This window comes from Kineosporia babensis (assembly GCF_021129305.1).
GTDB lineage: Bacteria > Actinomycetota > Actinomycetes > Actinomycetales > Kineosporiaceae > Kineosporia > Kineosporia babensis.
The window spans coordinates 1-114,174 of sequence record NZ_JAJOMB010000007.1 but is presented as its reverse complement, the minus strand read 5'-3'; the positions used below and the strand labels follow the sequence as shown (position 1 = coordinate 114,174).

At 70.1% G+C, this 114,174-nt stretch carries 98 protein-coding genes, 1 pseudogene and 1 riboswitch (1 of these 100 only partly in view); of the genes and pseudogenes, 53 read left to right on the top strand and 46 right to left on the bottom strand.

Features of this window, described 5'->3' with window-relative positions:
- Together LR394_RS42965 and LR394_RS15035 are read left to right on the top strand one after the other, a co-directional pair.
- Window positions 1-808, top strand: the final stretch of a protein-coding gene (locus LR394_RS42965; RefSeq protein WP_231442207.1) for an FAD-dependent monooxygenase. It extends 872 nt beyond the left edge of the window; 808 of the gene's 1,680 nt are visible here — the last part of the coding sequence; its start codon lies beyond the left edge, outside the window; its stop codon occupies window positions 806-808.
- 91 nt (window positions 809-899) lie between these two features.
- Complete coding sequence (locus LR394_RS15035) at window positions 900-1,889, top strand: malate dehydrogenase (protein ID WP_231442205.1); 990 nt, start codon at window positions 900-902, stop codon at window positions 1,887-1,889.
- Between the two features lie 115 nt (window positions 1,890-2,004).
- On the opposite strand, the gene LR394_RS15030 is transcribed toward LR394_RS15035, so the two are convergent.
- The 9 genes from LR394_RS15030 to LR394_RS14990 form a co-directional block, all read right to left on the bottom strand.
- Window positions 2,005-2,817 carry a C40 family peptidase gene (locus tag LR394_RS15030; protein ID WP_231442203.1) on the bottom strand — a complete coding sequence of 271 codons (813 nt, stop codon included), beginning with the start codon at window positions 2,815-2,817 and terminating at the stop codon, window positions 2,005-2,007.
- Between the two features lie 35 nt (window positions 2,818-2,852).
- Window positions 2,853-3,012: riboswitch (cyclic di-AMP (ydaO/yuaA leader) on the bottom strand.
- Window positions 3,013-3,424: 412 nt separating this feature from the next.
- Window positions 3,425-4,837: a glycoside hydrolase family 26 protein gene (locus LR394_RS15025; protein ID WP_231442674.1), complete on the bottom strand. Its 1,413-nt coding sequence runs from the start codon at window positions 4,835-4,837 to the stop codon at window positions 3,425-3,427.
- A gap of 2,164 nt (window positions 4,838-7,001) precedes the next feature.
- Window positions 7,002-7,967, bottom strand: coding sequence for an ABC transporter substrate-binding protein (locus LR394_RS15020; RefSeq protein ID WP_407937059.1), 966 nt, complete (start codon window positions 7,965-7,967; stop codon window positions 7,002-7,004).
- Window positions 7,968-8,136: 169 nt separating this feature from the next.
- Window positions 8,137-8,739 carry a GTP-binding protein gene (locus LR394_RS15015; RefSeq protein WP_231442198.1) on the bottom strand — a complete coding sequence of 201 codons (603 nt, stop codon included), beginning with the start codon at window positions 8,737-8,739 and terminating at the stop codon, window positions 8,137-8,139.
- On the bottom strand, window positions 8,723-9,154 hold the full coding sequence (locus tag LR394_RS15010) for a DUF742 domain-containing protein (protein ID WP_231442196.1): 432 nt from the start codon (window positions 9,152-9,154) through the stop codon (window positions 8,723-8,725). The genes LR394_RS15015 and LR394_RS15010 overlap by 17 nt, the downstream gene beginning before the upstream one ends.
- Window positions 9,151-9,576, bottom strand: coding sequence for a roadblock/LC7 domain-containing protein (locus LR394_RS15005; protein ID WP_231442195.1), 426 nt, complete (start codon window positions 9,574-9,576; stop codon window positions 9,151-9,153). Before LR394_RS15005 ends, LR394_RS15010 begins: the two co-directional genes overlap by 4 nt.
- Window positions 9,573-12,827 carry a sensor histidine kinase gene (locus LR394_RS15000; RefSeq protein ID WP_231442193.1) on the bottom strand — a complete coding sequence of 1,085 codons (3,255 nt, stop codon included), beginning with the start codon at window positions 12,825-12,827 and terminating at the stop codon, window positions 9,573-9,575. Before LR394_RS15000 ends, LR394_RS15005 begins: the two co-directional genes overlap by 4 nt.
- Window positions 12,828-13,432: 605 nt before the next feature.
- Complete coding sequence (locus LR394_RS14995; RefSeq protein ID WP_231442191.1) at window positions 13,433-14,455, bottom strand: M56 family metallopeptidase; 1,023 nt, start codon at window positions 14,453-14,455, stop codon at window positions 13,433-13,435.
- A 7-nt stretch (window positions 14,456-14,462) separates the two neighbouring features.
- Complete coding sequence (locus LR394_RS14990) at window positions 14,463-14,834, bottom strand: BlaI/MecI/CopY family transcriptional regulator (RefSeq protein WP_331283067.1); 372 nt, start codon at window positions 14,832-14,834, stop codon at window positions 14,463-14,465.
- A gap of 110 nt (window positions 14,835-14,944) precedes the next feature.
- Here LR394_RS14990 and LR394_RS14985 point away from each other — a divergent pair, with 110 nt between their 5' ends.
- Genes LR394_RS14985 through cydD form a run of 3 tightly spaced genes read left to right on the top strand, consistent with a single transcriptional unit; the run spans window position 14,945 to window position 21,239 of the window.
- The gene (locus LR394_RS14985; protein WP_231442187.1) at window positions 14,945-16,462 is read left to right on the top strand and encodes a cytochrome ubiquinol oxidase subunit I; all 1,518 of its coding nucleotides are present in this window, start codon (window positions 14,945-14,947) and stop codon (window positions 16,460-16,462) included.
- 20 nt (window positions 16,463-16,482) lie between these two features.
- Window positions 16,483-17,484 (top strand): cytochrome d ubiquinol oxidase subunit II, encoded by a 1,002-nt coding sequence (gene cydB / locus LR394_RS14980; RefSeq protein ID WP_231442185.1) that lies wholly within the window; start codon window positions 16,483-16,485, stop codon window positions 17,482-17,484.
- A complete protein-coding gene (cydD, locus tag LR394_RS14975) occupies window positions 17,481-21,239 on the top strand; it encodes a thiol reductant ABC exporter subunit CydD (protein WP_231442183.1) in 3,759 nt (1,252 codons plus the stop codon). The genes cydB and cydD overlap by 4 nt, the downstream gene beginning before the upstream one ends.
- On the opposite strand, the gene LR394_RS14970 is transcribed toward cydD, so the two are convergent.
- The 3 genes from LR394_RS14970 to LR394_RS14960 all read right to left on the bottom strand — a co-directional run bounded on the left by LR394_RS14970 (window position 21,223) and on the right by LR394_RS14960 (window position 23,117).
- Window positions 21,223-21,675: a GNAT family N-acetyltransferase gene (locus tag LR394_RS14970; protein ID WP_231442181.1), complete on the bottom strand. Its 453-nt coding sequence runs from the start codon at window positions 21,673-21,675 to the stop codon at window positions 21,223-21,225. The genes cydD and LR394_RS14970 overlap by 17 nt on opposite strands.
- A gap of 29 nt (window positions 21,676-21,704) precedes the next feature.
- Window positions 21,705-22,070: a hypothetical protein gene (locus tag LR394_RS14965; RefSeq protein WP_231442179.1), complete on the bottom strand. Its 366-nt coding sequence runs from the start codon at window positions 22,068-22,070 to the stop codon at window positions 21,705-21,707.
- Between the two features lie 84 nt (window positions 22,071-22,154).
- Window positions 22,155-23,117: an EamA family transporter gene (locus LR394_RS14960; protein WP_231442178.1), complete on the bottom strand. Its 963-nt coding sequence runs from the start codon at window positions 23,115-23,117 to the stop codon at window positions 22,155-22,157.
- A gap of 73 nt (window positions 23,118-23,190) precedes the next feature.
- Between LR394_RS14960 and LR394_RS14955 the strand changes: the two genes are divergently transcribed.
- The 3 genes from LR394_RS14955 to LR394_RS14945 all read left to right on the top strand — a co-directional run bounded on the left by LR394_RS14955 (window position 23,191) and on the right by LR394_RS14945 (window position 25,723).
- Window positions 23,191-24,114, top strand: a complete 924-nt coding sequence (locus LR394_RS14955; protein WP_231442176.1) for a LysR family transcriptional regulator — start codon at window positions 23,191-23,193, stop codon at window positions 24,112-24,114.
- 95 nt (window positions 24,115-24,209) lie between these two features.
- Window positions 24,210-24,800 carry a GNAT family N-acetyltransferase gene (locus LR394_RS14950; protein WP_231442174.1) on the top strand — a complete coding sequence of 197 codons (591 nt, stop codon included), beginning with the start codon at window positions 24,210-24,212 and terminating at the stop codon, window positions 24,798-24,800.
- Window positions 24,797-25,723, top strand: coding sequence for a nicotianamine synthase family protein (locus tag LR394_RS14945; RefSeq protein WP_231442172.1), 927 nt, complete (start codon window positions 24,797-24,799; stop codon window positions 25,721-25,723). Before LR394_RS14950 ends, LR394_RS14945 begins: the two co-directional genes overlap by 4 nt.
- Before the next feature lie 7 nt (window positions 25,724-25,730).
- On the opposite strand, the gene LR394_RS14940 is transcribed toward LR394_RS14945, so the two are convergent.
- Window positions 25,731-27,752, bottom strand: a complete 2,022-nt coding sequence (locus LR394_RS14940; protein WP_231442170.1) for an HNH endonuclease signature motif containing protein — start codon at window positions 27,750-27,752, stop codon at window positions 25,731-25,733.
- Between the two features lie 1,073 nt (window positions 27,753-28,825).
- On the bottom strand, window positions 28,826-30,037 hold the full coding sequence (locus tag LR394_RS14935) for an amidohydrolase family protein (RefSeq protein ID WP_231442168.1): 1,212 nt from the start codon (window positions 30,035-30,037) through the stop codon (window positions 28,826-28,828).
- 85 nt (window positions 30,038-30,122) lie between these two features.
- Between LR394_RS14935 and LR394_RS14930 the strand changes: the two genes are divergently transcribed.
- The 5 genes from LR394_RS14930 to LR394_RS14910 all read left to right on the top strand — a co-directional run bounded on the left by LR394_RS14930 (window position 30,123) and on the right by LR394_RS14910 (window position 35,775).
- Window positions 30,123-30,878 (top strand): hypothetical protein, encoded by a 756-nt coding sequence (locus tag LR394_RS14930; protein WP_231442166.1) that lies wholly within the window; start codon window positions 30,123-30,125, stop codon window positions 30,876-30,878.
- Between the two features lie 276 nt (window positions 30,879-31,154).
- On the top strand, window positions 31,155-33,839 hold the full coding sequence (gene ppdK / locus LR394_RS14925; protein ID WP_231442164.1) for a pyruvate, phosphate dikinase: 2,685 nt from the start codon (window positions 31,155-31,157) through the stop codon (window positions 33,837-33,839).
- A 22-nt stretch (window positions 33,840-33,861) separates the two neighbouring features.
- Window positions 33,862-34,299, top strand: coding sequence for an OsmC family protein (locus LR394_RS14920; RefSeq protein WP_231442162.1), 438 nt, complete (start codon window positions 33,862-33,864; stop codon window positions 34,297-34,299).
- 25 nt (window positions 34,300-34,324) lie between these two features.
- A complete protein-coding gene (gene trxA / locus LR394_RS14915; RefSeq protein WP_231442159.1) occupies window positions 34,325-34,645 on the top strand; it encodes a thioredoxin in 321 nt (106 codons plus the stop codon).
- Window positions 34,645-35,775, top strand: coding sequence for a BTAD domain-containing putative transcriptional regulator (locus LR394_RS14910; RefSeq protein ID WP_231442157.1), 1,131 nt, complete (start codon window positions 34,645-34,647; stop codon window positions 35,773-35,775). The genes trxA and LR394_RS14910 overlap by 1 nt, the downstream gene beginning before the upstream one ends.
- A gap of 4 nt (window positions 35,776-35,779) precedes the next feature.
- Here the strand turns inward: LR394_RS14910 and LR394_RS14905 are convergent, their stop codons facing one another.
- Both LR394_RS14905 and LR394_RS14900 read right to left on the bottom strand, forming a co-directional pair.
- Window positions 35,780-36,256 carry a VOC family protein gene (locus tag LR394_RS14905; RefSeq protein WP_231442155.1) on the bottom strand — a complete coding sequence of 159 codons (477 nt, stop codon included), beginning with the start codon at window positions 36,254-36,256 and terminating at the stop codon, window positions 35,780-35,782.
- A 102-nt stretch (window positions 36,257-36,358) separates the two neighbouring features.
- Window positions 36,359-36,688, bottom strand: coding sequence for a putative quinol monooxygenase (locus tag LR394_RS14900; RefSeq protein ID WP_231442154.1), 330 nt, complete (start codon window positions 36,686-36,688; stop codon window positions 36,359-36,361).
- Window positions 36,689-36,841: 153 nt separating this feature from the next.
- On the opposite strand from LR394_RS14900, the gene LR394_RS14895 reads away from it, so the two are divergent.
- The 3 genes from LR394_RS14895 (at window position 36,842) to LR394_RS14885 (ending at window position 38,498) form a co-directional block, all read left to right on the top strand.
- Window positions 36,842-37,504, top strand: coding sequence for a DUF2975 domain-containing protein (locus tag LR394_RS14895; RefSeq protein WP_231442152.1), 663 nt, complete (start codon window positions 36,842-36,844; stop codon window positions 37,502-37,504).
- Window positions 37,501-37,725, top strand: a complete 225-nt coding sequence (locus LR394_RS14890; protein WP_331283065.1) for a helix-turn-helix domain-containing protein — start codon at window positions 37,501-37,503, stop codon at window positions 37,723-37,725. The genes LR394_RS14895 and LR394_RS14890 overlap by 4 nt, the downstream gene beginning before the upstream one ends.
- 77 nt (window positions 37,726-37,802) lie before the next feature.
- The gene (locus LR394_RS14885; protein WP_231442149.1) at window positions 37,803-38,498 is read left to right on the top strand and encodes a hypothetical protein; all 696 of its coding nucleotides are present in this window, start codon (window positions 37,803-37,805) and stop codon (window positions 38,496-38,498) included.
- 3 nt (window positions 38,499-38,501) lie between these two features.
- Here LR394_RS14885 and LR394_RS14880 read toward each other — a convergent pair whose 3' ends face one another.
- Window positions 38,502-39,680, bottom strand: coding sequence for a type III PLP-dependent enzyme domain-containing protein (locus tag LR394_RS14880; protein ID WP_231442148.1), 1,179 nt, complete (start codon window positions 39,678-39,680; stop codon window positions 38,502-38,504).
- Between the two features lie 228 nt (window positions 39,681-39,908).
- On the opposite strand from LR394_RS14880, the gene LR394_RS14875 reads away from it, so the two are divergent.
- The gene (locus LR394_RS14875) at window positions 39,909-42,257 is read left to right on the top strand and encodes an AAA family ATPase (RefSeq protein WP_231442145.1); all 2,349 of its coding nucleotides are present in this window, start codon (window positions 39,909-39,911) and stop codon (window positions 42,255-42,257) included.
- On the opposite strand, the gene LR394_RS41625 is transcribed toward LR394_RS14875, so the two are convergent.
- Window positions 42,190-43,164, bottom strand: coding sequence for a DMT family transporter (locus LR394_RS41625; RefSeq protein ID WP_269329188.1), 975 nt, complete (start codon window positions 43,162-43,164; stop codon window positions 42,190-42,192). The two genes, LR394_RS14875 and LR394_RS41625, sit on opposite strands and share 68 nt — an antisense overlap.
- Window positions 43,165-43,215: 51 nt before the next feature.
- Between LR394_RS41625 and LR394_RS14855 the strand changes: the two genes are divergently transcribed.
- The gene (locus LR394_RS14855; protein ID WP_269329187.1) at window positions 43,216-44,166 is read left to right on the top strand and encodes a LysR family transcriptional regulator; all 951 of its coding nucleotides are present in this window, start codon (window positions 43,216-43,218) and stop codon (window positions 44,164-44,166) included.
- Window positions 44,157-44,810: a GntR family transcriptional regulator gene (locus tag LR394_RS14850; protein WP_231442143.1), complete on the top strand. Its 654-nt coding sequence runs from the start codon at window positions 44,157-44,159 to the stop codon at window positions 44,808-44,810. Before LR394_RS14855 ends, LR394_RS14850 begins: the two co-directional genes overlap by 10 nt.
- Here the strand turns inward: LR394_RS14850 and LR394_RS14845 are convergent.
- Both LR394_RS14845 and LR394_RS14840 read right to left on the bottom strand, forming a co-directional pair.
- Window positions 44,785-45,351: an Rv1733c family protein gene (locus LR394_RS14845; RefSeq protein ID WP_231442141.1), complete on the bottom strand. Its 567-nt coding sequence runs from the start codon at window positions 45,349-45,351 to the stop codon at window positions 44,785-44,787. The genes LR394_RS14850 and LR394_RS14845 overlap by 26 nt on opposite strands.
- A gap of 110 nt (window positions 45,352-45,461) precedes the next feature.
- On the bottom strand, window positions 45,462-47,000 hold the full coding sequence (locus LR394_RS14840) for an LCP family protein (RefSeq protein WP_231442139.1): 1,539 nt from the start codon (window positions 46,998-47,000) through the stop codon (window positions 45,462-45,464).
- A 142-nt stretch (window positions 47,001-47,142) separates the two neighbouring features.
- Here LR394_RS14840 and LR394_RS43645 point away from each other — a divergent pair.
- Window positions 47,143-47,364, top strand: a pseudogene (locus LR394_RS43645) (VOC family protein); the annotation flags it as partial.
- A 40-nt stretch (window positions 47,365-47,404) separates the two neighbouring features.
- Window positions 47,405-47,869, top strand: a complete 465-nt coding sequence (locus LR394_RS14835) for a VOC family protein (protein ID WP_231442137.1) — start codon at window positions 47,405-47,407, stop codon at window positions 47,867-47,869.
- On the opposite strand, the gene LR394_RS14830 is transcribed toward LR394_RS14835, so the two are convergent.
- From LR394_RS14830 to LR394_RS14805, 6 genes are all read right to left on the bottom strand, one after another.
- On the bottom strand, window positions 47,866-49,461 hold the full coding sequence (locus LR394_RS14830; RefSeq protein WP_231442135.1) for a serine/threonine-protein kinase: 1,596 nt from the start codon (window positions 49,459-49,461) through the stop codon (window positions 47,866-47,868). The genes LR394_RS14835 and LR394_RS14830 overlap by 4 nt on opposite strands.
- A 3-nt stretch (window positions 49,462-49,464) precedes the next feature.
- A complete protein-coding gene (locus LR394_RS14825; protein WP_231442133.1) occupies window positions 49,465-51,246 on the bottom strand; it encodes a zinc ribbon domain-containing protein in 1,782 nt (593 codons plus the stop codon).
- 69 nt (window positions 51,247-51,315) lie between these two features.
- Complete coding sequence (locus LR394_RS14820) at window positions 51,316-52,734, bottom strand: FHA domain-containing protein (RefSeq protein WP_231442131.1); 1,419 nt, start codon at window positions 52,732-52,734, stop codon at window positions 51,316-51,318.
- A 35-nt stretch (window positions 52,735-52,769) separates the two neighbouring features.
- A complete protein-coding gene (locus tag LR394_RS14815; RefSeq protein ID WP_231442129.1) occupies window positions 52,770-53,945 on the bottom strand; it encodes an FAD/NAD(P)-binding protein in 1,176 nt (391 codons plus the stop codon).
- Window positions 53,946-54,038: 93 nt separating this feature from the next.
- On the bottom strand, window positions 54,039-54,791 hold the full coding sequence (locus LR394_RS14810; RefSeq protein ID WP_231442127.1) for an enoyl-CoA hydratase: 753 nt from the start codon (window positions 54,789-54,791) through the stop codon (window positions 54,039-54,041).
- A gap of 79 nt (window positions 54,792-54,870) precedes the next feature.
- Complete coding sequence (locus LR394_RS14805; RefSeq protein WP_231442125.1) at window positions 54,871-55,797, bottom strand: LLM class F420-dependent oxidoreductase; 927 nt, start codon at window positions 55,795-55,797, stop codon at window positions 54,871-54,873.
- Window positions 55,798-55,975: 178 nt separating this feature from the next.
- On the opposite strand from LR394_RS14805, the gene LR394_RS14800 reads away from it, so the two are divergent.
- Entirely contained in the window at window positions 55,976-56,338 is a 363-nt protein-coding gene (locus LR394_RS14800; protein WP_231442123.1) for a YidH family protein, read from the top strand.
- Window positions 56,338-56,655: a DUF202 domain-containing protein gene (locus LR394_RS14795; protein ID WP_231442121.1), complete on the top strand. Its 318-nt coding sequence runs from the start codon at window positions 56,338-56,340 to the stop codon at window positions 56,653-56,655. Before LR394_RS14800 ends, LR394_RS14795 begins: the two co-directional genes overlap by 1 nt.
- Before the next feature lie 19 nt (window positions 56,656-56,674).
- Here LR394_RS14795 and LR394_RS42960 read toward each other — a convergent pair whose 3' ends face one another.
- Both LR394_RS42960 and LR394_RS14785 read right to left on the bottom strand, forming a co-directional pair.
- Window positions 56,675-58,885, bottom strand: coding sequence for a SpoIIE family protein phosphatase (locus tag LR394_RS42960; RefSeq protein WP_231442119.1), 2,211 nt, complete (start codon window positions 58,883-58,885; stop codon window positions 56,675-56,677).
- Window positions 58,882-59,511: a biliverdin-producing heme oxygenase gene (locus LR394_RS14785; RefSeq protein ID WP_231442117.1), complete on the bottom strand. Its 630-nt coding sequence runs from the start codon at window positions 59,509-59,511 to the stop codon at window positions 58,882-58,884. The genes LR394_RS42960 and LR394_RS14785 overlap by 4 nt, the downstream gene beginning before the upstream one ends.
- A gap of 199 nt (window positions 59,512-59,710) precedes the next feature.
- Between LR394_RS14785 and LR394_RS14780 the strand changes: the two genes are divergently transcribed.
- Both LR394_RS14780 and LR394_RS14775 read left to right on the top strand, forming a co-directional pair.
- The gene (locus LR394_RS14780; RefSeq protein ID WP_231442115.1) at window positions 59,711-60,097 is read left to right on the top strand and encodes an STAS domain-containing protein; all 387 of its coding nucleotides are present in this window, start codon (window positions 59,711-59,713) and stop codon (window positions 60,095-60,097) included.
- A complete protein-coding gene (locus tag LR394_RS14775; protein ID WP_231442113.1) occupies window positions 60,094-60,594 on the top strand; it encodes an ATP-binding protein in 501 nt (166 codons plus the stop codon). The genes LR394_RS14780 and LR394_RS14775 overlap by 4 nt, the downstream gene beginning before the upstream one ends.
- Here LR394_RS14775 and LR394_RS14770 read toward each other — a convergent pair.
- Window positions 60,591-61,478, bottom strand: coding sequence for a LysR family transcriptional regulator ArgP (locus LR394_RS14770; RefSeq protein ID WP_231442111.1), 888 nt, complete (start codon window positions 61,476-61,478; stop codon window positions 60,591-60,593). The two genes, LR394_RS14775 and LR394_RS14770, sit on opposite strands and share 4 nt — an antisense overlap.
- A 69-nt stretch (window positions 61,479-61,547) precedes the next feature.
- Here LR394_RS14770 and LR394_RS14765 point away from each other — a divergent pair, with 69 nt between their 5' ends.
- The gene (locus tag LR394_RS14765) at window positions 61,548-62,174 is read left to right on the top strand and encodes a LysE/ArgO family amino acid transporter (RefSeq protein WP_231442109.1); all 627 of its coding nucleotides are present in this window, start codon (window positions 61,548-61,550) and stop codon (window positions 62,172-62,174) included.
- Here the strand turns inward: LR394_RS14765 and pcaC are convergent.
- Genes pcaC through pcaH form a run of 3 tightly spaced genes read right to left on the bottom strand, consistent with a single transcriptional unit; the run spans window position 62,163 to window position 63,867 of the window.
- Complete coding sequence (gene pcaC, locus LR394_RS14760) at window positions 62,163-62,564, bottom strand: 4-carboxymuconolactone decarboxylase (protein ID WP_231442107.1); 402 nt, start codon at window positions 62,562-62,564, stop codon at window positions 62,163-62,165. The genes LR394_RS14765 and pcaC overlap by 12 nt on opposite strands.
- Entirely contained in the window at window positions 62,561-63,094 is a 534-nt protein-coding gene (gene pcaG / locus LR394_RS14755; RefSeq protein WP_231442105.1) for a protocatechuate 3,4-dioxygenase subunit alpha, read from the bottom strand. The genes pcaC and pcaG overlap by 4 nt, the downstream gene beginning before the upstream one ends.
- The gene (pcaH, locus tag LR394_RS14750) at window positions 63,091-63,867 is read right to left on the bottom strand and encodes a protocatechuate 3,4-dioxygenase subunit beta (protein ID WP_231442103.1); all 777 of its coding nucleotides are present in this window, start codon (window positions 63,865-63,867) and stop codon (window positions 63,091-63,093) included. The genes pcaG and pcaH overlap by 4 nt, the downstream gene beginning before the upstream one ends.
- 84 nt (window positions 63,868-63,951) lie before the next feature.
- Between pcaH and LR394_RS14745 the strand changes: the two genes are divergently transcribed.
- Complete coding sequence (locus LR394_RS14745) at window positions 63,952-64,689, top strand: IclR family transcriptional regulator (RefSeq protein WP_231442101.1); 738 nt, start codon at window positions 63,952-63,954, stop codon at window positions 64,687-64,689.
- On the opposite strand, the gene LR394_RS14740 is transcribed toward LR394_RS14745, so the two are convergent.
- The 5 genes from LR394_RS14740 to LR394_RS14720 form a co-directional block, all read right to left on the bottom strand.
- On the bottom strand, window positions 64,670-66,946 hold the full coding sequence (locus tag LR394_RS14740) for a putative bifunctional diguanylate cyclase/phosphodiesterase (RefSeq protein ID WP_231442099.1): 2,277 nt from the start codon (window positions 66,944-66,946) through the stop codon (window positions 64,670-64,672). The two genes, LR394_RS14745 and LR394_RS14740, sit on opposite strands and share 20 nt — an antisense overlap.
- A 98-nt stretch (window positions 66,947-67,044) precedes the next feature.
- Complete coding sequence (locus LR394_RS14735; RefSeq protein ID WP_269329212.1) at window positions 67,045-68,220, bottom strand: 4-hydroxybenzoate 3-monooxygenase; 1,176 nt, start codon at window positions 68,218-68,220, stop codon at window positions 67,045-67,047.
- A 4-nt stretch (window positions 68,221-68,224) separates the two neighbouring features.
- Window positions 68,225-70,024: a DUF429 domain-containing protein gene (locus LR394_RS42955; protein ID WP_231442095.1), complete on the bottom strand. Its 1,800-nt coding sequence runs from the start codon at window positions 70,022-70,024 to the stop codon at window positions 68,225-68,227.
- Between the two features lie 76 nt (window positions 70,025-70,100).
- Window positions 70,101-72,692 (bottom strand): diguanylate cyclase domain-containing protein, encoded by a 2,592-nt coding sequence (locus LR394_RS14725; RefSeq protein WP_231442093.1) that lies wholly within the window; start codon window positions 72,690-72,692, stop codon window positions 70,101-70,103.
- Window positions 72,689-75,316: a diguanylate cyclase domain-containing protein gene (locus LR394_RS14720; RefSeq protein WP_231442091.1), complete on the bottom strand. Its 2,628-nt coding sequence runs from the start codon at window positions 75,314-75,316 to the stop codon at window positions 72,689-72,691. Before LR394_RS14720 ends, LR394_RS14725 begins: the two co-directional genes overlap by 4 nt.
- Before the next feature lie 116 nt (window positions 75,317-75,432).
- Between LR394_RS14720 and LR394_RS14715 the strand changes: the two genes are divergently transcribed.
- The gene (locus LR394_RS14715; protein WP_231442089.1) at window positions 75,433-76,797 is read left to right on the top strand and encodes a M20/M25/M40 family metallo-hydrolase; all 1,365 of its coding nucleotides are present in this window, start codon (window positions 75,433-75,435) and stop codon (window positions 76,795-76,797) included.
- Window positions 76,798-76,868: 71 nt separating this feature from the next.
- On the opposite strand, the gene LR394_RS14710 is transcribed toward LR394_RS14715, so the two are convergent.
- A complete protein-coding gene (locus tag LR394_RS14710) occupies window positions 76,869-77,120 on the bottom strand; it encodes a DUF5703 family protein (protein ID WP_231442087.1) in 252 nt (83 codons plus the stop codon).
- Window positions 77,121-77,276: 156 nt separating this feature from the next.
- Between LR394_RS14710 and LR394_RS14705 the strand changes: the two genes are divergently transcribed.
- Both LR394_RS14705 and LR394_RS14700 read left to right on the top strand, forming a co-directional pair.
- Window positions 77,277-77,639, top strand: a complete 363-nt coding sequence (locus tag LR394_RS14705; RefSeq protein WP_231442086.1) for a primosomal protein — start codon at window positions 77,277-77,279, stop codon at window positions 77,637-77,639.
- Between the two features lie 345 nt (window positions 77,640-77,984).
- Window positions 77,985-80,279: a SulP family inorganic anion transporter gene (locus LR394_RS14700; protein WP_231442084.1), complete on the top strand. Its 2,295-nt coding sequence runs from the start codon at window positions 77,985-77,987 to the stop codon at window positions 80,277-80,279.
- Here LR394_RS14700 and LR394_RS14695 read toward each other — a convergent pair.
- The gene (locus tag LR394_RS14695) at window positions 80,274-81,203 is read right to left on the bottom strand and encodes an aldo/keto reductase (RefSeq protein WP_231442082.1); all 930 of its coding nucleotides are present in this window, start codon (window positions 81,201-81,203) and stop codon (window positions 80,274-80,276) included. The genes LR394_RS14700 and LR394_RS14695 overlap by 6 nt on opposite strands.
- Before the next feature lie 73 nt (window positions 81,204-81,276).
- Between LR394_RS14695 and LR394_RS14690 the strand changes: the two genes are divergently transcribed.
- The 4 genes from LR394_RS14690 to mshC all read left to right on the top strand — a co-directional run bounded on the left by LR394_RS14690 (window position 81,277) and on the right by mshC (window position 84,789).
- A complete protein-coding gene (locus tag LR394_RS14690) occupies window positions 81,277-82,011 on the top strand; it encodes a histidine phosphatase family protein (RefSeq protein ID WP_231442080.1) in 735 nt (244 codons plus the stop codon).
- A 9-nt stretch (window positions 82,012-82,020) separates the two neighbouring features.
- The gene (locus LR394_RS14685; RefSeq protein ID WP_231442078.1) at window positions 82,021-82,587 is read left to right on the top strand and encodes a DUF3090 domain-containing protein; all 567 of its coding nucleotides are present in this window, start codon (window positions 82,021-82,023) and stop codon (window positions 82,585-82,587) included.
- An 8-nt stretch (window positions 82,588-82,595) separates the two neighbouring features.
- Window positions 82,596-83,456: an SCO1664 family protein gene (locus LR394_RS14680; RefSeq protein WP_231442076.1), complete on the top strand. Its 861-nt coding sequence runs from the start codon at window positions 82,596-82,598 to the stop codon at window positions 83,454-83,456.
- A 76-nt stretch (window positions 83,457-83,532) separates the two neighbouring features.
- A complete protein-coding gene (gene mshC, locus LR394_RS14675; protein WP_331283064.1) occupies window positions 83,533-84,789 on the top strand; it encodes a cysteine--1-D-myo-inosityl 2-amino-2-deoxy-alpha-D-glucopyranoside ligase in 1,257 nt (418 codons plus the stop codon).
- A gap of 60 nt (window positions 84,790-84,849) precedes the next feature.
- Here the strand turns inward: mshC and LR394_RS14670 are convergent, their stop codons facing one another.
- On the bottom strand, window positions 84,850-85,722 hold the full coding sequence (locus tag LR394_RS14670; RefSeq protein WP_331283063.1) for a PAC2 family protein: 873 nt from the start codon (window positions 85,720-85,722) through the stop codon (window positions 84,850-84,852).
- 211 nt (window positions 85,723-85,933) lie between these two features.
- Between LR394_RS14670 and LR394_RS14665 the strand changes: the two genes are divergently transcribed.
- Entirely contained in the window at window positions 85,934-86,662 is a 729-nt protein-coding gene (locus tag LR394_RS14665; RefSeq protein ID WP_231442072.1) for an HAD family hydrolase, read from the top strand.
- 105 nt (window positions 86,663-86,767) lie between these two features.
- On the opposite strand, the gene LR394_RS14660 is transcribed toward LR394_RS14665, so the two are convergent.
- From LR394_RS14660 to LR394_RS14650, 3 genes are all read right to left on the bottom strand, one after another.
- A complete protein-coding gene (locus LR394_RS14660) occupies window positions 86,768-89,299 on the bottom strand; it encodes an ABC transporter permease (RefSeq protein ID WP_231442070.1) in 2,532 nt (843 codons plus the stop codon).
- A 1-nt stretch (window position 89,300) separates the two neighbouring features.
- Window positions 89,301-90,047 carry an ABC transporter ATP-binding protein gene (locus tag LR394_RS14655; RefSeq protein ID WP_231442068.1) on the bottom strand — a complete coding sequence of 249 codons (747 nt, stop codon included), beginning with the start codon at window positions 90,045-90,047 and terminating at the stop codon, window positions 89,301-89,303.
- A 366-nt stretch (window positions 90,048-90,413) separates the two neighbouring features.
- Window positions 90,414-91,427, bottom strand: a complete 1,014-nt coding sequence (locus tag LR394_RS14650) for a RecB family exonuclease (protein ID WP_231442066.1) — start codon at window positions 91,425-91,427, stop codon at window positions 90,414-90,416.
- Between the two features lie 247 nt (window positions 91,428-91,674).
- Between LR394_RS14650 and LR394_RS14645 the strand changes: the two genes are divergently transcribed.
- The 3 genes from LR394_RS14645 to arc all read left to right on the top strand — a co-directional run bounded on the left by LR394_RS14645 (window position 91,675) and on the right by arc (window position 96,068).
- Window positions 91,675-92,799 (top strand): site-2 protease family protein, encoded by a 1,125-nt coding sequence (locus tag LR394_RS14645; protein WP_231442064.1) that lies wholly within the window; start codon window positions 91,675-91,677, stop codon window positions 92,797-92,799.
- A gap of 119 nt (window positions 92,800-92,918) precedes the next feature.
- Entirely contained in the window at window positions 92,919-94,016 is a 1,098-nt protein-coding gene (locus LR394_RS14640) for a tRNA (adenine-N1)-methyltransferase (protein WP_269329183.1), read from the top strand.
- A 312-nt stretch (window positions 94,017-94,328) separates the two neighbouring features.
- Entirely contained in the window at window positions 94,329-96,068 is a 1,740-nt protein-coding gene (arc, locus tag LR394_RS14635) for a proteasome ATPase (RefSeq protein ID WP_231442062.1), read from the top strand.
- A gap of 167 nt (window positions 96,069-96,235) precedes the next feature.
- Here the strand turns inward: arc and LR394_RS14630 are convergent, their stop codons facing one another.
- A complete protein-coding gene (locus tag LR394_RS14630) occupies window positions 96,236-96,667 on the bottom strand; it encodes a DUF3054 domain-containing protein (RefSeq protein ID WP_231442060.1) in 432 nt (143 codons plus the stop codon).
- Window positions 96,668-97,077: 410 nt separating this feature from the next.
- Here LR394_RS14630 and dop point away from each other — a divergent pair, with 410 nt between their 5' ends.
- The 7 genes from dop to LR394_RS14595 all read left to right on the top strand — a co-directional run bounded on the left by dop (window position 97,078) and on the right by LR394_RS14595 (window position 103,774).
- On the top strand, window positions 97,078-98,598 hold the full coding sequence (gene dop / locus LR394_RS14625; protein WP_231442059.1) for a depupylase/deamidase Dop: 1,521 nt from the start codon (window positions 97,078-97,080) through the stop codon (window positions 98,596-98,598).
- A 131-nt stretch (window positions 98,599-98,729) separates the two neighbouring features.
- Window positions 98,730-98,930, top strand: a complete 201-nt coding sequence (locus tag LR394_RS14620; protein ID WP_231442057.1) for a ubiquitin-like protein Pup — start codon at window positions 98,730-98,732, stop codon at window positions 98,928-98,930.
- A 142-nt stretch (window positions 98,931-99,072) separates the two neighbouring features.
- Window positions 99,073-99,891: a proteasome subunit beta gene (gene prcB, locus LR394_RS14615; RefSeq protein ID WP_231442055.1), complete on the top strand. Its 819-nt coding sequence runs from the start codon at window positions 99,073-99,075 to the stop codon at window positions 99,889-99,891.
- A complete protein-coding gene (prcA, locus tag LR394_RS14610) occupies window positions 99,888-100,757 on the top strand; it encodes a proteasome subunit alpha (RefSeq protein ID WP_231442054.1) in 870 nt (289 codons plus the stop codon). Before prcB ends, prcA begins: the two co-directional genes overlap by 4 nt.
- Before the next feature lie 143 nt (window positions 100,758-100,900).
- Window positions 100,901-102,262 carry a Pup--protein ligase gene (pafA, locus tag LR394_RS14605; protein ID WP_231442051.1) on the top strand — a complete coding sequence of 454 codons (1,362 nt, stop codon included), beginning with the start codon at window positions 100,901-100,903 and terminating at the stop codon, window positions 102,260-102,262.
- A gap of 56 nt (window positions 102,263-102,318) precedes the next feature.
- Window positions 102,319-103,290: an FKBP-type peptidyl-prolyl cis-trans isomerase gene (locus tag LR394_RS14600; RefSeq protein WP_231442049.1), complete on the top strand. Its 972-nt coding sequence runs from the start codon at window positions 102,319-102,321 to the stop codon at window positions 103,288-103,290.
- Between the two features lie 103 nt (window positions 103,291-103,393).
- Window positions 103,394-103,774, top strand: coding sequence for an FKBP-type peptidyl-prolyl cis-trans isomerase (locus LR394_RS14595; RefSeq protein WP_231442047.1), 381 nt, complete (start codon window positions 103,394-103,396; stop codon window positions 103,772-103,774).
- Between the two features lie 66 nt (window positions 103,775-103,840).
- Here the strand turns inward: LR394_RS14595 and LR394_RS14590 are convergent, their stop codons facing one another.
- Entirely contained in the window at window positions 103,841-105,028 is a 1,188-nt protein-coding gene (locus tag LR394_RS14590) for a DUF3866 family protein (RefSeq protein ID WP_231442045.1), read from the bottom strand.
- A gap of 4 nt (window positions 105,029-105,032) precedes the next feature.
- Here LR394_RS14590 and LR394_RS42950 point away from each other — a divergent pair, with 4 nt between their 5' ends.
- The 7 genes from LR394_RS42950 to LR394_RS14555 all read left to right on the top strand — a co-directional run bounded on the left by LR394_RS42950 (window position 105,033) and on the right by LR394_RS14555 (window position 112,385).
- Window positions 105,033-106,082 (top strand): helix-turn-helix transcriptional regulator, encoded by a 1,050-nt coding sequence (locus LR394_RS42950; protein WP_231442044.1) that lies wholly within the window; start codon window positions 105,033-105,035, stop codon window positions 106,080-106,082.
- Window positions 106,079-107,056, top strand: a complete 978-nt coding sequence (locus LR394_RS14580; protein WP_231442043.1) for a helix-turn-helix transcriptional regulator — start codon at window positions 106,079-106,081, stop codon at window positions 107,054-107,056. The genes LR394_RS42950 and LR394_RS14580 overlap by 4 nt, the downstream gene beginning before the upstream one ends.
- A 321-nt stretch (window positions 107,057-107,377) precedes the next feature.
- On the top strand, window positions 107,378-107,740 hold the full coding sequence (locus LR394_RS14575) for a hypothetical protein (RefSeq protein ID WP_052527724.1): 363 nt from the start codon (window positions 107,378-107,380) through the stop codon (window positions 107,738-107,740).
- A 107-nt stretch (window positions 107,741-107,847) separates the two neighbouring features.
- A complete protein-coding gene (locus LR394_RS14570; RefSeq protein ID WP_231442042.1) occupies window positions 107,848-108,129 on the top strand; it encodes a hypothetical protein in 282 nt (93 codons plus the stop codon).
- 102 nt (window positions 108,130-108,231) lie between these two features.
- Window positions 108,232-108,537, top strand: a complete 306-nt coding sequence (tatA, locus tag LR394_RS14565) for a Sec-independent protein translocase subunit TatA (RefSeq protein ID WP_231442041.1) — start codon at window positions 108,232-108,234, stop codon at window positions 108,535-108,537.
- 53 nt (window positions 108,538-108,590) lie between these two features.
- A complete protein-coding gene (gene tatC, locus LR394_RS14560; RefSeq protein WP_231442040.1) occupies window positions 108,591-109,451 on the top strand; it encodes a twin-arginine translocase subunit TatC in 861 nt (286 codons plus the stop codon).
- Window positions 109,452-109,589: 138 nt separating this feature from the next.
- Entirely contained in the window at window positions 109,590-112,385 is a 2,796-nt protein-coding gene (locus LR394_RS14555) for a DEAD/DEAH box helicase (protein ID WP_231442038.1), read from the top strand.
- A 15-nt stretch (window positions 112,386-112,400) separates the two neighbouring features.
- Here the strand turns inward: LR394_RS14555 and LR394_RS14550 are convergent, their stop codons facing one another.
- On the bottom strand, window positions 112,401-112,841 hold the full coding sequence (locus LR394_RS14550; RefSeq protein ID WP_231442036.1) for an Lrp/AsnC family transcriptional regulator: 441 nt from the start codon (window positions 112,839-112,841) through the stop codon (window positions 112,401-112,403).
- Window positions 112,842-113,035: 194 nt separating this feature from the next.
- On the opposite strand from LR394_RS14550, the gene LR394_RS14545 reads away from it, so the two are divergent.
- Window positions 113,036-113,956 (top strand): 5'-3' exonuclease, encoded by a 921-nt coding sequence (locus LR394_RS14545; protein WP_269329200.1) that lies wholly within the window; start codon window positions 113,036-113,038, stop codon window positions 113,954-113,956.
- The last annotated feature ends 218 nt before the right edge of the window (window positions 113,957-114,174 follow it).

The window sequence follows — 114,174 nt, the reverse complement described above, 5'->3', positions numbered from 1 at the left end:
TGGCGGGCCGAGCCACGCGGGCCTCGCTGAGCCACCCGGCCCGGACACCGAGCTACCCAGCCCGGACACCCAGCCACGCCACGTGCTGCGGACCGCCGAATACACCTTCCACGCCGCCGTGGCCGACCGCTGGCGCCGGCACCGCGTCTTCCTGGCCGGTGACGCCGCGCATCTCACCCCACCTTTCATCGGCCAAGGTCTCGGCTCCGGCCTGCGCGACGCCGCCAACCTCAGTTGGAAGCTGGCCATGGTCCTGCACGGCACCGCCAACGACCACCTGCTCGACACCTACCAGGCCGAAAGACGTCCGCACGCAACCGCTCTCATCCGCCTGGCTGCCATCGCCGGCGCCATCATGTCCTCACCCGTCGCCGCCCGTCCGGCCCCGCTCCTACGGGCTGCCGGCCGCTCCGCGCGCCTCACCGACCGCATCCTGGCCGGCACCAGCCCACCCCTGCGCTCGGGCCCTCTCGCAGCCGGACGATCGCCGGTGGGCGCCCTCGTCCCGCAGTTCGCAACGGAGACCGGCGAGCGCTTCGACGATCTGCTCGGCCCAGGATTCACCTTGCTCGTCCAGCACGATGCCGGTACGGCCGACCAGGCCAAAGCAGACCGCACCGCGCCGGACCGGATCGTCGCGCTCGCCGCTCGACTACGCGCCCGCACGCTCGTCTCCCATGGGCACCACAACGTCCATCATTGGCTGGTTTCCCATGATCTCGACGCCGTCCTGATCCGGCCGGACCGGGTGATTCTGGCCGTGCGCCGCTCCCGCCGCGCCGCTGCGCGAAATCCTGGTGTGACGTAGCTGTCCGGACACCCTGCAGATCCCTGGTGACTGCCTGGATAGGGTGGCCGGGCAGGCAGAAGACCCTCCCTCGAGGAAGAGAAGAATGCCCATGACTTCGTCCCCTGTCAGTGTGACCGTCACCGGCGCGGCCGGCCAGATCGGGTATGCGCTGCTGTTCCGGATCGCGTCCGGTCAGCTGCTGGGCGCCGACGTTCCGGTCAGGCTGCGCCTCCTGGAGATCCCCCAGGCCGTCCGGGCCGCCGAGGGCACCGCCCTGGAGCTGACCGACTGCGCCTTCCCGGCCCTGGCCGGTGTGGACGTCTTCGACGACCCGATCAAGGCTTTCGAAGGCACCAGCGTGGCGCTGCTGGTCGGCGCCCGACCGCGCACCAAGGGCATGGAGCGGGGTGACCTGCTCGAGGCCAACGGCGGCATCTTCAAGCCGCAGGGCGCCGCGATCAACGCCGGGGCGGCCGACGACATCAAGGTGCTCGTGGTCGGCAACCCGGCCAACACCAACGCCCTGATCGCCCAGTCGCACGCCCCCGACGTGCCGGCCGAGCGTTTCACCGCGATGACCCGGCTCGACCACAACCGGGCCCTGGGCCAGCTCGCGCTCAAGCTCGGCGTGCCGGTCTCCAGCCTGAGCAAGGTGGCGATCTGGGGTAACCACTCGGCCAGCCAGTACCCGGACATCACGCACGCGGTGGTGGACGGCAAGAGCGTCGCCGAGGCGATCAACGACCAGGCCTGGGTGGCCGACGAGTTCATCCCCCGGGTGGCCAAGCGCGGCGCCGAGATCATCGACGTGCGGGGTGCCTCCTCGGCCGCCTCGGCCGCGTCCGCCGCCGTCGACCACGTCTACAACTGGGTCAACGGCACCCCGGAGGGCGACTGGACGTCCGCCGCGATCCCGTCCGACGGTTCGTACGGCGTGCCCGAGGGCCTGATCTCCTCCTTCCCGGTCACCTCGGCCGGTGGCAAGTGGGAGATCGTCCAGGGGCTGGAGGTCGACGAGTTCTCCCGCGCCCGGATCGACGCCTCGGTCGCCGAGCTCGGCGAGGAGCGCGAGGCGGTCCGCAAGCTCGGTCTGATCTGAGCAGCTCCCCGAACGACCGAAAGGCCGGGACTCGTCGGAGTCCCGGCCTTTCGTCTGCCCACCGGAGGGGTTGTGGGCAGCAGGGCCCAGCTGCTGGACCCCGGCGTTCAGTGGATCAGGCGACGCGCCCGACGGTGTAGCTCGAAGTCCAGATGTCGGCCTTGGTGACGCTGCGGCCGGAGCCGGGGGAGTGCCAGATCTTGCCCGAGCCGGCGTAGATGCCGACGTGGTAGACCTTGCCCCCGCTGTTGGCGAAGAAGACCAGGTCGCCCTTCTTCTTGGCCCGCTTGGAGATCTTCTTGGTGTCCCCGCGCATGGCGTGCGAGGTCCGGCTCAGGTGCGTGACGCCGGACTGGCGCATCACGTAGCCCACGTAGCCCGAGCAGTCGAAACCGCTGCGGGTGGTGCCGCCCCACTTGTAGGGCGTGCCCTTGAGCTTCGCGGCGTCGGCGACGACCTCCTTGCCGAACTTGTCGAAGGCCAGCTTCTCGGCCTTCTGCTCGGCCCGGTGCTTGGCCTTCTTCTTGGAGTTGGCGACGGCCTGCTTCTTGGCCTCGGCGATGGCGGCGGACTTGGCCCGCTCGTGCGCCTTCTTCTTGGCCTGCTTCTTCGCCTCGGCCAGAGCGGTGCTGTAGTCGGTGGCCTTGGTGGTCACCGTGACACTGCGGGTGGCCTTGGCCGTCCGCGTGGACCACGCCGTGACGCTGGCGGTGGCCTTGACCTTCTTGGTGTACCGCGCGCTGGCCTTCGCAGTGGCCTTTCGCGTGATCTTCGCGGTCTCGGTGTCGCTCACCTTCACGGTGGCGGTCTTCAGGGCGGCGGTGTTCAGTGCCTCGTCCTGGCCGCCGGCAGATCCGTCGGCGGCCTGAGCCGGAATGCCTCCGGTGAGTGTCAACGCTGCTCCGGTGACCACGGCGCCGAGCGGCATGACGGATCTTCGAACGCGCGATTTCTCCAAAGAGGTATGTGTCCTTCCCTCGCCTACCAGGTGAGCTGACGGGCTCGGGCGGAAGTTGCCCGGCCGGCTCGGCTGAGTCGGCTTCGCCCCGTGGCCCCGGGTGGTGAGACCCGGTGCCGGATGGTTCCCCGGCGTCCATCTGATTTGCTCCGGCGGCCGCCGATGGACCTCGGCAGGACGGTCGCCCAGCCCCTCGGGTGAAGGGCCGACCGAGACACTACGTCCATTCGGGGAGTAATCAAAATGTGACCGGGGGAATGTGACCCGGGTCATGGGAACCGGCACCTTGTGTGCTACGTGTCCGGACACGTTCGGTAGTCCCGCCCGCTCGGCGTTTTCGCAGCTCAGGGCAGTTCCGGCGGCCCGGTCACCCGTTGTGGCCAAGCTCATGCGAATTTAAGCATGCACCGTCACCGCATGTGTCTGCCGCTGCCCTTTTGGGCATCGAAGCAGCCAGGAACGCTGATTGCCCAGGGTAAGCGTTAAGAAACGTAAAGCCATGATCAAAACACCATCGGCCGGGTGCGATGACCCGGCCGACGATGACACGCAGTGATTTCCGCGTGACGCAGATGATCTACTTCTTCGGGGAGAAGAGCTCCTTGAACACCTTGGCGCTCTTCGGGAACGACTCGGTGAGCATGTGGTCGCCCTGGGCGGAGTTGGCCTCGAAGTAGTTCGCGTAGGCGACGTTGTTCTGCGACCGGGTCAGGTAGTCGTGCATGAACTGGATGAAGAGCGGGTTGTCGGCGCCTCCGGTGTTGTCCACCCGGTCCCACAGCGCCCACTCCGGGATCGAGACCGGCTTGCCGTGCTCGGCGGCGAAGGTGGTCCAGAAGCTCAGCCCGGTCGGGCCACCGAAGATGTTCTGCTCCCAGGCGGCGGTCTGCATCTCTTCCCGGCAGGCCTGCGAGCACTTCTTCGGGTAGGGGTAGTTGCCCTTGTGCAGGTCGTACACGTCCACCCCGACGTAGTCGAGGTACTTGTCGCCCGGGTAGTAGTCGGGGGCGGAGTTCGGGTTGTAGCCGTTGTTGACGTTCCAGTCGAACTCGAACTTGTTGCCCGGCACCTCGCGCATGGTGTCGACGATCTGCTTGTAGTACTTCACGTAGATCTTCGGGTCGTCGATGCCCCACATCCACGACTCGATGTTCATCTCCCAGCCGACCCGCAGGATCGCGTCCTCCTGGCCGGCCGCCACCAGGTTCTCGCCGAGCTCGGTGAAGTACTGGTCGTAGTCGCCGTCGCCGCCCTTGGCCATCTCCCGCTTCTTGACCGGCATGGCGTCCTCGTCCCAGGACTCCATCCCGGCGTCCAGGAGTTCGTCCGGCAGCATCGGCACACCGAGGACGAGGCGGTACTTGTCCTTGTTCCAGGTGTCCAGCACGTGCGCCGGGTTGGCGATCTGCTCCCAGGTCTTGCGGTCGCCGAAGTCCACGACGTACGTCAGGTCCATCCCCCACCACTTCTCGAACTCGTCGTAGGCGGCGGAGTCGGTCTGGGTGAAGGCGCCCATCCGGCCCTTCAGCGGCACGGTGGTGGCGGCGCTCTGGGTCTCCTTCGGGGTGGTGACATCCGCCCCGGTCAGCACCGGGGCCTCTTCGGCGGTCATCGACTTGTACACCCCGGCCACCGCGATCAGGATCACCAGGGCGGTGACCAGCCCCAGAGTGAGCACCTGGTTGCGGCGCAGGACGATCTGGTTGGGACGCCAGTCCCGCCAGGTCTTCTTGACCGGCCGCATGCTCTGCTGCGGGTTCGCCTGGGCCGGAGGGCGCGGCCCTACGCCACGGTTGCCGCTCGGGCTGCCGGCACTGATGCCACCACTGCCAGCACCACTGATGCCGCGACCGCCGGTGTTTCCGCGGCTGCCGGTGTTTCCGTGGCCGGGGGTACCGGAACGGCTGCGCAGACCACGCTCGCTGCGGTCAGGAGCCGGCGTGGTGCGCTCACCCTTCTCCATCCGGTCGTCCCGGTCGCCGCGTGGCATGTCCACGTTGCGCCCGAAGCGCCCTCGAGGAGCGAAGTCCGGGCCGTCGGCATCGCGTCCGAGCAGCCCCTGCGCAGGCGAGGCATCGGGAGCGCGCTCGTCTGAGCGCGCGGAACGACGGCTCCGCGGCGGCTCGAAACCGTCGGCGGGGGAAGCGGTACGGCTGCCAGGAAGATCCCCGATCCCCGGACCACGGCGTGTACCGGGGAAAGGACCAGAGTCTCCACTCTCAGGGCCTCGGCGTGAGCCCTCGCGCGGCGCGAACGGCCCGGAGTCTCCACTGTCCGGACCACGGCGTGAGCCGGGCGCGCGACGGGTGACGTCTTCACGGGACGAGGGGAACGGCCCGGAGTCGCCCGTACCCGGCCCACGACGTTCGCCGGGGAACGGGCCCGAGTCTCCGCTGTCGGGACCGCGACGAGAACGTGCGGACGGGAACGGACCAGAGTCGCCCGTACCCGGCCCACGGCGCGCGCCAGGGAAGGGGCCGGAATCGCCACTGTCCGGACCACGACGTGAACCGGGGAATGCGCCCGAGTCGCCACTGTCGGGACCGCGACGAGAACGTGCGGACGGGAACGGCCCCGAGTCACCGCTACCCGGTGCCCGCCGCGTGACGTCTTCACGAGCAGAGGGGAAGGGGCCCGAGTCGCCGGTTACCGGCCCACGACGTCCGCTCGGGAATGCGCCAGAGTCGCCACTGTCGGGACCACGGCGAGAACGTGCGGACGGGAACGGACCAGAGTCGCCCGTACCTGGCCCACGGCGCCCGCCCGGGAAAGCACCTGAGTCCCCACTGTCGGGGCCGCGACGGGAACGCGACGACGGGAACGGATCGTCCTCCGGAGCGCCTGCACCGGAACGAGGCTCGGTGAGCCCGCCACCCAGCAGCGAACCCGGCGGCACCGGCGTGTACGGCCCACCCGGGGCGCGGTTCTGCGGCGCGTCTGTACCGGACAACGGCGGCGCGGCCGGACGCGAGCCGGGCAGGGGCCCGTCCCAGCGACCGTCCGGACGCTCGGCCGCCGGCCGGTCCAAACCAGGGGTGGGGGTACCGCGCTCACGCATCCGCGGCCGACCACCGGCCGGGGTGCCTGAATGGCCCGGAGCCCGACGCGTCTCGTCCATGCCGGGCACACCGGGCAGAGGACGCCCCGGCAGTTCCGGCTCAGGCAGTTGCGGCGTAGGTCCGTGCGACGGGGAGATAGGAATCGGGATCGACGGCGGCGTCACCGCGGACGGGCTGTAGTACCCGCTCGGCGGCGCATCAGTCGGCCCCGGCGGAGGGAACCCACCAGACCCCTGGAACGAACTGGGCCCCTGAAACGCATCGGGCCCCTGGAACGCAGAACCGGAAGCGGGCGGAGCCCAGGCATCAGGGGAGTCGGGTGCGCGCCGCGTCACATCGCCGGGCAGTGCCCCGTTCTCGGAGCGACGGTGATTGTTCGGCGACACCCGGGCCGAAGGCCGGTCCTGGACCCACTCCTGCGGCGGCTCAGGAGCCGCACCGCGCCGGCGGTTCCAGTCCAGGTCGTCCTGACGTTCGTAAACCGGAGGCTCGAAACCGCTGGAACGGCGCCCCTGACGAGAATCTTCCGTTACGGTAGATGTGACCGACGGTGCATAGCCCGAAACGGGTTGTGCAGGGCCCCGAACGGCGCCACGGCCGCCGAAAACATCCGGCGCGGGCGGTGAAACAGGCGGTGCAGGCTCGACAGCAGAACGTGGCGAAGATGCGGCAGGCGGGGCTGCTGCCCGGCGTCCGTGGGCGCGCTCTTCCGGAGTTTCTTCCGGCGCCACCGGCGCCGGCGTCTCCGGGGCGCTGGCCCGCTGACGCTCGAGCTCCCGCAGCTCTCTTCGGCTGCGCGGATGCTGTTCCTGATCCGAAATGTTCGGACGTGGCATGTCGCGGCTAGACCTCTCTGCCTTCGCTCGACGATGGGACGGGCTTGCCGATCTGTGGGCCCGGCATCATGCGAGCGCTAAGTCACCCTACTCATTCCCGGACTCGCCGGTCAGCCGATCACCACATCCGGTGCTCCGGTTGTGAGAAGCCACACGGCTCGTGGTCGGCGCGTTACTGCAGGTCAGGGGCAGGTCGGGGAAAAGCTGGGAGGCTGCGCCGACTTTCGCGCGGTACGAACGGGCAGTCCGCCACCAACGCTCACCCCCCGGTGGGCAGCCACTCTCGCCAGGTGTCCTCGTTGGCGTCAAGCCAGCGCTTGGCCGCCTCGTCCGGCTGCATCCCGGCGTTCAGGTCCCGGGCCACCTGGTTCTGGTCGTCGTTGCTCCAGCGGAAGCGCTGGATCAGCGCAGCGGCCGGGCTGCCCGAGTAGGCGAAGTCGCGGTTCTGGATCTTGTCCAGGTCGAAGGGCTGGTAGTCGCAGCGCACCGTCTCCGGGTCGGCGTCGCAGCCCGGCGTGTAGGCCGGCAGCTTCACGTGGGCCAGCTCGATCTCCGACAGCAGCCACTGCGGTGAGTAGAAGTAGCCGATCATCGGCTCCCGGTCGCGCTCGGCCTGCCGGAAGGCCTCGATCAGCTTGTCCTCGTCGCCCAGGTAGACCACCTTGAAGTCCAGACCGAGGTTCTTGATCAGTGCCTTGTCGTTGGTCACGTACGTGGGGTCACCGGCGAGGAACTGGCCCTGACCGCCGCTGCCGGGGGCGGCGAACAGGTCGGTGTACTTGTCCAGGTTGCGCCAGCTGGTGATGTCGGGGTGCTCCTCGGCCATCCACGGCGGTACGTACCAGCCGATCTCTCCCTGGTTGCCGGTGAGCCCGGCCTCGACCGCGACCTTGTCGTTGTCGATGTACTTCTTCTTCAGGTCGTCGTGGCCCCAGTTCTCCAGGATCGCGTCGACGCTGCCGTCGGCCAGATGCTGCCAGGACTCCGCCTCGGCCTCCTTCTGCACCTTGACCTCACAGCCCAGCTCGTTGCGGGCCAGGTAGCTGATCACGGCAAGGTTGGCCGAGTAGCCGACCCAGGGGTTCTCGGCCAGGGTCACGGTGCCGCAGTCGGTGGGCTGGACGCCCGGCGCGGGGACCACTTCGGGCGCGGGGGAGCCGCAGGCGCTGAGGGCGAGCAGCCCGGCTCCGGCGACCAGGGCGGCCCTGCGGGCGCGCCGGTTCACGGCGGTCAGCCTGGTGCGCACGGTGGTCACGGAACTCTCCTTGCGTGGTGGGCAGAACCAGAACAACGGACGTGGTTGCTGGGTAGGGCTCGAACGGCGGCTGAGGGGGTGCCTGCCTCGGGGAACGATGTCGGCCGAGGGCTTTCAGCAGACAGCCCCAGCGGAAAACTCAGAAGACGGCGGCCTGCTCGGCCAGCCGCCGGGCCAGGACCTCTTCGGTGAGCGCAACCAGCACACCCTTGACCGAGTCGCGTCGGCGCGCGTCGCACGGCACCAGGGGGACCAGGTCGTCCACCCCAAGGGCCTCACGGACCTCGGCGAGCTCGAACTGGCGGGTGTCCTGGAAGTGGTTGACCGCCACGAGGAACGGCACGCGGTGCTCCTCGAAGTAGTCGATCGCCGGGAAGCAGTCCTCGATGCGCTGGGTGTCCAGCAGCACCACGGCGCCCAGCGCGCCCTCCACCAGGTCGTCCCAGAGGAAGGCGTACCGGTCCTGGCCGGGGGTGCCGAACAGGTACAGCCGCAGCGTCTCGTCCAGGCTGATCCGGCCGAAGTCGAGCGCGACCGTGGTGGTGACCTTGCCCGGCACCGGGTCACGGTTGTCCACCCCGACCGACTCGTCGGTCATGTCGGCCTCGGTCAGCAGCGGCTCGATCTCCGAGATCGAGCCGACGAAGGTGGTCTTGCCGACGCCGAAACCGCCACTGATGACGATCTTGACGGACACCGGGGCCACCGTGGTGCTGGTGGTCCGGTCATAGAGCGCGGACACGATCCCGGATCCTCTCGATCAGCTGTATCGACAGCTCTTCGCGTTCGGTGACGACCACCGATCCGTCGGCCACAAGGTCGGACACCAGCACCCGGGCCACCCCGAAGGGCACTCGCAGGGCGGCCGAGATCTCCGCCAGCGAGGTGGGCTCGCGGCACAGCTGGACGATCTGCTGGTGCTCGAAACGCAGCACCGCGGTAGCACTGCGGGGGCGGGCGTGGACCAGCGTCTCCACCCGCAGGCCCTCCTGCACCGGACGGGTCCGCCCGCCGGTGAGCAGGAACGGGCGGATCACCATGTCGTCGGCCGGGTCGTACTCGTGCTCACCGACCGGCCGCAGCTGAGCGCGCGAAGGGTCCGGGCCGCCCTGACCGCCGGCCGCCCGCCTGCCCGCCTGCCCCCGTGGCCCGGTCATTGCGGGAGGTGCTGCCGGGACTCGGAGATCAGCGCGGGGGTCAGCAGCGGACCGAAACGCTCGGCCAGCGAGGCGATCTCGTAGCCGATCAGGCCCAGGTCGCAGTCGCCCTCGGCGACCACGCCCAGGCAGCTGCCCCCGGCGATCGCCGAGACCAGCAGGAATCCGCGGTTCATCTCGATCATCACCAGCTTCAGCCCGTCGAAGTCGTAGCGCCGGGCGGCGGAACGGCCCAGGCTGGACAGGCTGGAGACGATCGCGGCCAGGTGGTCGGCCTCGGTCCGGGTCAGGCCGTCGGAGCTGGCGATCAGCAGCCCGTCCGAGGACACGGCCACCGCCTCGCGTACCCCGTCGGTCTGGTGCACGAAGTTGCCCAGCAGCCAGCCGAACTGGTGCCGGTCGGTATGGGTGTGCACGCTCATCGCTCGCTCATTCCTCGTTCGTCGGCGACAGACTCCTGGGAACTGCTGGCCTGACCCCGGCGCATCCCTGCGCGCAGTGCGGTCAGGCGGGCACTGACATCGGCGGGGGAGTCGGCCACCGTCTGTGGCTGTACCGGCCGGGGGGCGTTGGAGTCGGTGCGCGCGTCCAGGTCGATCACCCGTCGCGAGCGCGCCGCCCCGTCCGCATGCAGCTCACCCTGGCGCTTGTTGCGGGGCACCCGCTTGCGCAGGCCGTTCTGGGTGCGCTCGGACGGAAGCGTCAGCCCGCCGGTGGCCGGATCGGCCGGGCCCGCCACCCGGACCTCGCGGCGAGTCGCCGAACCGGGGCCGAGGGCGTTCACCGGCCGAGCCTGAGCGGGCCGCAGCGCACCGGTGGGACGGTGCCCGCCCGGCATCGAACCGCCCAGCCCAGAACTACTAGGCCCAGAACTACCCGGCCCAGCATTTGCAGGCCGGGAACCGGCTGCGGGAGAGGTGATCCCGGTGGCCGGGGTGCGAAGGTCGGTGAAGTTGTCCGGGGCGTCGCGCCGTCGGCGGGCGGCGTCCTTGGCGGCCTGCTCCTCGGGCGAGCGCGGGCCGAACTGCCGGGCGAACAAGTCACCCGGCTTGGCCCAGCGCGGGGTGCCGGTGAGCCGATCGGGACCCTCGCCGTCGACGTCCTCGCCCAGCGCAGGCAGGCCGTTCGGGTCGGTGTCCACCCGGTGCGCCGGGGTCTTGCCGGTGGGTACCGCCGGGGCAGCCTCGATCTCGGGCTCGATGACCGGCAGATCCACACCCGAGGGATAGGAGATGTCCGAGGTGATGCCCCGGACCTGTGCGTCCTGAACGTTCTGCGGGCCGGCCGCCGGGTTGGCCGCTGGGCCGATGCCGATCCCGCCCGGCAGGGTGCCCGGCTCCGGAGCGCGCCGGTTGCGGCGCTGCCCACCCGGGTAGGTGTCGCTGCCGAACGACGTGCCCGGGTCACGGCGGATCGGGCCGGCCATGCCCTGGTGGTCCAGACCGGTCTCCTGGAAGTCCGACTCGGCCTCGGGAACGCTGCCGAGCCCGTGGTCGAGCAGTTCCCGCGCGTCGTCGGGGACCCGGTCGATCGGCTCGATCCGCTCCAGGCCGCCGAGATCGTCCAGTCCGTCCAGGTCGTCCAGCCGGGGCAGGGCCAGCAGCTGGGCCGGCTCACCGGCGACGATTCCGGGCGAGGACTCGTTCAGCGAACGCACCTCGACCGACAGCGAGGTGGCCAGCAGGGCCGCGGGCAAGGTGATCCGGGCGGTGACCCCGGTGACCGGGGAGGGCAGCAGCTCGACCCGGACACCGGTGTCCCGGGCCAGCTTTCCGACCACGAAGTGCCCGAGGAAACGGGTGGGAGCGGCGATGAAGTCACCCTCACCACGCAGCCGGCTGTTGGCGATGCGCAGTTCCTCGGGGTTCATCCCGACGCCCTGGTCGGTGATCGCGATCAGGTAGCCGTCGGGGATCCGCCGGCCCTGCACCTCGACCTCGCTGTCCGGCGGCGAGAAGGTCAGGCCGTTCTCGATCAGTTCCGACAGCAGGTGCGCGACCGAGCCGATCGCGCTGCCCACCACGTTCGCCTCGTCCACCCGGCGCAGCGCGACCCGGCGGTACTCCTCCACCTCCGAGACCGCGGCCCGGATCACGTCCGACACCGGGACGGTCTGCGACCAGGTGCGCGGGCTGGAGGCATCGACCAGGACCAGCAGGCTGGCGGCGTTGCGCCGCATCCGGGTGGCCAGGTGGTCCAGCTCGAACAGGTTGGCCAGCGCGTTCGGGTCCACCTCCTCGCGCTCCAGCGAGGTGATGAAGCCGAGCTGGCGGCGGATCAGGTTCTGGTTGCGCCGGCCCAGGTTGGCCAGCGACTCGATGGTGTCGCGGCGCTGCTCGGCCTGCTCGGTGGCCAGGTCGTAGGCCGCGCCCTGCAGCCGGTCCAGAGCGGTTGCCACCGAACGGATCTCGTCGGTGGCCCGGTCGGGCACCGTGACCGGGGCCGGGCGCTGCGCAGGCGTGTCCGGGTCGGCGGTCTGGGCCCGGCGCACGGCCTCCGGCAGCCGCTTGGCGGCCAGGTCGTCGGCCTCGGCGGCCAGCGCGGCCAGCGGGCGGGTGATCGACAACGAGGCCAGGGCCGACAGGTAGACCGAGCCGGCGAAGCAGACCACCACCCCGCCCAGCAGCAGCCCGATCCGCTGCGCGGCCTCCTGCTGCAACTCGTGCGCGCGCAGCTGGATCTGCGAGCCGACGTGCTGCTCGAGCTGGTTCGCGTCGTCGAGCAGGGTGCCCATGCCCGACCACCACGACTGCGGGTTCACGTTCAGGTGCCGGCCGTCGCCGGCCTCCAGCGCGGTCTGCTCGAAGGCCTGCACCACCTGGGCCGCGCCGGTGGAGAAGATGAAGGCCAGCGACTCGCGCTGCTGCGGGGTGGCGTACTCGTCGAACTGGTCCAGGGAGTACTGGTACTCGGCGCGCAGCTCGGCCAGCCGGACGAACTCGTCGCCGTTGAAGCCGCCGGCCGAGTACACCCCGTTCAGGAAGGCGCGCTCGGCGGACATCCCCTCGATCGCCAGCTGCAGCGAACGGAAGGCGGTCAGCCCCCGGCGCAGCTCGGTGTCGTCGCTGTTGGCCAGGCCGAGATCGACCTGGGCCAGCGCCGCGATCCGCTCGCTGTAGTAGTCGAAAGTGGCGGCGCGCTCGGCGCTCTCGACGCTCTGCCCGGCATCGGTGGTGGCCCGGATCGCCGAGAGCCCGTCCAGCTGGCTGAGCGCGGCGGCGACCTGACCGGACTCACCGTTGCCGACCAGGCCCTGGACCACCCCGCGCTGGGCGTCGACCTGGGTGCGGGCCGGGGCCAGCTCCGGGGTGAAGCTGTCGTTGCCGCCCTGCACCGCGGCGGTCACCCCGCGCTCGGTCTGCAGGGCGCTGACCAGAGTCTGCATCTCCAGCGAGAGACGCACCGCGTCGGCGGTGGACGAGGCCTCGCGGTAGCTGGCGATCTGCTGCGCCGAGAGCACACCCAGCAGCAGCAGGATCACCACGGCGGGCAGAGCCAGGATCCGGGCGACCCGCCGGCCGACTGTGCTGCCGCCCGCCCGGCGGCCGGCGCCGGAGGGGCCGACGACCGAGTGCCGCGGCTCGGGAAAACCGGATCGGCCACTGCCTTGCGGTGCGGGAGCAGCCGGGCGACCGGAGCCGAGTTGTGCCGGCTCGTGCTGGACCGCAGTCAACGGATCCTCCGTGGCTTGTGCCGACCCGAAGACGAATTCGGGCCTGCCCGTCGAGAGTTTTTCGTTCCGCCGCCCCGGGTGCCCGGGAATGTACCAGAGAATCAGCCTCTGGTTCGTAGCTGTGCGTAAGTGACTAGTCGCGGCTGGATGTACTTAACCAGGCCTTCGCGCCGCTGAACAGTGAAATAGCGGAATTGGACGGCAGAATGTCGTTCGACCAACGCCGCAGGCCGCCGGGGGTGTCGGGTGGGATTGCCGCCTACTCCGATAGCCTGGTGTTCCGCCAGGCGCTGAAGTTCAATCTGATTGAGAATGCAGCGGCCAATTGCGGAGGTGGGGGTCGGTAATTCCGTCCACCTGAAATTCCGAGGCCCCTTGGATGCGGTGCCGGTGCAACGTCTGTTGTCTGGAGTGACGGGTGTGATCTCCGGTAAAGCGCCGCGTTAACTATCGGTCAAAGCCAGAAGATCCAATTTCCGGAATTCGCCGAAAAGGCGAGGCTAAGCGTTGTGGCCGATCCGACAAGGCCCGGTGGCACTACGTTAAGTAGCGACACCGTCACGTTGGATTGCACGAAACGATGTCGGCGGCGTCGGGAGGCGGCTTCAGCGCACGCTCTCGTAGGTGTTCAGCAGCCAGGGCAGGGCCAGCGCCACCGTGGGCACCGCGATCAGCGCCACGGCCAGCGAGTACACAGCCGCCGCGAGGCCGCGCGGCGCGATCGAGACCGGTGCGTCGACCAGTCGCTGCAGCCGGGGCAGGACGCCGAGGGCGGTGACTTCGGTCAGGCCCTCGACGTCGGGCGCGGACGAGTCGCTCCGGCCCACCACCGGTGAGGACTTGGGTGCGGCCGGGCTTTCCAGCGGGGTGCTGCTGCCCATCGTGGCCAGTGCGGCGATCAGAGGCTGCGGGCCGTACAGGCGGCGGGCCGCGTCGTCGGCCAGCAGTTCCACCAGCACCGCGCTCTGTTCCAGCGCGGCTTCGGTACCGGCCCGGCGCCCGGCTGCCTCGTAGAGCACGGTGAAGAACTCCAGCAGCAGGTCGTGCCGGGCCCGCAGATGCGCTCGCTCGTGCTCGATCACGGCCGCGACCTGTTCCGGTGTGAGGTCCCGCAGGGCGGCATCGCTGATGATCACCCGGGCGTCGCGGCCGGGCAGGCAGTACGCGTAAGCCCGCTCGCCGCTCTCCAGGACCCGGACATCTTCCGGTGACGTCGACTCGTCCCCAATTCCGGTTCTGGCCAGCAGATCGACCAGGTCCCGATGTCGACGGCGGTGCCGGCGCAGCCGACGGGCCACCTGGATGCCCACGTAGTTGAGCTTGACCAGGGCCAGGGCGGTGAGCAGGAGGAGCCCGACGGCGATGGTCAGATGCATCACGCCGGTGGGGTCGATGTCGCGTAGTCCGGGACCGCCCGCGGAGTTACGGACGAACAGGCCGATGACCAGTGCCTGGATCGTGGCCAGGGAGGCGCCGAAAACGGCCAGGAGGGCGGCGACCGCCACTGCCTGCCAGAGCACTACGGCGGCGCGGGGCACGGTGAGCAGGCGGCGGGCCCGCGCCAGCAGGACCGGCACCGGCCAGGTCAGCGTGATCGCGAGCAGCCAGAGCCAGGCCGGGGTACTCATCGGGTGGTCACGGAGCGCGTTCCGGCGAACCGCTGAGCGCAGCCTTCAGGAGTTCCGTCTCTTTCGGCGACATCCGGCCGACGAAGTGCAGCAGGGCGGCCTGCCGGGCCTGTGCCCCGCCGACGTCGCCCAGCGCGTCCATCATCAGCTCGGCGGCCATCTGCTCCCGCGACTCGGACGCCGAGTACAGGTGCGCCTTGCCGTCCTTGGTCTGCTGGGCCAGGCCCTTCTTGGCCAGCCGCTGCAGCACCGTCATCACCGTGGTGTAGGCCACCTCGCGCTGCTCGCCCAGGGCGGCGTGCACGTCTCGCACCGTCATCGGGGCCGGTGCGGACCACAGGCAGTCCATGACGTCGCGTTCGAGATGACCCAGGCTCACGGCGATCATCCTACCTTTCGGCGGCAGCAGCGTACGAGGAAGCGTAGTACGTCCAGAGGTAGTACTCCCCGCTGTAGTACGACCAATCGTCGTACTACACTCTGTCGTAGATGGTGGGTAGTGCTCATCGTCCCCGCATCACCGAGCCGAAGGGCACGTTTGCCATGGACTGGCCGCTGGACGTCACGGATCTCTCCCGGCTGCAGTTCGCCGTGACCACCGTGTACCACTACCTGTTCGTGCCGCTGTCGATGAGCCTGTCGCTGCTCACCGCCCTGTTCCACACCGCCTGGCTGCGCACCCGCCGCGACGACCTGAAGCGGGTCACCGTGCTCAGCGGGCAGCTGCTGCTGATCACCTTCGCCGTCGGCGTGGTCACCGGCCTGGTCCAGGAGTTCCAGTTCGGCCTGAACTGGAGCAGCTTCGCCCGGTTCTACGGCGACGTGTTCGGCCCGACCCTGGCGATCGAGGGCATGCTCGCCTTCTTCCTCGAGGCCACCTTCCTGGGCCTGTGGTTCTTCGGCTGGGACCGGCTGCCGCGCGGGGTGCACCTGGCCACCATCTGGATCGTCGCGATCGGCACCCAGCTGTCGGCGTTCATCATCCTCTCGGCCAACTCGTTCATGCAGAACCCGATCGGCTACTCGATCAACGCCGAGACCGGCCGGGCCGAGCTGGAGAACTTCGGCACGCTGCTGTTCAACGAGCTCAACCTGGCCGCCTACCCGCACGCCGCCACCGGTGCCCTGATGACCGGCGGCGCCCTGCTGCTGGCCATCTCGGTCTGGAACCAGCTGCGCCGCCCGGGGGTGGACCGCTCGGCCGTGCGGATCCTGGGCAAGGTCGGCGCCTGGACCATGGTGCTGGCCGGGATCGGCACCGCGATCACCGGTGACCGGCTGGGCGTGGTGATCACCGAGGTACAGCCGATGAAGATGGCTGCCGCCGAGGCGCTCTACAGCACCACCAGCGGCGCGCCTTTCTCGCTGTTCTCCTACGCCGGCCCGGGCGAGGCCGAGCCCTCGATCAAGATCGACATCCCCGGGCTGCTCTCGTTCCTGGCCACCCACGACTTCAACGGCACCGTGCAGGGCATCAACGACCTGCAGGCGCAGTACACCCAGCAGTACGGCGAGGCCAACTACGTGCCCTGGGTGCCGGTCGCGTTCTGGTCGTTCCGGCTGATGATCGGCATCGGGATGGGCGCCGCGACCCTGGCCGCGCTGTACCTGTTCATCACCCGCAAGGACCGGGACCTGCCGGCCTTCCTGCACCACGCGAGGCTCCGGAAGGTCACGGTCCTGATCCCGGTGTTGATCGGGCTGATGCCGTTGGCCGCCAACGCGATCGGCTGGATCTTCACCGAGACCGCCCGCCAGCCCTGGCTCGCCTTCGGGTTGTTCCGCACCGAGGAAGGCGTCAGCGCCGGGGTCACCGCCACCGAGGTCGTTCTCTCGATCCTGGCCTTCACCGTGGTCTACGGCGTGCTGGCGGTGGTCTGGGTGCGTCTGATGTGCCGCCTCGTGCGCTCCGGGCCGGGGTCCCCGCAGGCCGGGCACGAGGCGTCCCCCAATGATCCCGAAGGTGCCGATCCCGACGAAGCCGAGCGCCTCGTCCTCACGTACTGAAAGAAAGGACAGGACTTCTCATGGATCTGCCCACGATCTGGTTCGGCGTGATCGTCTTGGCCTGGGTGCTGTTCTTCGTCCTGGAGGGCTTCGACTTCGGCATCGGGATGATCGTCGGTTTCGGCCGGCGGCCCCTGCACGAGCGCGACGCCGCGGTGAAGACCATCGCCCCGACCTGGGACGGCAACGAGGTCTGGCTGGTCGCCGCGATCGGCCTGATGTTCGCCATCTTCCCGGAGTGGTACGCGGCCGTGCTGTCCGGCCTGTACCTGCCGATGGTGGTGATTCTGCTGGCGCTGGCCGCCCGCGGGGTGGCCCTGGAGTTTCGCGGGAAGTACCACGGCGCGGGCGAAGAGCTTTGGAAGCAGCGCTGCGATCGGGTGATGGCCTGGTCGTCGCTGCTGGTCGTGGCGCTGTGGGGGGCTTCGTTCGCGGCGCTGGCCAAGGGGCTGGCGATCAATGCCGAGGGCGAGGTGATGGCCTCGGCCTGGACCCGCAGTTTCGCTCCGTTGTTCACCTGGGAAGGCGCGGCCGGAGCGCTGGGTGGGGTGCTGATGGCGCTGCTGATGGGCGCCCAGTTCCTGAGTCTGCGCACCACCGGCCCGCTGCGGGAATGGTCGCGTCCGCTGGCCCTGCGTACGGCTTTCGCCCTGGCTGCAGGCTCTTTGGTGGTCGCCGCACTGACCGGGCAGGTGGCCATCGTGCTGATCATGGCCCCCGCGTTGCTGGCGCTGCTGGGCACCTACTTCCGCCGCGAGGGACTGGCCTTCGTCGGCGGATCACTGACCATCACTGCGGCCACTGCGCTGGCGGTGGCCTGGCACGCGCCGACTCTGCTGCCGAGCAGCCTGGACCCGGCCTGGTCGGTCACCATGGAAGGTGCTGTCACTTCCGACTTCTCGCTCGAGGTGATCAGCTGGGCGGCCCTGTTCATCATGCCCGCGGTGGTGGTCTACCAGGCGTTCTCGTACTGGGTCTTCCGTCGCCGGATCAGCAGCGAACGGGTGGCCACCCCGGCATGAGTACTACCCCTCGGCCCCGAGGTCCGGTCGATACCAGGGTTTTCCAGCTGGTCCCGGGCCTGCGCCGCGATGCGCTGGTGCTGGGCGGGCTGGCGGCCCTGGGTGCCTTGGCCCTGCTCGGTCAGTTGATCGCGGTCGCCTGGGCGGTGACCGCCTACGCTTCCGGTAAGGATCTTTGGCTTCCGGTCGGCTCTTTCGTTGCGATCAAGGTTGTCCGCAGTCTGTTAAGGGCTTTCGAGCATCAACGGACGGCTGCCGCGGCTGGACGAGCTCGGGTTGCGGTGGGTGGGCGGCTGGTTGCGGCAGCGCTCCGGATGGCGCCGTCGCAGCTGGCCACGACCGGTCCGGGGACGGTTTCGGCGCTGGCCACGAACGGTGCGGACACGCTGGAGAAGTACGTCACGCGTTATCTGCCGGCGGTGATTCCGGCGGTGCTACTGCCGCCTGCGGTGATCGTGCTCCTGGCCCTGCTGGACTTCCGCTCGGCCGTGATCGTCGTGCTCACGCTGCCGCTGATCCCGGTTTTCGCTGCGCTGGTGGGCTGGCTGACGGAGAAGCGGGCGGCTCAGCAGTGGCAGCTGATGTCCCGGCTCTCGGCGCATTTCCTCGATGTAGTGCAGGGATTGGTGACGCTTCGGGCCTACCGGCGTGCCGATCGTCAGGTCGAGGTGCTGGCCGAGGTGGGGGAACGGCACCGGGCAGCCACCGTGCGGGTGCTGCGGATCGCGTTCCTTTCGGGAACGGCACTGGATCTGGTGGCGACGCTTTCGGTCGGCCTGGTTGCGGTGGAGGCCGGTTTACGGGTGGCAGCCGGTGAACTGCAATTGGGGACGGCTCTGGTCGCCATTCTGATTGCACCTGAGGCTTATCGGCCGGTGCGGGAACTGGGAGCCCGGTTCCACGAGAGCGCTGACGCCACGAGCATTCTCGACGAGGTCGGTGAGTTGCTTCAGGCCGTTCCTGAGACTGGGCCGGTGGCTGAGCCTGCTTCGGCGCCTGGTGGTTCGATTTCTGGCGGCACTTCGGGTGGTTCGCTGCCTTCGGGCGTTGCTTTGGTTGCTGAAGGGCTGACCGTCGGGGCTCCGGGCCGGGCCGAGCCGGTGTTGTCGGGGGTAGGGCTCTGGGCGTTCAGCGGCCAGATCACCGCTCTGACCGGCCCATCGGGGGTCGGGAAGACCACTCTGCTCAGGGTTCTGGCCGGTGTGCTGACCCCTTCGGCGGGCTCGGTTCGCTGCGGTGCTCCCGTGGTCTACCTGCCCCAGCAGCCCACCTTTCCGCTGGCCCGGACCCTGCGCGAGGCGGTTGTCGCGGGCTGGCCCGAAGCTCCTGACCAGGTCATTGCCGAGGCCCTGCGCGATGCCGCGGCGTCGGACTGGATCGCTGCACTGCCCGCCGGTCTGGACACCTCGCTGGGCGAGGACGGCCGTGACCTGAGCGCCGGGCAGCGGCAGCGAATCGCTGTGGCCCGCGCCCTGGTTCAGGCTTCGCGAAGATTGTCGGTGGGTGCCCCTATCGTTCTTCTCGACGAACCGTCTGCTCACCTTGACGAGCAGACGGAGCGCGCGGTCCTGGCCGGGCTGCGGCGTCGAGCAGATCAGGGGGCCTGCATCGTGATGGTTGCGCACCGTCCGGCTGCGATTGCGGCGGCGGACGAAGTCAGTCAGCTGTGGGGGGTTCGGCCGGCGAGCGGTCCGGCTGGGGGAGCCCAACTCCAGTTGGGTGATAACAGGCTGGGAGGTCAAGGCGGCCGAGGCGGCGATGTGCCGGTAGTGGCCGTTGCCCGGCCGGAGGCATCAAACGCGCGTTCCTGGGAAAACGACTCTGGTCTGCCCGGCTTCGGTAAGGCCTGGGCCGATGCCAAGCCGGCTCGTCCCTGGATCCCGGCCCGGTTCCGCCGTACCTCGATGAACCTGGCCCTGGTCCTGGGCACACTCTCGTCCCTGTCCGGCGTCGCCCTGACCGCGGTTGCGGCCTGGCTGCTCACCAAGGCCTCGTTCCAGCCGCCCGTACTCACCCTGACCGTCGCGGTGGTCGGGGTTCGCCTGTTCGCCGTGACCCGTCCTCTGTTCAGCTATCTCGACCGGGTGGTCGCGCACGACGTCGCCCTCGCCGACCTCGGCAAACTCCGGTCCCGCGTCTACGCCGACCTCGTCCCGCGGGTTCCTGGCCCGGCCCTGCCGCGGCGCGGCGACCTGCTCACCCGCCTGGTCGACGACGTCGATGCGGTGGGCGACAGCGTGCTGCGCTGGCGTCGTCCGGCCGTCGTCGCTGCGGCCACCGTGGTCGTCGCGCTGATCGTGGCCGCCGTGATCAGCCCGCTCGCCGCCCTGGCGGCGCTGCCAGGTCTGCTCCTGGCCGGGATCATCGCGCCCGTCGTGGCCGGGGCCGGGGCAGATCAGCGCGCCGCCCGTACTGCCGAGGCCAGGGCGGGCTACTCGCAGACCGTGGTGGAGGTGCTCTCCGGCGCCGAAGACGTGAATGCCCTGGGCGCAGCCGATTCCGGGGTGAAGCCGGTCCGGTCGGCCGGGCGGCACGCTGTTGAGGTCGACCAGGTTCAGGTCCGGCGTACTGCTCTGGCCGAGCTGCTGCGGATGGCGGGTGCCGGACTGGCGGTGGCGGGCGTCATGCTGGCCGCGGTCGGTGCGGGTGGACTGAGCCTGGAGCAGTTCGGCGTGCTGGCACTCGGAACCCTGGCGCTCGGCGATGTGACGGCGACGCTGCCCGACGCCGTGAACGCCCGCACCCGAGGCCGAATTGCCGAGCGCCGCCTGAACGAGGTGCTGGAAACCCCGCCGCCCAGCGTGGAACCGGTGGCTGAGACAGGGGCTGAGACTGGTTCTGGGACTGGGGTGCTCGCGTCGGGTGATGCTGAGGGTGCCTTGGCCGGTGCGTCCGTCGCGGTCGGTCAGAGAGCATCCTTGCCGGTGTCTGCGGGTGCTCAGTTGATCCCGGCTCAGGGTTCCTTCCCGGGCGAGGACGCAGTGCTCCAGGAACTGGACCGGGCCTGCGGCGAGGGGATGGATCTGGACGAGCTGCTGCTGTCCCTCGGCGTGGTCGGGCGCTGCGGTGATCACGCTCCGCGGGTCCGGCTCACCGATGTCACGGCGGGCTGGAACCCCGATGCCGAGCCGGTGCTCAGGAACCTCGATCTCAACCTTTCGCCGGGCTTCCGGATCGCCGTTCAGGGTCCCTCCGGGTGCGGCAAGTCCACCTTGGCCGCACTCGTCCTCAAGTTTCTGGATCCTCGCGGCGGCCGAGTGAGCCTGGGCGGCGAGAACTACCAGCAACTGGCCGGTGATCGGGTTCGTGAGGTCGTGGGCCTGGTTTCGGACGACGACCACGTGTTCGCCAGCACACTGCGCGAGAACCTGAAGCTGGCCAAGCCCGGCGCCGACGATGCCGAGCTGCGGGTTGCGCTGACCCGGGCCCGGCTGGGTCAGTGGTTCAACGCGCTGCCCGACGGCCTGGACACCTGGCTCGGTGAACGCGGGGCCACGTTGTCGGCGGGGGAGCGGCGGCGGCTGGCCCTGGCCCGGGCGTTGCTCGCCGACCGTCCGGTGCTGGTGCTCGACGAGCCGGCCGAGAGCCTGGACGCGGAGACCGCCGAGGCCGTGCTCGACGACATGCTTCAGGCCTCGGGCGGGCGCTCGGTGTTGCTGGTGACCCATCGTGGCGAAGGGCTGGGCCAGGTGGATCAGGTGCTGCGGCTGCAGGAGGGGCGACTGCAGGAAGGGCAGCTCAGAGCTGGTACTTGAAACCGGCGTGCGACTGGACGAACCCGAGGTTGCGGTAGAAGCGGTGGGCGTCTTCTCGTTCCACCGCGGAGGTCAGCTGCACCAGATCGCAGCCTCGGGCCCGGCACTCGTCCAGGATCCAGCGCATCATCGCTGAGCCCAGGCCGGCGCCGCGCTCGGTGCTCGCGACCCGCACCGCTTCGACGATGGCGCGGGTCGCCCCACGCCGCGAGAGGCCCGGGATGAAGGTGACCTGCGCCGTGGCCAGGACCACGCCCTGGCGTTCGCCCACCACCTGCAACTGACCAGGGTCCGCGTCCACCCGTCCAAAAGCCTGTTCGTAGACCTTCGGATCATCCGGACTCTCGCGCTGGGCGCCGAGCCGGTCGTCGGCCAGCAGGCCCACGATGGCCGGGACGTCGTGCAGGGTGGCGCGGCGGAAGACGAGGTCGCTCATCAAGGTCCAATCAGGTGGTGGTTGCGGGCTCAGGCGGCCCGGGAACCGCCCTTGCCGTTGGTCGGAGCCAGTTGCGTGCGGCGCGGCTGAGCTGTCTGGGCGGGCTGAGCCGTCTGGATGTTGTTCTGAGCTGCCTGGGTGTGGTTCTGAGCGGCGGCCCGCTCCTGTGCGGCCTTGACCAGCAGCCGGCTGGCGGTGCCGTAGCCGGCCTGGTCGGGAGCCACCAACGGCAGGTCGTCCAGCGAGTCCGAGGTGACCGCCCCGATCACCGGACCGGCCGAGACCTCGTCCACGAAAGCGTCCACAGTTCGGTTCCGGTTTGCCACCAGACGCCCGAACACGCAGGCCAGCAGTACGATCAGGCCCAGACCCAGAGCGATGAGCTCGATGAACACGACAGCCTCCTCGGGGCGCCGAAAGTCTCCGGGGCGGCAGCTCGACGCTGCTTCCCGAGTTCCAGCTTCCGTCGGCAGGGGGCATCAAAGCGTCAGCCTACGGGGGGAATTGGCTCGTACCTGAGGACCACTGTCATCCTCCGGGCGGACGGCCCCGGCCTCAGGGACTGCCGGGGGCTCACTCGCTCGGCGCAACGGCCACCGGATCGCCACCACGGCCACACCCAACAGGAGTATCAGTCCACCGAGAAGCTCGTAAAAGCTGGGCTCTTCGTTCTGCACCAGGGCCGCCGAGATCAGGCCGACCACCGGCACCAGCAAGGTGAACGGAACCACCTGGGCGGCGGTGTACTTGGCCAGCAGGGTGTTCCAGATGCCGTAGCCGACCAAGGACGCCAGCACCGCGGTGTACAGCGTGGAAGCGATGTTCCCGAGCGTGATGTGGGTGAGCGCGTGCCCGACCGCGGCCGGCCCGTCCATGATCAGCGACAGCGCAACCATCGGTACCGGCACCACGATCGCCGACCAGACCGTCAGGGAAAGCCCCGATTTCACCGCCGCCCGGCGAGCCAGCACATTGCCGGTCGCCCAGCTCAGCGCGGCCAGGATGCACAGCGTCAGGCCGATCAGGGGAGTCTCGGCGGAGCGGCCCAACGCCACCACGGCCAGACCTGCAGCGCCCATCCCGACCCCGATCCCCGCTCGCACGCTGGGCCGTTCGTGCAGTACTCCGGCGGCGATCACCACCGTGGCCACGACCTGGGTCTGCAGCACCAGACTGGCCAGACCGGCCGGCATGCCCGCGTGCAATGAGGCGTACAACAGGGCGAACTGGCCCAGGCTCAGGAAACTGCCGACCAGCAGGAGAGTGCGCCACGGCAGATCCGGACGGGGGAGCAGAAACACGGCCGGGATCAGCACCACCACGAAACGCAGGGCGACGAACAGCAGGGGTGGGAATCCGGCCAGACCCTCGTCGATGACAACGAAGTTCAGGCCCCAGATCACCGTCACCAGAACGGCCAGCAGGGAGTCGCGAGTGGTCACAGGGAACAGCTTGCGCCGGGCAATCATGTACGTCCATCGACTTCTGTTGCCGTCGAATCGGTAGCATCGCTTCATGATGGATCTGGTGGCGCTGCGCTCGCTGATCGCGGTGGACGTCAACGGCACGGTCGCCGCTGCGGCCAGCGCCGGCGGCTACACCCCGTCGGCGGTTTCGCAACAGATCAAGCGCCTGGAGCGGGAGCTCGGGGTGGAGTTGCTCGAGCGGGTCGGGCGCCGGGTGGTGCTCACCGTCGAGGGGCGCAACCTGGTGCAGCACGGCCACAGCATCCTGCGGCAGGTGGAGGCGGCCACCGCGGGCATCGGTGGGGACAGTGGTGATCCAGCCGGTCTGTTGCGGATCGTGGCGTTTTCCACGGCAGTGCGCGGGCTGGTGGCGCCCCTGCTCGCGGATCTGGCTCGCACCAGTCCGGAATTGGTGCCCGAGCTGTATGAGCGGGAGCCGTCCGAAAGCGTGGATGCGGTGGCCTCGGGGCAGGCGGACCTGGGCCTGGTGCATCACTGGGTGGGGGTTCCGCTGCACCGGCCGGGCTTCGTGGACAGCCGGCTGATCGGTTACGACACGGCCGACCTGCTGGTGCATGCCAACCATCGACTGGCCCAGGCGCAGCACGTCACGCCGGCCGACCTGGTGGACGAGTCGTGGGCGTCCACCCCGCCGGGCAGCATCTGCCACGGCTGGTTCGTGTACATGTTCGCCGGTTTCGCCCGGCCCCCTCGGGTGCGCTTCTGGCCCATGGAGTTCGCCTCCCAGATCGAGCTGGTGGCCCAGGGGCTGGCGGTGGCCCTGGTGCCGCGGCTGGGCCGGGGTGTGCTGCCGCCGCAGGTGGTGGCGGTGGAGGTCTCAGGGCCGGTGCCGACCCGGGTGATCGAGATGATCTGGCGCAACTCGATGTCGGTCAGCCCGGCGCTGAGGCACGTCGCAGACCGGTGCGCGGCCATCTACGCCGATACCGCGGCTGTCGCGGCCAGGACATGATCATGTGATCCAGATCATGGTCGCGGTGCGTTCCCGGTGGTTACTGGTGGGTGAATGAGAGTCATTATCAAAACATCGGCTATCGTCTGAGACCCGTGCTGACAATCGACAACGGGGGCAGGAAGATGGACGAGGTGGAGATCCGGACGGCCACGACCGCAGATCTGGGCGGTGCGGTGGCATGCATGCGTGAGGTCCTCGACCGGGACATGGGCGGCTACAACGAACGCTGGCACCAGGACATCGACGACCTGGCCACCACCTATCTCGACGCTCCGCGCGCGGCCCTGTTCGTCGCCGTCGAGAACGAGCGGGTGCTGGCCACCACGGCGGTACGGCCCTGTCACCTCGCCTCCCCGCCCAATCCGGAATGGCTCAGCGCCCGCTACAACCGGCCCGAGGCTTGTCAGCTGGTCCGGGTCTGGGTGCGGCCGGAGGCCCGGCGCCGGGGTCTGGCCCGGCGCCTGGTGGCCGAGGCCACGGTGTGGGCCACCGAGATCGGCGAGTACGACACGGTGTACCTGCACACGGATGCGGGAGTGCCCGGCGCCGAGGCGTTCTGGCGTTCGATGCCGACGGTCGAGGTGCTGGACACCCGGCCCGATCCTTACAACACCGTGCACTTCGAGATCGACGTGCCCAAGATCGGTGCGCGGCTTCCGGTTGCGGCGGCCGAGCGCCGGTGAGGCTCGAGTCGTCGGTGGAGGGTTCCGACCTGGTTCTGACCGAAGATGCTGTATCGGCAGATGCTGTGTCGGCGGGTGTCTCGCCGGATCGGCTGCATGCTGAGCAGCTGGCCCGGCGGGTCGCCGAGATCTACGAAAGCCTGCGTCAGCAGCCCGGTCTGGAGCCGTCAACGCTGGTGAACCGGCTGTTCGGCGAGCTCGTCGGGCTGTGCGGCGAGCACGGTGGAGACCTTTCGCCCCGGGCCGTGCGGGTCCTGGAGGACGAGCGGATCACCTCGCGGCTGCCGGGCCTGCATGAGGTCTGCGCCCAGGGCGAGTACCTGATGGAGACGCACTGGTCCCGCCGCATCGCCGCCGCCGACAAGCCGCAGGACGAGCTCGAGGGTTTTCCCTACCTGGACAACTACCGCGAGCTGACCCGGCTGGAGATCAACCTGCTGCGCTGCTTCGGGGTGGACCCGGCGGGGGCTCGGCGGATCTGTTTCCTCGGCGCGGGCCCGCTCCCGCTCAGCGCGATCTGCCTGTACGCGGAACTGGCGGTCCCGGTGGACGTGGTCGATCACTCCGCCGAGGCCGTGGCGCTGGGCTCGGCCTGTGCCGACGCGTTGCTCGGGCCGGGCCCGGTGCGCTTCCACCACGCCGAAGCCGCCGAGTTCGAGGCAGTTTCCGAGTCTGACGTGGTGGTGCTCGGCGCCCTGGCCGGGCTGGACCCGGAGGCCAAGAACGCCATCCTGGCCGCGCTCTGGGAACGACTGCGCCCCGGCGCCGTACTCCTGGTGCGCAGCGCGGCCGGGCTGCGGCGTCTGCTCTACCCGGCGGTGGGCGAGCAGGAGCTGAGCGGCTGGGAACAACTCGGCGTGCTGCACCCGCTCAACGACGTGATCAACTCGGTCATCGTCCTGCGGCGCCCGGCCCGGCTCTAGTTCAGCATCAGTAGGGCGGTTCGCCGAGGCCAGGGAGCCTTTCCTTGCTTTCGCCCCAGGGTGCGTGGCGGGGTCTGGGCAGGGGTGGCGGGTTCTCACGGGCGCGTTGTTCGGCTTGGCGGCGCAGGCGTTCCTTGTAGTCCTTCCACCAGTTCAGGTCGTTCTGCCAGGTCCGGGTGCGGCGGGCGGTGCGTTCGGCGGCGGGCATCAGATCCACTCTGGACAGGGGCGAGGGTGCCGGCTCGCTGGGCTGGCTGGTCAGGGCGGGCAGGCTCCAGCCGGGCATGCCGGGTAGACACGGCGGCGGGGTGTGATGCTGGAGGCCGTCCGGGGTGCTCCAGATCGTGGAGCCGAGCGGGTAGGGCTCATCCGGGCGGGCGGCGCGGGCGCTCCAACGGCCGAAGGTCTTCAGGCGATGATGAGAGCGGCAGGATGGCCGCAAATTGCAGGCGCAGGTGACGCCACCCTGGTCAAAGGGGGTGAGGTGGTCAAGATCGCAGCGGGCGGCCGGGGTGGTGCATCCGGGGAAGGTGCAGGTCGGGTAGAGAGCGCTCAGCAGGGCGGTGAGTGCTCGTCCGGGCCGGTAGCGATTCATCCCGGGCAAGGTGTGATCCAGTCCGGCCGGGCAGCGTTCTTGCGGTGAGCCCGGCTCTCCCGGTCGGCGGCTTTCACTGTGCACACCCGATCCTCTTGGTGGGCGGCCTTGGTTCTGCACGCTCGATTGTCTTGGTGGGTGGCCTTCGTTCTGCATGCCTGACTCTCGTGGTGGGCGCCTTTCGCCCTGCACACCCGATTCTCTTGGTGGGCGGCCCCCGCTTTGCACGCCTGGCTCTCTTGGTGGGCGGCCTTGGTCCTGCACGCTCGATTGTCGTGGTGGGCGGCCTTTGTTCTGCGCACCCGACTCTCCTGGTCGGCGGCCTTCGCTCTGCGCACCCGACTTTGCTGGTTCTGGCGTGAGCGATGAGCCTGGATCAGACCAAGCCGTGCTGGGTGCTTCGGGGCTGTGTGCTGCGGGGTGGGTGCAGGCCCCCGGCGCGACGATCAGGTTGACCTGCGCAGGCTTGACTGCCAGACGGCGAGCCAGGCCGGCCGCGACCGGGCCGTGCCCTTCCAGGAGCCCGGGCGTGTTGTCCAGGCCGAGCAGGGTGGCATCGGTGATGGTCACGTTCAGTTGGGTCTTAGTGCTGCGCCTACCGTTCCGTGCGAGGAACTGCTGCCAGGCTTGAGCGACCTGCCTGGGCAGGCTTGGCTGGCTGTCCCCGGTGTTGTCGGCGTCATCGGTGTTGCCGAAATCCCCGGTCTCTCTGGGGTCCCTGGCATCCTCAGTGTCTGGTGTTTCAGTCGCCAGCGGGATGCGTAAACCGTTGGCGGCCACCGTAACCAGCGCTGCGAAGACATCAGCGCAGCGCTGGTCATGAGTCCGAAGGTCGGCTGTCCCGTTCTCCAGTGCCCTGTCGCGTTCGGCGTCCGCGACGGCGTCTACGAAGCCGTGCAGCAGTTGGGCGATGTCGGCCGGAACCATGGCGGTGATCAGGGCCATCCCGTCGGCCAGGGCCTCGAACTGCACATGACGGCTGCGCCGGGCCTCCTCGTGGGCCGGTGTACCGGAGCCCGGCTGCAGCTCGAGCAGGAGACGCTCGATGAGCCGCTGCAGTTCGTGATTGGTGAGGCCGGGAGCCTGGGCGGCGATGACTGCTTCGGTGAGGAGCCAGCGGTCGGTGCCGGGCTCGAAGTCGTCGATCCTTTCTGCGGCCTCGTGCAGCATGCGGGTCACGGTGATCGCACGGGTCTGGTCCAGCCGGGCCTGGCTGAACAGGCACATGATGGCGGGTAGGTCATCGACCAGGCCCCGGGCATGCTCCAGCAACGTTGTGGTGGTACGCGGATGGCGATTCGTTTCTGGCGCTATCCGGGCCGACGTCAGCCGGAGCGAAGAGATCTGCGTGGCCGTGTCTGCCGCAACCGCCGGATCCGCAGCAGCATCGCCAGTATGGTTGCGGCGCTTGGTGTAACGCCGAGCAGGCGGCATGGTCTTCGCTGCTCGGGCCAAGGTCCTGATGTGCTGGGCCTGGACCGACCGGATGATCCATTCTTGCTGAACTGCCAGTTCTACCAATGCAGAGGATGTTTCGGACGAGGTCGGGGCCGTGACGACGGCCGGATCGAGTTCTTCCAGTAGCCATCCTGACAACGCCACGAGTTCTTGCGGCGCGCGTTCCGTCAGGCGCCCATCGGCTAGATGCCCCATCGTTAATACCCCGTCCCCCAACAGGATTCGCCATCATCAACTTGCGAAACCATCATAAACCCGACCACCGACAGAATCGGAAAAGGACGCCGGAGGGGTGGGTGGGTTGGGTCGGCCGTCCGGGGTGGCTGGAGTTGGTGACTGGGGGATGCGGGACCTGATGCCGGGATCCGGGCGAGAGCGGTTGTTCGGCAGAGCGGTTGGTCGCGAAGATTGTCGGTGGGTGGTGCTTGGATATGGGTGAGGGGGCTGGGTAGAGGTGGTCGCCTGGCTGTTCGGAGCGAGGAGGGGCAGACGAGGCGTGGAGCTGGGGGCGGTCGGGGGTCTGGGGTCGGGGGTCGGGCGAGAGTGGTTGCTTGGCCGAGCGGTTGGTTGTGAAGATTGTCGGTAGGTGGTGCTTGGATGTGGTTGGGAAAAGCTGGGTTTGAGGTTGCTTCCGGCCGGATTGGGAGTGGGATCCGGTGGGCAACATGTGGTGCTGGAGGGTGCGAGGTAAGGGCGGTTGGCTGGCAGGGGGTGTTGAGGCGGGGTGGTTGGGCCGGAGTGCTCGGGCGGGAAGGTTGGGGCGGGGTGCTCGAGCGGGAAGGTTCGGGCGGGGTGTTTGGACCGGGGTACTCGGGCGTGAGGGTTCGGGCGGGGGTGTTTGGACCGGGGTGCTCGGGCGGGAAGGTTTGGGCAGGTTGTTCAGACAGGGGTGCTCGGGTTGGGCTACTTGGTTTGTGTTGTTTAGGCAAGAGTTTTCGGGCAGGGCGCTCGAGTTGGGTTTCTAGGGAGGATTTCGGGCGGGGTGTTCGGGCTGGACTGCTCGGGTTGGAGTGCTCGGGTTGGGGTTTTGGGTAGGGGTCTTCGGGCAGTTATCGGCCGGTAGTGCTGGTGGTCTGGGCGAGTTCCTGGCCTTGGAGGATTACGGATTTCACCCGGGTCAGTGCGGTGATGTCTTTGCGGGGGTCGCCGTCCACCACCAAGAGGTCTGCGTCGGCGCCGGGGGTGAGGCTGCCCTTGCGGTTGGCCAGGCCGCAGGCCTGGGCCGAGATCGAGGTTGCGGTGGCGATGGCGTCGTCCGCGGCGATGCCGGCAGCTACCAGTTCGGCCACTGCGTGGGCCACGATGCCGTGGGGCTTGGCGGCGTGGATGCCGGCATCGGATCCGCTGATCACCAGAACGCCCTCGCTGTGCAGCTTCTTGACCTGGGCGAAGCGGTGGGCAGGGACCAGTCCGGTGCGGCGGGTGACCTCCTGGGCCTGGGCCGACGGCTGGCTTCCGGGCAGGCGTCCGAAGGTCGGGCCGATGTGAATGCCGGTGTCGCGTAGACGGGAGGCCAGGTCAGGTGGAGTCTGCACGCCGGAAGTGGTTAGGCAGGTGCAGTGTTCGATGTTCTTGACGCCGGCGTCGATGCACAGTTCGACCGCGGCCAGGGAATGGGCGTGGGCGGCAACCGAAAGCCCGTGCTCAGCGGCCCTCCGAACCACCAGGGAGACGTCTTCAAGTGTGTACTGCAGCGACAACAGATCGGAGCCAGGAGTCATGGCGCCGCCGCTGACCACGATCTTGACCAGGTCGGCCCCCCGGCGAGCACGCTCGTCCACCGCAGCAATCAAGCCCGACGAACCCGCGGCCTCTCCGCCCATGGCGGCGCAGTGTCCGCCGGGGATGGTGATGGGTGGCCCGGAGGCGACGACGGTGGGGTCAATCGGAGACGGGGTCCGCTCCAGTACCGACCACCGGTTGTCTCCCAGGTCGCGGACTGTGGTTACCCCGGCCCGGGCATGCGCCTGCAGGGATTCGCGCGTTACCTGCTCGCGATCGTCCGGGGTGCGGTCCGGGTCCCGGCCGAGGGCGCCGTCCTGGCCGTCGGCGATCAGGTGGACGTGGGTGTCGATCAGGCCGGGCAGGAGCGTGCCGTGCTCGTGGTGGCGCACCTCGAAGCCTTCCGGAACTGGTCGCTGCGCAGGTTCGACGGCCAGGATACGGCCGGCTTCGGTGAGCACGGTGGCGCCTTCGGACAGGAAGCGCCGGCCGTCGAAGGCCAAGGGGGCGACATGGGCGACACGCTCCGGGTACGACATGTCACCCATCCTCGGAATCCGTTGCAACCGGGGCAAGAGGCAACGGGTGGCGATAAAGTCACTCAAGATTCTTGGGGGAGGGTGCTTGGGCGGGGATCTGGCCATCAACCTGGCCGCGAGCGCGCTGTTCGGCGGGCTGTTGTGGCTGGCCGGGATGCTCGGGCGTTACCGTCGCCGGGCCAGGACGAGGCGGTTCTTCGGGCTGGCTCCGGGCGAGCGGGCCTCCGTGGTCGTGGGCAAGGACACCTGGGGCCGGGACGGCAGCGTCAGCCGGGGTGATGTGGCGGCCATGGTCGAGGTCGCGGTGGTCGTGAAGAGTTGTGACGCTGAACCGGACTTCCTGATGCACCAGGACGCGCGTACCGGGTTGGGCGAGAAGACCGAGTTCTGTGTCGGCGGGCCGAGTTCCAACCGCCGGTCCGAGGCTCTCCTGCGCCGGTTCCTGCCGGGTTTCCAGGAGGTCGTGCGCGACGAGAGGTCGGCCTTCCGGGTCGGTGCGCGGGAGTTCGAGTACGAACGTGGGGAGAGCGCGGTGGTGCTGGTGGCACGGCTCTACCAAGGTGTGGACCAGCTCTACCAAGGGGCGGACCAGCTCTACCAAGGGGTGGGCCGTCCGGGTAAGCCGCTGTTCCTGATCGTCGGCCAGACCGCGATCGCGAACCATGCCGGGGCGCGGCACCTGGCCCGCGAGGGGCGCAAGCTGGCTGCCAAATACGCTCCGGGGCAGCAGTTCTGTGTGGCCCTGCGGCTCGTCGAACCGCGCAGCTACGGCAACAACCTGGTGGAGTTCGTGGGCGACCTGTCTCTGGATGCTTTCGCCGCCCGGGAAACGGCTGATTAGTTCCGGGAAGATCATGCGGAACGGCGCCGAATTATCGTCAGCGGGACGAATGAAATGGTGACGTTTCCCCGTCCAAAAGCACCTAAAGCAACAGTTGCCGACCGCCGGGCGCATCGCTGCCACCCCCGCTACCTGTCCGCGAAAGTCCAGGTCAAGCCCCCTTGGCCATGGTCGGCGTCACTCGGTCACCCCCTGTCCGGACAGCTTTTGCGCACCTACTCTCGCCTTCTTGGAATGCCGTTCGGAGCTCGGTCCGCGGAAAGGCGTGATGGATCCATGACCCAGTACGTGTATGCGTTCTCGGAAGGCAGCAAAGAGCAGAAAGAACTTCTCGGTGGCAAGGGCGCGAACCTGGCCGAGATGACCAAGCTCGGGCTCCCGGTGCCTCCCGGGTTCACCATCACGACCGAGGCCTGCCGCTCGTACCTGGCCGCCGGTACCGAGCCCGGGGAACTGCGGGTGCAGCTGACCATGGCGCTGCGCCGGCTGGAAGACGATCTTGGTCGCCGGCTCGGGGACCGGCACGATCCGCTGCTGGTCAGCGTGCGTTCCGGGGCGATGCACTCGATGCCCGGGATGATGGAGACAGTGCTCAACGTCGGCCTGAACGACGCCAGTGTCAAGGGCCTGGCCGAGGAGAGCGGCGACGAGCGTTTCGCCTGGGACTCCTACCGGCGGCTGCTGCAGATGTTCGGCAAGACCGTGCTGGAGATCGACGGCGAGGTCTTCTCGAACGCCCTGGACGAGGCCAAGAGCGCCCAGGGCGTGGCCACCGACGTAGAGCTGAACGTGGACAGCCTGAAAGGGCTGGTCAGCACGTTCAAGGCGGTGATCCTGGAGCACAGCGGTGACGAGTTCCCGCAGCATCCACGTGAGCAGCTGGACATGGCGATCCGGGCGGTGTTCGACTCCTGGAACACCGAGCGGGCCCGGCTGTACCGGCGTCGTGAACGCATCCCGCAGGACCTGGGTACCGCGGTGAACATCTGCACGATGGTGTTCGGGAACCTGGGTGAGACCTCGGGCACCGGCGTCGCATTCACCCGGGACCCGGCTTCCGGGCACAGCGGGGTGTACGGCGACTACCTGGTGAACGCGCAGGGCGAGGACGTGGTGGCGGGCATCCGTAACACGTTGAGCCTGGCCGATCTGAAGGACCTCGACCCGTCCTCGTACAAGCAGTTGCTGCAGGTGATGCGGCGGCTGGAGACGCACTACCGGGATCTGTGCGACATCGAGTTCACGATCGAGCGCAGCAAGTTGTGGATGCTGCAGACACGGGTGGGCAAACGGACGGCGGCGGCCGCCTTCCGGATCGCGACCCAGTTGGTCGACGAGAACCTGATCACGATGGACGAGGCGCTGCAGCGGGTGGACGGGGCTCAGCTGGCCCAGCTGATGTTCCCGCGGTTCGACGCCGCTGCCGAGAAGACCCGTCTGGGCAAGGGAATGGCTGCTTCACCGGGCGCCGCGACCGGGCAGATCGTGTTCAGTTCCAAGGCCGCGGAGAAGGCGGCAGCCGAGGGACAGGCCGTGATCCTGGTTCGCAAGGAGACCAACCCGGACGACCTCGGCGGCATGATCGCCTCCCAGGGAGTGCTGACCTCGCGTGGCGGAAAGACCAGCCACGCCGCGGTGGTGGCCCGGGGTATGGGCAAGACCTGTGTCTGCGGTTTCGCCGAGCTGGACGTGAACAGTGCGGCCGGCACCGCGACCGTGAACGGCGAGGTGCTGCGCGAGGGCGACATGATCAGCATCGACGGCAGCACCGGCGAGGTCTTCGCCGGCGAGGTGCCGGTCGTCTCGTCCCCGGTGGCCACCTACCTGGAGAGCGGGCTGGACGAGGCGCTCAAGGACACCGACCCGGACACCGGGGAGCTGGTGCGCTCGGTCGACCGGCTGCTCACGCACGCTGACTCGATCCGTCGGCTGCGAGTACGGACGAACGCCGACAACGCAGAGGACGCCGCTCGGGCGCGGCATCTGGGGGCGCAGGGGATCGGGCTGTGCCGGACCGAGCACATGTTCCTGGGCGATCGGCGGGTGCTGATCGAGCGGCTGATCCTGGCCTCGGGCAGCGAGGAACGGCAGGCGGTGTACGACGAGCTGCTGCCGTTGCAGCGCCAGGACTTCGTCGAGCTGCTCACCGCGATGAACGATCTGCCGGTGACGATCCGGCTGCTCGACCCGCCGTTGCACGAGTTCCTGCCCGACCGCACCGAGCTGTCGGTGAAGGTGGCGCTGGACCGGGCCGCCGGGAACCCCGACCCGGATGAGGAACGCCTGCTGGCCGCGGTGGACAAGCTGCACGAGTCCAACCCGATGCTGGGTCTGCGCGGGGTGCGGCTGGGCCTGGTCCTGCCCGGGCTGTTCGCGTTGCAGGTACGGGCGATCAGCGAGGCGGCGGCCGGGCTGAAGGCGCAGGGCGGCAACCCGCAGGTGGAGATCATGGTGCCGCTGGTCGGCTCGGTGATGGAGCTGTTCCTGATCCGCGACGAGGCGGACCAGATCCTGGCCACGGTCGCCCAGGAGCAGGGCGTGGAGCTGGACATCCCGATCGGCACGATGATCGAGCTGCCGCGGGCCGCGCTGACCGCCGCCCGGGTGGCCGAGGCCGCGCAGTTCTTCTCCTTCGGCACCAACGACCTGACCCAGACCACCTGGGGCTTCTCCCGCGACGACGTGGAGGGCGGGTTCTTCGCCACCTACCTGGACCGGGGCGTGTTCATGGTCTCGCCGTTCGAGAGCCTGGACGTGGACGGGGTGGGCCGGCTGATCCGGATCGCCGCCACCGACGGCCGGAAACGGCGCCCGGACCTGAAGCTGGGGGTGTGCGGCGAGCACGGCGGCGACCCGGACTCGATCCACTTCTTCCACCAGGTCGGCATCGACTACGTCTCGTGCTCGCCCTTCCGGGTGCCGATCGCCCGGCTGGAGGCAGGCCGCGCGGCTGTGCTCTGAGCTCGCGTGCCATGCTCACGGCATGGCTGAACAGAACGACGACAACCGCTCGGTGACCCTCGAACGTCTCGAGGAGGGCGTGTACCAGGCCACCAACAAGCGCGGCAACACACTGCGCTTCGGCAGCAAGGCCGACGACGCGTTCTCCCCGGTGGAGCTTCTGCTGGCGGCCATCGCCGGGTGCTCCGCGGTGGACGTGGACGTGGTCACCGGGCGGCGGTCGCCGGCCGAGAACTTCGAGGCCCGGGTGGACGCCCGTTACGTGCGCGAGAACGGCGAGAACCACCTCGAGGACATCGTGCTGACCTTCGACGTGCGCTTCCCCGAGGGTGAGGCCGGCGACGCCGCGCGGATGCTGCTGCCGCGGGCGATCAAGGCCTCGCACGATCGCACCTGCACGGTCTCGCGGACGATCGAGAACGGGACGCCGATCACGGTGCGCACCGCGGATCCGGCCTGAGGGTTTCAGGTCCTATGGTGGTGGGGTGTCCCTGACCACCACCACCGAGGCCTCGTTCGCCGCGGACGTGCTGGCCAGCCCCGAGCCGGTGCTGGTCGAGTTCTCCGCCGACTGGTGCCCACCGTGCCAGATGATCGCCCCGGTGCTGGAGCAGATCGCCACCGACGAGTCCGGACGGCTGCGGGTGGTCCTCGTCGACGTGGACGAGAACCCGGTGGTGGCCGACCTGTACCAGGTCACCGCCATGCCCACGCTGGTGCTGTTCCGGGCCGGCCAGGAGGTCGCGCGGATCAAGGGGGTCAAGCCGCGGGAGCTGATCCTGGCCGAGATCACCCCGCACCTGTGATGGACCGGCCGGTCCAGATCGGCCTGCTCGGGCCGCTGGAACTGCGGGTAGAAGAGCGGGTTATCCCGGTGGCGGGCCGACGCCGGCGGGCCATCCTGTCGGTCCTGGCGGCGGCCGCCGGGCGCACGGTGACTACCGACACCCTGCTGGAAGACGCGTTCTTCGACGTCGAGAGCCCGGCTCCGAACACCCTGCACGTGCATGTCAGCCAGCTGCGGTCGTTGCTGGCCCCGTACGGCGGGGCGCTGGAACGGGTGGGTACCGGTTACCGGCTGGACAGCGCGGTGGTGGCCACCGACGCCGCCGGGCTGGACGAGGCGGTCAAGGCGCTCCGGGCGCACCTGACACCGGGTGCGGTGAAGCGGCTGCGGGTGGCCATGGAGATCTGGCGCGGCGACTTCTGCGAGGACGTGCCGGTGCCCGCGCTGGAGGGCCGCCGGGCGTACTTCGCCGAGCTGCGCCTGTCGGCGGCCGAGGTGCTGTTCGACGCCGAACTGCAGGGCGGGGGCACTCCCGACCTGCCCGAGCGGATCGAAGAACTGCTGGCTGCGGCGCCTTTACGGGAACGGCTGTGGGGTCAGCTGATGCTGGCGCTGAACGTGGGCGGGCGCCAGAGCGAGGCGCTGGCCGCCTACCGCCGGGCCCGCACCGTGCTGGCCGACGAGGGCGGTCTGGATCCCGGGCCGGCGCTGCGCGAGCTGGAGACGATGATCCTGCGCCAGGCCGACTCGGTGGACACCACCGGCTCGGCCCCGCCGGTGCTGCCGGTGAGCACCGCGCCCACGCTGGTCTGGCTGGACGCGGCGGGGATGCTCAAGGCCCGCCCGATGCTGGAGCGCACTCCGGTGGTGATCGGCCGCTCGGCCGACTGCGAGATCCGGATCGACTGGGACCCGCTGGTCTCCCGCAAGCATGCCAGCATCACCCGCACCGCAGACGGTTTCGAGGTGCGCGACCTCGGCTCGACGAACGGGGTGACGGTGGACGGCACCCGGGTGCAGGAGGTCGCCGCCCTGCGGTTGCGGGGCACCCTGCAGGTCGGCGACACGGCGCTGTTCCTGCGGGCGCCCTCGGAACGCATCGGCTCGCGCCAGCACACCATCACCGCGGTGAAGCCGAAGGAGCGCTGAGCCCTCAGCCGTCGGCGGCCTTGAGCAGGTCGGCGATGATCAGCCGCTTCATCCCGAACATGGCGGTGAAGGCCCGGGACCGCCGGCCCTCGTCCGGATCGACGATCAGCTCGTTGAACATCTCCGGGACGATCTGCCAGGACACCCCGAAACGGTCCTTCAGCCAGCCGCACTCGACCTCCTGGCCGCCGTCGGCGGTCAGCGCGAACCAGTAGTGGTCCACCTCGGCCTGGTCGGCGCACAGCACCACGAACGAGACCGCCTCGCTGAACTGGAACATCGGGCCGCCGTTGATGGCGTTGAAGTCCTGCCCGTCGAGCTTGAAGTCGATCGCCAGGACCCCCTCGGTCCGGCCGTGCTGGTTCCACGGGCCGGCGTACGAGGTGCGCACGGTGGAGGAGTTGGGAAAGATCTTGCTGTAGAAGGCGACCGCCTCCTCGGCGTTGCCGTCGAACCACAGGCTGGGCTGGATGATGGGCATCTGCTCGTCCTTTCCGGTCGGGAGGCACCTTCGGTCGTGAGGCACCGGCAAAAGACAAGACGCCGACGAGTCCGGGAACTCATCGGCGCCTGAGCCGGATGATCAGTCGATCTGCAGCTCGCCCATCTGGTCCCAGCCGGTCCGCTCCGGGCCCAGGTCGGAGAAGATGATCCGCGGGGTGGCGGCCAGCATCGGCCGCATCTTCTCCAGGCCGGGCTTGAAGTGGGCCGAGTTGACGTGTGCGGAGCCGGCCTCGGCGTCCACGTAGCCCTCGGTCAGGATGAACTCGTTGGGGTCCTCGACGTTACGGGCCCAGTCGTACCAGAGGCAGCCGGGCTCGTTGCGCACCGCCTGGGTGGGCTCGCGCAGTTCGTCGATGAAGGTGTCGGCGTACTCGGGCTTCACCGGAAAACGCACCGTGATGACGATCATGCGGCTCATCCTAGGTCGGCCCGCGGCCGGGCGCCGGTGGGGATCGCCAGGCGGCGAGCATCCGGGAGAAAGCTGGACATATCGACAATCAATGCGTAACACTCTTCGCGGGGCGTATCGAATGTCGATATGCGATGAGGGGGGAGCGCCGGGATGCGCATCGGCAGTTTCGTGATCGACCGGGATCCGGTCTACGTGGGGACCCGCACGCTGCGGGTGATCTCGGCCGGGCTGCTGCTGCTCGGTGTGGTGGCGCTGGGGTTCGCGGCGGTGCAGCTGGTCCGTTCGTTCGTCGTGAGCCCCGCACCGCTGAAGCTTCCGGTGGCTCTGGTCGAGGGGGCGAGCGTCGAAGAGGCCTTTGAGCACCGGCTGCAGACCGCCTACGCCCAGACCCGGGTCACCGCGAACGGCGACGGGATGTTCCTCACCACCAACGACCCCACCCGGACCGAGATGGTGCTGGGGGCTGCGGGCGAGGTTCTGCTCGCGGTGGCGATCGGGACGAGCGCCCTGCTGCTGCGTCCCCTGCTGGCCTCGATCGCGGACGGCCGCCCGTTCGCTCCCGGCAATGCCCGCCGGCTGGCCCACGTCGCTCTGATCACCACTGCCGCAGCGGTTCTGGTGCCGTTGATCCCGCGGGTGGCGACCATGCAGGTGCTGGACCGGCTGGAGCTCGTCGAGGAGGGCAGCCCGTTCCTGTTCGGCATGACCTTCTCGCTGACCCCGGTGATCCTCTTCCCGCTGGTGCTCCTGGTGCTGGCCGAGGCGTTCCGGCAGGGCGAGAAGCTGCACCGCGACGTCGAGGGGCTGGTGTGAGCGCACCCCCGGCCGGCGTGGTCTGCCACCTCGACCGGCTGCTGGCCGAGCGGGGGATGACCCTGACCGAGCTGTCGGCCCGGGCCGGGGTCACCGTGGCCAACCTGTCGGTGCTGAAGAACAACCGGGCCCGGGCCGTCCGGTTCTCCACCCTGACCGCGATCTGCCAGGTGCTGAACTGCGATCCAGGTGACCTGCTGTCGGTGGAGCCGCTCAAGTAACCCGCGAGGAATGCCGATACCGCGCCTACCGCCGGTGGCATCGGATCGCCGGCGACGGTTCCTCTCGGGAGGCTCCCATGTCGGTCGCCGAAATCATCCAGGCCTTCGGCTGGATCCCGGTGTGCTGGCTTCTCGCCGTGCACATCCTGATCCGGATGGGCCGCCTGCCGCGCTACGGCCGGGCGGTGCGGATGGCCGGTTACCTCGCCGCCCTGACGATCGTGGCGGCCGCCGTCACCACCCGGATGTGGCCGATCGCCGTCCTCGGTCTGCTGTTCATGCGGACCGAACTGCTCGGCCACCGGCACGCTGAGGAAAGCCCCGAGAAGGCCGAGCCGGAACGGGTGCCGACGGCTCGTCGTCCGCTGCATGACGACGACGAGTTGCTCGACGATGTGCGCATCCACCACGGCGGGGGTGGTGGGGCGCGGCTGCTGCCGGGCCGGACGGCAGCCAGCGCGGCCATGCTGAACGCCCGCACCGAACCCGTGCACCTGGGCCACGACAAGAGCGACCCGGACTTCGTGCCGGCCTCGGTGGGCCTGCGCGACCTGCACCACGACGACCACCCGCCGCATCCGCGAGACCCTCAGGAGCGAGACCATCCGATCCTGCAGGGCGCCAAGCACGTCACCGACATCGTGCTGAAGGTGGAGATCGTCGCCGTGGTGGTGATCGCCCTGGTGCTGTTCGGGGTCTGGGCCGAGGGGCAGCGCCGGGACTTCGTGCGCAACACCAACTACAACGTCTGCGAGATGTCCTCGAGCTGCTGACCCTCAGTCCAGGTAGGCGAAGCTGGGGTGCGGGTGCATCAGGAAGTCGTGGTGCGAGATGTTCCAGGCGTAGGCCCCCGCCATCCGGAACACCAGCAGGTCACCGATTCGCAGGTCCTGCACCGGGACCCCGGTGGCCAGCTGGTCTTTCGGGGTGCAGAGCTGACCGACCACGGTGAGCGAGTCGTCGTTCAGCGCATCCCCGGAGCGCTGCGGTCCAGGTAGCGCCACCAGCGGCTGACTGTGCCCCTTGGCGGCCGGGGTACGCAGATGATGCGTACCCCCGCGAGCGATCGCGTACGCCTGGCCGCGGGTGTACTTCAGGTCCAGCACATCGCTGACGTAGTAGCCGGAATGCACGCTGACCGCCCGGCCCGGCTCCACCCGTAGCACCACCGATCCGTCTGCCAGTCCGGCCAGCCCCTTGGCGTAGGCCGCCCAGTCGAAGCGATGGCCGGGCTCGGCGTAGTCGACCGTCATCCCCCCGCCCAGGTTGACCTCGGGGGACTTCAAACCCGGCAGGTTGGCCCGCAGCCAGGTGCGCGCCCAGTCCAGCACCCGCTCGTCCAGAGTCAGCTTCTGCTCGGCGTCCAGCCCGGAGGCCAGGTGCACGTGGACGCCTCGCACCCGCACCCCACTGCCTGCCGCGGCCGCGTCCCGGGCGATCCGGGCCGCGACGACCAGCGACTCCTCGTCCATCCCGAACGGCCCGCTCATGTTCAGCGCCGCCCCGGTGACCCCGAACGGCAGGTTGGCCCGCAGCAGCACCTCCACCGGCCGCCGCCCGGCCAGCGCGATCACCCGGTTCAGCTCACGCAGGCTCTCCACGTGCAGCCGCCATACCCCGCGCTGGATCGCGGTCATCAGCTCACGGTCGGTCTTGCCGGGCCCGCCGAAGGCCACCCGGGCGTGCGGCAGCGCGTCCATCACGTGCTCGAGCTCGCCGCCCGAGGCCACCTCGATGCCGTCGGTCAGCGGGGCCAGCACCCGCAGCAGCTGGGCGTCCGGATTGGCTTTGGCGGCGTACAGAAACTCCACTCCGGCCCCGGCCAGCGCATCCCGGATCTGACCGGCCTGGGTTTTCAGGGCCGGCAGATCGTAGAGAAATGCGGGCAACTGGTTCTGGGCGGCCAGGGCCAGGGCCCGTTCCCGCACGGCGGCCGGGAGCACGTCGTCTCGCATCCGCCGATTGTCGCTGACCGGAGGCCGAAGGTGCGCAGGCTTCACCCGGTGAGGACATGAAGGTGACATGAACGACAGCGCGGGTCACCGCAGGTCACCCTGATGGGACGCAGCGCTCGCAAAAGTGGCGGCGGAGGCGATAGCTTAAGAAATTGTGCCGGCCCGAGAATGATTCAAAAGAATGCCAGCCAACAGGCGAGATGGTAATTCGCGGAGGAAGAATTGTCAATGAGTCACGGTGCTTTCCGGGATACTGATCCGGATGGCGAGATCGCGTTCGAACAGGATTACGTCAATCTGCTCTACGCCCATCTCGACCAGCTCCGCGAGCGTCTGACCGCCCGCCGGAGGACCGCCCTGGCCTCCGCCGCGGGTACCCGTCAGGCCCTGGTCGAGCGCGAGGCTGTGGTGCACCAGTACGGCGGGCGCCTGGCTCAGCTCAACGCCGCCGAGAACGCACTGTGCTTCGGCCGGCTGGATCTGGAAGGCACCGACCGGCCGCGCTACGTGGGCCGGATCGGGGTGCACGATCCGGACGGTGAGCAGGACGAACCCCTGCTGATCGACTGGCGGGCGCCGGTGGCCCGGCCGTTCTACCTGGCCACCGCCCTGCAGCGGGACGGCGTGGTGCGGCGCCGGCACATCCGCACGGTGGGGCGCCGGGTGGTGCACCTGCACGACGAGCACCTGAGCAACAGAGCCGATCCAGAAGCTACCGAGGTTGCCCCGGAAGGGGCCGGCCCGGACTCCATCACCAGCGAATCGGCCCTGCTCACCGCGCTGAACGCGGCCCGCACCGGGCGGATGAACGACATCGTCGAGACGGTGCAGGCCGAGCAGGACCGGATCATCCGCGCCGAGCTGCCGGGCATCCTGGTGGTGCAGGGTGGCCCGGGCACCGGCAAGACCGCGGTGGCCCTGCACCGCGCCGCCTACCTCCTGTACCACCACCGTGAGCTGCTGGAACGCCGCGGTGTGCTGATCATCGGGCCGAACACCACGTTCCTGCGGTACATCGCCGAGGTGCTGCCCGCGCTCGGCGAGACCGGCGCCATGCTCGCCACCACCGCCGACCTGTTCCCGGGAGTGGCGCCGACGCGCGTCGAGGCCGGTCCGGTCACCGCGCTCAAAGGGCAGTTGCTCATGAAGGACGTGGTGGCCGGCGCGGTCGCGGACCGCCAGTGGGTGCCGCACGACGATGACGAAGTGGTCGCGGTCCGCCACGACGGGCAGTTGCTGCGCCTGGACCGGCAGGCCTGCCTGGCGCTGCGCGAACGGGTACGCAGCGCCCGGCTGCTGCACAACGAGGCCCGGCCGCTGGTGCGCCGGCTGGTGCTGACCGAGCTGACCCGGTTGTGGGCCGAGGCGGTGGGGGAAGACCCGCTGGGCGGCGAGAACCTGCTCGGGCCGGAGGATCTGGACCTGCTCCGGGCCGAGCTCGAGGAGAACGACGGTGTGGACGGCATGGTCGACTGGCTGTGGCCGGTGCTGACCCCGACCCGGCTGCTGCGCGAGCTGTTCGCCTCGCCGCAGCGGATCCGGGCCGCGGCCGCCGAGGTCGGGCTCACCCAGCAGGAGCAGGACTGGCTGGTCCGCGAGGGCACCGGCTGGTCCGAGGCCGACGTGCCGCTGCTGGACGAGGCGGCCGAGCTGCTGGGCCGCGACGACTCGACGGCCCGGCGCCTGGCCGAGCAGCTGCAGACCGCCAACCTGGAGTATGCCCAGGGTGTGCTGGACGTGCTGCGCGGTTCGGAGTCCGGTGACTTCGAGGACGAGGAGAGCGAGATCCTGGCGGCGTTCGACCTGATCGACGCCGAGGCCCTGCTCGACCGGCAGGAAGAGGTGGACCACCGCACCGCCGCCGAGCGCGCGGCCACCGACCGGACCTGGCGCTTCGGCCACATCATCGTGGACGAGGCGCAGGAGCTCTCCCCGATGGCCTGGCGGATGCTGATGCGCCGCTCGCGATCGATGACGCTGGTCGGCGACGTGGCCCAGACCGGGGAACCGGCCGGAGCCTCGTCCTGGCAGCAGGCCCTGCAGCCCCATGTCGGCGAGCACTGGCGGCTGGAGGAACTCACCGTCAACTACCGCATGCCCGGGCCGATCGCCCAGGTGGCCGCCGACGTCCTGCAAGCTCTGAATCCCAAGCTGCCCGCACCCGAAGTCGTCCGGCCGGACGGCCCGGTGCCCTGGACCCGACGCGTCGCCGACCTGGGCCCCGAACTCGTTGCCGCCGTCGCTGGGGAACTCGAAAATCTTGATCAGGAAAGGCGACTGGCCGTGGTCGCCGCACCCGATCAGACCCAGGAGGTGTTCGCCCGGCTGCAGGCGGGGCTGGCTGAATCCGTTGCCCTGGGCGAGAACGAGACCCTGGCCCGGGTGGCCGTGGTGGAACCGCGCGAGACCAAGGGCCTGGAGTTCGACGCCGTCGTGGTGGTCGAACCCGACCGGATCCTGGCCGCCTCGCCGCGGGGTCTGGGTGACCTCTACGTAACGGTGACCCGGGCTACCCAGCGACTGGGGATCGTCCATTGCTCCGATCTGCCAACGGTTCTGCGATCGCTTCGGCACTGACCGGTTCGGCGCTGATCTGTTCGGAGCTGACCGGTTCGCGCCCGGAGCCGTTCACCAGATAGGAGCCGGCCAGCACGAGCACGAACCCGAGAAGCGTCCAGGCCGTGACCTTCTCGTTCAGGAAGGCGGCGCCGGCCACCACCGCGACCACCGGGTTCAGGTACACGATGGTGGTCGCCCGCACCGGCCCGAGCTCGCCGATCAGGGCGAACAGCAGCAGGAAGGACGAGGCGGTGCAGACCACGGTCAGCACCGCGACCGCCACCAGCACGTCACCGGACGGCCGGCTGCTGGGGAAACCGCCGCTGAGCAGCACCAGCGGCAGGTAGATCAGCGTGGTCACCACCAGGCCGGCCGTCACCACCGGCAGACCGGGCAGATCGCCCAGGCAGCGGGCCAGGATCACCGGCCCGATCGCGTAACCCACCACCACAATGCCCATCTCGGCCACCGCGCCCAGATCGGACACGTTCACGTCCAGGCCCACCAGCGCGGCCACCCCCACCGTGCCCAGCGCCAGCCCGGCCGCACCCCGCAGGCCGAGCCGCTCCGCCTGACGGGTGAGCAGCGCGATCAGCACCCCGACCACCGGCACGGCCGAGATCAGGATGGCGGCGGTGGAACTGGACAGCGTCTGCTCGGCCCGGTTGAGGAAGAACCAGGGAAAGACGATCTCGAAGACGGCGTAGCCGAGCACGGCCGGCCAGCGGCGCACCAGCTCGGGCAGCACCGCGCGGTGCCGGGCGCTCAGCAGGACCAGCGGCACCAGCAGCAGCGAGGCCAGGCCGGTGCGGGCCAGCACCAGGAAGGCGGGGGTGAGTTCCGCCATCGCCACCTTGATGAACAGGTACGGAACGCCCCAGGCGAAGCCCAGCGCGAGGAAGAGGATCACGGCACGGCGGCTCATGGACCTGAGCATCCTCTGGTCAGGATCGTTAAGTCCATCTAGATTTTCTTCATGTCAATCGACAGTCCGGACTTCACGATCGACCTGCGCAAGCTCCGGCTGCTGCGTGAGGTCGAGCGGCGCGGAACGGTGGCCGCCGCAGCGCTGGCCCTGCACCTCACCCCCTCGGCGGTCAGCCAGCAGGTGGCCGGGCTGGCCCGTGAGCTCGGGGTGCCGTTGCTGGAGAAGCAGGGACGAGGGGTGCGGCTGACCGGGCACGCGCGGGTGCTGCTGGGGCACGGGCTGGCGATCGAGGCCCAGCTGGAACGGGCCCGGTCGGATCTGGCCGCGTTCCAGGACGGTTCGGTCGGTGAGGTGCGGGTGGCCACCCTGCCCACGGCGGTCGCGGCGGTGGTCGGCCCGGCCATGGTGCAGCTGCGGCGTGAGCGTCCCGGGTTGCAGGTGCTCTCCCGCGACAAGAATCCGCAGGCGGCGCTGCGGGCGCTGGACGCCGGCGAGGCCGACATCGCGATCACCGTGGACCATCCCGGCGGGCCGCGCCCGGACGATCCCCGCTACGCCCGGGTCGACCTGATCACCGACGTGCTGGACGCCGTGCTGCCCGAGGACCACCCGCTGGCCGAGGAGAGCGAGATCGACCTGGCCCGGCTGGCGCACGAGGAGTGGATCTCCGGCAATCCCGACGACGCCTGCTCGGTGATCGCCGAGAACGCCTGCACCGCAGCCGGCTTCCTGCCCGATGTGCGGCACTGGACGATCGAGTACGACGCTCTCGCCGCGCTGGTCTCGGCCGGCGCGGGGGTGGGGCTGATCCCGCGGCTGGCCCAGCCGTTACGCTTCGCCAATGTCCGTACCGTGCCTGTGGCCACCTCACCCGCCCGGCAGGTGTACGCCGTGACCCGGGCGGGACGTTCGGCCGATGCTCCCACGTCGGTGGTCCTGAACAAACTGAAAACGGTTGCCGCGGCCCGGCACGATGCCACCATCGGCTCATGGGGCTGAAGCCGCGGACCGCGCACCAGAACGTCACCGAGCGGCTGCGCGAGGCCATCCTCACCGGAGAGCTGCAGACCGGCACCCACCTGGTGCAGTCCGAGCTGGCGGCCGGGCTGGAGGTCAGCGTCACCCCGGTCCGGGAAGCGTTGCGCGAGCTGGAGAGTCAGGGCCTGGTCGACTCCGACCCGTTCCGCGGATCGACGGTGCACCAGGTCGGCCTGGCCGAGTTGCAGGAGATCCACGAACTGCGCCGGCTGCTCACCCCGACCGCGGTCCGCGAGCGGGTGCGGACCATCACCGACGACGAGATCGACCAGGCCCGGGCCCTGCTCGGCGATCTGGACCCGGACCTGCCCAACCGGGTCTGGGTGGAGACCGCGCGCACCGTCCGCCGGGTGCTGGAAGGCACCTCGACCAGGCGGAACCTGGCCACGATTCTGCGCCGCCTGAGCGATGTCTCGGAGCTGTACGCCGGGCTGGCCGTGCACACCGAGGCCGAGCGCCGCAGCGTGCTCGACGACCACCACGCCCTGGTCCGGGCCTATGCGGACCGGGACGCCGGGCGGGTGACCGAGATCGAGCTGCACCGGCTGGACGAGGCCACCCAGCGCACCGCGGCGGCGCTCAGGCATTCATCGAAAACCCGTTGAGCCGGCGCCATTCCTCGTCCAGCTCACGGGCCCGGTGCCGGTTCAGCACCGAGCGGGTGCCCTGGTAGCCGAGCCCGCCGACCGCCAGCGCGGCGAGCATCAGGCCCACCCCGATCCCGATCGCGTCGAGCCAGACGTTGAGCCGGGTCATCGGGGCGGTGGTCATCTCGCCCGCCTCGTCCACCCAGACCGGCACCAGATCGCCGGGCAGCGTCGAACCGGGCACCGCCAGGTGCCCGGAGTGCGCCACCTGGTCGGGATAGGTCCAGGTCACGGTGGCCAGGTGGTTGCGGGCGATCCGGGTCTGCGGATCGCCGGCGGCGACCGTGGCGGTGACCAGCTGCCGGGTGGCCAGCTCCTGGTCCGAGATCACGGAAAAGTGCTGCCAGGTGCGCCAGCCGGCGAACAACGCCACCGGCAGCACCACAATCACGAGGACGACCGCGGCCAGCCCGGAGTACGCCTGAATCCGGTCGCTGCGCCGTCGCAACGGGTTGTGGTCCCGGCCGAAGCCCGGCCGGGTGGCCATCGAGAACCTCATACCTCTATTGAGTCCCTCGCGCGGCCATTACGCCATCCGGCATACCGGGCCAGAACCTGCTTAGGGACGAGTGGCGCGCCTTTGGGGACTCAGGTCCCGTCCCCCTCGGGTCACTGGTCCGAATCGCGGACGTCGGTGGCCAGGGCGTACGCCTGCACCGGCGACATCGAGACGCCGTTGTAGGTGACCGTGTTCTGGGTGCTGACCGGCACACAGCCGGACTTCTCGGCGCTGGAGGCGTGCGAGTCGGCCAGCGCCTCCTCCTGCTGGGCCTTGGTGATCTTCGGGTAGGTCTCACCCGCCGTCCAGTCCTCGCCGACGACCAGCGTCACCGTGTCCACCTCGTCGTCCGGCTCCACCATGGACAGCGGGATCTTCAGGGCCTCGGCCAGTTGCTCGGCGTGCTCCTTCTGACGTTTGCCCTGGTAGAGAACCGCGCTGGACTCCTGGGCCGAGCCGGTGGAGGTGTCGGTGGCCGCGATGTAACCGTCGTCCTGCAGGGTCTGGGCGAGCTTCTTGGCCCGGCCGTCCTGGCCGCTGCGGTTGCGCACCTGAACCGAGAAATAGGTGCCGGAGGTCGGCTCGGCGCTCGCGGTCGCCGTCGGGGCGTTCTTGTCCTTGCTCAGCGACCGGTCGGCGATGATCGTGTCGAACAGCTTCTGCGCGGCCTCGGCCGGCACCACCCGGTTGGAGTTGTCCGGGTCCGGCACGGTCTGCATGGTGGTGAAGGTGATCCGGTCGGTGTCCACCTTGTTGAACTCGTTAGCCAGGTCGATCAGCTTCGGGATGTCGTCCAGACCCTCGTCCACGGTCAGCGCCTTGGTCGCGGCGTCGGCCACCCCGTAGAGCTTGGTCGGGTTCAGCAGCGTGCCCCGGTCCTTGAGCGCGCGGATCGCGGCCGACAGGAAGGCGTGCTGGCCGTAGGTGCGGCCCAGGTCGCTGCCGTCGCCGAAACCGTGCCGGGTGCGCACGAACTGCAGGGCGGCCTCGCCCTTCAGCGTGTGCTTGCCCTCGCTCAGCTTCAGGTGCGAGTAGGTGTCGTAGACGTTGTTGTCCACGCACACCTCCACCCCGCCGGTGGCGTCGGACATCTCGATCACGCCGGAGAAGTCGATCAGCGCGAAGTGGTCGATGGTGATCCCGGTGAGCTTGTGGATCGCCGCCACGCTGCAGCCCGGCCCGTAGTTCAGGCTGGTGTTGATCTGGCCGTGCCGTTCGGCCACGCTCTGCCCGGTGTCCGGGTCCTTGCAGCCGGGCAGGTCGGTCATCGTGTCGCGGGGCACGCTCATCGCGGTGATGTTGCTGCGGTCGGCCGACACGTGCACCAGCAGCTGGACGTCCGCGTTGGAGTGGGTCTCGTCGCAGGCCCCGCCCAGCTGGCAGTTCTCCTTCGAGGAGCGCGAGTCGGTGCCGATCACCAGCACGTTGACCGGGACCCGGCCCTGCTCGTCAGCGGTCTGCTCGCCCGCGCCGCCGCTGGTGCCGGAGTACAGGGCGGAGGAGGAGATGTTGGCGTTCAGCCGGGTGTACAGGTACACGCCACCCCCGGCGGTGGCCAGCAACAGCAGGACCACCGTGTAGAGGGTGAAGGTGAGCCAGCGCCCCCGCTTGGCCGCTTCCCGCGAGTGCCGTACCGGCGTGGGGCTCATGAGTGCGATCTCGGTATTGGCACAAAGGGGCACACTAGCCGCGCATCGGCTGCTTTCGTGGGCGGTGTGCCGCACGTCATACCGCTCATGGGGACATAGTCGGCAGGAGCCGCCCGGGCATTAGGCCATTAGCCTGAAGTTCATGCAGATTCGGTGGCTGACCATGTTTCTGGACCTCCCGGAGCCGGACTTCGCGGCCGGGGCGCAGTTCTGGAGTGAGGTCACGGGCAGCACTCTCTCGCCCCCGCGCGGTGAGCACGGCGAGTTCGCGACCCTGCTTCCGGAAACTGGGGACGCCTACGTCCGGGTCCAGCGGTTGGGTTCCGGATCGTCGGGTTGTCACCTGGACCTGCACCTTCCGGCCGCCGAGCTCCCTTCGGCCGTGGAACAGGCGGTTTCGGCCGGTGCAGCACGAGCCCGACTACGATGTCCTGGTCAGCCCCGGCGGTTTCGTCTTCTGCCTGGTGCCGTGGGAAGGCGAGCGGGTCGTGCCGGCGCCGTACGGGCTGCCGGATTCCGAAGGCCAGGCCCGCCTGGACCAGCTCTGCATCGACATCCCGCCCGGCCTCTGGGATCGCGAGACGGCGTTCTGGTCAGCGCTGACTGGCTGGGACCTGCAGCACCAGGGCGAGTCCGAGTTCACCCGGCTGAGTGAGCCTGACGGCCTGCCCCTACGCCTCCTGCTGCAGCGCCTGGACGACCCAACACCCACGGTCACCGCGCACCCGGATTTCGCCGCTCCGCAACGACGTTCGCTAGCGCCTGCCCACGCCGCACTCGGAGCTGAGGTGGGGCCGTGGACCCAGCTGTGGACCGTGATGACTGATCCGGTCGGCCGCACGTACTGCCTGACTGGGCGAAAGATCTAGTCCTCGAGCAGGCGGATCGACTCCTGCACCCGGTCCAGCCGGTCGGACAGCTTCTCGGCGTCCTGGTCGCGGGTGAAGAGCACGATGTGGTCGGTCTCGCCGGAGGCCGCCCGCACCATCAGGTAGCGGATGCTCAGCCGCAGCGTCGGGTCCTTGCTGGCGATCAGCGTGCCCTCCACCGCCCAGGCCGCATGGTCGTCCACCGTGGTCGGCACCGGGGTGCCGAGTTCCTTCTTGTTCTTGGCCAGGAAGGTTTCCAGGTGCTGGCTGACCGCGGTGGCGTCGCTCAGGTCCATCCGGGTTGTCTGCTGCGCGTACAGGCCCTCCACGCTGGTGCCGTTGCGGATCGCCGCGATCACGTTCGTCCAGTCCCCGGTCTCCAGCACGGCGCTGTACTGATTGGTGCAGAAACAGGTCTTGCGCAGGTTGGGGTGGGCCTTCCAGTCCGCCGGGCGGTCGAAGGCCAGCCAGGAGGTGGCCTCGTCCTCGCCCTGGTAGCTGACGAATTCCGGCTCCAGCCAGCGGGGGAGCGCGAAGAAGGCCGTTGCCAGCAGGGCGATCACGGCCACAGCGGCCACGATCCACGGGGTGCGACGGTTGCGGGAGTTGGTGGTGCGGGCCAGAACCGCGGGCGCGGGCGGGGTGAGGATCGGCTCGTCCAGGCCGGGCTGATCGTCCATCGAGTCGGCCGGGGCGCGGCGCTGGCTCATCGAGAAACCGGTCTGTGGCGGGGGAATCTCGCCGGTGCGGAAGGCCTCGCGCAGTTCGGCGATGACGGCCCGGCACGACTGGGTGCGTTGCTGCGGGTCTTTCGTCATCGCGCGGGCGATCACCTCGTCCACGGCCGCGGGGATTCCGGGCACGTAGCCGGCCAGGGGCAGCGGTTCGGCCGACATGTGGGCCCAGAGCATGGCCGCGTCGTCGTCGCGCTGGAACGGCGGACGGCCGGAGAGCGCCTCGTACAGAACGCATCCCATGGCGTACACATCGGCGGCGTGGGAGACCTCCTGCGCTGCGATCTGCTCGGGGGCGACGTAGGAGATGGTGCCGATGAAGTGCCCGGCGGTGGTGAAGCCGGACAGGCTGGTGGAACGCTTGGTCAGGCCGAAATCGGTCAGGTAGACGTGGTTCTCGGGCTGGTTGGCGATCAGGATGTTGCCGGGCTTGACGTCGCGGTGGATCAGGCCGTGCGCGTGCGCAGTGTCCAGGGCGGCGGCCACCTGGGTGAACATCGGCAGCACGTCGGCCGGATCGAGGCGGCCGTCGGCGGCGATCAGCCGGCCCAGGTCCTGCCCGTCCACGAACCGCATGGCAATGTAGAGAACGCCCTCGGCCTCGCCGGCCGCGTAGATCGGCATCACGTTGGGGTGGTCGATCGAGGCGGCGAGTTCGGACTCACGGATGAAGCGCTGCCGGAACTTGTCGTTGGTGGCCAGTTCTGGGGCAATGAGTTTCAGCGCGACCCGGCGGCCCAGCGAGAGGTCGCGGGCCCGGTAGACCACCGCCATGCCGCCCCGGGCGATGTACCCCTCGATCTCGTACCCGGCGAGCACGTCGCCGGGGGAGAGCATCATCTGTCCGCGCGGGTCCACGGTCTACCCCTTGCTCACGGTGGCGCTCGACGGCGCCCCGCACGAGTAGCAGAAGCGATCACCCGGACTGAGTTGCGTGCCGCACTGCCTGCAGAAGCCACCCGAGGGGCGGGAAAGAGGCTGGGGTTGGGGCTGGTTGGGCTCGCCGCGTTTGAGGGTCGGTTCCTCGCCGGACTTCACGTCGGTGGTGCCGGTGGCGAAGAGAGCGGTCGAGTTGGTGGCCTGGCCCGGGTTGGTGGCCTGGCTCGGGTTGGTGGGTTGGCTCGTCGGGTTGGTTGCCTGGCTGGGGTTACTGCTTGAGGACGTCGGCCCGCCGGTCGGCGTCCCGGGATCGGCTTCTTCGTCGCCCTGGTTCTCCGGGCCGCCCTCGTCGTGCCGCCTGGACATTGCGACGGCGATGCCCACGCCGATCAGGACCAGGATGACCAGAGCACTGAACACCGCGATGGCCAGACCGCTCCAGCCCTCGTCCTGGTCGGTCACCGCCAGCACGTCGGCCTCGTCGGAAAGGTCCTCGGCGCTGCCGGCCTTCTGCTCGGCCCGGGCCAGCAGGTCCCGGGCCACGCGCTGACCGCCGGACTCCTGCACCGCGACCTCCAGCTTGGGCACCGCGGCGGCGAACTGGGCGGCCTCGAACAGCTCGAGACCGTCCTGGAACTGTGCGTCGACCGGGCTGGAGTCTCTGGTCAGGCCGAAGGTGCGCAGGTCGTTGGAGATGTGCGAGGCGGAGACCGCGGCCAGCTCGTCGCTGCCGGCCGCAGTGCCGAGGAAGGCCACCAGATCACCGCGGGCCGAGACCACCGGCGCCCCCTCGGCCAGGTCCCCGAACTCCTTGTCCCACTTGGCCAGATCGGCCGCGGAGATCGGATCCTGCTCGGAGTCGGTCAGGGTGCCGGTACCGACCAGCGGTTCCTCGTTCACCCCGCGCGAGCTCACCACCCAGTACTTGGCCCCCGGCTCGGGATTGGCCAGCTGCAGGGTGAGCGGGGTGATGCCGCGCGGCTGGGTGGAGACCGCGGCCACCCGGGCGTCCGACTGCGCCAGCCCCTCCAGCTCGGCGCTGCCCTTGTCCTGAACGCTGGGCACGATCTTCTGGTGCATCACCACGAAAACCGCGCAGTGGTGCGAGGTCTTCCAGTCGTAGCAGTCCTGCAGCCGGTCGTTCATCGCCGGGTCGGTGGGCGGGGTGTCGGCCAGTTCGCCCTTGGTCGCACCGGTGATCGTGGTCCGGGCGAACGGGTCGTCCGGCAGCTCCTTCAGGAACTTGGCGTCGACGAAGGCCTTGTTGATGCCCCAGGTGGCGAACCGCTCGATCTGCTTCTCGTCGTCGTACAGCGCACCCTTGCTGGTGATCACCAGACCCTGGGCATTGACGAAGGCACCGGAGGCGACCGCCTGAGGGTCACCGACCTCGGGGTAGCCGTAGTTCTCCACATGGAAGTGGTGCAGCGCCACGTACACGTCGGCCACCGTCTCGACCCGCACCAGCGCCCCCTGCGCGATCAGGTCGGGCGTGGACCACTCCTGATTGCCCTGAGGCAGGTCCACGTGCGCGTCGGCGTCGTGCTCGCTCGCGGTGGGGGAGGAACCGGCCGACGGAGACGGATTGCCCCCGCCGCTGTGCCCGTCGTGACCGCCGGCCGGCTCCGTGTAGTTGGCCGGGCGGAAATCGGCTGAGTGCAGCGCGGCGGCACTCTGCGCTGCCCAGACGGTGGCGAGCAGACACAGGGCCAGGCCGAGCGCGGCGGTGCGCGATCGGCGACAGGTGCGCTGACGTGGGCGCATGCTCATTTCCTGCCCTCGGAGGGAACCTCCCGACAGTATCGGCGCTCGGGGCAAGACCGACATAGTCCGTTACTCGCCCGCACTGTGATAGCCGTCGAAGGTCAGGGTGCGACGGCCGATCCGGATGACGGTGCCACCGGCCAGCTCGGCCGCGTCCTCGCCGTGCACCGCGTGGTTGCCACCGGCGTCCATCAGGTAGGTGCCGTTGGCCGATCCCTCGTCGGTCAGGCAGACCGACCAGTCCACCAGGGTGATCCGGGCGTGCACCCGGGAGACCCCGTTGACCTCGTCGTTGAGGTACATCGGTTTGGCGTCACCGGCCTGCACCGCCGGATGCGTGGCCGGGTCCCGGCCGATGATCAGGTCGCTGTCGATGGTCACCGAGGTGCCGTCGTCCAGCACCAGCACGCCCAGGGTGGGCCGGGGCCGATGGGTGATCCGCCGGGTGACCTGCTGCAGCGAGATGCCGCAGATGGCGCAGTAGCTGGCCTTCGGATCGTTGAAGTGGCTGCGGGAGCACAGCACCCCCTCGATCGGCGGGATGTTCGGGCGCGGAATCGCCAGTCCACCGCCGGGGGTGCGCAGCGGCGGTGGGGGTGGTGGGGGTTTGCGCGGCTCGAACACGGCCGCGGTCTCGGCCACCGGTTGCAGGTGCGCCTGGATCGGTAGCTGGGGCTGACCGAAGTGCGGGGTGGAGGGCAGCAGTGAACCGAGGCTGCGCTCTCCCGAGGCCTCGGGCTGCGGCTCGGGCGGCGGGGCCGGTTCCGGCTCGTGCGGGGTGATGGTGCCGAACTCGGTCTGCCCGTGGATCTCGGCCACTTCCAGCAGCGCGGGGATCTCCATCCGGCGCTCGGCGGTGACCGCCAGATCGGCCGGGACCTGTTCCTCGGTCTGCGCTTCCGAAACCTGGGCTTCCGAAACCTGGGCTTCCGAAACCTGGGCCTCGGAAGTCTGGGCCTCCAGAGTTCGGGCCTGCGGGGTTCGGGCCAGGACGACTCCACCGCCGTGGAGAGTGCCCCGGGACAGGTTCAGCGCGATCCCCTCCATCGCCACTGATTCCGTCCCGGGGCACGTCTGAGGTGAGCTCGTCGTCCACAGTTCGAAACCGTCGACGGGCTCGGTGAATCGCCGTTCCACCCAGGCCAGCGAATCGGTGCCGCGCAGTCGCACCGCACTCCCGCCGACCGGACGGATCTCGGCCTCGGCCTGGTCGTGCAGCAGGACGACCAGACCCTGATCGGTGTCCAGAGCCAGCCCGAAGGCGGGCAGGTCCTGGCGGGCACAACGGGTGGCCATCTCGGCCACTGCCAGAACCGTTGCCCGGCCGGAGGAATCGTCCGCCATCCGGCCGCAGGCCTCGATCAGGGCCTGGGCCTGCGGCAGTTGCCCGGCGGTGAGCTCGGCCACGGTCAGCACCACGCCCGACCCCCGGTGCACCAGGCCGTCGCCCGGAATCACGGCGGTGCTGCTGCTTTCGATGACGCTCATCTGGATCGGCCCTTCTGCTCAGGCGTTCTCGGACTTTAGGGTCGGCGGGTCCGGCGGAATGGCCCCGGGCGCTTGCCGAAGCCCTGGCGGGTCAGGTCACGGGCGATCTCCTCGGTGGCGGCCCGCAGGCCGGCGAAGCTGTCGTCCTGGTCCTCACCGGTGAGTGTGGCCGCGCCGCTGGCGTACATCCGGCCGATCCCGTTGCGGGTGCCGTGCACCTCGAAAGTGCGTTCCACCGCCAGCCGGTTCACCGGATTACGCCGGGCCCCACCGTGATCGAGCAGGTCGTGCAGCACCCGGTGCTCGGTGATGCCGGCCTCCAGCCCGGTGCAGTCGATCACGAAGTCACAGCCGATCTCGGTGCTGCCCGGGCCCAGCAGCATCGACAGCCGGTTGCCGTTCACCCGCAGCAGCTGGGCATCGCCGCTGACCGGCAGGTACCAGCCCTGGCTGACGCCCTGCCGGAGTTGTTTCTGCCAGGATCGCGCGGACGGCCTCTGCCTTCCCCCAGAGACCGCCCGCACGATCCGGACGTTCGTCCGCAACCGACTGCGGTCGTCCACCAGCCTTTTCAGGATCCGGTCGGCCACCGCGTCGCTGCCCCGGACCACCACGGTGCAGGGCCGGGCCAGGATCTCGCGGTAGACGTGCTCGTGTCCTTCGTAGGCGTTGACCACCCGGTGGTGGTCCCCGGTGTCGGCCCGATAGCGCTGCAGGTCGGTGCGGAACTTCAGGCCGGCATAACCCACCGCCAGATGCACGAACTGGCTGCGGAAGGCCACCCGCCGGGTCGGCGAGCTTCCGGCCGGCGGCGTCACAACGGTGAAGTAGCCACCGCCCTGACGCCGCCGGACCATCCGCACCATGCCCTTGACCAGCAGCTCGGAGTACCCGATGCGCTCGTGCCGGCGGCGGATCCCGTCGATCACCTGGGCGCGCTGCGGGCCAGGAACCTGCGAGACCCGGGTGAGGTGCTCGTAGGTCTGCCAGGGCACGTCCAGGTTCGACAGCACCCGGACGTCACCGGCGGCTGCCCCCCTCGACAGCAGCCGGTCGATCAGCAGGAACGATCCGAGTCCGCCACCGATGCTGACGAACCGCATGTCGGTGACCGGGATCCCGGCCTGCACCAGCAGGTGATCGGACCAGACGTCGGTGTTCAGGAGGCGATCGGTGAGGTCGCCGTCTCCCCTCCGCGCGGTGGCCTGCATCGTCCGCCTCCTTCTGCACCGTCGTCGTTGCTGACGGGAAGAAGACTGGACCGGGGCGATGAAGGTTCGCTGAAGGCTGTCCTTCAGCCGGCTTCAGCGCTTGGTGAAGCGCTCCACGAACTCGGCGAAGTCGGGCCGGCCCACGGTGGCGGCCTGCGCCCAGGACTCGAACTCCAGCACCTCGGGCAGCTCGGAGGTCTCGGCGATCTGCACGGCCCGCTTGGCGTCGCGGATCAGGCCCGGGTCACGGGCGGCGGCCTGGTGGGCGAGCCGGGTGGCGGCCTTGACCGGGTCCTCGGCGATCTGGGTGACCAGGCCGTGCCGCAGCCCGGTCTCGGCGTCGATGGTCTCGGCGGCGATGATCGCGGCCAGGGCCCGGTCGGCACCCATCCGCCGGGTCAGGAACCAGCTGGCCCCGCCGCCCGGGTGCAGGCCGATGTCGGCGAACGTGACGGCGAACTGGGCGTTGGCCCCGGCGATCACGATGTCGCAGGCCAGTGCGATGTTGACGCCCGCGCCGACGGCCACCCCGTGCACCGCGGCGATGGTCGGGATGGGCAGGTCGGCCACCCCGAGGAAGCTGGCGTAGATGTTCTTCAGATCGTCGCGGATCTGCGCGGTGGGCCGGTTCAGGTCACCGAACAGGCTGTGGATGTCGGCGCCCGCGCAGAACGCCTTGCCCTCGGCCCGGATCACCAGGGCCCGGGCCTCCTCGTCGGTGGCCACCCGGGCCACCGCCTCGGCCAGCTCGTCCAGCATCTGGGCGGACAGCGCGTTGCGCTTCTTGGGTGCGGCCAGCACGATGTGGCGCACCGGCCCGTCCTTCTCCAGCCGGACCGACTTCATCGTCGAACCTCCTCCGCGTCCGTGACCACACGCGTCCTCAGTCCGGATCGGTGGACGCGTGTGATCACGAATACAACACTCAGCCGAGCTGCGGGGCCACTTCGGAGGCAACCAGCTCGAGGTGGTCCAGGTCGGACAGGTCGAGCATCTGCAGGAACAGCCGGGTGGCGCCGGCCTCGGCGTACTTGCCGATCGCCTCCACCGCCTCGGCCGGGGTACCGACGATGCCGCCGTTACCGCGCATCTCCTCCACGTCCCGGCCGATCGCGGCGGCCCGGCGCTTCACCTCGGCGTCGTCGCGGCCCACGCACAGCACCGCGGCCGAGGAGAACACCGGCAGGTCACTGCGGCCGGCCGCCGCGCACGCCTCGCGCACCCGCTGGAAGATCGGCGCGACCTCGGCCTGCTTGACGAACGGGGTGTTGAACTCGGAGGCGAAGCGGGCAGCCAGCGCAGGAGTGCGCTTGGCGCCGGTGCCGCCCACGATGAACGGCAGCTTCTCCTGGGCCGGCTTGGGCAGCGCGGGGGAGTCCACCACCTGGTAGTGCTTACCGGTGAAGTTGTAGGTCTGCCCGATCGGGGTGCGGAACAGGCCGTCGATGATCTCGTACTGCTCCTCCAGCCGGTCGAAACGCTCACCCAGCGGCGGGAAGGGGATGGCGTAGGCGTTGTGCTCCGCCTCGAACCAGCCGGCGCCGAGGCCGAGCTCGACCCGGCCGCCGCTCATCTGGTCGACCTGGGCCACGCTGATCGCCAGCGGGCCCGGGTAGCGGAAGGTGCCGGAGGTGACCAGCGTGCCGAGGCGGATGGTGGAGGTCTGCAGAGCCAGACCGGCCAGGGTCACCCAGGCGTCGGTCGGGCCGGGCAGGCCGTCGCCGCCCATCGTGAGGTAGTGGTCGGAGCGGAAGAAGGCGTCGTATCCGGCGTTCTCCGCAGACTGGGCAACCTTGAGCAGATCCTGGTAGCTAGCCCCCTGCTGGGGCTCGGTGAAGATGGCCAAGCGCATGGGCCCAGCCTGTCAGACCGGGCCGGGCCGGGCGGGGCCGGGCGGGGCCGAGGGTGGTCAGCCTTCTCCAGTGACTCTGTCGGATTGCCAGGTCTGGTCGAAACGCCATGAAATAACGTTCATCTCACTCTCGTCCGGCCGCTTGTGAACGCATGGTGAAGCACCGACCATGGGAAGCATGGTGCCTTCCTGGGAGCGCAAGCTCCTCTCCGAGGGGAAGGCTCCGGACCCGCGGTTCACCCTGGCCAACGAACGCACGTTCCTGGCCTGGATCCGCACGTCGCTGGGCCTGATCGCCGGCGGCATCGGTGCGGACGCCTTCCTGACCGATGTCCCCGACCTGGAACGGGAACTGATCAGCTCGGTCCTGCTGCTGATGGGCGGGGCCCTGGCGGTGGCCGCCTACCGCCGCTGGTGGGCCGGTGAGCGGGCGATGCGGGCCGGTGAGCCGCTGCCCCTGCTCGGGATGGTCGGGCTGATCGGCTACGGCGTCGGCCTGGCTGCGCTGGTGCTGGTCGGTGTTGTCCTGCTGACCAGCTGATGGCCCGCTCGGACGATCCCGGGCTCCAGGTCGAGCGGACCACTCTGGCCTGGATCCGGACCGCACTGGCCTTCGCGGTGGTCTCGCTGCTGCTGATCCGCACCGGCCGGCCGGAGACCATCGTGGTGGCGATCCTGCTGGCGATGGCCGGGGTGATCACCGCGGCCGGGCTGGGGCTGGTCCAGCGGGCCCGGCACCGCGGCCGGGTCACCGACTTCAACCAGGCCGATCCGGTGCACGGTCCGCGAGCGGTGCTGGTGGGCACGCTGCTCACCATCGTGCTCGCCCTGGGGGCCCTGTACTGCGTCTGGTCCTAGGGTTGTATTGCGTCTGGTCCTAGAGCTTGCGGCGGATGGCCAGCAGCGTGGTGTCGTCGGTGCGGGGCTGGGGCGCGGCCTCGATCAGCGCATCGGCCAGCTTCGCCAGCGGCTCCTGGCCGACCTCGGCGACGGTGCCGGCCAGGCGCTGGATGCTCTCCTCGGGTGAGAGCCGGCGGTCCTCGCTGAGCCCGTCGGAGTACAGCACCAGCGTCTCGCCCGGCTCGAGGGTGCCCGACCAGGAGACCGCCGGCGTGTCCACACCCAGCCCGACCGGCAGCCGGGCATCCATCAGGATCGGCCCGGCCTGGGCCAGCACCGGGTGCGGATGACCGGCCCGGGCGATCTCCAGGCCGCCGGTGGCGCAGTCGTACAACGCCAGCACCACCGTGGCCAGGGTCGGCCGGAACACCAGGTTGGCCAGCGCATCCAGCCGGGCCAGGGTCTCGGCCGGGGGAGCGCCCTCGAGGAGGTAGGCCCGCAGGGCGGTGCGCAGCTGGGTCATCGTGGCGGTGACCGCGCTGCCGTGGCCGGTCACGTCGCCGACCACCAGAGCGAGCTTGCCGCCGGGCAGCTCGAAGCAGTCCCACCAGTCCCCGGCAAACCTTCCGTCCGGGGCGGGCACGTAGCGCACCTGCAGTTCGGCCCCGGGCACGTGCGGCAGGCGTGAGGGCTGGAGCGAGTCGTGCAGATCCTCGACGATGCTCACGGCGTCGCGCTCGTAGCGGCGCAGTTGCGCGGTGGCGGCGGTGCCCAGCGCGGCCACCGCCTGCACCTTCCAGGAGTCCCAGGGCGCGCTGCGGCCCTGCAGCTTCTCCTCGGCCGCCGCGAACGACTTCCGGGGCCCGATCCGGGCGGTGCCATCGGAGCGGATCGTGATCGTCTTGTCGTGCGGGTCGCCGGCCCAGCGCACCGTGCGCTCCACCGCCCGGTTCAGCCAGAGCATCCAGTGGCCCGGGCTGAGCGGCAGCACCAGCGCCCCGGCCACCTCGTCGGTACCCAGGTCGGCCAGGTCGTCGGTGAACGCGGGCACCCCGTCGGTACGCGCCAGCCGGGCCACGATCTGTTCCGCCACAGCCGGTTCCGGTGCAACACCCCAGGTGCTCTGCACGGCCCCGGCCCGCACCACCACGCCGCTGGCATCGGCCAGACCGGCCACCAGCGCCAGGTCGGCCCCGGCCAGCGCCTCGGTGGGAGCGAGCTGAGGCTGTTCGAGAACGGGCAGCAGCCGCTCCAGCCGGCGTTGCCCGGCCGCCAGCCGGGCCGCGTCCTCGCTGGTCTCGCGGGTGGTGACGATCTCCATGGCGGCCTGGGTGAGGAAGTCGGCCGCGGCCCGCTCGTCGTGCGAGGGCTGCAGCGGCGCCGAGTAGTGGTGGCAGGCGACCAGGCCCCAGAGCACGCCGTTGCGTACCATCGAGACCGACATCGAGGCCCGAACTCCCATGCCTCGCAGGTATTCCAGGTGAACCGGGGAGACGCTGCGCAGTGGGGCGAAGCTCAGGTCCAGCTCGCCCTCGCCGTCCTCGGGCACCCGGGGGAGCAGCCGGGCGGCGTCGGCGTGCGAGTCCACGATGAAGCGAAGCCGGTTTACCGCGTACAGCTTTCGGGCCTGGGCGGGGATGTCCGACTCCGGGTAGCGCAGGCCGAGGAACGGTTCCAGATGCGGGCGGCGCTGCTCGGCGATCACCTCGCCGTTCCACTCCCGGTCGAAGCGGTAGACCATCACCCGGTCGAACCCGGTGACCCGTTGCACCGCCGCGGTGAGCCGCTCGAAGACCGCGCCGGAGGTGGCGGCCGCTCGAAGCCGGCCGATCTGGGTGTTGGTGGCCGACAGCGAGACCGAACGCCCCAGTGACTCCTCGCTCACCGCCTCCAGTTCCACCACCAGCCGGTTCTCGCCGGAGAAGTGCACCAGAACGTCGACCGCCCGCCCGGCCCAGCGGCTGCCCTCCGGGCCCAGCCAGCGGATCGGCTCCAGCAGGTCGTCCTCGGCGACGCGCTGGGCCACCTCCGCCCACAGCTGCGGACCGAACACCAGCGCAGCGGGCGTGCCCGGCTGCGCCTGGGCCTCGGGCAGGAACTCGGCGAGGCTCTCGGAGGCGGTGAGCAGCGTGTGCCGGTGGGCGTGCAGCACCACCAGCACGCCGTGGGGCTGCACCGAACCCGGGTACTGAATCGGCTCCCGTGCGCAGTCGCCGAGATCCGGCGGGCTGACCTGTTGTTCGCTCACTGTTCCTTACCGTGCGGCCGGATCGGGGTGTGCAGCCAGGCCTCGAACACGGCGAACAGCTCGATCGCCGCCCGTACCGCCTCGGACAGCTCCTCGGGGCTGAGATCGTCCAGCAGGCGCTTGGTCTCGCGCCACGAGACGATCCTTTCCTTGGAGTGCGACAGGCTGGTGCACGCTTCCTGCGGGATGCCGGCCGAGATGGCGTGCGCCGCGATCACCGCACCGCCCAGGGCCGAGCCGTCCAGCACGTAAAGCTGCCCGAGGACCCGGCCCAGGGCAAGTTCACCGGTCGCAGGCGCGGGCCGGGGGCTGCGGGGGAGCGCGCGCACCTCGGCCTCGCTCAGGCCTAGGCTGCGCAGGTCGGCCGCGATGGCGCCGGAGCGTCGCCGTACCTTTACGTCGGGCACCCGGTGCTCGGCCGGTCGGGTGGACTGCCAGCTGCCGAGGTCGTGCTCCAGCGGTTCGTGCAGGCCGAGCATCCGCTGCAGCCACCACTGGTGCACGGCCGGACTCCAGGCCTGCAGGTCGACCAGGGAATCCAGCCGGTCGTGGGCCTGCCGGGTGGCCGCCCGTAAGGCCTCGACGCCGTGGCCTCCAGGGGAAGCCTGTTCGGGGGTAGCGCTCATCGCCGGTCCTCCTGGTGCTCGCGGACATGGTGCGCGGGGGATCAAGAGCAGAGGCAGGAAATACCTGGTGAGCTAGCATAACCAGGCAAGCTGCCCGGATCCCGTGCATCAAGAAGAGGTGACGAGGGTGCTGGTGCAGGACGAACTGGGCAGACGGGGAGACTGCCTCGGGGCAGAAACTGCAGACAGGGAGGCGAAGGTGTCCAGGGATCACCAGACCTCGGAACCGGAGAACGACGCCCCCGGAGACGTCGTGGTCCTCGCCCAGGACGATCACACGCTGGTCATCCTGCACGGTGAGATCGACGTCCGGGTCAGCGACGAACTGGAGTACGCGGGCCGGTTCTCGATCGACGCCGGCCGGCGCACGGTGATGGATGTCCGGCACGTCACGATGATGGACTCGGTGGGGGTCTCGTTCGTGGTCCGGCTGGCGGCCGGGCTGCGCAGCACCGGGGCCGAGCTGCTGCTCCAGGGGCCCTCGCGCCGGGTGGCGGAGCTGATCACCCTGGTCGGCGCCGGCGATCTGGCCCGCTGGCTGCCCGAGGAAGCTCAGGTGGCCGATGTGTCCGCGGGCCAGTCGTGAACGCCACCGTCCTGATCGAGGGCCGTCCCCCGATCGGTTTCTGGGCCCAGCGGCTGGACTGGGACATCGACACGGTGGACAGTTCCGTGCTGGCCCGGACCGAGGCCCGCAGCGCGGTCGCCGCGGCCGGTGAGTCGCATCACGCCGCGCACCCGTCCGGGCATGTGTTCGCCGCCGCCAGCGAGCGGGTGGCGATGACGATGGGCGAGCTCACCACCAACGGCCTGCGGCACGCCGAGCCCCCGGTGACGGCCTCGCTCTCCCGCGGCAATCGGGGCTGGCTGCTGGTCGTCTCGGACGGCTCGGTCTCCCGGGTCCCGGCCGCTCCGGGGCAGGACATCACCGCGGTCGGCGGTCTGGGCCTGCGCCTGGTCATGTCGATGTCGCTCGAGGTCGGCTGGTGCCTGGAGCGCGGCCGCAAGCTGGTCTGGGCGCTGATCGGGGACACGCCGCCGAAGTCCATGCTGGCCACGCTCGACCGGGCGGCCATTTCCTAGAGCAGCTCCCGGGCAGCGTGTTCCCGCACCGCCCGGGTGATCCGGTCCAGCAGCGGCGAATCCAGTTTCCAGCGCTGCCAGTACAGTTCGACGTCGGCCGGCCGGTCCGGGGCCAGGGCCAGCAGTCTTCCGGTGGCCAGGTCGTCCTGACACTGCTGGTCGGGCAGCATGCCCCAGCCCAGGCCCATCCGCACCGCCCGGGCGAAATCCTCCGAGGTGGGCACGAAATGCCGCGGTGAGCGCGGGTCGTGGCCGATCACCCGGCGCAGGAACGCGTGCTGCATGTGGTCCTGGCGATCGAAGTCGACCAGCGGGACGCCGTCCAGGCCCTGGGTGCCCACCTCGCCCTGGAGGTGCCGGTCCACAAAAGCCGCAGATGCCACCGCGTGGTACCGCATCGTCCCCAATTTGACCGAAGAGCAGCCCTGTACGGGAGTCGACTGCGCCGACACCGCCGCCATCACCGTTCCGGCGCGCAGCAGATCGGACGTCCGGTCCTGGTCCTCGCGATACAGGTCGAACACCACCGCGGTGTCCTCCAGCACCTCGGCCAGCGGGCCGAGGAACCAGGTGGCCAGCGAATCCGCATTGACCGCAAGCGCTATCGACGGCGTGCGGGTGCTGTCGGTGGGAGCCAGGGCCCGCGCCGTCTCCCCCTCCAGCAGCAGGGCCTGACGCGCATGCCGCACCACCACCTGACCGTCGGCGGTCGGCCGGATCGGGGTGGTGCGCTGCAGCAGGATCCGCCCGGCGGCCTGCTCCATCGCCTTGATCCGCTGCGACACCGCCGAGGCGGTGATGCGGAGCCGGGCTGCGGCCGCGTCGAAGGTGCCCTCGTCGACCGCGGCCAGCAGCGTCTCCAGGTGGTCCCGCTGGAATCGCATAAGCAGAGCTTACGCACCTTCAGAAAGATGAGCTGTACTTGATGTCGGGTGCCTTCTAGCGTTCCCATCATGAGTGCGACCCTGCTGCCCGGCGTCCTGGGCCTGATCACCGGCCTGACCTTGATCGTGGCGATCGGTGCCCAGAACGCGTACCTGCTGCGGCTGGGGATCGCCGAGCGAGCCCAGGTGGTGCTGCCGGCCGTGGTGATCTGCGCGGCCTCGGACGCGCTGCTGATCCTGGCCGGGGTACTGGGGATGGGCGCGCTGGTGCAGAGCGCCCCGGTCGCGCTGACGGTGATCCAGGTGCTCGGCGCCGGATTCCTGTTCTGGTACGGCTTCGTTGCGGCCCGCCGGGCCCTGTGGCCTTCCGGCGAGGTGCTGGAGGCCGGGGGCCAGGAGGATTCGAGCAGCGTGCGCCGGGTGGTGCTGACCATGCTGGCGCTGACCTGGCTGAACCCGCACGTCTACCTGGACACCGTGATCCTGCTCGGCTCGATCGCGAACGGTCAGCCGGTGGGCCGCTGGTGGTGGGTGGCCGGTGCGATGCTGGCCAGCGTGCTCTGGTTCAGCGCACTGGGTTTCGGCGGCCGGCTGCTGCGCCCGGTGTTCGCGCGGGCGCTGGCCTGGCGGGTGCTGGACGGGCTGATCGCGGTGGTGATGGTGGCGATCGGAGTGCGGATCGCGCTAGGAGTCTGACTCCTGCAGCGCTTTCTGGGCGATCCGGAAGGCGGTGTTGGCGGCCGGCACCCCGCAGTAGACGGCGCTGTGCAGGATGACCTCCTTGATCTCGTCGTCGGTCAGGCCGTTGGTACGGGCCGCGCGCACGTGCAGGGCCAGCTCGTCGTGGTGGCCGCGGGCGATCAGCGCGGTCAGGGTGATCATCGAGCGGCTGCGCCGGTCCAGGCCGGGCCGGGTCCAGATGCCGCCCCACGCGTAATCGGTGATGAACTGCTGGAAATCGCTGGTGAAGCCGGTGGTTGCGGCGGCGGCCCGCTCGACGTGGGCCTCACCCAGGACCTCGCGCCGCACGGCCGCACCGGCGTCGATCCGCTCGCCGACGGTGTTCTCGCGATCGAGCGGGTTCATCGCTCATCCGTCCCGAAGTTCAGGAACACGGTCTCGCCGTCACCCTGCAGCCGGATGTCGAAACGGAAGCCCTGGGGCTCTGCTACGGCGATCAGGGTGCCGCGGCGTTCGGCGTCCACTCCTTTCAGGAAAGGGGCCGGTTCCGGGCTCGGGAGGTAGGCCCGGGTGAAGAGCCGGTCCAGCAGTCCGCGGGCGAACACGGTCACCGCGAAGAAGGCGTCGGGGCCGCCCGGGCGTAGCGTGCTGAAGCTGAAATGGCCGGTCGTGTCGGTACTGGCCCGGCCCCAGCCGGTGAAGGTGAAGCCGTCACGGTGCAGGGAACCGGCCCGGCGGACCACCGAGCCGTCCGGTGCAGGCTGCCAGATCTCCAGCAAGGCGTCCGGAACGGGGTCGCCGGCGCCGTCGATCACCGTGCCGTGGAAGCGGATGGCGTTGGCGGAGCCAGGGGGAACCAAGGTGTGGTCGCCGGGGTAGGGCAGGGCGTAGTGGTAGAAGGGCCCGACGGTCTGCCCCGGGGTGGAACGCCTCATGCGTCGTCCTCCTCGAACCGGGTGCGGTGGGGCCCGGTCAGCACGATGTCCCAGCGGTAGCCCGTGCTCCACTGCGGCCGGGTCACCTCGTGGTCGTAGCGGGCCACCAGCAGTTCCCGATCGCGTGCATCGGTGATCGACCGGTAGATCGGGTCCAGCGCGAGCAGCGGATCGCCCGGGAAGTACATCTGGGTGATCAGGCGCTGGGTGAAATCCGTTCCGAACAGCGAGAAGTGGATGTGCGCCGGGCGCCAGGCGTTACGGTGGTTCTTCCACGGGTACGGCCCGGGCCGGATCGTGGTGAACCGGTAACGGCCCTCGGCATCGCTCAGGCAGCGGCCCACCCCGGTGAAGTTCGGGTCGATCGGGGCCGGGTGCTGGTCGCGCTGATGGATGTACCGCCCGGCCGCATTCGCCTGCCAGATCTCCACCAGCTGGCCGGCGACCGGCCGGCCCGCGCCGTCCCGGATCCGGCCGGTCACCTCGATCCGCTCGCCGATCGGCTCGCCCGGGTGCTGGACGGTCAGGTCGGCCTCCAGCGCGCCTACGTCCTGCGGGCCGAAGCACGGGGCCCAGCGCTCGATCTCCTCCGGGTCGGCGTGGTGCAGGTCCTTGGTGGGATGGCGCAGGATGCTGCTGCGGTACGGCGGATAGTTCAGCACCGGTTGTGGGCGGGCGTGCCCGGTGCTCGTGTGCGTCTTGTCGATCTCGGCCATCTCGGCGCTGATTTCGGCCTGGGTCCCCGCGGCGGCATCGGACGGCTGGCTGGACATGCCGGGAAGGTAGGCGTTTACAACCAGGGCCGGACAGGCGAGACTTCCGTTCAGCGGAAATCGGGGCAAAACGGGAGGCGAACGGTGAGCGTCACGGCCAGGGCCCTGGCCCTGCTGAGCGCCTTCGACGAGCGCCACCGCCGGCTCACCCTGACCGAACTCGCCCGCCGGGCCGGGCTCCCGCTGGCCACTGCGCACCGGCTCACCGGCGAGCTGCTCAGCTGGGGCGCCCTCGAACGGCTTTCACCGGGCTCGCCGTACTACGTGATCGGGCGCCGGATCTGGGACCTCGGGCTGCTCGCCCCGGTGCAGAGCGGCCTGCGCCAGGTGGCCTCCCCTTTCCTGCACGACATCTACGCCGCCACGCTGGCCACCGTTCACCTGGCCGTACGCGACGGGGACGAGGTGCTCTACGTGGACCGGCTTTCCGGGCACCAGTCCGTTCCGGTGGTCAGCGAGATCGGCTCCCGGCTGCCGTTGCACTGCACCGGGGTGGGCAAGGTGCTGCTGGCTCATGCCCCGGCCGACGTGCAGCGGCGGGTGCTGGGCGACCTGCGCCGGATCACGCCGTACACGATCACCCAGCCCGGCCGGCTCAGCGCGCAGCTGGAACGCACCCGGCGGGAGGGGTATGCGCAGACGGTGGAAGAGATGAGCCTGGGCGGGTGCTCGGTCGCCGTGCCGATCCGCCGGCCCACCACCGGCAAGGTCGAGGTGGTCGCGGCGCTGGGCCTGGTGGTGCCCACGCTCAAGCGCGACAAGCCCCGGCTGGTCGCGGCGTTGCAGGTGGCGGCCGAGGGGATCAGCCGTTCGCTGCCGTGACGTCGGTGCCCGTGACTTCGCGGTCGGTGGGTGAGACCGGGATCTCCCGGGCCGGTTTCGGCCGGCCCAGGAAGTAGCCCTGGGCCAGTTCGCAGCCGATCCGCTCCAGCCGGTCGAGCTGCTCCTGGGTCTCCACCCCCTCGGCCACCACGTCCAGGTTGAAGGCGTGGGCCGCGGTCACCATCAGCTGGACCAGCGCCTGACCGGCCGGCTCGGACGAGCGCAGGAAGCTCTGGTCGATCTTCAGGGTGTCCACCTGAAGCTTCTGCAGCTGGCCGATGCTCGTGTAACCGGTGCCGAAGTCGTCCAGGCTCACGGTCACCCCCAGCGCCCGCAGATCGCGCAGGTGGGCGTCGGCGGTGGGCTCGTCCAGCAGCACCGTCTCGGTGATCTCGAGGACCAGCCGGGAGGCCTCCAGCCCGCTCTCGCGCAGGGCGTGGCGGACCTCCTCGACCAGCGAGCGCGAGGCCAGGTGCCGGGCCGAGATGTTCACCGCCATCGTCACGTCGCCGTGGCCGGCCGGGTCCTGCCAGGTCCAGGCGGACAGCTGCTTGGTCGCGGTGTTGAGCACCCAGCGGCCGATCTCGCAGATCAGCAGGCTCTCCTCGGCGGCCGGGATGAACTCGCCGGGCGGGACCATCCCACGCTCGGGGTGGCGCCAGCGGATCAGCGCCTCGTAGGAGCGCAGCTCGCGGGTGGCCACGCCGATCACCGGCTGGAAGTGCAGCTCGAACTCCCCGGCGGCCAGGCCGTGCCGGATCTCGGTCTCCAGCCGGGCCCGGGCCTCCAGCTCGGCCCGCAGCGCGGCGTCGAACATCTCCACCCGGCCCCGGCCGTTGACCTTGGCCCGGTAGGCGGCCAGGTCGGCGTCCTGCACCAGCTGCTCGGCGTCGGTCTGGCCGTCCCGGGCCAGCGCCACCCCCACGCTGGCGCTGATCCGGGCCTTGCCGCCGGCGGTCATGATCGGCGTGCTGATCGAGTCGACCAGCCGGTCGGCGATCTCCATCAGCTCGGCCGGGCTGGGCACCGGGTCGATCAGCACGATGAACTCGTCGCCGCCCTGCCGGCCGAGGGTGTCGCCCTGGCGCAGCACCCCTTTCATCCGGGCGGCCGCGGTCCGCAGCACCTCGTCCCCGGCGGCGTGCCCGAGCTGCTCGTTCACCCGTTTGAAGAAGTCCAGGTCGACGAACAGCACGGCGGCCTCGTCCCCGGCCCGGGCCGCCCGGTGCAGCAGCGCGGTCAGCAGCTCACGCAGGTAGGCGCGGTTGGGCAGGCCGGTCAGCGCGTCGTGGGCGGCCTGGTGGGCCAGGTCCACCCGGTAGGCGTCGCGTTGCTCGGTGGAGACCCGCAGCTGGCGCATCGAGAGCCAGAGCCGGGCCGGGACCAGCACCGAGAGCACGGTCGAGGCGGTGGCGATCGGGATGTGGTTGAGGTCCAGGTCGAGGAAGAAGTCGACCATCAGCACCCCGGGCACGACCAGCATCGAGCCGTACATGGCGACCAGCCGCAACGGTGAGACCACCCAGGTGGGAGTGACGTCCTGGCGGGCCGCAGTGGTGGCCGCACGCAGGGCGCCGTACCCCCAGCCGATGTACATCAGCAGGTAGAAGGTCTCGAACCAGCGGTGCTGCGGGTTCAGCGTGCCGCCGCTGGCTCCGTAGATCACGTTGCCGGTCAGCCCCAGCAACACACCCACGGTCAGGGCGGCGGTGGCCCGGCCCTCGACCGGGGCGGGCACGCTGGTGATCAGCCAGACCGCAGCGGCCAGCATCCCGATCGTGGTCAGCGGGTACAGCAGGCCGACCGACTCGGCCAGGTCCAGGGCGCCGTGGATCGGGCTGAACAGGGCCACCCAGAGCACCAGCCCGCCGCCGATGGTGACCACCGCCGAGTCGAGCAGCCCGGCCGCATCGATCCGCCGGCCCCGCTGCAGCATGAACAGGCCGGCAGCAGCCCCCAGGTTGGCCGTCAGCCAGCCCGCGTCCGCCCAGTTCGGGAAGGGGAGCACGGAGGCGTTCAGGTGATGCCAGGCGGTGTAGCCGTCGGCCAGCGCGCTCAGGCCTGAGCCCAGCGAGAACACCATCCAGGTCAGGCGCCGGGGCGGGTCCAGGCGAGCGGCCACCAGCACGGCCACCATGCTCGCGAGGCTGACCGTCACCTGGGCCACCGCTCGCGGGGCGCCTGCGGGTACGAGCCAGTAGCCGCCGAGAAGAACGGCGGCGACCCAGAGATAACGCCGTCCGGCGTCGAGGCGCATGATCAGGCGTTCGGCCCGCCCGGTCGCAGGGTGTAGACGCCTGCGCGGCTGTCATCCGACCGGCGCCCTGGCCTTCGCCCGAGGGTGACAGCCGGTGATCAGAAACCGATCGGCAGGCCCGCGTAGTTCTCCGCCAGCCCCTTCGCCCCGGCCTCGCTGCTGGTCACCCACTTCAGCTGGGACAGCTGCAGCTGGGTGTCGAACGGGTCCTCGCCGGTGTGCAGCATGGTGGTCATCCACCAGGAGAAGTGCGTGCAGCGCCAGACCCGGCGCAGGGCGGCGGCGGAGTAGGCCTCGGCCGGGCCTGGATCACCCTTCAGCAGCAGCGCGGCCAGGGCCGGGGCCAGCAGCGCCACGTCGGCCACGGCCAGGTTCAGCCCCTTCGCCCCGGTGGGCGGCACGATGTGGGCCGCGTCGCCGGCCAGGAACAGCCGCCCCGAGCGCATCGGCTGCTGCACGAAACTGCGCATCGGCAGAACGCTCTTCTCCAGCAGGGGGCCGGGATTGAGCCGCCAGCCATCCTGACCGTGGCCCAGCCGGGCCGCCAGCGCGTCCCAGATCCGCTGGTCCGACCAGGCGGCGATGTCCGTGTCGGCCGGGACCTGTAGGTAGAACCGGCTGATCGAGGCCGAGCGCATCGAGTGCAGGGCGAATCCGTCCGGGTGCCAGGCGTAGATGAGTTCGTCCGTGGACGGCGCGACTTCGGCCAGTACCCCCAGCCAGGAGTAGGGGTAGGCGCGCTGCCAGGTCTGCCGGGCCGCCTCCGGCACGGCGGCGCGACTGGGCCCGAAAGACCCGTCGCACCCAACCACCACCTCCGCGTCCAGGCGCGCCGGACGTCCATCATTGTCGGTATAGGTGACGAACGGACGCTCGGTACCCACGTCGTGCAGGGCGGTTTCGCTGACGCCGTAGACGATCTGCTGGCCCGCCGCCTCGCGCGCCCGCCCGAGGTCCTTCTGCACCTCGGTCTGCCCGTACACGGTCACCGCCCGGCCGGTGAGCTCCACGAAGTCGATGTGGTGCCGCTCGTGCGGCCACTGCAGGTAGATGCCGCGGTGCCGGTCGCCCTCGGCGGCCAGCCGCGCCCCCAGCCCAACCTCGGTGAGCAGGTCCACGGTGGACTGCTCGAGGATCCCGGCCCGGATCCGGGCCTCCACGTACTCCCGGGTGCGGGTCTCCAGCACCACGGACTCGATCCCCTCGGCGTCCAGGAGATGCGACAGCAGGAGGCCGGCCGGACCGGCGCCGATGATGGCGACTCGGGTGCGCATGACGTCAGTCTTGCTCACCGGAGGACTGCAGCTTCTCCAGCCGGGACTTCAGCAGCGCCCGCCGGTCGGCGTTGCCCGGTAGCGCGACGAACTTCTCGCCGAACGCCGCCAGCAGCGCGTCGTCCAGCCGGCGCACCGCCCCGGGCGGGTACTTGTAGTCCATCCGGGCGTTCAGGTCGAGCTCGTTGACCGGAAGCAGCACCTCGGTGAGCTCCGGCAGCGAGGTGATCGCCAGCTCGGCCAGCAGCCCGGTGATCCAGGTGTAGTGCTCGGTGCGCGACCAGCCGGCCTCCGGGTACTGCCCGGCCAGGAAGGCGGCCAGCTCGCGGGCCCCGATCCGGGAGTCGTCGTCGGCGGTGTCGCGGCCGGTGGTCCCGTCGTCCGGGGCACCCTCGTCGCCGGGCAGCACCCGGTTCGCCGCGAGCCGGTCGCGGATGATCGAGAACTCCTGGTCGGCCAGCTCCAGCAGACCGGCGGCCAGGGTGAACCGGCGGTCCAGCTCCGGCGCCTGCTCGGCCGGAACCGTTCCCTTGTAACGGATGTCGTGCTCGAACTCGGCCCAGGCGTGCTGCAGCACGGTACGCACCTGCAGCGAGGCGGCCTTGCCGCGCAGCTGCTCGTAGTCGGAGTGCCCTTCCCGGGCGGCGTCCAGGGTGATCAGCATGTGCCGGCTGCGGTAGCCGAACCGGCCCTGCCGGGCGGTCTCCTCACCCATGTCCCGGTCCCGCTTGACCAGCAGCTGGTCGTGGATCACGTCGGCCACGGTGGCCACGTCGTCCTGCACGTAGGTGATCACCCGCACGCCGATCTGGTCGTTGATCTCCCGCAGCGGCTCGGTGTACACCAGCTCGCCGTCGGCGGTGCGGCGGGCGGCCTTGCCGGCGAAGGAGGCCACCGCCTTGGCCCGGCCGGTGACGCTCAGGTAGTTGATCCCGGCCTCGTCGAGGATCGAGGTGACCAGCGCGCAGAACCGGTCGGCGGCCTCCACCAGGGCGGGCTGGCGCAGCGCGTACTCGCGCACCGCGACCGCGACCGGGTCCTCCGGGGTGACATCCTCGTCAGTGCTCGGTTCCAGGTCCGCGGGCAGCGTGGGGGTGACGATGTAGCCGTTGTCCACGTCGCCGTAGGTGGTCATCATCTGCGGGTGCCGGTGCCCGAAAAGCGCCACGTAGGCGCAGATCACGGCATCCACCTGGTCCTCGACCACGCGCAGCTCGCTCTTGCGGACGGCCCCGCCCGCGGCCTCGATCAGCTCGGGCCAGCGCGAGCCCTCGGTGTGCAGCGCCGGTTCGGCCCCGGTCAGGCCACCGACCAGGCCCATCAGCCGCAGCAGCTCCGACTGCAGCAGTTCCCGGCTGCGGCCCGGCTTGGCCTTGTACTTCAGCGTCCGGCCGAGCCGGAACAGCGAGACCGTGGCGGCGTGCGGGTAGACCTCCATCGCCCGGCGGCCGCGGCCGGAGCGCGGGTTCATGTCCAGCTTCAGCGCCGAGGCGATCCGGGCGCCCCGCGGCACCCCGGAGAACTCCGGCTTGGTGGTGTTCACCGGGTGCGCGCCGGCGTGGAAGCGGGCGAAGTCCTTGTTCAGGGCGGCCTCGGCCGGCCGGTTGCCGCTCTCGTTGCGCACGATCAGCGGCGCGTCGATCGCGACCAGACAGTCACCGGTGGTGAACGGGGCCAGCGCGGCGAGGATGTCCTCGTCGCTCTGGGCCGTGCTGACGTGCACCAGGGCGCCGTCCGCATCCAGCACGGCCACTCCGGTGGGTTTGCGTTCGCCCCAGGCGAGATCCACTCCGACGAAGTACACAGGGTGAAGCCTGCCTTATCCGACGTGCTCCGGCGCGCCGGGGGCGGGTGCGAAGCGTGACATCGAAGGCACCGGTTCAGCGTTGGCTGACCCGGACCCGGCCCTTGCCGTCCCGCTTCGCCCGGTACATCGCCCCGTCCGCAGCCTCCAGCAGGGCACTGGCCGTACTGCCTTCCTCGTCCGCGCCGGACAACGCCACGCCGACGCTCGCCCCGATCCGCGCGTAGGCGCTGCTGAGCTCGAACTCCTCGGCCAGGGTGGCGATGATGCTGCGCCCGATCGCCAGGGCGGTGTCCTGGTCCGGTACCCCCGGGCAGAGCACCGCGAACTCGTCGCCGCCGAGGCGGGCCACCACGTCGCTGGAGCGCACGCAGGCGGCGATCCGGTCGGCCACCTGGATCAGCAGCTCGTCGCCGGCGCTGTGGCCCTGGCTGTCGTTCACCGCCTTGAACCCGTCCAGGTCGATGTACAGCACCGCCACGTTGCCGATGCGGGCCTTCGCGGCCAGCGCCCGGTCCAGCCGCTCGCGCAGCTGGCTGCGGTTGGGCAGGCCGGTCAGCGGGTCGTGGGCGGCCTCGTGCCGCAGCCGCTCGGTCAGCTCCCGGCGGTCGGTGATGTCCTCGATCATCAGGATCAGGTAGGGCGGCCGGTCGTCGGCCGGGTGCACCGCGGCGGTGGACAGCCGGCCCCACAGCTCGCCCTCGCCGGCCCGGCGGAACTGCCGGTCCACCGAGACGTGGTCGAGCTGACCGCCGGCCAGCAGGGCCAGGTTGTGCCGGGCCCTGGTGGCGTGCGGTTCTTCCATCAGGTCGATCAGGTGGGTCTGCAGCAGCTGCGCCTCGGACCGCTGGGCGAAGGCGCACATCGCGGGATTGACCTGCAGGATCACCCCCGGGTCGGCCGCCTGCAGGCCGAGGATCGCCATCGCCAGCGGGGCCCCGTCGAAGGCCAGCCGGAACTTGGTCTCGCTCTCGCGCAGGTCGACCCGGGCCTGCATCGCCTCGCTCAGGTCGATGATCACCCCGATGTACTCCCGGCTGCCGTCCGGGCCGGTGTACGGGGTCAGGCTGAGCTGGGCCGGGAACTCCGAGCCGTCCTTGCGCAGGGCGGTGATCTGCTCGGTGAACGCGCCGAGCGAGGCGGTCTCGTCCAGGAAGACCTGCATCGCGTCGTCGTTCTCGCCCCGGGCCCGGGCCGCCTCGCGGGTGCGCTCGGTGTGGAACGCCGAGGACTGCAGCGTTCCGATCACCTCCGCGGCGCGGTAGCCCAGCAGCTTCTCGGCCCCGGCGTTGAACCGGGTGACCAGGCCGGTGGAGGCGTCGGTGCCGACGATCCCGGTCTCGGTGATCGCCCCGAGGATGGCGTGCAGCTCGCTGTCGGCCTTGCTGCGGGCCAGCTCGGCGGCGCGCTGGCCAGTGATGTCGTAGATGGTCGAGTGCAGCCGCACCACCTGGCCGTCCTCGTTGCGCTCGGCCTCGGTCCGGCCCTGCACCAGCCGCTGTGATCCGTCCGGGCGGATCAGCCGGTACTCCAGCGGCTCCCGGGTCTGGCCGGTCTGCGACATCCGGCTGATCGAGTCCACCACCCGGGCCTGGTCCTGCGGGTGGATGGCGGAGAAGAACCGCTTCGCCGCCGGGGCCACCGTGGCCGGGTCCAGGCCGAGCTGCCGGTACATCCCGGGCGACCAGGTCACCTCGCCGGTCAGCACGTTCAGCACGCCCGAGCCGGTGCCGGTGATCTCCTCGGCCTTGGCCAGCGCGGCCGCGCGTTCCTCGCTGGCCTGCAACGCCGCGTCCCGGGCCTGGGCGACGAGCACGATGAACAACAGCATCAGGGTCAGCACGACCAGGAACACCTGGATCGACCAGGCCCGCTGCCAGCCCGCTTCGTCGCCGAACGGCCCCAGCCCGCGCAGCGTGCAGACCGTGGTGATCAGGCCGAGCGCCTGCAGCGAGACCATCGAGCGCACCGGGCCCAGCCGCAGCCCGCCCCACAGCAACGGCAGCGCGCAGACGATCGGCACGATCAGGTGCTGGTCCAGCGCGAAGACCAGCAGGCTGATCGCGACCAGCGTCAGGATCTGGGCCAGCCACTCCAGATTCAGCCGTCGTTCCCGCCGGGCATCCCGGAGGCCGGTGCGCGCGACCAGGAAAAGCGGTGAAACCAGCAGAATGCCGAGGGCATGGGTGCGAAAGTAGGCGCTCCACAGGCTGCCGAACGTGCCTTCCGAGGCCAGATACTGGGAGAAGCTGTACAGGAAGGCGCCGAAAGAGACTCCGGCCAGGACGCTTACGGTGAACAGAAAGGCGTGCCGGGGAGAATTCAGTCGTACCCCGGTGGGGAAGAGCTTGCGCAGCACTGCCGAGGCCGCCAGGAGTTCGATGTTCGCGGCCACGAAAATACCGATGGCAGCGCCCGGGTCGTAACCGTACTCCAGGACGCTGACAAGATAGCCGAGCGAGATGCCCCCGAGAGCAGCCGGCCAGGAACGGGGATTCAGCCGGGCCAGAACCGCTATCCCGGCCCCGGCCAACGGCCACCACACCGAGGTGTGCAGGTTCGGGTCCCGCAGCAGACGCAGGGCGAGCTGTCCCAGGGCAACCGCGAGAACCAGACAAAGGACGAAGTGGGCCAGTTCGCGACGGGCCGCCCCGAGCCGGCCGGTCACCGGGAGCTCACCTCGACCCGGCCCTTGCCGGCCCGCTTGGCCTGGTACATCGCCTCGTCGGCGGCGTTCAGCAGATCCGGCGCGTCCCCGGCCCGCGGGGAGTCCGGGGGCGAGAGGGCGATCCCGATGCTCGCGCCGATCCGGCACGGCACGCCGTCGATGTCGAAGTCCAGGGCCAGCGCGGTGACGATCCGCTCGCCGATCGCCCGGGCCGTGTCCAGGTCGTTCACCCGGGGCAGCAGGACGGCGAACTCGTCACCGCCCAGCCGGGACACCACGTCGCTGGCCCGTACGCAGGCCGCGATCCGGTCGGCCACCTGCACCAGCAACTCGTCCCCGGTGGCGTGGCCCCGGCCGTCGTTGACCGCCTTGAACCCGTCCAGGTCCACGTACAGCACCGCCACCGCCCCCGAGGCCGGGGGCTGGGCCAGCGCGTCCTCCAGCTGGCGGCGCAGCACCTGACGGTTGGGCAGCCCGGTCAGCGGGTCGTGCGAGGCCTCGTGCCGCAGCCGCTCGGTCAGCTGCATCCGGGCGGTGATGTCCTCGATCATCGTGATCAGGTAGGGCGGCCGGCCGTCGGTGGGCCGCACCACCGAGGTCGACAGCAGGCCCCACAGCTCACCGCCGTCGGCCCGGTGGAAGGCCCACTCGCCGGTGGTCGAGTCGCCGCCCCCGGCCAGCAGTTTCCGCAGGTCGGCGGCGGCTGCCTCGGCGTGGGCGGGGGTCATCAGGTCGGCCAGGCTGCACTCGAGCAGCTCCGGCTCGGACTTACCGGTGAACCGGCACAGTGCCGGGTTGGCCTGCCGGATCCGGCCCAGGTCGGCGTCGTCCAGCGAGACGGTGGCCATCGCCGTCGGGGCGAACTCGAAGGCCAGCCGGAACCGGTCCTGGCTCTCCTGCAGCTCGGCCTCGGCCCGCAGCACCGGGCTGAGGTCGAAGATCGTGGCGATGTACGTCTCCGGGGTGCCGTCCGGGGCGTTGATGATGCTCAGACCCACATGAGCCGGGAACTGCGTGCCGTCCTTGCGGACCAGGGTCCAGCGCCGGCGGTCGTGCCCCCGCAGCAGCAGCTCCTGCCCGAGCGCGATCATCGGGTCGTCGATCCCGGTGGTGGCCATCGCCCGCTCGGCATCGGCGGGGGAGAGGTACACCAGCGGGTTGTGCAGGCCGACCAGTTCCTCGGCCCGCCAGCCCAGCATCCGCTCCGCCGCCGGGGAGAAGAAGGTGATCAGCGAGGTGCTCGTCGCCGCCCCCACGATCCCCACGTTCTCCACCGCGTTGAGCACCCCGGAGAGCTGGGTGTGGGCCTGCTGCAGGGCCTTCTCGGCCTCCCGGATCGCGGTCACGTCCAGCACGGTCGAGCGCATGATGGCCGGACGGCCGTCCGGGTCCTGGTCCACCCGGTTGCGCAGCAGTACGGTGCGCCACGAGTGGTCCGGGCGCAGCAGCCGGCACTCCATGTTGGGGATCTCCCCGCTGTCCACCCGGGCCAGCGCCGCCAGCAGCACGCCCCGATCGTCCGGGTGGATCTTCTCGACGTAGCTCTCGGCGTCCGGGGGCATGCTCTCGCGGGTCTGACCGAGCTGGGCGTACAGTCCGTCGCTCCAGCGGATCTCCCCGGTCTTCAGGTCCCAGGTGGAGGAGCCCAGCCCGGCGATCCGCTCGGCCTCCACCAGGTCGGCACTGCCCGCCTTGGCCAGCCGCAGCAGGGCGCTCTTCTGCTCGGCGGCCAGGACCACGGCCAGGGTGCCGATGCTCACCGCGGCGACCACCAGCTGGATCGCCAGGGTCTGCGCGTCGGGCGGTTCCTGCACGATCGGCCCGACTCCGCGCAGCGTGCCGACGGTGGCCAGCACCGCCATCAGCAGCAGCGAGCCCATCGCCCGCAGGGTGCCCAGCCGCAGCCCGCCCCACAGCAGCGGGATCATGCAGACCACCGAGGGGACCACCCGCTGGTCGTTCATGAAGACGCCGGCGGTGACCAGGCCGAGCACCAGCGCCTGGGCCGCCCACTCCAGGTTCAGCCGGCGCCGGCGCAGCTCGGCCAGCAGCTCGCGGGGGCCCAGAGCGACCAGGAAGAGCGGCGAGATGACCAGCACGCCCAGACCGTGCGAGCGGAAGTAGCCGTGCCACAGGGCGAACGTGAACGGGTCCTGGACCAGGGCGAACACGGTGGCGCCGAAGGCCACCCCGCTGGCCGCGCAGAGGGCGAAGCGGCCGGCCGCGGCGGGGGAGTTCAGCAGCACCGGCCCGCGGAAGGCCCGGCGCAGCAGCACGGCGATCACCACGGTCTCGCCCAGCGCCGCGGTCAGGATGCCCAGGGCGTCGGAGGGTGCGTGGTAGTAGGTGTTCAGGTTGGTGAAGAACTGGCCGGCGGCCAGCCCGATCAGCGCCAGGGGCCAGGCCCGGGGGCGCAGCCGGACCAGCAGGACAAGTGCGAAACCGGACAGCGGCCACCAGACCGACACGTGCAGGGCGGGATCCCGCAGGAAGCGGATGCCGAACTGCGAGACGCCCAGGCCGAGCAGGAGGCAACCGGCGAAGAGCGCGACCGCACCGGCGAGCGGCCTACCCGCCGTCGCCTCCTGGTTACCGCCGGCCCGGCGGACGTCCGCTATCGACACCCCGTGGTTCCCCCTGCACGTGATCCACCGCAACATCGGCGGGGCAGGCTGGGCACTTGACCACGGTGAGTCGTGTGTACCGTGGCCGGACCACGAACCCATGCGGAGGTCACGTCATGAGAAGGCCAGCGGCACCCGTGCCGGCCGGAGCCGACCCCTCGGTGGCCGGGGACCACCCGCCGGCCACCGAAGAGGTCGTGACCATCTGCCGCGACCTGCTGCGGATGGACACCAGCAACTTCGGCGACAACAGCGGCCCGGGCGAGCGTCAGGCCGCCGAGTACGTGGCCGGCCTGCTCTCCGAGGTGCAGATCGAGCCGCAGGTGTTCGAGAGCGAGCCCGGCCGCACCAGCGTGGTGGCCCGGATCCCGGGCGCCGACGCGAGCCGCCCGGCCCTGCTGGTGCACGGCCACCTCGACGTGGTGCCCGCGCAGAAGGAGGACTGGCAGGTCGACCCGTTCTCCGGCGAGGTGGTCGACGACTGCCTGTGGGGCCGCGGTGCGGTGGACATGAAGGACATGGACGCGATCATCCTGGCCACCGTGCGGCAGATGCTGCGCGAGGGCCGGCGCCCGCCCCGCGACATCGTGCTGGCCTTCATGGCCGACGAGGAGGCCGGTGGGGTCAAGGGCTCGCACTGGCTGGTGGACAACCACCCGGGCCTGTTCGAGGGCGTCGACGAGGCGGTCAGCGAGGTCGGCGGCTTCTCGGTGGAGCTCCAGGGCCGGCGCACCTACCTGCTGCAGAGCGCCGAGAAGGGCATCGCCTGGGTGCGGCTGACCGCGCGCGGCCGGGCCGGGCACGGCTCCCAGGTGAACGGCGACAACGCGGTGACGCACCTGGCCCAGGCGGTGGCCCGGATCGGCGCCCACCAGTGGCCCACGGTGGTCCCGGCGACGGTGCGGGCCTTCTTCGAGGGGGTGCACGAGCAGACCGGCGTGCAGTTGCTGACCGGCGACGAGGTGGATGTCGAGAAGCTGCGCGAGCTGTTCGGCACCACCGCGCGCTGGCTGGAGGCCACGGTCCAGAACACCGCCAACCCCACCGTGCTGCAGGCCGGCTACAAGCACAACGTGATCCCCGGGCAGGCCTCGGCCCTGGTCGACTGCCGGTACCTGCCCGGTCAGCGGGACGCGCTGATGGCCACCCTGACCGAGCTGGCCGGGGAGCACGTCACGGTCGAGGTACTGCACGGTGACGTGGCGCTGGAGGCCGGTTTCGAAGGTGGGCTGGTGCAGGCGATGCGGCAGTCGCTGCTGGAGCTGGACCCGGGCGCGGCGGTGCTGCCGTACTGCCTGTCCGGCGGCACCGACAACAAGGCGTTCAGCAAGCTGGGCATCAAGGGCTACGGCTTCGCCCCGCTGAAGCTGCCCGCCGACCTGGACTTCGCCGGGATGTTCCACAGCGTGGACGAGCGGGTGCCGCTGGAGTCGCTGCGGTTCGGGGTCAAGGCTTTCGACCGGTTCCTGCAGCTCAGCTGAGCCCTCGAGAGTTCGGTGCCCGAGAACGTCCACCAGCAGTGGACGTTCTCGGGCACCTCAGCTTCCCGGGCTCACAACGTGCGTTCCACCCGCATGATCCGCCGGCGCAGCCAGACCCGCCGGCCGCCGCCGAACGAGATCTGCACCCGGGCCAGCTCCCAGCGCCCGTACTCGGCCTGCTCGGTGAGCAGCTGACGGGCCTGCGCGCGGCCGGTGCCCCGGGGCAGGGAGAACACACGGTACTCGTAGTCGGGTGAGAACGGGGTCGCACCGGCGTCGGCCGGGCGCACCCTGGAATCCAGATCACGCACGTCATCGCTCAAGGCAGCTCTCTTCCTCGATATTCCGCCGGTCTCTTCCTCGCTGCGGCACCGGTCGCGCAGTCGGCGGCCGGTGTCATCCACCGTTCACCCGGCTCTCATCGGCATCCCCGAGGAGCCAGGTCTCTCCATGTCATCACGACCCGATACCTTCATGCCATGACGACGGAGCCCCGAGCCGCGCTCGACCGCCTGATCGCTGCTCTTGAGGCGCACCTGGATGCCGCCTCCAAGCGGGCCGGTGAGGCCGACCCCGCAGTGGTCGCGGCGTACCAGACCCTGGCGGACGCCTTCGAGACCTACGACGAGTCGCTGTACGACGCGTTCGACGAGGTCACCCCGTTCGTCCTGTACGACGACGCGGAGGACGCGCTGGCCGGCGAGGACGACGAGGACGACGACCTCGAGGATCTCGACGACGACCTCGACGACTTCGACGACGACGAGGACGAGGACGACAGCGAGGACGGCGCGGGCGAGCGGGACGGCAACGCCCCGGCGGCTGCGGTCCGGCGTCCCTGAGGACCGCGCACCGCACTGCACCTTCGTCCCACCCGTACGGCACCACCGGGTCCGGTTCCGCGTTTCGGCGGGACCGGACTTCGTGCTGTCCGTTCTACGGGCAGGTAAGCCGGTCTTTCGGCGGGCTCACGAGAAACTCTTGAGTAACCCGTAACCTGTTTCACAACAACCTCTTTGGTCTCGCGGTCGGCCGAAACGCAGTTCTATGAGCGAATTCTCATCCGTTTCGGATTGACCAACCGCGATGTCACCCGCACTCTGTTCACTGTAAGTAGTCGTGGGCACGGACGCCCGATCCAGTCCTATGCACCTCCAGACGCCGCGAACGACGCCAGGAGACAGCCCATGAGCAAGGAGTCCTCTTCCACCGTCACGATCGCGCCCTCCGGCGCGAGGCCCGACGACGGTGAACCTCAACCCGAAAGTTCTGTGCCGCAGCCACATTGGCGGGCCGACATCGAAGCGTCCCTGGTCGTCTTCCTGGTCGCCCTGCCGTTGTCGCTCGGGATCGCCGTCGCCTCGGGTGCCCCCGTGGTGGCCGGCATCATCGCCGCCGTGGTCGGCGGTATCGTCGCCGGGCTCTTCGGCGGCGCCCCACTGCAGGTCACCGGCCCGGCCGCGGGCCTGACCGCGGTGGTGGCGGGCCTGGTCGCCGAGCACGGCTGGCGGGTCACCTGCCTGATCACCGTGCTGGCCGGGATCGTCCAGATCGGCTTCGGCCTGACCCGGGTGGCCCGGGCCGCGCTGGCCATCTCCCCGGCCGTGGTGCACGGCATGCTGGCCGGGATCGGCCTGACCATCGTGGTCGGCCAGTTGCACGTGCTGCTGGGCGACGAGTCACGCAGCTCGGCCCGGGAGAGCATGCTCGACCTGCCCGGCCAGATCCTCAGCCTGCACACCGCCTCGGCGCTGCTGGGGATCGGCACCATCGTCCTGAACCTGTTGTGGCCCAGGATCACCCGCCACCTCGGCCCGCTCGGCCAGGTCCCGGCGGCGCTGGCCTCGGTGACCCTGATGACGGTGGCCTCGCTGCCGTTCGTGGTCGACCGGGTGGACCTGCCCAGCAACCTGATCTCGGCCGTGCAGCTGCCGCAGCTGCCCGAGCAGGCCTGGGTCTCGGTCGGGGTCGGGGTGCTCACCGTGGCCATGGTGGCCAGCGTCGAGACCCTGCTCTCGGCGGTCGCGGTGGACAAGATGCACGGCGGCAAACGCGCCGACCTCGACCGGGAGCTGGTCGGTCAGGGCGGGGCGAACATCCTCTCCGGTCTGGCCGGCGGCCTGCCGGTGACCGGGGTGATCGTCCGCAGCGCCACCAACGTCCGGGCCGGGGCGAAGACCAAGTACTCGGCCGTGCTGCACGCGATCTGGGTGGCGCTGTTCTCGGTGGTCCTGGTCTCGGTGGTCAAGCAGATCCCGCTGGCCGTGCTGGCCGGGCTGCTGGTCGTGATCGGGCTCGGGCTGGTCAATCTCGGCCACCTGCGCACCGCCCACCGGCACGGCGAGGCCGCGGTCTGGGTGGTCACCCTGCTCGGCGTGCTGCTGCTCAACCTGCTCGAAGGAGTGCTGCTGGGCATCGTGGTGGCCCTCGGGTACGCCGCTCGCCGCTCGATCCTGGCCAAGGTCGAGGTGATTCGCCCTTCCGTGGCCGAAGGCCCCTGGCGGGTGGTGCTCACCGGCACACTCACCTTCGTCTCGCTCCCGCGGCTGGCCCGCCGGCTGGGTGCGGTGCCGGAGGGGGCGGCGGTGAATCTCGACCTGGAGTTGGACTTCCTCGACCAGGCGGCCTGTGAGCACCTGCTCGACTGGATCGAGGAACACCGGCGCAGCGGCGGAACGGTCAGCGTCCGGGAACAGGGCGCGGCCGTGCTCAGCGAGGTGATCGGGGGCAAGAAACCGCCGCGGGGGCGGGTTCTCGGCCGCGGGGTGCCGGCTTCGATCGCGCCCTGGAAGCACGGGGAGATCGACATCTCGTCCGACTCCCAGCCGCACGGCCGCAGTGCCCGGTTGCTGAGCCCACTGATGGACGGGGTGGGTGCCTTCCACGAGCGGCTCGCCCCCCGCGTCCGTTCGGTTCTGCACGAACTGCGCGAATCGCAGTCACCGTGCACGCTTTTCATCACCTGCGCCGACTCGCGGGTGGTACCGAACCTGATCACCAACTCTGGCCCGGGCGACCTGTTCACCGTGCGCAACGTCGGAAATCTGGTTCCCGACCGGCCTTCCGACCCGGGTGACTCCACCCTGGCGGCGGTCGAGTACGCGGTCGGGGTGCTCGGGGTCTCCACCATCGCGGTGTGCGGGCACTCCGGTTGTGGCGCGATGCGCGCCCTGCTGGAGCCCTCGCTCGAGGTCCGGGGGGCGTTGCCGGGCTGGCTGGCGAACGCCGAGGACTCGCTGACCAGCTACCGGGACACCTCCGCCGCGGGCCTGGACCTGGGCGAGGTCGACGAGGTTGCCCGGCTGGCTCAGGTCAACGTTGTCGTCCAGCTCCGGCACCTGATGGAGCACCCGCTGGTGCGCCGCCGGGTCGAGGCCGGGGAACTGGAACTGGTCGGGATGTTCTTCGACATCGGGTCCGCCGAGGTCCGGGTGCTGCAGCCGGACAGCGGCGAGTTCCGCTCCCCAGCCCCGGTTTCATAGGGCCGAGAGCGAGACCTCGTCCAGCACGCCGAGAATCTCGGCCGGCAGTTCGACGTCCTCACTGCCCAGCGCCTGCCGGAGCTGGGCACCGGTCCGGGCCCCGAGCAGCACCGAGCTGATCCCGGGCCGGTCCCGGGCCCACGCCAGCGAGATCTCCAGAGGGGAGAAACCCAGGCCGTCCGCCGCCGCGATCACCGCATCGGTGATCCGGCGGGAGGACCGGTCCAGATAAGGCTCGACGAACTGGGCCAGATGCGGTGAGGCCGCCCGGGAGTCGGCCGGCGTGCCGTGCCGGTACTTCCCGGTGAGCACGCCCCGGCCCAGCGGGGACCAGCCGATCACCCCCAGGCCCAGGTGCTCGCTCGCCGGGATCAGCTCGTTCTCGGCCTGCCGTTGCACCAGCGAGTACTCGGAGTGCACGGCCGCCAGAGTCTGCGAACCGGTGGCCGCCAGCGCCGCCTGCCAGGCGTCCAGATTGGCGATCCCGGCGTAGCGGGCCCGGCCCGAGCGCACCGCGGTCTCCAGCGCCGAGAGCGTTTCCTCCAGCGGCACGGCCGAACTCCAGCCCGGCGCCGTCCACAGGTCCACGTGGTCGGTGGCCAGCCGGGTCAGCGTCGCGTCCAGCGCCAGCAGCAGCGAGCGGCGGGACAGGTCCGGCCCCTGGCGCTGCAGCGGCACCACCGCCTTGGCCGAGATCACCAGCTCGCCGCGCACGCCGTGCGCCTGGTGCAGCTTGCCCAGCGTCTCCTCGCAGGCCCCGGCCCCGTAGCGGCTGCCCACGTCGACCAGCGTGCCGCCGGCCTCGAGAAAGTCCCTGAGCTGGTGCGCGGCCTCGTCCTGGTCGGTCTCCCGGCCCCAGGTCATCGTCCCCAGCCCGAGGCGAGAGACACGCAGACCGGTGCGGCCCACGTAACGCTGCTCCATAAACGGCCAACTTAGCGTGCAGGGGTGCGACCGGGGAGGGTCCTGATGTGACGAAGACGTAGGCTTGGCGATCGTGCCCACAGTTCTGCTGGTCCGTCACGGCCGCACAGCGGCGAACGCAAGCGGTGTCCTGGCCGGGTGGACGCCCGGCGTCGGTCTGGACGAGACCGGCCAGGCCCAGGCGAAGGCCCTGGCCGGCCGGCTGGAGCAGATCCCGGTCCGGCTCGCCGTGGCCAGCCCGCTGCAGCGTTGCCAGGAGACCGCCTCCGCTCTGCTCGCCCCGCACCCGGACCTGCCGTTGCTTACTGACGACCGGCTGGGGGAGTGCCGCTACGGCGACTGGACCGGCCGCCCGCTGAAGGAACTGGCCAAGGAGAAGCTCTGGCCGGTGGTCCAGGCGCACCCCTCGGCGGTGACCTTCCCCGGGCCCGAGGGCGAGTCGATGCCGGACATGCAGCACCGGGCGGTGGCCGCGATCCGGGAGTACGACGCCCGGGTGGCCGAGGAGTTCGGTGATCACGCGGTCTGGCTGGCGGTCTCGCACGGTGACGTGATCAAGGCGATCCTGGCCGATGCGCTCGGCATGCACCTGGACCAGTTCCAGCGGCTGCTCGTCGACCCCTGCTCGGTCTCCGTGATCCGTTTCACACCGCTGCGCCCGTTCGCGGTGCGGGTCAACGACTCGGGTACTGATCTGGCGGCTTTGGTGCCCCCGGAACCCGCGGCCGGTGCGGGCGAAGGAGCTGAGTCCGATGCTGTCGTCGGCGGCGGCGCCGGTGGTGCGGCACCCGGCACCGGAAAGTCATAGGGTCGCCTCATGCCGCGCCAGGTGTACGAGTACGAGTCACCGGACCGGTTCGTCGCGGGGACGACGGGCCAGCCCGGATCACGCACCTTCTTCCTCCAGGCCCGTACGGGCAACCGGCTGACCACCGTGCAGCTGGAGAAGCAGCAGGTCTCGGTGCTGGCCGAGCGGGTCGACGAACTGCTCGACGAGGTGCTCAGGCGCAGCTCGGGCAGTCCCGCCGTGCCCGCCCTGGCCCCCACCCGGACCGACGACACGGCACCGCTGGACACCCCGATCGAGGAGGAGTTCCGGGTCGGCACGATGAGCCTGGCCTGGGACGGCGAGCTCGAGCGGGTGGTGATCGAGTGCTTCGAGGCGGGGGAGAACCTGGCCGAGGACGAGGACGAGCTGCCCGACAACGACGAGGACGCCGAGGGCGCGGTGCTGCGGGTCTCGCTGGCCGGGGCCGCCGCCCGGGCGTTCGCCAAGCGTGCTCTGGCGGTGGTCGGGGCCGGCCGCCCGCCCTGCCCGTTCTGCACCTTCCCGCTGGACCCGGAGGGGCACATCTGCCCGCGCGCGAACGGGTACCGGCGCTGACCTCCGCGATGGAAGAGCCCGAGCTGCTCAAGCTTCTGGCCGAAGGTGAGCTGGAGGTCCGGGGCCGGATCACCGGGGCCAGCAACGCCACGCTCTACGTCTCGGTCGGCCTGGACGGGGTGGCCACCGGCGCGGTGTACAAGCCGATCGCCGGGGAGAAACCGTTGTGGGACTTCCCTTCCCAGACCCTGGGCCTGCGTGAGACGGCCAGCTACGTGCTGTCCGCGCACACCGGCCTGGACGTGGTCCCGCCGACCGTGCTGCGCGAGGGCCCGTTCGGCCTGGGCAGCGTCCAGCTGTGGATCAACGCCCCGGCCGAGGACAGCGGTGAGCTCGGCCTGGGCGGCATGCCCCTGGTCCAGGAACCGGTGATGGGCGAGCCCGGCGCCGGGGTGGTCGACGTGCTGCCCCCGCAGGAGATGCCGGAGAGCTGGAAACAGGTGCTGGTTGCCGAGGACGCGGCCGGTGATCCGGTGGTGCTGGCCCACGCCGACGACCCCGGCCTGCGCCGGATCGCCCTGTTCGACGCGGTGGCCAACAACACCGACCGCAAGGGTGGCCACATCCTGCGCGGCACCGACGGCCGGCTGTACGGCGTCGACCACGGGCTCACCTTCAACCTGGACGACAAGCTGCGCACCGTGCTGTGGGGCTGGGCGGGTGAACCCCTCGGCGAGGAGACGTCCGAGCTCCTGGAGAAACTGGTGACGGACCTCACCGCCGAGGGCGAACTGCACGCCGAGCTGGCCGGCCTCCTGGAGGAGGACGAGATCGCCCGGACCGCCCGGCGGGCCGCTCAGCTGCTGCGTCGCGGGCGGTTCCCGAAGCCTCCCGGAGACTGGCACGCCATCCCCTGGCCGCCCTTCTGAGCCCGCCGCTTTTATTCCCGTAATACGCCCTGGACCTGCACAGACATCTTCTCCTGCAGTCGGTTAGGCTCCGAGCGTGATCCCGTGGCCTTCTCCCGCTGTCCCCCGTCTGCCCGGTGCCGGTGCACCGGTGCGCATCTTCGATTCCGCCGAGCGGAAGCTGGTCACCACCGCGCCGGAGGGTGAGGCCCGGATCTACGTCTGCGGCATCACCCCCTACGACGCCACCCACATCGGGCACGCGTCCACCTACCTGGCCTTCGATCTGCTCAACCGGGCCTGGCTCGACGCCGGCCACGAGGTCTTCTACGTGCAGAACGTCACCGACGTGGACGACCCGCTGCTGGAGCGGGCGAACGCCACCGGTGAGGACTGGCGGGCCCTGGCCGACCGGGAGACCGAGCGGTTCAAGGACGACATGATCGCCCTCGGCGTGCTCGCCCCCCGGGTGTTCATGACCGCGGTGGAGTCCGTGCCACTGGTCGTGGAGTCCGTGCAGGGCCTGGTCAAGGCGGGCAAGGCCTACCTGGTGCCCACCCCGGACGCGCTGGTGGCCGGGGCCCAGGACGTGTACTTCGACGTCACCTCCGACCCCGACTTCGGCCGCGTGGCCCAGCTTTCCGACGAGGAGGCGCGGGCCACCTTCGCCGAGCGCGGCGGAGACCCCGACCGGGCGGGCAAACGTCACCCGTTGGATGCACTGCTGTGGCGGGTGGCCCGCGAGGGCGAGCCCTCCTGGGACGGCGACACCCTCGGTGCGGGCCGGCCGGGCTGGCACATCGAGTGCGCCTCGATCGCGCTGCAGCACCTCGGGATGGGCTTCGACGTCCAGGGCGGGGGAGACGACCTGCTCTTCCCGCACCACGAGATGAGCGCCTCGCACGGCCAGGCGATCACCGGGCAGGCGCCGTTCGCCAAGCACTACGCCCACGCCGGGATGGTCCGGCTGGACGGCGAGAAGATGAGCAAGTCCCGGGGCAACCTGGTGTTCGTCTCCAAGCTGCGCGAGTCGGGGGTGGACCCGCAGGTCATCCGCCTGGCGATCCTGGCCCACCACTACCGCACCAGCTGGGACTGGACCGACGAGAACCTGGCCGCGGCGCAGACCCGGCTGGAGCGCTGGAAGGACGCGATGTCCCGCCAGGAGGGCGCCGACCCGCAGCCGGTGCTGGCTGCCGTCCGGGAAGCGATCGGCACCGACCTGGACGCGCCGAAGGCCCTGGCCGCAGTGGACGCGTGGGTAGAGGCGACGCTGTCCGGGGACGTCTCGGTGGACGCGGCGCCTGGAGTCCTCGGGCGTACGGTTGACGCTCTGCTCGGGGTGCGTTTCTAAGAGCTTAAAGACGTCGGCCCGCCGTTCGCTTGGAACGGCGGGCCTTCGTCGTGGTCGGGTCTACATCATTCCGGGCTTGGGACCCTCGTCGCCCGGGTCACGCCGCCGCAGGTACCGCTCGAACTCCTTGGCGATCGCCTCACCACTGGCCTCCGGCAGGTCCGCGGTGTCCTTGGCCTGTTCCAGCTGCCGGACGTACTCGCCGATCTCGGTGTCCTCCTCGGCCAGCTCGTCCACCCCGCGTTCCCAGGCCCGGGCGTCCTCCGGCAGCTCACCCAGCGGCACCGTGACGTCCAGCACGTCCTCGATCCGGCGCAGCAGGGCCAGCGTGGCCTTGGGCGAGGGCGACTGCCCCACGTAGTGCGGGACCGCCGCCCACAGCGACAGGCTGGGCAGACCCACCTTGGTGGCCGACTCCTGCAGCACCCCGACGATCCCGGTCGGGCCCTCGTACCGCGAGGGCTCCACCGCCAGCTTGTCCAGCAGCCGCTCGTCGTCGCTGGTGGTGGTCACCGGGATCGGCCGGGTGTGCGGCACGTCGGCCAGCAGCGCCCCCAGCGTGATCATGGTGCCGACCTTCAGGTCGTCGGCGTACCGCAGCACCTCGCGCACGAACTGCTTCCAGCGCATCGACGGCTCGATCCCGCGCACGATCACCACGTCCCGGCTCGCACCCGGCGGCCGGGCCCAGTACAGCCGGGTGGTGGGCCAGGTGATCGAGCGCCGGCCGGCCTCGTCCACCCCCACGCTGGGCCGGTTGACCTGGAAGTCGTGGTACTCCTCGGGATCGAGCTCGCCCACGCTCTGGGCGCCCCAGACCTTCTCCAGGTGCGCCACGGCTCCGCTGGCGGCCTCACCGGCGTCGTTCCAGCCCTCGAAGGCAGCCACCATCACGGGGTCCCGCAGCGGCGGCACTCCCGACAGATCCGTCACGCCTTCTCCTCGCTCACATCTTCGTCAGTCATCTCGCGCCTCACCCGCCGGTGTGGTCTCACCGTCGTCGGCCCAGCCTAAGGGCGCCGGCCCGGCTCAGCTGCGGCCCACCGGCCCCGTCGGCTTAGACTCGGCTGCCGGAAGGGAACCAAAGAGGGTCGCTCCGGTACGCATTCGTCTGTCCATCCGTCAGAGGCGAGAAATCAGCATCGTGAGTGACAACAACCTCTCCCAGCCGATCAGTCCCCGCGCCGTCGGGACAGACTCTGCCACCACCCTCGCCCGGCGCGCAGCCGGCCTGCCCGCCGCCGTTCTCTGGGACATGGACGGCACGCTGGTGGACACCGAGCCGTACTGGATGGCCGAGGAGCACCTGCTGGTCGCCGAGTTCGGCGGCACCTGGACCGACGAGGACGCGCACAGCCTGATCGGCAACGCGCTGATCGACTCGGCGCACTACATCCAGCAGCACGGCGTCACCCTGCCGGCCGAGGAGATCATCGCCCGGCTGACCACCGGCGTGGTGCGCCGGATCGAGGTCGAGGTGCCCTGGCGGCCGGGCGCCCGCGAGCTGCTGTTCGAGCTGAACGAGCTCGGGGTGCCGTGCGCGCTGGTCACCATGTCCTACCGGGAGATGGCCGAGGCGATCGTCGGCACGCTGCCCGGGGAGTTCTTCCGGTTCCTGGTCACCGGCGACGAGGTGACGCACGGCAAGCCGCACCCGGAGCCGTACCTGAAGGGCGCCGAACTGCTCGGCCTCGCCCCGGCCGAGTGCGTGGCGATCGAGGACAGCCTGACCGGGATCGCCTCGGCCGAGGCCGCCGGGGTGCCGACGCTGGCCGTGCAGCACCTGGTGCCGGTGCCGGACGGCCCGGGCCGCACGGTCACCCCGAGCCTGGCCGGCTGGACCGCGAAGGACCTGGGCAAGCTGGTCGGCTGACTTAACTACGACCAACGGACGTCCGCCCGCCCGCTCAGGGAGGGCGGACGTCCGTTGTTGATTGGCTCTTTTCCGCCACCGGCCTGCGGCTGCCTCCTGGCTCGGTTACTCCGCGGTGATCGCCCGCAGCACGTCCAGGCGCACCGCCCGCCAGGCCGGCATGATCGCCGCGACCATCCCGGCGATCGCCGAGGAGACCAGCACGATCACCAGGGTCAGCCACGGGATCGACAGGGTCTCCAGCCCCTGCGAGACCAGGGCCCGCTGCAGGACCAGCCCGAGCACCAGGCCCAGCGCCATGCCCAGCACCGCACCGAACACCGCCGTGCTCACCGACTCGGCGCTGATCATCCGCCGCAGCTGACGCCGGCTCATCCCGACCGCCCGCAGCAGCCCGATCTCCCGGGTGCGCTCGAACACCGACAGCGCCAGCGTGTTCACGATGCCCAGCACCGCGATCAGCACGCTCAGCGCCAGCAGCGCGTAGATCATGTAGAGCAGCTGGTTGATCTGCGCGGCCTGGGCGTCCGCGAACTCCTGGCCGTCCTGCACCGAGACCACCAGGAAGGGCTCGACCTTGTCCTCCAGAGCGGTGCGCAGCTGATCGGTGTTGCTGCCGTCCGACTTCACGTAGAGCAGGAAGTCGCCCTGCTGGGACGGCGGAACCGTTTCGCGGTACAGGTCCAGGGGGATCATCACCCGCGGGTTGTTCAGCGTCTGCGAGTCCTCGATGATCCCGCCGACGGTCAGGATCTGATTCCCCTTCGCGCCGATCTCGGCCGGAGGCAGCTGGTCGCCCACCTTCCAGCCCTCGTCGTCCGCCGCGCTCTGGCTGATCACCACGTCGCCCGAGTCGATCGAGTCCAGCGTCCCGTCGTTCACCGTGACCTTGACGTTCTCGGTGATCGCGCGCGGGTCCACGGCCAGCGCGAACGCCGCCTGCCCGTCGATCCGCATCGGCGCCGAGCGGATCGGCGCCACCGAGGTCACCCCCGGCATCTCCTGGACCTCGTCGGCCACCGAGGTCGGGATGACGCCGGCGCCGCCGGTGCTCAGCACGTAGTCGGCGGTGAGCTCGTTCTCCACGATCTCCGCCACGCTGGCGTTGGCCGAGGAGGCGAACACCCCGACGCTGGACATCAGCGCCAGACCGATCATCAGGGCGCTCGCCGTGGTCGCGGTCCGGCGGGGGTTGCGCAGCGCGTTCTCCCGGGCCAGCCGGCCGACGGTGCCGTAGATCCGGGTGTAGGGCGCCCCGACCAGACGGACCACCGGGCGGGTCAGCCACGGAGCAGCCACCAGCAGGCCGAACAGCAGCAGCGCCGCGCCCAGCCCGATCAGCGGCCAGTTCGGGTCCTCGGCCAGGGAACTGGGCAGCACCGCGGCGAACCCCAGGACGACCAGGACCAGGCCGATGATGCCGCGGCGCAGCACACCTCCGGGCGGGGTCTGGGCGTCGTCGCGCAGCGCGGCCATCGGCGGCACCCTGGAGGCCCGGACCGCCGGCATGACCGCCGAGGCCAGCGTCACCCCCAGGCCCACCACCAGGCTGGCCAGCACCGTGTTGGCGGTGACCGGCAGACCCCCGGTGATCTCCAGGCCGACGCTCTCGACCAGGGCCTGCAGCCCGGCCGCGAGCAGGATGCCCAGGCCCAGCCCGAGCAGCGAGCCGACCAGGCCGAGGATCGCCGCCTCGCCCAGCACCACCCGCAGCACCTGACCGCGTGAGGCGCCGACCGCGCGCAGCAGGGCCAGTTCGCGGGTGCGCTGGGCGACCAGCATCGAGAACGTGTTGGCGATGATGAAGGCGCCGACGAACACCGCGATCGCGGCGAAGATCAGCAGGAACGTGGTGATGAAGCCGATCCCGGCGGCCACCGCGTCCTTCTGCTCCTCGTAGAACTCGTCGCTGGTGATCGCCTCGGCCCCGGCCGGCAGGACCGCGGTGACCTCCTCGCGCAGCTGCTCGTGGCTGACCCCGTCGGCCGCGCCCAGGGTGAACGAGGGCACCTGGCCGTCCGGGGCCCAGGTCTCGATCGCGGTCTGCTCGTCCAGCAGCACCAGGGTGGCGCCGGCCAGGCCCGAGCCGAAGTCGAAGCCGGCGGTGATGGTGACGTCCTGCGGTTCGTTCTGGATCAGCGCCCGGGTGGTGTCCCCGACCTTCAGGCCGGCCAGCTCGAGCGTGGTGTTCTCGACCGCCACCTCGCCCTTGCGCTCCGGGGCCCGGCCGTCGGTCAGCGTCACCACCGGGTCGTCCGGGTAGTAGGCGAAGCCCAGGTTGGGAGCCCCGCCGTTGCGAGCGGCAGTGCCGTTCTCGCCGACCAGGATGGCGGTGCCGTTCATGTCGGCGGCCACCCGCCCGACCCCGTCCACCTGGGCCAGCTTCTCGCCCAGGTCCAGGGGCAGCGGCTCGCGCTGCTTGGTGCCCTCGAAGGTGGTGGTCTCCAGCTCGGCGCCGCGTACCTGGACGTCGGTGCCGGCCGCGGTCTGCTCGACGATGCCGTCGAAGGTGCGGTTGATGCTGCCGCTGAGCACCAGGGTGCCCGCGACCAGTGCCACGCCCAGGCAGACGGCGAGCGCGGTCAGCGCGAAACGCAGCCGGTGCGTGAAGATTCCCTTGACCGTGACCCTGAGCATGTCAGCTACGCCGCCCAACCCCGTCGAAGCCCCGCATCCGCTCGAGCACCTTGTCGGCCGTCGGGTCGACCATCTCGTCCACGATCTCGCCGTCGGCCAGGAACAGCACGCGGTCGGCGTACCCGGCGGCGACCGGGTCGTGGGTGACGATCACGATCGACTGGCCGTAGTCCTTGGTGGAACTGCGCAGGAACGAGAGGATCTCGGCGCTGGCCCGGGAGTCCAGGTTGCCGGTCGGCTCGTCCGCGAACACGATCGCCGGGCGGCTGACCAGGGCCCGGGCACAGGCCACGCGCTGCTGCTGGCCACCGGACAGCTCGCTCGGGCGGTGGCCGAGCCGGTCGCGCAGGCCGACCGTGTCCACCACCCGGTCGAACCACTCCTGGTCCACCTTGCGCCCGGCGATGTCCAGCGGCAGCGTGATGTTCTCCTTGGCGCTCAGCGTCGGCACCAGGTTGAACGACTGGAAGATGAAACCCAGCCGGTCGCGTCGCAACTGGGTGAGCGCCTTGTCCTTGAGCCCGCGCACCTGCACCCCGTCGATCTCGACGTCGCCGTCGGTGGGGCGGTCGAGCGCGGCCATGCAGTGCATCAGGGTGGACTTGCCGGAGCCCGAGGGCCCCATGATCGCGGTCATCTCGCCGCGGCCGAAGTCCACACTGACCCCGCGCAGGGCCTTGACCTGGGCCTCGCCGGTGCCGTAAATCTTCTGCAGGTCAATCGCTCTCGCGATCGCTTCGGTTGCCACCGTGTACTCCCCTGAGTTCGTCGGACTGCGCAGCGCGGGGACTCGGCATCCCCCCGAGGTGATGGACCGGCTGCCGAGCCGGCCCGCCAGGCGCTGATCCACCGGACCGCGAACCACCGCGATCCGGCAGGACGCCAACCATTACGCCCGAGGCCACTACCCCCACGCCTCGGGTTGAACCCTGATCCCAACCCCGATCTTGCTGGCTGCGGAGCCAGGGGTCGTCCACCGGACGGCGGACATTTTGTCATCCAGGCGGTGGGCAGCGCATGAACCTTTCCGGCCTCCGCTGCCCCACCCGCCCCTTCGGGCAGTCCCGTCCGCTTGCTTACCGCGTGAACAAATCGCGCTCCTGCAACACCTGTTTCACGCAATGGCCCCGTCTCGGCTCATGGCATCGGTCGTGGCCGGTTTCAGCCCTAGCACCCGCTCCAGTGCATCCTCCGGAATGGGCGGCGGGGTACCGCCTTTCGCCGGGCAGAGGGCGTGGTGGTCGCACCAGGTGCACAGGCGGCTGGGGGAGGGGCGCCAGTCGCCGGTCTCGGCGGCCAGGACGATGGCGTCCCACAGGGCCCGGACCTTGCGCTCGACGCCCAGCAGCTCCTGCTCGTCGGGTTCGTAGCGCAGCACCTCACCGTTGCCCAGGTAGACCAGCTGCAGCATGGTGGGCAGCCGGCCCCGGGTGCGCCACAGGACCAGGGCGTAGAACTTCATCTGGAACAGGGCCTTGGCCTCGAACGCCTCGCTCGGGGCCTTGCCCGTCTTGTAGTCGACCACCCGCAGCCGCCCGTCCGCCGCTACGTCGAGCCGGTCGACGTAGCCGCGCAGGACCAGCCCGTCGTCCAGGGTGGTCTCGACGTAGAGCTCGCGGTCGGCCGGTTCCAGCCGGGTGGGGTCCTCCAACGCGAACCAGCGGCCGATCAGCTCGGAGGCGGAGGCCAGCCAGCCGTCCAGATCAGTCTCGGCCCCCGGCCGCTCCGCCCCCGGATCGCCGGCCCCGGGCCGTTCCGCCCCCGGTTCCCCGGCCTCCAGCTTTCCCGCCTCGCCGCCGCCGGTGCCACCCGCGTTTCCCCCGACGACACCACTCACGCCACCATCGAACCGGTCACCACCGAGCGCCCCAGCCCCGAACAGCTGCGCAGCCTCGGGCCGCTCGGCCAGCACCCGCTCCCACTGCGGCCGCAGCAACTCCAGCGCAGCCTGCTGGGTGCGCTGCTCGGCCGGCAGGTCGAACAGACTCTCCAGCACCGCGTGCACCAGCGTGCCGCGCAGCGCGGCCGGGCTGGGCCGCTCGGGCAGCCGGTCGACCACGCGGAAGCGGTAGAGCAGGGGGCACTGCATGAAGTCGGAGGCCCGGGACGGGGACAGTGCGGCGGCCATACGAAAACCCTAAGGGCGAGGTACGACACTTTGGCGAAACGGGCAACGGTGCCCGGAAGGTCCAGCTGGGCAACCGGGCGGACTGCCTTAACATCACTGCTGTGAGCAACCCCGGGCCAGGTGGGCAGATCTCCCACCAGCACTCCTGCCCGGCCATCCGTGCGCAACCGGGCCATCCACCGGCCGGCCGGCCGCACCCCGGCCACGAAAAGCAAGCAGGCCACGAAAAGCAACCGGGACGGCGACGATGAGCGCGGCCGCGGAACTGCCCCAGGCCCAGTCCGGCATCCGCCTGGGCCGGGTCGGCCCGGTACCGGTGTACCTGCGCCCGTCCTGGTTCCTGATCGCCGTGGTGATGACCGCGCTGTTCGCCCCCACCGTGCGGGTCTGGGTCGACATCGACGGCCCGGCCACCTACGCCATCGCCCTCGCCTTCGCCCTGATCCTGCTGCTCAGCGTCTTCGTGCACGAGGCCGCCCATGCCGTCGCCGCGGCCGCCACCGGTACCCCGGCCACCGCGATCGTTTTGGATCTGTGGGGCGGGCACACCGCGTTCGACGCCCCCTCCACCTCCCCGGCCCGGGCCGTCATCGTCGCCGTGGTCGGCCCGCTGTCCAACCTGGTCATCGCCTTCGGCGCCGACCAGGCGATGGCGCACGCCGAGTACGGCTCGGTGGCCCGGCTCCTGCTCGCCGCCACCGCCACGTCCAACCTGGTGGTCGCCGTGTTCAACGCCCTGCCGGGCCTGCCGCTGGACGGCGGCCGGGTGGTCGAGGGTGTGGTCTGGAAGATCAGCGGCAACCGGCTGATCGCCGCCGTCTTCGCCGGGAACGCCGGGCGGGTGGTGGCGGTGGGCACGGTCGCCTACGCCGCCTGGGCCGTGGCCACCGGCGAGCACCAGCTCAGCAGCGCGATCTGGCTGGTCCTGGTCGGCTTCCTGCTCTGGCGGGGCGCCGGCCAGGCGGTCGAGGCGGCCCGCTGGAACATCCGCGCCGAGAAGGCCCTGATCGACGACCTGTTGCAGCCCGCCGTCGCCGTCCCCTCCACCGCCACCGTGGCCGGAGCCCTGATGTCCGCCGCGGGAGCAGGAGCCACGGCGGTCGTCGTGCTCGACGTCTACGGGCGCCCCGCCGCCATCGTGGACGAACACGCCGCCGCAGGGGTGCCCGCGGCCCGCGCTGCCGAGGTCGGGGCCAACGCCGTCGCCGAGTCCCTCCCCGACGGCGCCGTGCTCAGCACCGGCCTGGGCGGTCAGTCGCTCATCCAGGCCCTGCAGGACGCCCCCTCCGCCCGGTACGCCGTACTTGGCCCGGACGAGGTCGTGGTCGGGGTTCTGGACTGGGAAGACGTGGCCCGCTTCGTGGCCCCCTGACCAAAACCCGGCAACCACGTCCTCAAGCAGTTCCGCGAGCAGACCGCCCGAGCCCGTCGTCCCCTGTTCGGCGGCCCTGTGCACGAGCCTGCGCGCGAGCGCCCATAGACTCGCTCCTCATGACCGAAGCACCCCCCGCCCCGACCGGCGCCGATCACCGCCGGGGCCCGTTCCGGGCCGGTGACCGGGTGCAGCTGACCGACCCCAAGGGCCGGCTGCACACCATCACCCTCGCCGAGGGCAAGCAGTTCCACACGCACCGCGGCTACTTCCAGCACGAGGAGCTGATCGGCCGGCCCGACGGCTCGGTCGTGAAGAACACCGCCGGAGTCGAGTACCTGGCGCTGCGCCCGCTGCTGGCCGACTACGTTCTGTCGATGCCGCGCGGTGCTGCCGTGGTCTACCCGAAGGACTCCGGGCAGATCGTGCAGATGGCCGACATCTTCCCCGGCGCGCGCGTGATCGAGGCCGGGGTGGGTTCCGGCGCCCTGACGATGTCCCTGCTCAGGGCGGTGGGCGACACCGGCATGGTGCACTCCTACGAGCGCCGCGAGGACTTCGCCGACATCGCCAAGGCCAACATCGAGGCTTTCTTCGGCGAGCCCCACCCGGCCTGGCAGATCACCGTCGGTGACGTGGCCACGGACGTGGTGGAGACCGACGCCGACCGCTTCGTCCTGGACCTGCTGGCCCCCTGGGACTGCCTCGAGGCGGTCGCCAAGGCGCTGGTGCCCGGCGGCGTGCTGATCTGTTACGTGGCCACCGCCACCCAGCTCTCCCGCACTGCCGAGGCGCTGCGCGCCGACGGCCGCTTCACCGAGCCGCAGGCCTGGGAGTCGATGGTGCGCGGCTGGCACCTCGAGGGTCTGGCCGTGCGCCCGCAGCACCGGATGGTCGGGCACACCGGCTTCCTGCTCACCACCCGGCGGATGGCCGACGGGCTGACCGCGCCCGTTCGTCGCCGTCGCCCGGCCAAGGCCGCCTCCGAGGGAGAGGCCGGCGTGTCCGAGGCCTGGGGCGAGTGGACCGCCGACGATCTCGGTGAGAGGCCAGTTTCCGACAAGAAGGTCCGCAAGGTGCGCCGCGAGGTCACCGACACGCCCGCGGCGAAGCTTGCCTCGGCAGCCGACCTCGCCGGACTGGAAGCGGATCTGGACACCGATCCGGCCGCCGAGCACGACGACGACCCTCGTCCAGGTTTCGATCCCACTAATTAATAGCTTTCCGGACTGGATTTTTCGGCGAACTCGGGTGAAGGTCGTGAGCCAAAGGAAGCCGTCCTTGGCATCGGGCGAACGGTGGAGGAGATCTAGGTCACGTTCCTTGTCGGACCAACTTCCCACAAGTGACCATGGGGCCACCCATTGTGACTCCGAACATGCCAGGATGGCTCCTTTCCCGGTCGCCGACGGAGCTGGCCGGGCACGAGATCTCATCTCGTGGATGGATTTACGCCGCCGCGCCGTTGTGGCGTGAAGGCGGGCTAGGGTCGAAGTCTCGACCTTGCGCCGGACGGGAGGGTTACCGCCATGACCGACCACAGCAGCGGGTACGGCCTTGACGAGAGCGCGCTTCGCCGCGAGATCGTTCGCCTCCAGCAGGAGGTCGAGCGACTCTCGGCTGCGCGGATTCCAGGAGCGGCGGGCGACGAGATCGACCGCCTCCGGGCCCAGGTGAACCAGCTCGGATCGCAGAACGAGCGCCTCGCGAGCACCCTGCGCGACGCGCGTGAGCAGATCGTCCAGCTCAAGGCGGAAGTGGACCGGCTGGCCCAGCCGCCCAACACCTTCGGCGTCTTCGTCGCCCCGGCCGAGGACGGCACGGTCGAGGTGATCAGCGCCGGGCGCAAGATGCGGGTCTCGCTCAGCCCCTCGATCGAGGTCGAGGACCTGCAGCCGGGCCAGGAGGTCATGCTCAACGAGGCCTTCAACGTGGTGGCGGCCCGGGCCTTCGAGAAGGTCGGCGAGATCGTCATCCTGAAGGAGATCCTCGACGGCGGCGAACGCGCCCTGGTGGTGGCGCACGCCGACGAGGAGCGCGTGGTCCACCTGGCCGGCACGCTGAAGGACCCGGACGTCAAGCTCAAGGTCGGCGACGCCCTGACGATGGACCCGCGGGCCGGGTTCGCGTTCGAGAAGGTGCCCCGCGCCGAGGTCGAGGAACTGGTCCTCGAAGAGGTCCCGGACATCGACTACTCCGACATCGGTGGCCTCGGCCCGCAGATCGCCAACATCCGCGACGCCGTGGAACTGCCGTTCCTGCACCCCGAGCTGTACAAGGAGCACGGGCTCAAGCCGCCGAAGGGCGTTCTGCTCTACGGCCCGCCCGGGTGCGGCAAGACGCTGATCGCCAAGGCGGTGGCCCGATCCCTGGCCAAGAAGGCGGCCGAGGCGCGCGGGCAGAAGGACTCCAAGTCCTACTTCCTCAACGTCAAGGGCCCGGAGCTGCTGAACAAGTACGTCGGCGAGACCGAGCGGCACATCCGGCTGATCTTCAGCCGGGCCCGCGACAAGGCCTCCGAGGGCACCCCGGTGGTGGTCTTCTTCGACGAGATGGAGTCGCTGTTCCGCACCCGCGGTTCCGGCGTGTCCAGCGATGTCGAGACCACGATCGTCCCCCAGCTGCTCTCCGAGATCGACGGCGTGGAGCGGCTCGAGAACGTCATCGTGATCGGCGCCTCCAACCGTGAGGACATGATCGACCCGGCGATCCTGCGCCCGGGCCGGCTCGACGTGAAGATCAAGGTCCAGCGGCCCGACGCCGAGGGCGCCAAGGACATCTTCACCAAGTACCTCACCGAGGACCTGCCGCTGCACCCGGACGACCTGGACGCCAACAACAACTCGCGCAACGCGACGGTCGAGGCGATGATCCTGCGCACCGTCGAGCGGATGTACGCGGAGTCCGAGGAGAACCAGTTCCTCGAGGTCACCTACGCCAACGGGGACAAGGAGATCCTGTACTTCAAGGACTTCAACTCCGGTGCGGTGATCCAGAACATCGTCGACCGGGCCAAGAAGGCGGCGATCAAGAACTTCCTGGACTTCGGCCAGCGCGGGATCCGCCTGGAGCACCTGCTCCAGGCCTGCGTGGACGAGTTCAAGGAGTCCGAGGACCTGCCGAACACCACCAACCCGGACGACTGGGCCCGGATCTCCGGCAAGAAGGGTGAGCGGATCGTCTACATCCGCACGATCATCCAGGGCAAGCAGGGCACCGAGCCCGGCCGCACGATCGACACGGTCGCGAACACGGGCCAGTACCTGTAGTTCCCTGCTGAAACGGCCGGCTCACCTTCGCAGGTGGGCCGGCCGTTCTTGCTTCGGGACGTTTGTGGTTGGGTCGAGCGGTCGGGTCACCCTGGCGCCGCCAAGCGTTGAGAACCCCGACCGGCGAACTGGCCGGGTAGCCGCCGGGCGGGCATATGAGGTCTGGTTCAGGCAACCCGTTCCGGCTGCCGCGCGGTACCGGCCCCCGAGCGCAGCTGCCGCAGCGCCAGGTAGCGGGCGGCGAACCGCCAGCCCAGCATGGTGACGGCGAGGAAGATCGTGCTGACCACCACGAACGAGACCGGCGTGCCGTCGTTCTGCACCACGCTGCGCAGGATCATGCCGATCACCAGGGTCTTCATCAGCACCATGGCGGCACCGGTGAGCGCGGCCGGAGCCAGCCGGAAGGCCAGTACCCCCACGTAGCCACCCGCCACCCCGACCCAGAACGGCCAGCCGGTGGTGACCAGGCCGACCAGGGTGAAGCCCGCTTCGTGCGAGTTGCGGCCGATCGCCACGAACACCAGAACGCAGGCCAGATCGGCCAGGGCGGCGACCGCGAGCGCCCGCGGGTTCGGCCGGGCAGGGGAGGGGACCATGACCGTAAGACTCCTTCGCTTCCACACTCTTCGGCGGCGGATGCCGCACACAACGCGCCGCGACCGGTCACCAGCAACCCGTCCCTCATCACGCACCGTGCTCCTGCCCCCGCACAGTAGCCACCGAGCCACATTCACCTGACCCTAACCGGCCAGGAACCCGCCATCCCCGCAGGTTCACCAGCCGTGGAAGCAGCAGAAGCAGCTTTCCGGCGCTTCCGCCGCTACTCAGGCTGGTGAAGGCGACTTGGGCTGGGGAATGCGACTTGGGCTGGGGAGGGCGAGGAGAGAAGACGTGACGTGGGCGACCCGGCGGGTGTGGGGAGCGTCTCTTAGGCTGGGTTCATGAGCGCAACCAGCAGGGGCGGTAGCCGCAGCGGCGCGGGCAGCAGCAACCGGACGGCGCCGCGATGAGCGCGCGCCGGGTGATGGGGATCGAGACCGAGTACGGGGTCTCGGCCCCGGGCGATCCCGCCGCCAACGCGATGCTGATGTCGTCCCAGGTGGTCAACGCATACGCGGCGCCGCTGGGCAGCCGGGTGGGCCGGGCCCGCTGGGACTACGAGGACGAGGCCCCGCTGCGCGACGCCCGCGGCTGGGAGATCAGCCGCGACACCGCGCACGCCAGCCAGCTCACCGACGCCCCGGAGGACCCGGGCCTGGCCAACGTCATCCTCACCAACGGCGCCCGGCTGTACGTCGACCACGCGCACCCGGAGTACTCCTCGCCCGAGGTCACCAGCCCGCGCGACGTGGTGCTCTGGGACAAGGCCGGCGAGCAGGTGATGCTGCAGGCCTGCCGGCGGATCGCGGCCAACCCGGGTCTGGGCGACGTGAACCTGTACAAGAACAACACCGACAACAAAGGTGCCTCCTACGGCACCCACGAGAACTACCTGATGCGCCGCTCCACGCCGTTCGCCGACGTGGTCAAGTACCTCACCCCGTTCTTCGTCACCCGGCAGGTGTTCACCGGGGCCGGCCGGGTCGGCCTGGGCCAGGACGGCACCGGCACCGGCTTCCAGATCTCCCAGCGGGCAGACTTCTTCGAGGTCGAGGTGGGCCTGGAGACCACGCTGAAGCGGCCGATCATCAACACCCGGGACGAGCCGCACGCCAGCGCCGACCGGTTCCGCCGGCTGCACGTGATCATCGGCGACGCCAACCTGTGCGAGGTCGCCACCCTGCTCAAGGTCGGCACCACCAACCTGGTGCTGCAGATGATCGAGGACGCGGCGTTCACCCAGGACCTCTCGCTCGAGCGCCCGGTCGGCACCCTGCACGACATCTCGCACGACCCCACGCTGAAGCAGCACCTGACCCTGCGCGACGGCCGCTCGATGACCGCGGTGGAACTACAGTGGCTGTTCTTCGAGCAGATCAGCGCCTACGTGAGCGACCGGTACGGCAGCGACGCGGACGAGGCAACCACCGACGTCCTCCAGCGGTGGGAGAACGTGCTGAGCCGGCTCGGCGAGGACCCGATGCTGTGCGCCCGGGAACTGGACTGGGTGGCCAAGCTGCGCCTGCTCGAGGGCTTCCGCAACCGCGAGAACCTGAACTGGGACGCCGCCCGGCTGCAGCTGATCGACCTGCAGTACTCCGACGTCCGGCCGGAGAAGGGGCTGTACCACCGGCTGGCCTCGCGCGGGCAGGTCGAGCGGGTGGTGACCGACGCCGAGATCGCCGAGGCGGTGCACGAGCCCCCGCACGACACCCGGGCCTACTTCCGGGGCCGCTGCCTGGCCCGCTACGGCGAGAACATCGCCGCCGCGTCCTGGGACTCGGTCATCTTCGACATCCCCGGCCGGGGCGCCCTGCAGCGGGTGCCCACCCTGGACCCGTCCCGGGGCACCCGCGAGCACGTGGAGGCCCTGCTGCAGCGCTGCGAGACAGCGGCGGAGCTGGTGGACGCCCTCGCGGCGGAGTGAATCCGGCGCCGACAGTGTTGTCGGGTGGGTAATTTCTTCCGAGTAGTGGGGAATGGCACGCGCCGAAACCGCTGGCACATGCTTAGGATCACTGCAAGGAAGTGCACTCATTCAGAGCGCAGGAGGCAGTCATGGCCGGCCAGGAACAGCAGCGCCCGACCCGACGCGACGAAGAGCCCGCCGACGACGCGGCCCCGGAGGCCCCGCCCGCAGCCCCGGCGGCCCAGACCACGGACGCCGACGTGGACGCGATCCTCGACGAGATCGACGACGTCCTGGAGAGCAACGCCGAGGAGTTCGTCAAGGGGTTCGTTCAGAAGGGCGGCCAGTGACGGCAGCCCTCACGGGTGCGCCGGGTACCGCCCGGCGCACCCCCGCTGCCGCCCCTGATCACCCACGACGTTCGCCGCGCGCGGAAAACTTCTCTGGTTTTCCCGGTGAGCGAACCTCGCCCGTCTGGATAGGGTTTCGCCTGTGACTGCTGCCGACTCCTTCCGTGAGGGGCGGTTGCCGGAGGCGTTCTTCACCCCGGGCAACTCCTCGTTCACGGATTTCCTCGCCGCCCACGCCGAGCACCTCCTACCGGGCCGTCAGCTGCCCGCCGGAGCCGTCATGCCCGAGTTGCCGCACGCCACCACGATCGTCGCCGCCACCTTCGAGGGCGGGGTGGTGATGGGCGGGGACCGGCGCGCCACGATGGGCAACTACATCGCCCACCGGGAGATGGAGAAGGTCTACCCGGCCGACGACTACTCCTGCGTCGGGATCTCCGGCACCGTCGGCCCGGCGATCGAGATGATGAAGCTGTTCCAGGTCGAGCTGGAGCACTACGAGAAGATCGAGGGCACCCTGATGTCCCTCGACGGCAAGGCCAACCGGCTGGCCACCATGCTGCGCGGCAATCTGCCGCTGGCCATGCAGGGCCTGGCCGTGGTGCCGCTGTACGCCGGCTACGACCTGGACCGCAACGTCGGGCGGATCTTCTCCTACGACGTCAGCGGCGCCCGCTACGAGGAGCACAGCTACCACAGCACCGGCTCCGGCTCGCTGTTCGCCAAGGGCTCGCTGAAGAAGCGCTGGCGCACCGGGATGTCGGCCGACGACGCGGTCCAGGTGGTCCTGGAGTCGCTGCAGGACGCGGCGGACGACGACTCGGCCACCGGCGGCTCGGACGTCGGGCGGCGGATCTACCCGACGATCTCGGTGGTCACCGCCGAGGGGTACCACCGGCTCGGCCAGGACGAGACCGAGGCCGCCTTCCGGACCCTGAGCGAGCGAGGCGACGCCCGATGAGCATGCCCTTCTACGTCCCGCCCGAGCAGCAGCAGAAGGACAAGGCCGACTACGCCCGGCGCAACATCGCCCGGGGCCGGCCGGTCATCGTGCTGGCCTACGACAACGGCATCGCCTTCGTCGCCGAGAACGCCTCGCGCTCGCTGCACAAGATCAGCGAGATCTACGACCGGATCGCGTTCGCCGCGGCGGGCCGCTACAACGAGTTCGAGAACCTGCGGGTGGCCGGCGTGCGCTACGCCGACCTGCGCGGGTACTCCTACGACCGCAGCGACGTCACGGCCCGGGGCCTGGCCAACGCGTACGCCCAGATCATGGGCAACGTCTTCACCCAGGACTCCAAGCCGATGGAGGTGGAGATCGCGGTCGCCGAGGTCGGCCGGACCCCGGAGCAGGACCAGATCTACCGCCTCACCTACGACGGATCCGTCGCCGACGAGCAGGGTTTCGTGGTGATGGGCGGTCAGGCCGACACCATCACCACCGGCATGCAGGAACGCTGGCAGCCCGGACTGACGTTGTCGGCGGCGCTCACGCTGGCGGTCGAGATGCTGGGCCGCGACCACAGCAACGGCGCCGACCGCACCCTCACCCCGGACCGGCTCGAGGTCGCGGTGCTCGACCGGGCCCGGCCCCGGCGGGCGTTCCGCCGGCTCGGCGGCCATCTGCTCGAGGCCCTGCTGGCCCCGGACGACCCGACCACCGACGTGCCCAGCAGCGACGACGCCCGGCCGGGAGCGCACGACACGCTGACCGGCGAGCAGTCGCCCCAAGCTCCGGCGAAACCGGTTCCGGCGCCGGGCGATCCGGTCTCGACCGAGCCCGACCAGCAGCCCGGCCACCCCGAGGGCGGACCGGACGCATGAGCGGATCGCTGCCGTTCGGTCCCGGCGAGAGGGGGCTCGCCGGGCCCGGCAGCGACATCTCCGGGCTCCCCGTAGGTAACTCCACGATTAACGCAGTGCCCCGTACTGGTGCTAATGGGCGAGAAGGCACCTACAGTAAGGGAATGGACCGCCGAATCTTCGGGCTGGAGACGGAATACGGGGTCACGTGCGCCTTCGAGGGCCAGCGCAAGCTGTCGCCCGACGAGGTGGCCCGTTACCTGTTCCGTAAGGTCGTCTCCTGGGGCCGCTCAAGCAATGTCTTCCTCCGCAACGGTGCCCGGCTGTACCTCGATGTCGGATCGCACCCCGAGTACGCCACCCCCGAGTGCGACGACGTCCGCCACCTGGTCGTTCACGACCGCGCGGGTGAGCGGATCCTCGAGGGCCTGCAGGTCGACGCCGAGCGCCGGCTGCACGAAGAGGGCATCGCCGGCGACGTCTTCCTGTTCAAGAACAACACCGACTCGGCCGGCAACTCCTACGGCTGCCACGAGAATTACCTGGTCTCGCGGCACGGCGAGTTCGGCCGGATGTCCGACATCCTGATCCCGTTCCTGGTCACCCGGCAGATCCTGGTCGGGGCGGGCAAGGTGCTGCAGACCCCGCGCGGGGCGGTGTACTGCCTCTCCCAGCGGGCCGACCACATCTGGGAGGGCGTCTCCAGCGCCACCACCCGCTCGCGGCCGATCATCAACACCCGCGACGAGCCGCACTCCGACGCCGAGCGCTACCGGCGCCTGCACGTCATCGTCGGCGACTCGAACATGTCCGAGACCACCACGATGCTCAAGGTCGGCGCCACCGACCTGGTGCTGCGGATGATCGAGGCCGGGGTGGTGCTGCGCGACCACACCCTGGAGAACCCGATCCGGGCGATCCGCGAGATCAGCCACGACCTGACCGGCCGGCGCAAGGTCCGCCTGGCCAACGGCCGCGAGGCCACCGCGCTGGAGATCCAGGAGGAGTACCTGGCCCGGGCCAAGGACTTCGTGGAGAGCCGCGGGCTGCAGACCGACACGGTCAAGCGGGTTCTCGACCTGTGGGAGCGCGGGCTGCGGGCGGTCTCCACCGGCGACCTGTCGCTGGTCGACCGGGAGCTGGACTGGGTGATCAAGCACCGGCTGATCGAGCGCTACCGGGCCAAGCACAACCTGCCGCTGTCCTCGCCCCGGATCGCCCGGATCGATCTGGCCTACCACGACATCCACCGGGAACGCGGACTGCACTACCTGCTGATGAAGAAGGGCATGGTCGAGCGGGTCGGGGCCGACATCGAGGTGTTCGAGGCCACGTCGGTGCCGCCGCAGACCACCCGGGCCAAACTGCGGGGTGACTTCGTCCGCAAGGCCCAGGAACGCCGCCGCGACTTCACCGTGGACTGGGTGCACCTGAAGCTGAACGACCAGGCGCAGCGCACCGTGCTGTGCAAGGACCCGTTCCGCTCGGTGGACGAGCGCGTCGAGCGGCTGATCCAGAGCATGTGAGCCCAGGATCATGCCTTAGGGTGTTCGGCGTCCCTTTCCCACGACGAAGGTCGAACGTGCTCTCACGCCAATCCCTGTTGCGGGCCGGCGCGGTTCTCGTAGCCGCTGCGGCCGTGGTCTCCGGTTGCTCCAGTGCGTCCTCGGGCGGCGGGGGCGAGGAGCAGGCCGCCACCACGACGACCGACATCAACGCCATCGAGGTCTCCGGCAAGTTCGGCGAGACCCCGAAGGTCGAGGTGCCCACGCCGTTCTCGACCGAGAAGACCACGCCCAAGGTGATCTCCGAGGGCGACGGCAAGAAGGTCGAGGCCGGTCAGCGGGTCACGGTCAACTACGTGGGCATCAACGGTGCCGACGGCGAGACCTTCGACAGCTCCTACGACAACGGCCCGGCCGCCTTCACCCTGGAGGACGGCCAGCTGATCAAGGGCTTCGTCAGCGGCCTGGTCGGCGCCAACGTCGGCTCCCGGATGCTGATCACGATCCCGCCGGCCGACGGCTACGGCACCCAGGGCGTCTCGTCCGCGGGGATCGGCCCGACCGACACGCTGGTCTTCGTGATCGACGTGGAGGGTGCCTCCGACGTGCTCAAGCGCGCCACCGGCGACAAGGTCAAGGCCAAGAGCGGCCTGCCTACCGTCGAGCTGGCCAAGAACGGCGAGCCGACGATCACGGTGCCGGACGGCAAGGCGCCGGAGTCGCTGGTCGTGCAGCCGCTGATCGAGGGCAAGGGCAAGAAGGTCGAGAAGGGCCAGACCATCTCGGTGCACTACACCGGCGTGATCTGGCCGGGCGGCAAGTCCTTCGACTCGTCCTGGAAGAACGGTGCGCCCGCGAGCTTCGCGATCGGCGCCGGCCGGGTCATCTCCGGCTGGGACAAGGGCCTGGTCGGCAAGCGCGTGGGCAGCCAGATCATGCTGGTCGTCCCGCCGGACGAGGGTTACGGGGCCGAGGGTCAGGCCGCGGCCGGCATCAAGGGCACCGACACCCTGGTCTTCGTCGTCGACATCCTCGACGCCACCGGCTGAGCGGAGGGCGGACCGGCCTTGAGCCGGTCCTGACACAGCCACCCATCGCGATGCCCTAGCCTCGGCCTGCCCGAGGCGAGCACTTCACCACAAGGAGAAACCCATGAGTCCTGAGCGCCAGCGTCCGGAGATCGAGTTCCCCGAGGGACAGCCGCCGACCACGCTCACGATCACGGACGAGATCGTCGGCGAGGGCCAGGAGGCCACCGCGGGCAACACGATCAAGGCCCACTACGTCGGGGTGGCGTTCTCCTCCGGCGAGGAGTTCGACGCCTCCTGGAACCGGGGCGAGCCGCTGCAGTTCCGGCTCGGTGTCGGCCAGGTCATCGCCGGCTGGGACCAGGGCATCGCCGGCATGCGCGTCGGTGGCCGTCGCCGTCTGGTGATCCCGCCGGAGATGGCCTACGGCCCGCGCGGCGCCGGTGGCGCGATCGGCCCGAACGAGACCCTGATCTTCGTCGTGGACCTCGTCGACGCCCGCTGATCTCAGCAGCACCGAAAGCGCCCCTCACCAGCTGGTGAGGGGCGCTTCGCTGTCTTCTGGCCAGGATCAGGAGTTGGTAAGGAGAGCGGCGGCGTGGCGGCCGGCAGCAGCAGCGGCCAGGAAGGCCGAGGGGTCGGCGGAGAGATTGCGGCCCATGGTGGAAAGCCCCACCGGGCACTCGCGCAGCGCGTCCATCAGCCCGTCCACTCCCACGCGGACCTCACGGTGCCTACCCTCGGGCGCGAACAGCCCTGCCACCTGACGCTCGATCAGAGGTCCGAGCTGCGACAGGGGAGTAGCTGCGTTGTCCCCGACCGCAGCCGACTCGGGGTTTCCGCCAACAGCGGCCGGCGCCGTCCGCTCGTCCTCAAGCAGTGAACCGAAGTCGGGCACCACAACATCGGCGGGCGCCAGCGCAACCCGCCCGTAAGCGGTCAGGGAGTGGTGGGAGACGCCGCGATGGCGCTCGCGCGCATCAGCCCCGGAGACCCGCAGACAGGCCACCGGACGTCCGTTCAGCACCGACGTCGCGTTGAGCACCTCCCCGGCCTGCACCCCGGAGAAGCCCCACTTCGTGCCGGTTCCCAGATTTCCCGGCCCTTGGCTGACGATCGTCACGTCCACCTGGGCGACGTGCCGGGCGGCCAGCAGCCCGGAGTGCACGCTGACCGCTTCCAGATCACCACCGAACGCCTGGCCCACCGTGATGCAGGTGTCCAGCCAGCCGGCGTGCCGCAGCCCGGCGATGGTGCGGGAGAACCAGGCCGGCAAAGCCCCGCCGTCGGTCATGACATACGCCACTCGCGCGCTCGGGGCCGCCTGCCGTAGCCCGGCCAGGATCGCGGGCAGCGAACTGTGCAGATCGGCCACCACGACCGGCATCCCGAACAGGTCGTCCGCCTCGGCCAGCACCTGGTGATGCTGCGACTCCTGCTCGTCCACCCCCAGCACCATCGCCTGCAGCGGGGTGTAGCGGGCCTTGACCAGATGCCCCGGACCGCGCTGGGGATCCGGTGGCAGATCGTCCAGAATCGCCGCGACCAGGGCGTAACCCCCGGTGCCGAGCCCGCGTTCCAGCGCGGTGGTGTTCAGCAGCACGCGCTGACCCGGCACCGGCCGTCCCACCAGCAACGGGTAGACCAGGGCCCGGCAGGCGGTCCAGACCCCGTCCGAGTACACCTCGGCCTCGTACTCGACCGCGCCGTCCCATTCGCGCCGTTCGGACGTGACACGGCCCTCTCGCCACAGAATCACGCGCGTGACCTTATCTCGCCACCTGCCCGGCTCGGGTAGCGTGGGTGCGGTGTCCTCGCGGCGTACCGAGCGGCTGCTCAATCTGGTGATCTGCCTAGCGGCCTCGCGGCGTTGGCTGACGAAGGAACATATCCGGGCGGCGGTACCGCAGTACGCCGACTGCGACACCCCCGAGGCCTTCGACCGGATGTTCGAGCGCGACAAGGAAGACCTGCGTGACCTGGGCATTCCGGTGGTCACGGGGACCGACGAGCGCTGGTTCGACGACGAGCCCGGTTACCGGATCGACCGCGACGACTACGCCCTGCCGCCGATCGAGCTGGACGCCCAGGAGCTGGCCGTGGTCGGCCTGGCCAGCCGGGTCTGGCAGCAGGCCAGTCTGGCCGGTCCCGCGGCCCGGGCGCTGACCAAGCTCACCTCGCTCGGGGTGGACACCGACCAGGACATGGACGGCCTGGAACCGCGCATCCGCACTGCTGAGCCCGCGTTCGGCCCGCTCTACGCCGCCACCCGGGACCGGCAGGTGGTCACCTTCACCTACCGCAAGCCGAACGGTGACGCGGCGGCCCGCGAGGTGGAGCCCTGGTCGGTGGCCAGCCGCAACGGTCGCTGGTACCTGATCGGGAAGGACCGCGGCCGGGGTGCAGCGCGGGTGTTCCGGCTGTCCCGGATCGAGAGCGACGTGAAGCGGCGGGGCCGGGCGGGGATCTACGAGATCCCCGAAGACCTGGACGCGCAGCAGATGATCGGCAAGCACGTCCCCAGCACGGACGAGCGGATCGCCACCGTTCTTCTGCGCACCGGCCGCGGGGCGGGGGTACGGCGGCAGGCGGTCGCCACCATCGCGTCGGCGGAGAAACCGGGCTGGGACGAACTGCAGATCAGAATTGGAGACGCGGGGATGCTCGCCCAGGCGCTGGCCGGGTTGGGCCCGGACGCGGTGGCCGTCACTCCGGCGGATCTGCGGGCTGAAGTGATTCGGCTGCTGAAGGGGGCCCTGGGGGCCCAGGCCGCGCAGATCCAGAGCGAGAACCCGAAAATGAGGGTGGGATGAGCGCCGTCGCCGCCACCGCGCGACTGTCCCGGCTGCTCACCATGGTGCCCTGGCTGCTGAACCGGCCGGGGGTAGAGCTCGGCGAGGCCGCACGCCACTTCAAGATCACCGAGCCCCAGCTGGTGCGCGACCTGGAACTGCTGTTCGTCTGCGGTACCCCCGGGCACATGCCCGACGACCTGATCTCGGCCGAGTGGGACAGCGGCCGGATCTACCTGAGTAACGCCGACGCCATCGCCCGGCCGCTGCGCCTGGACCCGGACGAGGCGATCGCGCTGATCGCCGGCCTGCGCACGCTCGCCGACCTGGGCGACGTGAACGACCTGGGCGATCGCCGGGCGGTGGACTCGGCGCTGGTCAAGCTCTCGGCCGCGGCCCAGGACGCGGTCTCGGCCGCGAACCGGGTGGACATCGACCTGACTCCGGGCCCGGGCGGGGCCGAGGCAACGCTGCGCACCGCCCGCGAGGCCCTGCGGCTGCATCGCCGGCTGCGGCTGCACTACCTGGTTCCGGCCCGCGACGAGATCACCGAGCGGGACGTGGACCCGATGCAGGTCACCAGCATCGACGGGCGCTGGTACCTGGAGGCGTGGTGCCACCGGGCCGAGGGCGTCCGGTTGTTCCGCTTCGACCGGGTGGCCGGCCTGCGCCTGCTGGAGGAGGACGGAACCCCGCCGCCGCAGGCGGTCTCCCGGGCCGGCGACGAGCAGCTGTTCACCCCCTCCGAGGACGACCTGGTGGTCACCCTGGAGGTGGAGCCCCGCGGGCGCTGGGTGGCCGAGTACTACCCGGTGGAGCAGACCGAGGAATTGCCCGGCGGCCGGTTGCGGGTGGTGCTGCGGGTGGCTGCCCCGGACTGGATCCCACGGCTGGTGCTGCGCCTCGGTGGTGCCGGCCGGATCGTCTCCCCGCCCGGGCTGGCCGACCAGGTGCTCACCTCGGCGGCTGCGGCGCTGGCCGGTTACGAGCACTGAACTCGCTGGCTGCGGCCGCCGAATCATCACAGTGAGTCACGGTCGGTAGCTCGTCCGGCTGCCCTCGGATGCCCTCCCACGATGCCTCTGCGCTGATCCTGTGCTGTCGTTTTAGAGGTTTAAGGGCAGATCAGTGCCGGGATCGGGGACTAGGCCGTCCGGGCGAGCGGTACTGCGGGAAAAACGACACGCCACGCACGAACGATCCACGCCCCGTCACCAGGGCGGCCTAGGCATTACTGTCGGCGGTTAAGGAGTTGCGGGCCGTGGCCGAAGAACCCCTCGACGATGAATGGCGGCTCTGCTGGAGGTGGATCGCAAATGACGACGATCAAGGCGTCGTGCCCGAGTTGCGGTGATGTTGAGTTGACTCCGCACCAGGTGCGTCTCGTCGTCTGCTCCGTGAAGAGCTGGTCCTATTACGCCTTCATCTGCACCACGTGCCACGAGGAGGTGCGCAAGCCGGCCGGCAGGGACGTGGTCGCGCTGCTCATCTCCGGTGGAGTGGTCGCAGAGCCGTGGAACGTGCCGGCCGAGGTGCTCGAGGAGCACGAGGGTCCGACACTGAACTACGACGACGTGCTGGACTTCGCTCTCTGGCTGGAGCAGGCGGACCTGCTGGCGGCGGCAGCCGCAGCACAGGGGCCACGCCCGCGGGCACAGGCACCCGAGACGGCCGCGTAAGAAGTAAGCGCTCTTCGGAGCCGATTTGGCCGGAGCCGGGGTCCACCTCTGACGGAGGAGGGCCCCGGCTTCGGCGTTGCCCGGGCCCGACCCAGTACGCTGAACGGGTGTCGGTGTGGTGGTGGGTCCTGATCTGGGTCGTCCTGGTGCTCTTCGCCCTCGGCGTGGTGGCCGTGCTCGGCCTGGGCTTGTGGCGCCGCGCCAAACTCCTGCTGGGTGAGCTCTCGGTCGCCTCCGAGCGGTTCGCCGAGATCAGCGCCAAGCTCGAGCAGGTCGCCGAGCGGGCCGAACCGCGGGAACCCGCGGTGTTCACCGATCCGTTGGAGCTGAGGCAGGAGCGGTACCGCGCGCAGCGGGCCAAGGCCTCTGAGCGGGCTCACGGCCGGTAGACCGGACGCGAACGGGGTCTGCCGGGCGCAGCAGGTACCGCGTACGATGACACCGACCGTTGGGCAAAACGTGCGCTGCGGGTTCAGTGGAAGGAACAGCTCATGGGCTTTCTGAAAGAGCCTTCGCACATCATCATCATGATCCTCGTGCTGGTGATCCTGTTCGGCAGCCGCCGTCTTCCCGACGCGGCCCGGGGTCTGGGCCGCTCGATGCGGATCTTCAAGTCCGAGATCAAGCAGATGAAGCAGGACGACAACCCCACCCCGGCCGACGAAGAGGCCGCCCAGCGCAAGGCCCAGGCCGAGGAACTGCGCCGCCAGGCCGACGCGCTGGAGTCCGACCCGCCGCTCGAGGGCCGGGTCATGACGCCGCAGCAGCCGGGTTACCAGAGCCGTACCGACGTCTGACGTTCCCCGTTGTGGACCGTCCGACTTCCAGCGTTGAGAGGAACTGACCGCCGGTGGCGGTGACCAAGCCGTCCAAGCCAGGTAAACGACCGAAGAACCCTGAGGGCCGGATGTCCCTCAAGGAGCATCTGGCCGAGCTCCGGTACCGGGTGGTCGTCAGCACGGTCGCCCTGGTCCTGGCCACCGTCGGTGGCTGGTTCCTGGTGCACCCGGTGCTGGAGAACCTGATCATCCAGCCGCTGGCCGAGGCGTCCGCGCACGGCCAGAAGGTCACGCTGACCTACCGGGCGATCGCCGACGCCTTCAACATCCAGGTCAAGGTGGCCGTCTACATCGGCATCGTGATCTCCAGCCCGGTCTGGCTGTACCAGTTCTGGGCGTTCATCACCCCGGGCCTGACCAAGAAGGAACGCCGCACGTCGCTGTGGTTCGTGGCGTTCGCGGTGCCGCTGTTCCTGTCCGGGGTCTGGCTGGCCATCCTGGTCCTGCCCAAGGCCGTGGCCTTCGGCGCCGAGTTCGCCCTCGAGGGCTCGCTCAACCAGCCCGACGCGCAGACCGTCATCACCTTCGCCAGCCGGCTGATGATCGCCCTCGGGGTGGCCTTCCTGATGCCCCTGGTGCTCATCGGGCTGAACATGATGGGCCTGGTCAGCGGCCGGAACATGGGCAAGTACTGGCGGATCGCGGTGTTCTGCGCGTTCCTCTTCGCGGCGATCGTCTCGCCCTCGCCGGACGCCTCGCAGATGATCCTGATGGCCTTGCCCCTGGTCGGCCTGTACGTGGTCTCGGTGTTCGTCGCCCTGTTCAACGACCGGCGCCGCGCCCGCAAGCGCCGCAACGACCCGGTGTTCGGCCTCAGCGACGACGAGTCCAGCCCGCTGGCGAGCGACGACGAGCCGATCGATCGCCCCTGAGCCTGAGCGCGGCCCGGCCTCACCCCTGGATCTGCCGGGGGTGAGGCCGTTGTCGTCTGCCCGGGCTCCGGAGTGTGAGGTGAGACCTGGTGCAATACGGGTTCTCGCTCCCGAGCACCGGCGGGTAGCGTAAGCGGCGTGACGTCGCCCGCCGAACGATTTGCCGCGGCCCGCCAGCGCAACGAGGAGGCGAAGACCCCGCTTTCCCGCTTCCGTGCGCGGTACCCGTTCGATCTGGACCCTTTCCAGCTGGAGGCCTGCCGGGCGCTCGCCGACGGCCGGGGCGTGCTGGTGGCCGCTCCCACCGGTTCCGGGAAGACGGTGGTCGGTGAGTTCGCCGTGTTCCTGGCCCGCGACTCCGGCCGGAAAGCGTTCTACACCACGCCGATCAAGGCGCTGAGCAACCAGAAGTACGCGGACCTGGCCAAGATGCACGGCGCCGAGAACGTCGGCCTGCTCACCGGCGACACCGCGATCAACGCCGACGCGCCGGTGGTGGTGATGACCACCGAGGTGCTGCGCAACATGCTCTACGCGGACTCGGCCGCCCTGGAGGGCCTGGCCTACGTGGTGATGGACGAAGTCCACTACCTGGCCGACCGATTCCGCGGCGCGGTCTGGGAAGAGGTGATCATTCACCTGCCCGACGACGTGCTGCTGGTCAGCCTGTCCGCCACGGTGAGCAACGCCGAGGAGTTCGGCGCCTGGCTGGACACCGTGCGCGGCAACACCGAGGTCGTGGTCTCCGAGGACCGCCCGGTCCCGCTGTGGCAGCACGTGATGGCCAACCGGCAGCTGTACGACCTTTTCGCCGAGGGCCAGTCCACCGACGGCGTGAACCCGGAGCTGCTGCAGATCACCCGCGACGCGAACCGGCGGGAACGGCAGTTCCAGGGGGCCGGCGGCCGCCGCGGCGGCTCCACCTCGGCCCGGGGCTCCAAAAGCCGCGGTACCTACGCACGAGGCGGCCGGCGTCCCAACTCCACCCCCAGCCGTTTCGAAGTGATCAACGCGCTGGACAACGCCGGCCTGCTGCCGGCCATCACCTTCATCTTCAGCCGCGCCGGTTGTGACGCCGCGGTGCAGCAGTGCCTGTACTCCCATGTCCGCCTGACCACCCCGGAAGAGCGCACCGAGATCCGGCACATCGTGGAGTCGCGCACTGCGGACATCCCCGACGAGGACCTGGCCGTGCTCGGCTACTACGAGTGGGTCGAGGCGCTGAGCCGGGGCATCGCCGCGCACCACGCCGGGCTGCTGCCGGCCTTCAAGGAGGTCGTCGAGGAACTCTTCACCCGCGGCCTGGTGAAGGCCGTCTTCGCCACCGAGACGCTGGCGCTGGGCATCAACATGCCCGCCCGCAGCGTGGTGCTGGAGAAACTGGTCAAGTGGAACGGCGAGACCCACGCCGACATCACGCCGGGGGAGTACACCCAGCTGACCGGGCGAGCCGGCCGCCGGGGTATCGACGTCGAGGGCCACGCGGTCGTCCTCTGGCAGCCCGGGCTCGACCCGGAGGTGGTCGGCGGTCTGGCCTCCACCCGAACGTTCCCGCTGCGCTCCAGTTTCCGGCCCACCTACAACATGGCTGTGAACCTGGTCGGCCAGGTCGGCCGCTCGCGGGCCCGGGAGATCCTGGAGACGTCGTTCGCCCAGTTCCAGGCCGACCGCGCGGTGGTCGGTCTGGCCAAGCAGGCGCGCAAGCAGGAAGAGGCGCTCGAGGGCTACGCCAACGCGATGGACTGCCACCTGGGCGATTTCAGGGAGTACGCCGGGCTGCGGCGCAAGATCGGCGAGCGCGAGACCGCACTGTCGCGCAACGCTTCTCGCGACCGGCGCTCGGAAGTGATCGGTTCTCTGGAGAAACTCCGCAAGGGCGACATCATCCGGGTACCGGGTGGGCGCCGTCCGGGCTGGGCGGTCGTCCTCGACCCCGGTGTCTCGGGTGGAGACAGCCTGGAGGGCCCGCGTCCTTCAATTCTGACCATTGAGCGCCAGGTCCGCCGTCTTTCGCTGATGGATGTGCCGACCCCGGTCGAGGCCACCACCCGGATCACGGTGCCGAAGAACTTCAACGGCCGTGACGCCACCGCCCGCCGCGACCTGGCCTCCTCGGTGCGCAATGCGCTGGGGGTGTTCCAGCACGACGCGGATGTGGTGCAGCAGCAGCGCCGGCCGAAGAAGTCCCGTGCCCAGGACGAGGACGAGGAGCTGAACCGGCTGCGCCGCCAGCTGCGCACGCACCCCTGCCACGGCTGCTCCGAGCGCGAGGACCACGCCCGCTGGGCCGAGCGCTACTTCCGACTCAAGCGCGAGACCGACGCGCTGGTGCGCCGGATCGAGGGCCGCACCAACACCATCGCCCGGGTCTTCGACCGGGTCTGCGACCTGCTCACCGAACGCGGCTACCTGGCCGGGGACAAGGTCACGGCGGCCGGGGAGCAGCTGCGCCGGATCTACTCGGAGTCCGACCTGCTGGTCTCGGAGTGCCTGCGCAAGGGCGTCTGGAAGGACCTGGACGTACCGGGCCTGACCGCAGTGGTCAGCGCCATCGTCTACGAATCCCGGCGGGACGAGGGCGGTCTCAGCCCGCGCGTGCCCAAGGGAGCACCGGTGGTGGCGCTGGACACGATGACCCGGATCTGGTCGGTGCTCGACGACGAGGAACGTGCTCACCGGCTGGACGTGACCCCTGAGCCGGACGCCGGTCTGGCCTGGGCGATCCACCGCTGGGCAGCGGGGCAACCGTTGCAGGCGGTGCTGAGCGATGCCGATCTGGCCGCGGGTGACTTCGTGCGCTGGTGCAAGCAGGTGATCGACCTGCTCGGGCAGATCGCCCAGGCCAGTGACGACCCGGCGCTGGTGAAGACCGCCCGGGCCGCGGTGGACGCGGTCAGCCGGGGGGTCGTGGCCGCCGGCCCGCCGCGGGCCTGAGGTAGCTCGGACGAATCAGATGGAGAGGGGCCGGGCTTCGTACGGGGTCGAGAGCACGATCGTGGTGCGAGTCCGGACCCCGGCCACCGCACGGATCCGGGCGAGCAGGGCCTCCAGCGCGGCCGGCGTGGCCACCCGCACCTTGAGCAGGTAGTTCTCGTCACCCGCGACGGAGTAGCAGGCCTCGATCTCGCTGATCGGGACCAGCCGCTCCGGCACGTCGTCCGGTGCGGAGTGGTCCAGCGGGGTCACCGAGACGAACGCCGTGAGCGGGAGATCGACGGCCTCGGACTGCACCACCGCCGTATAGCCCAGGATGATGCCGCGCTGCTCGAGCCGGCGTACCCGCTGGTGCACCGCGGACGTGGATAATCCGGTCGCCCGCCCCAGGTCGGTGAAACTCATCCGGCCGTCCTGGGAGAGCAGGCGCAGAATCTGTCGGTCGATCTCCTCCATCCGGCGAAGGCTACCGGCCCGAACTAGCTGGTGACACAGGCTTTGCTCGTGGGTGACACCGGATAGCGCAGCGTCACCTGAATGCCTGTCGGTGCGTGATGGCCGGGCAACGGTGCGTATCTCCGACGCCGGCTGGTCAGGAATGGCAGGATCGCTCCGTGCCTGCCGCATTCCCGGACCCCCGCCCCGAGTTGATGCTGCTCGACGCCGCATCGCTCTACTTCCGCTCGTTCCACGGAGTGCCCGACTCATTCGTGGCGCCCGACGGGACGGTGGTCAACGCGTTACGCGGTTTCCTGGACTCGGTGGCCTACCTGGTCACCCAACGCGGGCCGAAGCGGCTGGTGGCCTGCTGGGACGACGACTGGCGGCCGGCTTTCCGGGTTGCCGCCATTCCTTCCTACAAGGCGCACCGGGTGTCCGATCCGCGCACCAACAGCGAAGAGGTGCCGGACCTGCTGGTGCCCCAGGTCCCGCTGATCATCGAGGCGCTGTCGTTGCTGGGCCTGTGCCGGGTGGGCGCTGCCGGGTACGAGGCGGACGACGTGATCGGCACGCTCACCGCCCGCCACGTGGCTTCCGGCGGTACCGACGTGGATGTGGTTACGGGGGACCGTGACCTTTTCCAGCTTGCGGACGATGCGGCTCGGGTTCGGGTGCTGTACGTGGGCCGCGGGGTGCGGAAGCTGGAAATTGTGGACGAGGCGTGGCTGGCGGCTAAGTACGGGGTCACGAGCGGGCAGATGTATGCCGAGATGGCCACGCTGCGCGGTGACCCCAGTGACGGGCTGCCGGGGGTGGCGGGCATCGGGGAGAAGACGGCCTCCGGGATGCTGAAGCGGTTCGGCACGCTGACCGAGCTTCGGGAGGCCGCCGGGGACCCGGCTTCGGATCTTTCTCCTGGGCAGCGCAAGAAGCTGCTGGAGGCCTCGGACTATCTGGATGCGGCGCCGGCGGTGGTCACGGTGGCGCCTGACGCACCGATTGCTGAGCTGGACGACGCGTTGCCGGCCACGCCGCCGGATCACGAGGCCCTGGTGGAGTTCGCCTCGAAGTGGGGTGTGGAGAGCAGCGTCTCCCGGGTGGTTCAGGCTCTGACCAAGGCCACGGCCTGAGCTTCCGTTCGAGGGGCTGAACCCCTGGCCGGCGTGGTCTCGTTCGGCCGACTGTCCAACTGGCCCGAGTGCTGGTAATGTCTTCCGAGGCCCTGCAGCCGGTCGCCTTGTGCGGCGGGCAGGTCTTGAGAGCAACGGACGCGTGAGCGGCCGGTCTCGGGATTCAGTGGCTTTCATTTTCTGCAACTGTCTGAGCAGTGCATGCTCATGCCCTTCGC

Excerpts from the sequence above, each read along its gene's own strand:
- LR394_RS15035 (WP_231442205.1), top strand. The coding sequence starts at position 900 with ATGACTTCGTCCCCTGTCAGTGTGACCGTCACCGGCGCGGCCGGCCAG.
- LR394_RS15030 (WP_231442203.1), bottom strand. The coding sequence starts at position 2,817 with ATGCCGCTCGGCGCCGTGGTCACCGGAGCAGCGTTGACACTCACCGGA.
- LR394_RS15025 (WP_231442674.1), bottom strand. The coding sequence starts at position 4,837 with ATGCCACGCGGCGACCGGGACGACCGGATGGAGAAGGGTGAGCGCACC.
- LR394_RS15010 (WP_231442196.1), bottom strand. The coding sequence starts at position 9,154 with ATGACCGGGCCACGGGGGCAGGCGGGCAGGCGGGCGGCCGGCGGTCAG.
- LR394_RS15005 (WP_231442195.1), bottom strand. The coding sequence starts at position 9,576 with ATGAGCGTGCACACCCATACCGACCGGCACCAGTTCGGCTGGCTGCTG.
- LR394_RS14995 (WP_231442191.1), bottom strand. The coding sequence starts at position 14,455 with ATGAGTACCCCGGCCTGGCTCTGGCTGCTCGCGATCACGCTGACCTGG.
- LR394_RS14985 (WP_231442187.1), top strand. The coding sequence starts at position 14,945 with ATGGTGGGTAGTGCTCATCGTCCCCGCATCACCGAGCCGAAGGGCACG.
- cydB (WP_231442185.1), top strand. The coding sequence starts at position 16,483 with ATGGATCTGCCCACGATCTGGTTCGGCGTGATCGTCTTGGCCTGGGTG.
- cydD (WP_231442183.1), top strand. The coding sequence starts at position 17,481 with ATGAGTACTACCCCTCGGCCCCGAGGTCCGGTCGATACCAGGGTTTTC.
- LR394_RS14970 (WP_231442181.1), bottom strand. The coding sequence starts at position 21,675 with ATGAGCGACCTCGTCTTCCGCCGCGCCACCCTGCACGACGTCCCGGCC.
- LR394_RS14955 (WP_231442176.1), top strand. The coding sequence starts at position 23,191 with ATGATGGATCTGGTGGCGCTGCGCTCGCTGATCGCGGTGGACGTCAAC.
- LR394_RS14940 (WP_231442170.1), bottom strand. The coding sequence starts at position 27,752 with ATGCCGCCTGCTCGGCGTTACACCAAGCGCCGCAACCATACTGGCGAT.
- LR394_RS14935 (WP_231442168.1), bottom strand. The coding sequence starts at position 30,037 with ATGTCGTACCCGGAGCGTGTCGCCCATGTCGCCCCCTTGGCCTTCGAC.
- ppdK (WP_231442164.1), top strand. The coding sequence starts at position 31,155 with ATGACCCAGTACGTGTATGCGTTCTCGGAAGGCAGCAAAGAGCAGAAA.
- LR394_RS14920 (WP_231442162.1), top strand. The coding sequence starts at position 33,862 with ATGGCTGAACAGAACGACGACAACCGCTCGGTGACCCTCGAACGTCTC.
- LR394_RS14910 (WP_231442157.1), top strand. The coding sequence starts at position 34,645 with ATGGACCGGCCGGTCCAGATCGGCCTGCTCGGGCCGCTGGAACTGCGG.
- LR394_RS14905 (WP_231442155.1), bottom strand. The coding sequence starts at position 36,256 with ATGCCCATCATCCAGCCCAGCCTGTGGTTCGACGGCAACGCCGAGGAG.
- LR394_RS14900 (WP_231442154.1), bottom strand. The coding sequence starts at position 36,688 with ATGATCGTCATCACGGTGCGTTTTCCGGTGAAGCCCGAGTACGCCGAC.
- LR394_RS14895 (WP_231442152.1), top strand. The coding sequence starts at position 36,842 with ATGCGCATCGGCAGTTTCGTGATCGACCGGGATCCGGTCTACGTGGGG.
- LR394_RS14885 (WP_231442149.1), top strand. The coding sequence starts at position 37,803 with ATGTCGGTCGCCGAAATCATCCAGGCCTTCGGCTGGATCCCGGTGTGC.
- LR394_RS14880 (WP_231442148.1), bottom strand. The coding sequence starts at position 39,680 with ATGCGAGACGACGTGCTCCCGGCCGCCGTGCGGGAACGGGCCCTGGCC.
- LR394_RS14875 (WP_231442145.1), top strand. The coding sequence starts at position 39,909 with ATGAGTCACGGTGCTTTCCGGGATACTGATCCGGATGGCGAGATCGCG.
- LR394_RS41625 (WP_269329188.1), bottom strand. The coding sequence starts at position 43,164 with ATGAGCCGCCGTGCCGTGATCCTCTTCCTCGCGCTGGGCTTCGCCTGG.
- LR394_RS14855 (WP_269329187.1), top strand. The coding sequence starts at position 43,216 with ATGTCAATCGACAGTCCGGACTTCACGATCGACCTGCGCAAGCTCCGG.
- LR394_RS14850 (WP_231442143.1), top strand. The coding sequence starts at position 44,157 with ATGGGGCTGAAGCCGCGGACCGCGCACCAGAACGTCACCGAGCGGCTG.
- LR394_RS14845 (WP_231442141.1), bottom strand. The coding sequence starts at position 45,351 with ATGAGGTTCTCGATGGCCACCCGGCCGGGCTTCGGCCGGGACCACAAC.
- LR394_RS14840 (WP_231442139.1), bottom strand. The coding sequence starts at position 47,000 with ATGAGCCCCACGCCGGTACGGCACTCGCGGGAAGCGGCCAAGCGGGGG.
- LR394_RS14825 (WP_231442133.1), bottom strand. The coding sequence starts at position 51,246 with ATGCGCCCACGTCAGCGCACCTGTCGCCGATCGCGCACCGCCGCGCTC.
- LR394_RS14820 (WP_231442131.1), bottom strand. The coding sequence starts at position 52,734 with ATGAGCGTCATCGAAAGCAGCAGCACCGCCGTGATTCCGGGCGACGGC.
- LR394_RS14815 (WP_231442129.1), bottom strand. The coding sequence starts at position 53,945 with ATGCAGGCCACCGCGCGGAGGGGAGACGGCGACCTCACCGATCGCCTC.
- LR394_RS14810 (WP_231442127.1), bottom strand. The coding sequence starts at position 54,791 with ATGAAGTCGGTCCGGCTGGAGAAGGACGGGCCGGTGCGCCACATCGTG.
- LR394_RS14805 (WP_231442125.1), bottom strand. The coding sequence starts at position 55,797 with ATGCGCTTGGCCATCTTCACCGAGCCCCAGCAGGGGGCTAGCTACCAG.
- LR394_RS14800 (WP_231442123.1), top strand. The coding sequence starts at position 55,976 with ATGGTGCCTTCCTGGGAGCGCAAGCTCCTCTCCGAGGGGAAGGCTCCG.
- LR394_RS14795 (WP_231442121.1), top strand. The coding sequence starts at position 56,338 with ATGGCCCGCTCGGACGATCCCGGGCTCCAGGTCGAGCGGACCACTCTG.
- LR394_RS14785 (WP_231442117.1), bottom strand. The coding sequence starts at position 59,511 with ATGAGCGCTACCCCCGAACAGGCTTCCCCTGGAGGCCACGGCGTCGAG.
- LR394_RS14770 (WP_231442111.1), bottom strand. The coding sequence starts at position 61,478 with ATGCGATTCCAGCGGGACCACCTGGAGACGCTGCTGGCCGCGGTCGAC.
- LR394_RS14765 (WP_231442109.1), top strand. The coding sequence starts at position 61,548 with ATGAGTGCGACCCTGCTGCCCGGCGTCCTGGGCCTGATCACCGGCCTG.
- pcaC (WP_231442107.1), bottom strand. The coding sequence starts at position 62,564 with ATGAACCCGCTCGATCGCGAGAACACCGTCGGCGAGCGGATCGACGCC.
- pcaG (WP_231442105.1), bottom strand. The coding sequence starts at position 63,094 with ATGAGGCGTTCCACCCCGGGGCAGACCGTCGGGCCCTTCTACCACTAC.
- pcaH (WP_231442103.1), bottom strand. The coding sequence starts at position 63,867 with ATGTCCAGCCAGCCGTCCGATGCCGCCGCGGGGACCCAGGCCGAAATC.
- LR394_RS14740 (WP_231442099.1), bottom strand. The coding sequence starts at position 66,946 with ATGCGCCTCGACGCCGGACGGCGTTATCTCTGGGTCGCCGCCGTTCTT.
- LR394_RS14735 (WP_269329212.1), bottom strand. The coding sequence starts at position 68,220 with ATGCGCACCCGAGTCGCCATCATCGGCGCCGGTCCGGCCGGCCTCCTG.
- LR394_RS14715 (WP_231442089.1), top strand. The coding sequence starts at position 75,433 with ATGAGAAGGCCAGCGGCACCCGTGCCGGCCGGAGCCGACCCCTCGGTG.
- LR394_RS14705 (WP_231442086.1), top strand. The coding sequence starts at position 77,277 with ATGACGACGGAGCCCCGAGCCGCGCTCGACCGCCTGATCGCTGCTCTT.
- LR394_RS14700 (WP_231442084.1), top strand. The coding sequence starts at position 77,985 with ATGAGCAAGGAGTCCTCTTCCACCGTCACGATCGCGCCCTCCGGCGCG.
- LR394_RS14695 (WP_231442082.1), bottom strand. The coding sequence starts at position 81,203 with ATGGAGCAGCGTTACGTGGGCCGCACCGGTCTGCGTGTCTCTCGCCTC.
- LR394_RS14685 (WP_231442078.1), top strand. The coding sequence starts at position 82,021 with ATGCCGCGCCAGGTGTACGAGTACGAGTCACCGGACCGGTTCGTCGCG.
- LR394_RS14680 (WP_231442076.1), top strand. The coding sequence starts at position 82,596 with ATGGAAGAGCCCGAGCTGCTCAAGCTTCTGGCCGAAGGTGAGCTGGAG.
- LR394_RS14660 (WP_231442070.1), bottom strand. The coding sequence starts at position 89,299 with ATGCTCAGGGTCACGGTCAAGGGAATCTTCACGCACCGGCTGCGTTTC.
- LR394_RS14650 (WP_231442066.1), bottom strand. The coding sequence starts at position 91,427 with ATGGCCGCCGCACTGTCCCCGTCCCGGGCCTCCGACTTCATGCAGTGC.
- LR394_RS14645 (WP_231442064.1), top strand. The coding sequence starts at position 91,675 with ATGAGCGCGGCCGCGGAACTGCCCCAGGCCCAGTCCGGCATCCGCCTG.
- LR394_RS14640 (WP_269329183.1), top strand. The coding sequence starts at position 92,919 with ATGACCGAAGCACCCCCCGCCCCGACCGGCGCCGATCACCGCCGGGGC.
- arc (WP_231442062.1), top strand. The coding sequence starts at position 94,329 with ATGACCGACCACAGCAGCGGGTACGGCCTTGACGAGAGCGCGCTTCGC.
- LR394_RS14630 (WP_231442060.1), bottom strand. The coding sequence starts at position 96,667 with ATGGTCCCCTCCCCTGCCCGGCCGAACCCGCGGGCGCTCGCGGTCGCC.
- dop (WP_231442059.1), top strand. The coding sequence starts at position 97,078 with ATGAGCGCGCGCCGGGTGATGGGGATCGAGACCGAGTACGGGGTCTCG.
- LR394_RS14620 (WP_231442057.1), top strand. The coding sequence starts at position 98,730 with ATGGCCGGCCAGGAACAGCAGCGCCCGACCCGACGCGACGAAGAGCCC.
- prcA (WP_231442054.1), top strand. The coding sequence starts at position 99,888 with ATGAGCATGCCCTTCTACGTCCCGCCCGAGCAGCAGCAGAAGGACAAG.
- pafA (WP_231442051.1), top strand. The coding sequence starts at position 100,901 with ATGGACCGCCGAATCTTCGGGCTGGAGACGGAATACGGGGTCACGTGC.
- LR394_RS14595 (WP_231442047.1), top strand. The coding sequence starts at position 103,394 with ATGAGTCCTGAGCGCCAGCGTCCGGAGATCGAGTTCCCCGAGGGACAG.
- LR394_RS14580 (WP_231442043.1), top strand. The coding sequence starts at position 106,079 with ATGAGCGCCGTCGCCGCCACCGCGCGACTGTCCCGGCTGCTCACCATG.
- LR394_RS14575 (WP_052527724.1), top strand. The coding sequence starts at position 107,378 with ATGACGACGATCAAGGCGTCGTGCCCGAGTTGCGGTGATGTTGAGTTG.
- tatA (WP_231442041.1), top strand. The coding sequence starts at position 108,232 with ATGGGCTTTCTGAAAGAGCCTTCGCACATCATCATCATGATCCTCGTG.
- LR394_RS14550 (WP_231442036.1), bottom strand. The coding sequence starts at position 112,841 with ATGGAGGAGATCGACCGACAGATTCTGCGCCTGCTCTCCCAGGACGGC.
- LR394_RS14545 (WP_269329200.1), top strand. The coding sequence starts at position 113,036 with ATGCTGCTCGACGCCGCATCGCTCTACTTCCGCTCGTTCCACGGAGTG.